At 69.9% G+C, this 110927-nt stretch carries 104 protein-coding genes, 3 tRNA genes, 2 pseudogenes and 1 riboswitch (2 of these 110 running past the window's edge); of the genes and pseudogenes, 38 read left to right on the forward strand and 71 right to left on the reverse strand.

Features of this window, described 5'->3' with window-relative positions; all coding sequences use genetic code 11:
• A protein-coding gene (locus V8J39_RS08365; protein ID WP_336461178.1) for an SPFH domain-containing protein crosses the window boundary here: on the reverse strand, nt 1–1005 show its 5' portion. Its footprint begins 126 nt before the window's first position; the window shows 1005 of its 1131 coding nt (coding positions 1–1005); its start codon is at nt 1003–1005; the stop codon falls past the left edge of the window.
• 122 nt (nt 1006–1127) lie between these two features.
• A riboswitch (TPP riboswitch) is annotated at nt 1128–1230 on the forward strand.
• A 103-nt stretch (nt 1231–1333) separates the two neighbouring features.
• Here V8J39_RS08365 and V8J39_RS08370 point away from each other — a divergent pair.
• Entirely contained in the window at nt 1334–1990 is a 657-nt protein-coding gene (locus tag V8J39_RS08370; RefSeq protein ID WP_336460440.1) for a TenA family protein, read from the forward strand.
• 10 nt (nt 1991–2000) lie between these two features.
• Here the strand turns inward: V8J39_RS08370 and ureG are convergent, their stop codons facing one another.
• From ureG to V8J39_RS08405, 7 genes are all read right to left on the reverse strand, one after another.
• On the reverse strand, nt 2001–2612 hold the full coding sequence (gene ureG, locus V8J39_RS08375) for an urease accessory protein UreG (RefSeq protein WP_336460441.1): 612 nt from the start codon (nt 2610–2612) through the stop codon (nt 2001–2003).
• 28 nt (nt 2613–2640) lie between these two features.
• Complete coding sequence (locus V8J39_RS08380; protein WP_336460442.1) at nt 2641–3306, reverse strand: urease accessory protein UreF; 666 nt, start codon at nt 3304–3306, stop codon at nt 2641–2643.
• On the reverse strand, nt 3290–3892 hold the full coding sequence (gene ureE / locus V8J39_RS08385; protein WP_336460443.1) for an urease accessory protein UreE: 603 nt from the start codon (nt 3890–3892) through the stop codon (nt 3290–3292). Before ureE ends, V8J39_RS08380 begins: the two co-directional genes overlap by 17 nt.
• A gap of 172 nt (nt 3893–4064) precedes the next feature.
• The gene (locus V8J39_RS08390; protein ID WP_336460444.1) at nt 4065–4283 is read right to left on the reverse strand and encodes a hypothetical protein; all 219 of its coding nucleotides are present in this window, start codon (nt 4281–4283) and stop codon (nt 4065–4067) included.
• Between the two features lie 151 nt (nt 4284–4434).
• Complete coding sequence (locus tag V8J39_RS08395) at nt 4435–4746, reverse strand: hypothetical protein (RefSeq protein ID WP_336460445.1); 312 nt, start codon at nt 4744–4746, stop codon at nt 4435–4437.
• Between the two features lie 147 nt (nt 4747–4893).
• Nucleotides 4894–5853, reverse strand: a complete 960-nt coding sequence (gene speB, locus V8J39_RS08400) for an agmatinase (protein WP_336460446.1) — start codon at nt 5851–5853, stop codon at nt 4894–4896.
• A 111-nt stretch (nt 5854–5964) separates the two neighbouring features.
• Entirely contained in the window at nt 5965–7782 is a 1818-nt protein-coding gene (locus V8J39_RS08405) for a caspase family protein (protein WP_336460447.1), read from the reverse strand.
• 233 nt (nt 7783–8015) lie between these two features.
• Here V8J39_RS08405 and guaB point away from each other — a divergent pair, with 233 nt between their 5' ends.
• Nucleotides 8016–9464: an IMP dehydrogenase gene (gene guaB / locus V8J39_RS08410; protein WP_336460448.1), complete on the forward strand. Its 1449-nt coding sequence runs from the start codon at nt 8016–8018 to the stop codon at nt 9462–9464.
• A 223-nt stretch (nt 9465–9687) separates the two neighbouring features.
• A complete protein-coding gene (locus V8J39_RS08415; protein WP_336460449.1) occupies nt 9688–10365 on the forward strand; it encodes a class I SAM-dependent methyltransferase in 678 nt (225 codons plus the stop codon).
• Between the two features lie 59 nt (nt 10366–10424).
• Here V8J39_RS08415 and fdhA read toward each other — a convergent pair whose 3' ends face one another.
• Together fdhA and V8J39_RS08425 are read right to left on the reverse strand one after the other, a co-directional pair.
• Nucleotides 10425–11609: a formaldehyde dehydrogenase, glutathione-independent gene (gene fdhA, locus V8J39_RS08420; RefSeq protein WP_336460450.1), complete on the reverse strand. Its 1185-nt coding sequence runs from the start codon at nt 11607–11609 to the stop codon at nt 10425–10427.
• 259 nt (nt 11610–11868) lie between these two features.
• Nucleotides 11869–11944 (reverse strand) — tRNA-Trp (locus tag V8J39_RS08425).
• Nucleotides 11945–12030: 86 nt separating this feature from the next.
• Between V8J39_RS08425 and V8J39_RS08430 the strand changes: the two genes are divergently transcribed.
• Entirely contained in the window at nt 12031–12912 is an 882-nt protein-coding gene (locus tag V8J39_RS08430) for a hypothetical protein (RefSeq protein WP_336460451.1), read from the forward strand.
• Between the two features lie 87 nt (nt 12913–12999).
• Here the strand turns inward: V8J39_RS08430 and V8J39_RS08435 are convergent, their stop codons facing one another.
• The 15 genes and pseudogenes from V8J39_RS08435 to rpsL all read right to left on the reverse strand — a co-directional run bounded on the left by V8J39_RS08435 (nt 13000) and on the right by rpsL (nt 23201).
• Nucleotides 13000–13224, reverse strand: coding sequence for a hypothetical protein (locus V8J39_RS08435; RefSeq protein ID WP_336460452.1), 225 nt, complete (start codon nt 13222–13224; stop codon nt 13000–13002).
• Nucleotides 13225–13594: 370 nt separating this feature from the next.
• A pseudogene (locus V8J39_RS08440) lies at nt 13595–13684 on the reverse strand (hypothetical protein); the annotation flags it as partial.
• A gap of 158 nt (nt 13685–13842) precedes the next feature.
• Nucleotides 13843–14256 (reverse strand): 50S ribosomal protein L16, encoded by a 414-nt coding sequence (gene rplP, locus V8J39_RS08445; protein ID WP_336460453.1) that lies wholly within the window; start codon nt 14254–14256, stop codon nt 13843–13845.
• A gap of 13 nt (nt 14257–14269) precedes the next feature.
• Nucleotides 14270–14983: a 30S ribosomal protein S3 gene (rpsC, locus tag V8J39_RS08450; RefSeq protein ID WP_336460454.1), complete on the reverse strand. Its 714-nt coding sequence runs from the start codon at nt 14981–14983 to the stop codon at nt 14270–14272.
• A complete protein-coding gene (gene rplV, locus V8J39_RS08455; protein WP_336460455.1) occupies nt 14983–15372 on the reverse strand; it encodes a 50S ribosomal protein L22 in 390 nt (129 codons plus the stop codon). The genes rpsC and rplV overlap by 1 nt, the downstream gene beginning before the upstream one ends.
• 3 nt (nt 15373–15375) lie before the next feature.
• Entirely contained in the window at nt 15376–15654 is a 279-nt protein-coding gene (rpsS, locus tag V8J39_RS08460; protein ID WP_336460456.1) for a 30S ribosomal protein S19, read from the reverse strand.
• A 2-nt stretch (nt 15655–15656) separates the two neighbouring features.
• Nucleotides 15657–16496 carry a 50S ribosomal protein L2 gene (gene rplB / locus V8J39_RS08465; RefSeq protein WP_336460457.1) on the reverse strand — a complete coding sequence of 280 codons (840 nt, stop codon included), beginning with the start codon at nt 16494–16496 and terminating at the stop codon, nt 15657–15659.
• A 135-nt stretch (nt 16497–16631) separates the two neighbouring features.
• On the reverse strand, nt 16632–16928 hold the full coding sequence (locus V8J39_RS08470) for a 50S ribosomal protein L23 (RefSeq protein ID WP_336460458.1): 297 nt from the start codon (nt 16926–16928) through the stop codon (nt 16632–16634).
• The gene (gene rplD / locus V8J39_RS08475) at nt 16925–17545 is read right to left on the reverse strand and encodes a 50S ribosomal protein L4 (RefSeq protein WP_336460459.1); all 621 of its coding nucleotides are present in this window, start codon (nt 17543–17545) and stop codon (nt 16925–16927) included. The genes V8J39_RS08470 and rplD overlap by 4 nt, the downstream gene beginning before the upstream one ends.
• Nucleotides 17542–18402, reverse strand: a complete 861-nt coding sequence (gene rplC / locus V8J39_RS08480) for a 50S ribosomal protein L3 (RefSeq protein WP_336461179.1) — start codon at nt 18400–18402, stop codon at nt 17542–17544. Before rplC ends, rplD begins: the two co-directional genes overlap by 4 nt.
• Before the next feature lie 10 nt (nt 18403–18412).
• Nucleotides 18413–18721 (reverse strand): 30S ribosomal protein S10, encoded by a 309-nt coding sequence (gene rpsJ, locus V8J39_RS08485; protein ID WP_035714301.1) that lies wholly within the window; start codon nt 18719–18721, stop codon nt 18413–18415.
• 212 nt (nt 18722–18933) lie between these two features.
• On the reverse strand, nt 18934–20109 hold the full coding sequence (gene tuf, locus V8J39_RS08490; protein ID WP_336460460.1) for an elongation factor Tu: 1176 nt from the start codon (nt 20107–20109) through the stop codon (nt 18934–18936).
• A gap of 90 nt (nt 20110–20199) precedes the next feature.
• Nucleotides 20200–22323: an elongation factor G gene (gene fusA / locus V8J39_RS08495; RefSeq protein WP_336460461.1), complete on the reverse strand. Its 2124-nt coding sequence runs from the start codon at nt 22321–22323 to the stop codon at nt 20200–20202.
• A gap of 24 nt (nt 22324–22347) precedes the next feature.
• Complete coding sequence (gene rpsG / locus V8J39_RS08500; RefSeq protein WP_336460462.1) at nt 22348–22818, reverse strand: 30S ribosomal protein S7; 471 nt, start codon at nt 22816–22818, stop codon at nt 22348–22350.
• 11 nt (nt 22819–22829) lie between these two features.
• Nucleotides 22830–23201 carry a 30S ribosomal protein S12 gene (rpsL, locus tag V8J39_RS08505; protein ID WP_010399029.1) on the reverse strand — a complete coding sequence of 124 codons (372 nt, stop codon included), beginning with the start codon at nt 23199–23201 and terminating at the stop codon, nt 22830–22832.
• A gap of 431 nt (nt 23202–23632) precedes the next feature.
• Here rpsL and V8J39_RS08510 point away from each other — a divergent pair, with 431 nt between their 5' ends.
• On the forward strand, nt 23633–24634 hold the full coding sequence (locus V8J39_RS08510; protein WP_336460463.1) for a glycosyltransferase family 2 protein: 1002 nt from the start codon (nt 23633–23635) through the stop codon (nt 24632–24634).
• A gap of 46 nt (nt 24635–24680) precedes the next feature.
• Nucleotides 24681–25127 (forward strand): hypothetical protein, encoded by a 447-nt coding sequence (locus tag V8J39_RS08515; protein ID WP_336460464.1) that lies wholly within the window; start codon nt 24681–24683, stop codon nt 25125–25127.
• An 83-nt stretch (nt 25128–25210) separates the two neighbouring features.
• On the opposite strand, the gene rpoC is transcribed toward V8J39_RS08515, so the two are convergent.
• From rpoC to V8J39_RS08605, 18 genes are all read right to left on the reverse strand, one after another.
• On the reverse strand, nt 25211–29452 hold the full coding sequence (rpoC, locus tag V8J39_RS08520) for a DNA-directed RNA polymerase subunit beta' (protein WP_336460465.1): 4242 nt from the start codon (nt 29450–29452) through the stop codon (nt 25211–25213).
• A 90-nt stretch (nt 29453–29542) separates the two neighbouring features.
• On the reverse strand, nt 29543–33679 hold the full coding sequence (gene rpoB / locus V8J39_RS08525) for a DNA-directed RNA polymerase subunit beta (protein ID WP_336460466.1): 4137 nt from the start codon (nt 33677–33679) through the stop codon (nt 29543–29545).
• A gap of 285 nt (nt 33680–33964) precedes the next feature.
• The gene (rplL, locus tag V8J39_RS08530; RefSeq protein ID WP_336460467.1) at nt 33965–34339 is read right to left on the reverse strand and encodes a 50S ribosomal protein L7/L12; all 375 of its coding nucleotides are present in this window, start codon (nt 34337–34339) and stop codon (nt 33965–33967) included.
• A gap of 68 nt (nt 34340–34407) precedes the next feature.
• Nucleotides 34408–34923 carry a 50S ribosomal protein L10 gene (gene rplJ, locus V8J39_RS08535; protein WP_336460468.1) on the reverse strand — a complete coding sequence of 172 codons (516 nt, stop codon included), beginning with the start codon at nt 34921–34923 and terminating at the stop codon, nt 34408–34410.
• Between the two features lie 252 nt (nt 34924–35175).
• Nucleotides 35176–35874, reverse strand: a complete 699-nt coding sequence (rplA, locus tag V8J39_RS08540; protein ID WP_336460469.1) for a 50S ribosomal protein L1 — start codon at nt 35872–35874, stop codon at nt 35176–35178.
• Between the two features lie 2 nt (nt 35875–35876).
• On the reverse strand, nt 35877–36329 hold the full coding sequence (gene rplK / locus V8J39_RS08545; protein WP_336460470.1) for a 50S ribosomal protein L11: 453 nt from the start codon (nt 36327–36329) through the stop codon (nt 35877–35879).
• A gap of 103 nt (nt 36330–36432) precedes the next feature.
• A complete protein-coding gene (gene nusG / locus V8J39_RS08550) occupies nt 36433–36966 on the reverse strand; it encodes a transcription termination/antitermination protein NusG (RefSeq protein WP_336460471.1) in 534 nt (177 codons plus the stop codon).
• 255 nt (nt 36967–37221) lie between these two features.
• A complete protein-coding gene (secE, locus tag V8J39_RS08555; RefSeq protein WP_336460472.1) occupies nt 37222–37413 on the reverse strand; it encodes a preprotein translocase subunit SecE in 192 nt (63 codons plus the stop codon).
• 79 nt (nt 37414–37492) lie between these two features.
• On the reverse strand, nt 37493–38185 hold the full coding sequence (locus V8J39_RS08560) for a hypothetical protein (RefSeq protein ID WP_336460473.1): 693 nt from the start codon (nt 38183–38185) through the stop codon (nt 37493–37495).
• 168 nt (nt 38186–38353) lie between these two features.
• Nucleotides 38354–38428 (reverse strand) — tRNA-Glu (locus tag V8J39_RS08565).
• 137 nt (nt 38429–38565) lie between these two features.
• Nucleotides 38566–40308 (reverse strand): single-stranded-DNA-specific exonuclease RecJ, encoded by a 1743-nt coding sequence (gene recJ / locus V8J39_RS08570; RefSeq protein ID WP_336460474.1) that lies wholly within the window; start codon nt 40306–40308, stop codon nt 38566–38568.
• A 127-nt stretch (nt 40309–40435) separates the two neighbouring features.
• Nucleotides 40436–41401, reverse strand: coding sequence for a class II fructose-bisphosphatase (glpX, locus tag V8J39_RS08575; protein ID WP_336460475.1), 966 nt, complete (start codon nt 41399–41401; stop codon nt 40436–40438).
• An 85-nt stretch (nt 41402–41486) separates the two neighbouring features.
• The gene (locus tag V8J39_RS08580; RefSeq protein WP_336460476.1) at nt 41487–41870 is read right to left on the reverse strand and encodes a VOC family protein; all 384 of its coding nucleotides are present in this window, start codon (nt 41868–41870) and stop codon (nt 41487–41489) included.
• Nucleotides 41871–41877: 7 nt separating this feature from the next.
• Entirely contained in the window at nt 41878–43164 is a 1287-nt protein-coding gene (locus V8J39_RS08585) for a homoserine dehydrogenase (protein WP_336460477.1), read from the reverse strand.
• 108 nt (nt 43165–43272) lie between these two features.
• Entirely contained in the window at nt 43273–43563 is a 291-nt protein-coding gene (locus tag V8J39_RS08590) for a hypothetical protein (protein ID WP_336460478.1), read from the reverse strand.
• Nucleotides 43564–43693: 130 nt separating this feature from the next.
• Complete coding sequence (locus V8J39_RS08595; RefSeq protein ID WP_336460479.1) at nt 43694–44257, reverse strand: TadE/TadG family type IV pilus assembly protein; 564 nt, start codon at nt 44255–44257, stop codon at nt 43694–43696.
• Nucleotides 44258–44270: 13 nt separating this feature from the next.
• Nucleotides 44271–44813 carry a TadE/TadG family type IV pilus assembly protein gene (locus V8J39_RS08600; protein WP_336460480.1) on the reverse strand — a complete coding sequence of 181 codons (543 nt, stop codon included), beginning with the start codon at nt 44811–44813 and terminating at the stop codon, nt 44271–44273.
• Nucleotides 44810–46477, reverse strand: coding sequence for a TadE/TadG family type IV pilus assembly protein (locus V8J39_RS08605; protein ID WP_336460481.1), 1668 nt, complete (start codon nt 46475–46477; stop codon nt 44810–44812). Before V8J39_RS08605 ends, V8J39_RS08600 begins: the two co-directional genes overlap by 4 nt.
• Nucleotides 46478–46756: 279 nt before the next feature.
• On the opposite strand from V8J39_RS08605, the gene fzlA reads away from it, so the two are divergent.
• Both fzlA and queG read left to right on the forward strand, forming a co-directional pair.
• Nucleotides 46757–47425 carry an FtsZ-binding protein FzlA gene (gene fzlA, locus V8J39_RS08610; RefSeq protein ID WP_336460482.1) on the forward strand — a complete coding sequence of 223 codons (669 nt, stop codon included), beginning with the start codon at nt 46757–46759 and terminating at the stop codon, nt 47423–47425.
• Nucleotides 47406–48449, forward strand: coding sequence for a tRNA epoxyqueuosine(34) reductase QueG (gene queG / locus V8J39_RS08615; RefSeq protein WP_442902567.1), 1044 nt, complete (start codon nt 47406–47408; stop codon nt 48447–48449). Before fzlA ends, queG begins: the two co-directional genes overlap by 20 nt.
• Here the strand turns inward: queG and V8J39_RS08620 are convergent.
• Entirely contained in the window at nt 48446–48889 is a 444-nt protein-coding gene (locus tag V8J39_RS08620; protein ID WP_336460483.1) for a MarR family winged helix-turn-helix transcriptional regulator, read from the reverse strand. The genes queG and V8J39_RS08620 overlap by 4 nt on opposite strands.
• A gap of 111 nt (nt 48890–49000) precedes the next feature.
• Between V8J39_RS08620 and V8J39_RS08625 the strand changes: the two genes are divergently transcribed.
• Both V8J39_RS08625 and V8J39_RS08630 read left to right on the forward strand, forming a co-directional pair.
• A complete protein-coding gene (locus tag V8J39_RS08625) occupies nt 49001–49423 on the forward strand; it encodes an organic hydroperoxide resistance protein (RefSeq protein ID WP_336460484.1) in 423 nt (140 codons plus the stop codon).
• Between the two features lie 139 nt (nt 49424–49562).
• Entirely contained in the window at nt 49563–49760 is a 198-nt protein-coding gene (locus V8J39_RS08630; RefSeq protein ID WP_336460485.1) for a hypothetical protein, read from the forward strand.
• Between the two features lie 82 nt (nt 49761–49842).
• Here the strand turns inward: V8J39_RS08630 and V8J39_RS08635 are convergent, their stop codons facing one another.
• From V8J39_RS08635 to V8J39_RS08645, 3 genes are all read right to left on the reverse strand, one after another.
• Nucleotides 49843–51168: an AI-2E family transporter gene (locus V8J39_RS08635; RefSeq protein ID WP_336460486.1), complete on the reverse strand. Its 1326-nt coding sequence runs from the start codon at nt 51166–51168 to the stop codon at nt 49843–49845.
• Between the two features lie 85 nt (nt 51169–51253).
• Complete coding sequence (locus V8J39_RS08640) at nt 51254–51958, reverse strand: winged helix-turn-helix domain-containing protein (RefSeq protein WP_336460487.1); 705 nt, start codon at nt 51956–51958, stop codon at nt 51254–51256.
• Nucleotides 51930–52220: a hypothetical protein gene (locus tag V8J39_RS08645; RefSeq protein WP_336460488.1), complete on the reverse strand. Its 291-nt coding sequence runs from the start codon at nt 52218–52220 to the stop codon at nt 51930–51932. Before V8J39_RS08645 ends, V8J39_RS08640 begins: the two co-directional genes overlap by 29 nt.
• A gap of 177 nt (nt 52221–52397) precedes the next feature.
• On the opposite strand from V8J39_RS08645, the gene V8J39_RS08650 reads away from it, so the two are divergent.
• The 5 genes from V8J39_RS08650 to V8J39_RS08670 all read left to right on the forward strand — a co-directional run bounded on the left by V8J39_RS08650 (nt 52398) and on the right by V8J39_RS08670 (nt 57010).
• On the forward strand, nt 52398–52946 hold the full coding sequence (locus V8J39_RS08650) for a hypothetical protein (protein ID WP_336460489.1): 549 nt from the start codon (nt 52398–52400) through the stop codon (nt 52944–52946).
• A gap of 56 nt (nt 52947–53002) precedes the next feature.
• Nucleotides 53003–53698 (forward strand): ribonuclease HII, encoded by a 696-nt coding sequence (locus V8J39_RS08655; protein ID WP_336460490.1) that lies wholly within the window; start codon nt 53003–53005, stop codon nt 53696–53698.
• A 91-nt stretch (nt 53699–53789) separates the two neighbouring features.
• The gene (locus V8J39_RS08660; protein WP_336460491.1) at nt 53790–54911 is read left to right on the forward strand and encodes a site-specific DNA-methyltransferase; all 1122 of its coding nucleotides are present in this window, start codon (nt 53790–53792) and stop codon (nt 54909–54911) included.
• A 237-nt stretch (nt 54912–55148) separates the two neighbouring features.
• Nucleotides 55149–56228, forward strand: coding sequence for a GSCFA domain-containing protein (locus V8J39_RS08665; RefSeq protein WP_336461181.1), 1080 nt, complete (start codon nt 55149–55151; stop codon nt 56226–56228).
• Nucleotides 56225–57010, forward strand: a complete 786-nt coding sequence (locus V8J39_RS08670) for a hypothetical protein (protein ID WP_336460492.1) — start codon at nt 56225–56227, stop codon at nt 57008–57010. Before V8J39_RS08665 ends, V8J39_RS08670 begins: the two co-directional genes overlap by 4 nt.
• Here V8J39_RS08670 and V8J39_RS08675 read toward each other — a convergent pair whose 3' ends face one another.
• Together V8J39_RS08675 and V8J39_RS08680 are read right to left on the reverse strand one after the other, a co-directional pair.
• Nucleotides 57011–58150 carry an alkane 1-monooxygenase gene (locus V8J39_RS08675; RefSeq protein WP_336460493.1) on the reverse strand — a complete coding sequence of 380 codons (1140 nt, stop codon included), beginning with the start codon at nt 58148–58150 and terminating at the stop codon, nt 57011–57013.
• Between the two features lie 63 nt (nt 58151–58213).
• On the reverse strand, nt 58214–59269 hold the full coding sequence (locus V8J39_RS08680) for an A/G-specific adenine glycosylase (RefSeq protein WP_336460494.1): 1056 nt from the start codon (nt 59267–59269) through the stop codon (nt 58214–58216).
• 252 nt (nt 59270–59521) lie between these two features.
• Between V8J39_RS08680 and V8J39_RS08685 the strand changes: the two genes are divergently transcribed.
• Genes V8J39_RS08685 through V8J39_RS08695 form a run of 3 tightly spaced genes read left to right on the forward strand, consistent with a single transcriptional unit; the run spans nt 59522 to nt 61858 of the window.
• Complete coding sequence (locus V8J39_RS08685; protein WP_336460495.1) at nt 59522–59998, forward strand: DUF721 domain-containing protein; 477 nt, start codon at nt 59522–59524, stop codon at nt 59996–59998.
• 8 nt (nt 59999–60006) lie between these two features.
• Entirely contained in the window at nt 60007–60705 is a 699-nt protein-coding gene (locus V8J39_RS08690; RefSeq protein ID WP_336460496.1) for a DsbA family protein, read from the forward strand.
• 4 nt (nt 60706–60709) lie between these two features.
• Nucleotides 60710–61858, forward strand: a complete 1149-nt coding sequence (locus tag V8J39_RS08695; RefSeq protein ID WP_336460497.1) for a CaiB/BaiF CoA transferase family protein — start codon at nt 60710–60712, stop codon at nt 61856–61858.
• A gap of 43 nt (nt 61859–61901) precedes the next feature.
• Here the strand turns inward: V8J39_RS08695 and lpxK are convergent, their stop codons facing one another.
• From lpxK to V8J39_RS08710, 3 genes are read right to left on the reverse strand one after another with little or no spacing between them, the layout of a single operon-like run.
• On the reverse strand, nt 61902–62879 hold the full coding sequence (gene lpxK / locus V8J39_RS08700; RefSeq protein WP_336460498.1) for a tetraacyldisaccharide 4'-kinase: 978 nt from the start codon (nt 62877–62879) through the stop codon (nt 61902–61904).
• Nucleotides 62879–64138, reverse strand: a complete 1260-nt coding sequence (locus V8J39_RS08705) for a 3-deoxy-D-manno-octulosonic acid transferase (RefSeq protein ID WP_336460499.1) — start codon at nt 64136–64138, stop codon at nt 62879–62881. Before V8J39_RS08705 ends, lpxK begins: the two co-directional genes overlap by 1 nt.
• A 32-nt stretch (nt 64139–64170) precedes the next feature.
• The gene (locus tag V8J39_RS08710; RefSeq protein ID WP_336460500.1) at nt 64171–64416 is read right to left on the reverse strand and encodes a DUF4170 domain-containing protein; all 246 of its coding nucleotides are present in this window, start codon (nt 64414–64416) and stop codon (nt 64171–64173) included.
• Nucleotides 64417–64624: 208 nt separating this feature from the next.
• Between V8J39_RS08710 and mtgA the strand changes: the two genes are divergently transcribed.
• A complete protein-coding gene (gene mtgA / locus V8J39_RS08715; protein WP_336460501.1) occupies nt 64625–65455 on the forward strand; it encodes a monofunctional biosynthetic peptidoglycan transglycosylase in 831 nt (276 codons plus the stop codon).
• A gap of 8 nt (nt 65456–65463) precedes the next feature.
• Here mtgA and V8J39_RS08720 read toward each other — a convergent pair whose 3' ends face one another.
• From V8J39_RS08720 to V8J39_RS08765, 10 genes are read right to left on the reverse strand one after another with little or no spacing between them, the layout of a single operon-like run.
• The gene (locus V8J39_RS08720; protein ID WP_336460502.1) at nt 65464–65820 is read right to left on the reverse strand and encodes a hypothetical protein; all 357 of its coding nucleotides are present in this window, start codon (nt 65818–65820) and stop codon (nt 65464–65466) included.
• Nucleotides 65817–66902, reverse strand: coding sequence for an EscU/YscU/HrcU family type III secretion system export apparatus switch protein (locus V8J39_RS08725; RefSeq protein WP_336460503.1), 1086 nt, complete (start codon nt 66900–66902; stop codon nt 65817–65819). Before V8J39_RS08725 ends, V8J39_RS08720 begins: the two co-directional genes overlap by 4 nt.
• Entirely contained in the window at nt 66899–67648 is a 750-nt protein-coding gene (locus tag V8J39_RS08730; RefSeq protein WP_336460504.1) for a flagellar biosynthetic protein FliR, read from the reverse strand. The genes V8J39_RS08725 and V8J39_RS08730 overlap by 4 nt, the downstream gene beginning before the upstream one ends.
• On the reverse strand, nt 67645–69723 hold the full coding sequence (locus V8J39_RS08735; protein ID WP_336460505.1) for a flagellar biosynthesis protein FlhA: 2079 nt from the start codon (nt 69721–69723) through the stop codon (nt 67645–67647). Before V8J39_RS08735 ends, V8J39_RS08730 begins: the two co-directional genes overlap by 4 nt.
• Nucleotides 69720–70616 carry a lytic transglycosylase domain-containing protein gene (locus V8J39_RS08740; protein ID WP_336460506.1) on the reverse strand — a complete coding sequence of 299 codons (897 nt, stop codon included), beginning with the start codon at nt 70614–70616 and terminating at the stop codon, nt 69720–69722. The genes V8J39_RS08735 and V8J39_RS08740 overlap by 4 nt, the downstream gene beginning before the upstream one ends.
• Nucleotides 70613–72769, reverse strand: a complete 2157-nt coding sequence (locus tag V8J39_RS08745) for a hypothetical protein (protein ID WP_336460507.1) — start codon at nt 72767–72769, stop codon at nt 70613–70615. The genes V8J39_RS08740 and V8J39_RS08745 overlap by 4 nt, the downstream gene beginning before the upstream one ends.
• Nucleotides 72766–73632 (reverse strand): flagellar motor stator protein MotA, encoded by an 867-nt coding sequence (motA, locus tag V8J39_RS08750; protein WP_336460508.1) that lies wholly within the window; start codon nt 73630–73632, stop codon nt 72766–72768. Before motA ends, V8J39_RS08745 begins: the two co-directional genes overlap by 4 nt.
• A 31-nt stretch (nt 73633–73663) precedes the next feature.
• Nucleotides 73664–74356: a MotE family protein gene (locus V8J39_RS08755; protein WP_336460509.1), complete on the reverse strand. Its 693-nt coding sequence runs from the start codon at nt 74354–74356 to the stop codon at nt 73664–73666.
• Nucleotides 74353–74706 carry a DUF6468 domain-containing protein gene (locus V8J39_RS08760; RefSeq protein ID WP_336460510.1) on the reverse strand — a complete coding sequence of 118 codons (354 nt, stop codon included), beginning with the start codon at nt 74704–74706 and terminating at the stop codon, nt 74353–74355. The genes V8J39_RS08755 and V8J39_RS08760 overlap by 4 nt, the downstream gene beginning before the upstream one ends.
• Before the next feature lie 9 nt (nt 74707–74715).
• The gene (locus V8J39_RS08765; protein ID WP_336460511.1) at nt 74716–75204 is read right to left on the reverse strand and encodes a flagellar basal body-associated FliL family protein; all 489 of its coding nucleotides are present in this window, start codon (nt 75202–75204) and stop codon (nt 74716–74718) included.
• A gap of 145 nt (nt 75205–75349) precedes the next feature.
• Between V8J39_RS08765 and fliF the strand changes: the two genes are divergently transcribed.
• The 11 genes and pseudogenes from fliF to V8J39_RS08820 all read left to right on the forward strand — a co-directional run bounded on the left by fliF (nt 75350) and on the right by V8J39_RS08820 (nt 87658).
• Nucleotides 75350–76930, forward strand: coding sequence for a flagellar basal-body MS-ring/collar protein FliF (gene fliF / locus V8J39_RS08770; protein ID WP_336461182.1), 1581 nt, complete (start codon nt 75350–75352; stop codon nt 76928–76930).
• On the forward strand, nt 76930–77526 hold the full coding sequence (locus tag V8J39_RS08775) for a FliH/SctL family protein (RefSeq protein ID WP_336460512.1): 597 nt from the start codon (nt 76930–76932) through the stop codon (nt 77524–77526). Before fliF ends, V8J39_RS08775 begins: the two co-directional genes overlap by 1 nt.
• Nucleotides 77523–77798 (forward strand): FliM/FliN family flagellar motor switch protein, encoded by a 276-nt coding sequence (locus tag V8J39_RS08780; protein WP_336460513.1) that lies wholly within the window; start codon nt 77523–77525, stop codon nt 77796–77798. Before V8J39_RS08775 ends, V8J39_RS08780 begins: the two co-directional genes overlap by 4 nt.
• A gap of 357 nt (nt 77799–78155) precedes the next feature.
• Entirely contained in the window at nt 78156–78869 is a 714-nt protein-coding gene (fliP, locus tag V8J39_RS08785) for a flagellar type III secretion system pore protein FliP (protein WP_442902587.1), read from the forward strand.
• Nucleotides 78870–79015: 146 nt separating this feature from the next.
• Nucleotides 79016–79996: a quinone oxidoreductase family protein gene (locus V8J39_RS08790; RefSeq protein WP_336460515.1), complete on the forward strand. Its 981-nt coding sequence runs from the start codon at nt 79016–79018 to the stop codon at nt 79994–79996.
• 217 nt (nt 79997–80213) lie between these two features.
• Nucleotides 80214–81053 (forward strand): flagellar motor protein MotB, encoded by an 840-nt coding sequence (locus tag V8J39_RS08795; RefSeq protein WP_336460516.1) that lies wholly within the window; start codon nt 80214–80216, stop codon nt 81051–81053.
• Nucleotides 81054–81162: 109 nt separating this feature from the next.
• Nucleotides 81163–82467, forward strand: coding sequence for a flagellar hook protein FlgE (locus V8J39_RS08800; protein ID WP_336460517.1), 1305 nt, complete (start codon nt 81163–81165; stop codon nt 82465–82467).
• Between the two features lie 13 nt (nt 82468–82480).
• Nucleotides 82481–83935 carry a flagellar hook-associated protein FlgK gene (gene flgK / locus V8J39_RS08805; RefSeq protein ID WP_336460518.1) on the forward strand — a complete coding sequence of 485 codons (1455 nt, stop codon included), beginning with the start codon at nt 82481–82483 and terminating at the stop codon, nt 83933–83935.
• Between the two features lies 1 nt (nt 83936).
• Nucleotides 83937–84944 carry a flagellin gene (locus V8J39_RS08810; RefSeq protein ID WP_336460519.1) on the forward strand — a complete coding sequence of 336 codons (1008 nt, stop codon included), beginning with the start codon at nt 83937–83939 and terminating at the stop codon, nt 84942–84944.
• Between the two features lie 17 nt (nt 84945–84961).
• On the forward strand, nt 84962–86062 hold the full coding sequence (locus tag V8J39_RS08815) for a flagellar basal body P-ring protein FlgI (protein ID WP_442902588.1): 1101 nt from the start codon (nt 84962–84964) through the stop codon (nt 86060–86062).
• 548 nt (nt 86063–86610) lie between these two features.
• Nucleotides 86611–87658: pseudogene (locus V8J39_RS08820) on the forward strand (IS5 family transposase).
• Nucleotides 87659–88080: 422 nt separating this feature from the next.
• Here V8J39_RS08820 and V8J39_RS08825 read toward each other — a convergent pair.
• The 4 genes from V8J39_RS08825 to leuB form a co-directional block, all read right to left on the reverse strand.
• A tRNA-Pro gene (locus V8J39_RS08825) sits at nt 88081–88157 on the reverse strand.
• A gap of 66 nt (nt 88158–88223) precedes the next feature.
• Entirely contained in the window at nt 88224–89183 is a 960-nt protein-coding gene (locus V8J39_RS08830; RefSeq protein WP_336460520.1) for a DMT family transporter, read from the reverse strand.
• A gap of 129 nt (nt 89184–89312) precedes the next feature.
• Nucleotides 89313–90779, reverse strand: a complete 1467-nt coding sequence (locus V8J39_RS08835) for an ArnT family glycosyltransferase (protein ID WP_336460521.1) — start codon at nt 90777–90779, stop codon at nt 89313–89315.
• A 93-nt stretch (nt 90780–90872) separates the two neighbouring features.
• Complete coding sequence (gene leuB, locus V8J39_RS08840; RefSeq protein WP_336461184.1) at nt 90873–91973, reverse strand: 3-isopropylmalate dehydrogenase; 1101 nt, start codon at nt 91971–91973, stop codon at nt 90873–90875.
• A gap of 182 nt (nt 91974–92155) precedes the next feature.
• On the opposite strand from leuB, the gene V8J39_RS08845 reads away from it, so the two are divergent.
• Both V8J39_RS08845 and V8J39_RS08850 read left to right on the forward strand, forming a co-directional pair.
• A complete protein-coding gene (locus V8J39_RS08845; RefSeq protein ID WP_336460522.1) occupies nt 92156–94921 on the forward strand; it encodes a PAS domain-containing methyl-accepting chemotaxis protein in 2766 nt (921 codons plus the stop codon).
• Between the two features lie 12 nt (nt 94922–94933).
• Nucleotides 94934–96601, forward strand: a complete 1668-nt coding sequence (locus V8J39_RS08850) for a chemotaxis protein CheW (RefSeq protein WP_336460523.1) — start codon at nt 94934–94936, stop codon at nt 96599–96601.
• A 133-nt stretch (nt 96602–96734) separates the two neighbouring features.
• Here the strand turns inward: V8J39_RS08850 and V8J39_RS08855 are convergent, their stop codons facing one another.
• The 3 genes from V8J39_RS08855 to V8J39_RS08865 all read right to left on the reverse strand — a co-directional run bounded on the left by V8J39_RS08855 (nt 96735) and on the right by V8J39_RS08865 (nt 100043).
• Nucleotides 96735–97526 (reverse strand): inositol monophosphatase family protein, encoded by a 792-nt coding sequence (locus V8J39_RS08855; protein ID WP_336460524.1) that lies wholly within the window; start codon nt 97524–97526, stop codon nt 96735–96737.
• A 199-nt stretch (nt 97527–97725) separates the two neighbouring features.
• The gene (locus V8J39_RS08860; RefSeq protein ID WP_336460525.1) at nt 97726–98922 is read right to left on the reverse strand and encodes an MFS transporter; all 1197 of its coding nucleotides are present in this window, start codon (nt 98920–98922) and stop codon (nt 97726–97728) included.
• A gap of 215 nt (nt 98923–99137) precedes the next feature.
• Nucleotides 99138–100043 carry a LysR family transcriptional regulator gene (locus V8J39_RS08865; RefSeq protein WP_336460526.1) on the reverse strand — a complete coding sequence of 302 codons (906 nt, stop codon included), beginning with the start codon at nt 100041–100043 and terminating at the stop codon, nt 99138–99140.
• Between the two features lie 100 nt (nt 100044–100143).
• On the opposite strand from V8J39_RS08865, the gene metF reads away from it, so the two are divergent.
• Together metF and V8J39_RS08875 are read left to right on the forward strand one after the other, a co-directional pair.
• Nucleotides 100144–101037 (forward strand): methylenetetrahydrofolate reductase [NAD(P)H], encoded by an 894-nt coding sequence (metF, locus tag V8J39_RS08870; RefSeq protein WP_336460527.1) that lies wholly within the window; start codon nt 100144–100146, stop codon nt 101035–101037.
• Nucleotides 101034–101516 carry a PaaI family thioesterase gene (locus V8J39_RS08875; protein ID WP_336460528.1) on the forward strand — a complete coding sequence of 161 codons (483 nt, stop codon included), beginning with the start codon at nt 101034–101036 and terminating at the stop codon, nt 101514–101516. The genes metF and V8J39_RS08875 overlap by 4 nt, the downstream gene beginning before the upstream one ends.
• A 14-nt stretch (nt 101517–101530) precedes the next feature.
• Here the strand turns inward: V8J39_RS08875 and V8J39_RS08880 are convergent, their stop codons facing one another.
• Nucleotides 101531–103822, reverse strand: a complete 2292-nt coding sequence (locus V8J39_RS08880; RefSeq protein WP_336460529.1) for a xanthine dehydrogenase family protein molybdopterin-binding subunit — start codon at nt 103820–103822, stop codon at nt 101531–101533.
• A gap of 77 nt (nt 103823–103899) precedes the next feature.
• The gene (locus V8J39_RS08885) at nt 103900–105054 is read right to left on the reverse strand and encodes a type III PLP-dependent enzyme (protein WP_336460530.1); all 1155 of its coding nucleotides are present in this window, start codon (nt 105052–105054) and stop codon (nt 103900–103902) included.
• 572 nt (nt 105055–105626) lie between these two features.
• Here V8J39_RS08885 and V8J39_RS08890 point away from each other — a divergent pair.
• From V8J39_RS08890 to V8J39_RS08905, 4 genes are all read left to right on the forward strand, one after another.
• Nucleotides 105627–105812, forward strand: a complete 186-nt coding sequence (locus V8J39_RS08890) for a hypothetical protein (protein WP_336460531.1) — start codon at nt 105627–105629, stop codon at nt 105810–105812.
• Nucleotides 105813–106004: 192 nt separating this feature from the next.
• Nucleotides 106005–109160, forward strand: a complete 3156-nt coding sequence (locus V8J39_RS08895; RefSeq protein WP_336460532.1) for a valine--tRNA ligase — start codon at nt 106005–106007, stop codon at nt 109158–109160.
• 353 nt (nt 109161–109513) lie between these two features.
• Nucleotides 109514–110284 (forward strand): CPBP family intramembrane glutamic endopeptidase, encoded by a 771-nt coding sequence (locus V8J39_RS08900; RefSeq protein ID WP_336460533.1) that lies wholly within the window; start codon nt 109514–109516, stop codon nt 110282–110284.
• Nucleotides 110285–110310: 26 nt separating this feature from the next.
• On the forward strand, nt 110311–110927 hold the 5' portion of the coding sequence (locus V8J39_RS08905; RefSeq protein ID WP_336460534.1) for a uracil-DNA glycosylase. The gene runs 208 nt beyond the window's last position; 617 of the gene's 825 nt are visible here — the first part of the coding sequence; the start codon lies at nt 110311–110313; the stop codon falls past the right edge of the window.

Raw genomic sequence — 110927 nt, forward strand, 5'->3', positions numbered from 1 at the left:
TCCCTGCGCCGCCATGCCCGCAAGCTGGCTTTGCGCGAAGGGCCCGCGGGTCGCGCCGTTCTCGGCGATGTGCCACTGCGGCTCGACCGGGGGCGGCGGCGGCGGGGGCGGCGCGGCGGCACGCGCGGGCGCGGCCCCCCAGGGCCCGGCGGCCGCCTGCGCGGCGGCCGTCGCCTGCCCCATCGCCATTCCCATTCCGGCGCCCAGTCCGGCCGCCATCGCCGAGCCCGCGCCCGAGGCCGGGTTTCCCAGCGCCTCGGCCGCCTGGAACTGGGTATAGCGGCTGAGGTCGCCGACGATCCCCATCGAGGTGCGCCGGTCCATCGCCTTTTCGACCTCTTCGGGCAGGCTGATGTTCTCGATGTAGAATTCCGGGATCGACAGGCCGTAGGCGGCGATCGTGGGCGCGATCGCGGTGGTCACCAGCTTGCCGAGATCGGCGGTGTTCGCCGCCATGTCGAGCACCGGGATGCCCGAGCCTGCGATGACGCGGCTGAACTCCTGCACGATGACGTTGCGGATCTGGAAGCTGATCTCGTCGGCGGTGAATTCGCCGTCGGTGCCGACGATCTCGCGCAGGAACTCGGCCGGGTCGGTGACGCGCATCGAATAGGTGCCGAAGGCGCGCAGACGCACCGGGCCGAATTCGGGGTCGCGCGCCATCACCGGGTTCTTCGTGCCCCATTTCAGGTCGTTGAACCGCGTGGTGTTGACGAAATAGACCTCGGACTTGAAGGGCGAGCGGAAGCCGTGGTCCCAGTGCTGCAGCGTGGTCAGGATCGGCAGGTTGTTGGTCTCGAGCTGGTAGAGACCGGGGCCGAAGACATCGGCAAGCTGGCCCTCGTGCACGAAGACCGCCGCCTGCCCTTCGCGCACGGTCAGCTTCGCGCCCATCTTGATCGCGTGACCCTCGCGCTCGAAGCGCCAGACCATCGTGTCGCGGGTGTCGTCGGTCCAGTGGATGACGTCGATGAACTCGCCGCTCAGGAAATCGAGGATGCCCATGGTCATGGCCCTTTGCAGAACGTCGCCGCGGCGCAGTGAACCCGATCGCGGGGCCAAGGTCCAGCCGTCGGCCGGACACGATCCGGGTGACAGCGCGCGCGGGCCGTGCGAGAACCGGGCCACCAAGGGGAGCCCCGCCGCAGGGGGCTGAGAGTCCGCAGGTCCTGTCACGGGAGGCGCGGTGACCCTTCGAACCTGATCCGGGTCATGCCGGCGAAGGGATGGGTCCGGCCGCGCGCCGTCATCGCCCCCGTCCGCCGTCCGGCCCGGCCCCCTGCCCCACCCGCGGCGGGCCCGGTGCCCGTCGCCCGACCGGAAAGGCCCTGCCATGACCACCACCGCGCCCGCGCCCGAGCGTTTCACCGACACCCTGCGCCGCGCCAGCGCCGCCGGCTGGGAGGCGGCGGCGGGCCACCGCTTCGTGACCGAGCTGCTGGCCGGGACCGTGCCGGACCGGGTGATGACCACCTATCTCGTGCAGGACCACCGCTTCCTCGACAGTTTCCTGACGCTTCTGGGCGCGGCGATCGCGGGGTCCGACGACTTCGGCGCGCGGCTCAGGCTGGGGCGGTTCGCGGGCATGATCTCGGGCGAGGAGAACACCTATTTCCTGCGCGCCTTCGAGGCTTTGGGCGTGGACGAGGCCGCGCGCGCCGCCGTGCCCGACAGTGCCCCCACCGCGGGCTTCCAAGGACTGATGCGCGAGGCGGCCGCCACCCGGTCCTATGCCGGGGCGCTGAGCGTGCTGTGCGTGGCCGAATGGCTGTATCTCGACTGGGCGGGCCGCGCGACCGCGCCGCTGCCCGCGAACTTCGTGCATGCCGAGTGGATCATGCTGCACGACAATCCGTTCTTCCGCGACTTCGTGGCCTTCCTGCGCGCGGAACTGGACCGGGTGGGCCCGGCCGAGGCCGCGCTGTGCCACGACCTTTTCGCCCGGGCCGTCGCGCTCGAACAGGCGTTCTTCGACGCCGCCTACGACTGAGGCGGCGGGGCTAGAGCCCGCCCTCGGCGATCAGGAAGTCCACGACCTCGGCCACGCCGCGGCCGAGCTTGAGATCGGCCATGACATAGGGCCGGGTGCCGCGGGCGGCGCGGGTGTCGGCCTCGAGCTGGCCGGCATCGACGCCGACATGCGGCGCGAGACTGACCTTGTTGACGATCAGCAGGTCGGAGCGCGTGACCCCCGGCCCCTTCTTGCGCGGGATGTCCTGGCCCGCGCAGGTGTCGATCAGGTAGATCGTCAGGTCCGCGAGTTCCGGCGAGAAGGTCGCGGCAAGGTTGTCGCCGCCCGATTCGACCAGCACGATGTCGAGATCGGGGATCTTCGCGGTCAGGTCGGCGATGGCCGCGAGGTTGATCGAGGCATCCTCGCGGATCGCCGTGTGCGGGCAGCCGCCGGTCTCGACGCCGCGGATCCGCTCGAGCGGCAGCGCCTGGGCGCGCATCAGGTACTCGGCATCCTCGCTGGTGTAGATGTCGTTGGTGACGACCGCGACCGAGAAGCGGTCGCGCAGCGCCAGGCACAGCTGCTCGGTCAGCGTGGTCTTGCCGGCGCCGACCGGGCCGCCGATGCCGATCCGAAGCGGGCCGTTGGGGCTTGCCATGATGCGTTCGTCCTTTGCTCGGGGCGGGTCAGCTGCGAAACAGCCGCACCTCCATCCCCTCGTGTCCCATTGCCGCCATCTCGGCGCCGAAGCCCGAGGTGGCGAAATCCTCTTCGCCCGCCCCCGCCGCCCAGGCGGCGGTGCGCGCGATCGCCGGGTGCAGCGCCGCCAGCACCTGCTGGCCCTCGGTCTGGCCAAGCGGCACGAAGCGCACCGCCGCCTGCACCAGCGTCGAGGCGAAGGCATGCAGCGACAGGCCCACGACCTCGGGCACCGGCAGGCCAAGCCCCTGCGCGGCCCGGCCCAGCGCCACCGGCAGCGGCGCGGGCGGATGGTCGGTGCCCTGCAGCGCGTTCAGCGTGCGGGTCAGCGCCGCGCCCTGCGCCTCGGTCTCGGCCAGGCGCTCGGCCGAATTCGACAGCGCGCGCGCCAGGGCGACCAGCGCCGCGTGATCGGCCGCCGGCCGCAGCGCCAGCGCCGTCAGCAGCGCCTCGGTCCGGCCCGAGCCATGCTCGATCAGGTCCGACAGCCAGGTCAGCAGCGCCGGGGCCGAGCCGACCTCGCCTGTGGAAATCGCGCGCTCAAGCCCGTGCGACCAGGCGAAGCCGCCGGTCGGGAACGCGGGCGACAGCCATTGCACGAGGCTCATCCGCGCCGCAGCCGGGTCGGGCCGCGGGTCAGTCGCCGCGGTCATGACGCTCGGGGTCGTCGCCGGCCTCGCGCACGACGTGGTGATGCACGTGCTTGCGCGGCCCGTGCCCGCCATGGTCGTGGTGGTGATGGTCGTGATCGTGATGATGGTCGTGGCCGTGGTCGTGGCCGTGGTCGTCTGGCCCGTGCGCATGGCCCATGGTGCGGCCATGGCCATAGGCCCCCCCCTCGGGGCGGAACGGCCCGGTGACCTCGGTCACCGTCGCGCCGAGACCGCGCAGCATCGCGGCCAGCACGTGGTCTTCGGCGATCACCAGCCGGTCGGGCTCGATCTGGCAGGGGGTGTGGCGGTTGCCGATGTGCCAGGCGAAGCGCGCGAGATCGCCGCCGGTCACCGCGAGCAGCCGCTCGGGCGCGGCCGCGACCTGCACGAAGCGGCCGTCGGACAGCCGGAACGCGTCGCCGTCGTCGATGCCGGTGGTTTCGGCCAGGTCGACGAGGAATTCCTCGCCGGCGTCGGTCACCAGGCGGCGGCGGCGCAGCAGGCGCGCGTCATAGCCGAGGCTGACCGTCTCGGCCGCTCCGCTCCAGCTGCCGCGGCGGTGGATGTGGTGGCTGTGAAGCGGCATCTGTCCCTCCGGTCGGATCGCGGGAAGTGATGCCATGCCCGGGGGCCGAGGGGAAGAGCCCCCGCCCTGCCCTCCGAACGCGATCGAGCCGAACGCGATGGGCCCCAAAACGGAACGGCCGGGCGGGGTTGCCCCCGGACCGGCCGCGTCACATGGTCCTGCCCTGGCAGGCTCAGACGTAGAAGAGGTCGCGGAAGACGTAATGCGCGATCCGGTCGCGGGTCACGCCCATCTGCGACAGCTCGTCATCGGTCATCGCGTTCAGGCGCGCGATCTCTTGCGAGCGCGACTTGCGTTCCATGTACGAGACGAAGCCGCGGCGAAGCGCCGCCATGAAGCCGTCATTGTGCGCGGCGGTGGTGCCGGCCTGCGCGGTGTTCGAAAAAGCCATCGGAAACCTCCGGTTTGCGCTGAAAGGTTTCCCCCCTGACAGCGAAGATAGGCCCCGCGTCCGGCCGCCACAATCGACGCTTCGGCAATGCCGCCATGCAGCAATCGCGTATGTGGCGTTCACCTGATGCTAAGGGGTCCTATGTGCCGGATCAGCAGCGATAGGCCTTGGCATGGACCAGGTAGACCTGGGTGCCCGGGGTGACCTGGTCGAAGACGATCGTGTTCGCCCCGGCCGCGACGGCATCGCTGCGCACCTTGGTGCGCGCCCGTGTCAGGCCCTGCTGCAGCAGCGGGCCGTAGACGCCGGGCGTCATCTGGATGTCGGTCAGGTAGGTGCAGGCGCCGACCTCGGCCGGGCCGGCTTCGCGCAGGCCGGCGGCGGCGTAGGCGTTCGGATTCTGGGCGCAGGCCGACAGGCCGAGTGCTGCGGCCAGCGCGGCCGCGGTGATCTTGCGGGTCATCGTCTGCTCTCCTCGCGATGCTCCGGCCTCGATGTCGCGGGCGGGCGGGCCGGTTCGGGCGCGATCATGCCGCCCCGGGCGCGCCGCGGCAAGGCGGCACGGCGGCAGTGGCAGGGGGGCGCCGGCGCGCCCGCCGCAGGTCCGGGCTCAGCCCCGCCGGGCGCGGGCGTCGAAGACGAAGCCCAGCAGGTTCAGCAGCAGCTGCGCCGCGAGGATCGAGGTCGAGCCGGTGGGATCGTAGTCGGGCGCGACCTCGACAAGGTCGATGCCGACGATCTCGTGCGCCCGCGCGGCGCCCTGCAGGATCTCGAGCACCTCGTAGTACAGGAACCCGCCGTGCGAGGGCGTGCCGGTCCCGGGCGCGATCGAGGGGCAGAAGCCGTCGATGTCGATCGTCACGTAAAGCCGCGCGTCCTTCGGAATCCGCGCGAGCACGCCCTCGGCCCCGAGCCTGCGCACCTGGCGCACCGACAGGATGTCCGACCCCATGGCGCGCGCGGCCTCGTAGCCTTCCTGCGCGGTCGACGAGACGTTGCGGATCCCGATCTGGGTCAGGCCGGTGACATGGTCCTGCTCGGCCGCGCGCCGCATCGGGCTGCCGTGGCCGTGGCGCACGCCATGGCGCACGTCGACGAAGTCGAGATGCGCGTCGATCTGCAGGATGTGGATCGGCCCCTGCCCCTCGAAGGCGCGGATGCAGGGGATGTTGACCGAATGGTCGCCGCCGATCACCACCGGCAGCGCGCCCGCCTTCAGGATCGCGCGCACGCCGGTCTCGATGTTGTCGTGGCTTTTTTCCGTGTCGGTATGGACGATGTCGGCGTCGCCGATGTCGACGATGCGGACATCGGGGCCAAGATAGGTCACGTCGTCCTCGTGGTCGTAGGCACCGGCATGCCCGAAGGAGAACAGCGTCGAGGCCTCGCGCACGCCGCGCGGCCCGAAGCGGGCGCCGGCCCGGAACTGGGTGCCCATGTCGAGCGGCGCGCCGAGGATCGCGGCGTCGGCCTCGATCGCCGACCAGTCCTGCACATAGGGCCGCTTGCCGAAGGTCGCGATCCCCACGAACGGCAGGTCGAGCCTGCCGCCCTCGTAGCCATGTGCCATGCCGTCATTCCCCTTGCGGTGCGGGCCCGACCGCCGTCCCGATCCGCGGCGGAGCGGAGCCGAAGCCCGCGCCGCCGTCAAGGGTCTGGTCGCACCTCCGGGCGCGGCGGCTCAGCCCGAGGTCGGCGGCGTCGCCGAGCCGGGATTGTCGGGATCGCGCCGGATGGTGCGCGCCTGGCCGGTGCGGAACGGGATCGGCTGGTCGAGCAGGTGGCCGGGGCCAAGCACCTGCGGCTCTTGCGCATAGTCGAGATCGGCCAGCCGCTGGCGCGCCATCTCGACGAGCTGGCGGAAGGTGATGCCGGGCACGGTGCGCAGCAGGCTCGCCACGATGAAGGTGAAGGCGCCGTAGCTGGTCACGCCATGGCGGTATTCGTACGAGAATTCGGCCTCCTTGCAGGCCTCGATGATGATCGGCAGGAACGGCCCGATCGGGGCGTCGGCCGCCTTCTGGGCCTTGTCGTAGACGGTGTAGCTGTCGTTGCGCAGCGGCGTCGCGCGAAACAGCCGCTCGGTCGCGCCGTCGCGGCCGAAGAAGGCGGCGGCATCGCGGGTCGACCGGCTGAAGCTGCTGTTCATCCGCTGGAAGTCCCGCGGCACCCACATCTCGGTCTCGCCATCCCATTTCAGCGCGCGGTGCCGGATGTCGTCCGGCGGCTCGATGCCGCGGGCGCGCTGGCTGCCCTGGCGGTGCAGCCCGCCCGAATGGCAGCAGTCGAGCATGATCAGCGCCTGGGTGTCATAGGGCAGCTGGCTGTAAAGCCCGTGGATCTGCTCGTCGCTGACGATGGTCTCGGGCGTCCAGGCGCAGTCCCAGGGCACCAGCATCTCGGTCATCCGCTCGGGCTGGCCGCTGGCGCCATAGCGCGGCATCCGCGCGCCGTGGCCGCTGTAGTAGAACACCAGCCGGTCGCCCGCCCGCGCCCCGTCGAACAGCCACCCCATCCGCTCGAGAATGCCCGCCGCCGTCGCGCGGTCGTTCAGGCACAGCCGGATCTCCTCGGGCTGGAACCCGCAGTCCTGCAGCGCCGCGCTGATCGTGTAGACGTCGTTGACGCAGCCCTCCAGCCGGTCGGCCTCGCGCGGGTAGTCGTTGATCCCGACCAGCAGCGCCCGGCGCTTGGGCGCCCGCGCCTCGGCCGGAACCTCGAGCGCGCGCAGCATCGGCACCGCCTCCGGCGTCTCGGGCTGCCCGGTCGCGGCCCGCATCGCCTCGGGGCGCCACAGCGCCTCGGCCGTCGCCTCGCGGCTGAGATACAGCGCGGCGGAATGGCCGTTGCCCTGGGTGAAGGGCGTGGCGACCTGCAGGAACTGCGGCGCGTCGGGGATCTGCAGCGTGGTGCCCAGGACCTGGTCATGCTCGTTGTAGAGATGGGTCCAGCGCCGCACCGGCAGCCACTGCGTGCGCCCGTGGGTCAGGTTGCCGCGCACGAAGGGATTGCCCAGCTGCGAACCCAGCGTGACGTAATGCGCCCGCGCCAGCGCCGCCGCCGCCGCGGGCTCGGCCGCGTCGCGATGCGCGAAGGCGTCGTAGGTCAGCAGCGACCCCAGGCTGTGGGCGAGGATCACGTCGGGCTGGGTCTCGCGCAGCCGGTCGAGCAGCAGCCTGCGGATCTCGCGCCGGAACTGGTCGTTGGCGACCCAGGCGACGACATAGCCCGCCGTCAGCCGCAGCTGCGCCGGCGCCAGCGCCGACAGCACGTCGACACCGAAGGCGCGCCGCCGCGGCAGCAGCGCGCTCGCCCCGCTCCAGCCCAGCTTCAGCAGGGCCTCGATCGTGTCGATCGGCCCCAGGTCGATCGTCGCGAACAGCGGATCGTAGCCGGCATAGTGGAACTCGGTCGGCGTCCCGGGCGGCAGCAGCGGCGTCACCGCCGCGCGCCATTCCTCGCCCCAGCCGATGCCCTCGTGCCCGCCGAGGCCGTGCACGCACAACACTTTCAATGACTTGACCATGAAACACCTGACATCAAAACGACAGAACCCGAAACAGGACTGCGGGAATCGAAATGGATCCGCGCATCTCAAGATTGCATCCGGTGCCACCGTCCGATCAAGCCCGGCCCCGCGATCGGGCCGGACGGGCACTTTTGCCCTTGCGCTTCGCGAATCGCCGTGAAACAGGGAAGCGCCAACCGACACTCCCCCGACGAGGTATCCCGATGGAGATTCGCGAGGCGCTCACCTTCGATGACGTCCTTCTTGTTCCGGCAGCATCCTCGGTGCTGCCTTCGGAGGCCGACACTTCGACCTTCGTCACCCCCTCGATCCGGATGAACATCCCGCTGCTCAGCTCGGCGATGGACACGGTGACCGAGGCGCGGATGGCGATCGCGATGGCGCAGGCCGGCGGCATCGGCGTGGTTCACCGCAACCTGTCGATCGACCAGCAGGCCGACGAGGTCCGCCGCGTGAAGCGCTTCGAAAGCGGCATCGTCTACAAGCCGATCACGCTCAGCGCCGACCAGACCGTGGCCGATGCCAAGGCCCTGCAGGAGCGCTACAGCGTCACCGGCTTCCCGGTCGTCGACGGCCGCGGGCTGGTGGTCGGGATCATGACCAACCGCGACATGCGCTTCGCCACCGACGACCGCACGCCGGTGTCGCAGCTGATGACCTCGGACAACCTCGCGATGCTGACCGAGCCGGCGGATCTCGAGGAAGCCAAGAAGCTGATGAAGGCGCGCCGGATCGAGAAGCTGCTGGTGACCGACGGCAAGGGCAAGCTCACCGGCCTGCTGACGCTGAAGGACACCGAGAAGGCGGTGCTGAACCCCAACGCCTGCAAGGACGACCTCGGCCGGCTGCGCGTCGCCGCGGCCTCGACCGTGGGCAACGAGGGCTTCGAGCGGTCGAAGGCGCTGATCGACGCGGGCGTGGACATCGTGGTGATCGACACCGCGCATGGCCACAGCGAAGGCGTCGCGATGGCGGTCGAGCGGATCAAGAACTTCTCGAACCAGGTGCAGGTGATCGCGGGCAACGTGGCCACCGCCGAGGCCACCCGCGCGCTGATCGGCGCGGGCGCGGATGCGGTCAAGGTCGGCATCGGCCCGGGCTCGATCTGCACCACCCGCATCGTCGCCGGCGTCGGCGTGCCGCAGCTGACCGCGGTGATGGATGCCGCGGGCGCCGCGGGCGACATCCCGGTGATCGCCGATGGCGGCATCAAGTTCTCGGGCGATTTCGCCAAGGCGATCGCGGCGGGCGCCAGCTGCGCGATGGTCGGCTCGGCGATCGCGGGCACCGACGAGAGCCCCGGCGAGGTGATCCTGTACCAGGGCCGCTCGTTCAAGAGCTATCGCGGCATGGGCTCGCTCGGTGCGATGGCGCGCGGCTCGGCCGACCGCTACTTCCAGAAGGACGCGGCCTCGGACAAGCTGGTGCCGGAAGGGATCGAGGGCCAGGTCCCCTACAAGGGCCCGGTGGCGACGGTCGTGCACCAGATGGTCGGCGGCCTGCGCGCGGCGATGGGCTATACCGGCAACCGCACCGTCTCGGAGATGCGCGGCGGCTGCAACTTCGTGAAGATCACCGGCGCCGGGCTGAAGGAAAGCCACGTGCACGACGTGCAGATCACGCGCGAGGCGCCGAACTACCGGCTGGGCTGACCCGCCCGACCACCCGCAAAGCGCGTGGGGCCGCGCCGGGCGACCGGCGCGGCCCCCGTCGCTTCAGCGCCCGGGCCGTCGGGTCTTCCCGACCACCGTCCGCCCCGCGCGGGCCGCCCTTCGCCGCCGCTCCCCGCGGCGCCCGGCGCTTGACAGCGCCCCCGCCGGAGCGGCATTGGCCGGGCTGCCCCGCCCTGCCCCGACCCCTTGCTGCGGACCCGCGATGACCAAGCGCGCCTCTCCCCACGCCTCCCCCTACGAGGCGCCCGGCTTCTACGACGCGGCGATCGCCGCCGGAAAGCACCGCGACATCGTCGGGGGCCGCTGGGACGAGACCGGGCGCGTGCAGATGGCCGCGCTGCGCGAGGCGGGGCTGCGACCCGACCACCACCTGCTGGACATCGGCGCGGGATCGCTGCGGCTGGGATGCAAGGCGGTGCCCTATCTCGCGCCCGGGCATTACTGGGCCACGGACGCCTCGCGCGACATCCTGCTGGCCGGGCACCGCGCCGAGCTTGAGGACCCCGCGCGGCTCGATCCGCGGCAGCTGATCGGCGATGCGGCCTTCGCCTTCCCCGGCGTTCCGGACACGATCACCCATGCCATCGCCTTCGCGGTCTTCCCGCACCTGCCGATGGCGCACCTGCGGCGGGCGCTGGTGAACCTGCGCCGCTTCCCACGGCTGGAGCAGGTGCTGTTCACCGTGTTCCTTGCCCCGGACGCGGCCGCGGCCGCCCTGCCCTGCCGCCAGCCCGACGGCGTCGTCACCCACGACCTGCGCGCACCCTACCACCTGCTGGAGGACGACGTGCACCACATCGCGCGCGGCGCGGGCTGGCAGGTCGCGCGCTCGGCCCGGATGCTGCCGCGCGGGCAGGTGCTGTTCACCGCCACCCGCTGAGCGAGGGCACCCGCTGAGCGAGGGCACCCGGTGTGCCGGATGCCCCCCGTCGCAGCCGCTCAGGCGGCGAGCCCGCCATGCGGGTCCAGCACGAACTTGCGCGCCACGCCCTGGTCGAAGCTCTCGTAGCCCTCGACGGCCTGGTCGAGCGGGATGATCGTCGCGTTGACGATGTCGGCGATCGGCAGGCGGTCGTGCAGGATCGCCTGCATCAGCTGGCGGTTGTACTGCAGGACCGGGGTCTGGCCGGTGTGGAAGCTTTGCGCCTTGGCCCAGCCGAGGCCGAAGCGCATCGACAGGCTGCCCTGCTTGGCCGCCGCGTCGACGGCGCCCGGATCCTCGGTCACGTAGAGGCCGGGGATGCCGATGGACCCGGCGGCGCGGGTGATCTCCATCATCTGGTTCAGCACGATCGCGGGCTGCTCGCCGCCCGAATGGCCGCGCGCCTCGAAGCCCACGGCGTCGATCGCGGCGTCGACTTCCGGCGTGCCGGTGATCTGCGCGATCATGTCGCCCAGCCGGTCGCTCGCGGACAGGTCCACCGGTTCGAACCCGACCTTGGCGGCATGGGCGAGGCGTTCCTTGTTGAAATCGCCCACCATCACCACCGCGGCGCCGAGGATGCGGGCCGAGGCGGCGGCCGCCAGCCCCACCGGGCCCGCGCCCGCGACATAGACGACCGAGCCCACGCCGACGCCCGCCTTGACCGCGCCGTGGAAGCCCGTGGGCAGGATGTCCGACAGCATCGTCAGGTCGCGGATCTTCGACATGGCGCGGTCGCGGTCGGGGAATTTCAGCAGGTTGAAATCGGCATAGGGCACGGTGACATAGCGCGCCTGACCACCGATCCATCCGCCCATGTCGACATAGCCGTAGGCACCGCCCGCCCGCGCCGGGTTCACCGTCAGGCACACGCCCGTGTCGCCCTCGCGGCAGCAGCGGCAGCGCCCGCAGGCGACGTTGAACGGCACCGAGACGATGTCGCCCAGCTGCAGCATCTCGACGTCGCAGCCCTTCTCGATCACCTCGCCGGTGATCTCGTGGCCAAGGACAAGCCCCGGTTCGGCCGTGGTGCGGCCGCGCACCATGTGCTGGTCCGACCCGCAGATGTTGGTCGAGATGACCTTGAGGATGACGCCATGCTCGATCCGGCGGCCATCGGGCGCCTCGAGCTTCGCGTCGGGAATGTCGCGCACCTCGACCTTGCCGGGTCCGGTGTAGACCACGCCTCTGTTGCTGCTCATGTACCAGTTCTCCTCCGGGTTCGGCGGGGCGGCGCGCTGCGCGGCCTCGCCAGGCCGGTCCTCCCGACCGCCTTCGGGGCGAAGGTGGCAGGGCGCGCGCGCCGGGCGTGGTCGCCGGGCGACGCTTTCGCGCGCCGGTGCGACGCGCATCGACGGGCCCGCGGCCGGAGGCGAGCGATGGCGCGCGGCCCCGCGCAGCCTCAGGCGGCGGCGCCCCGCGGCGCGCGGTCTGGCAGGTGATGTCTGGTGGAAGGCGGACTGGCAGGGGCAGGGGGACTCGAACCCACGACCCTCGGTTTTGGAGACCGATGCTCTACCAACTGAGCTATACCCCTAGTCCGTGAGGGGGGAGTTACGGCAGCCGCGCGGGGAAATCAAGCGGCTTCTCCTTTCCGTTGCGATAGCGCAGGATCGCGCCGCGATGACTGACCCGATGACAGACCCTGCGGCCGACCCGGCCACGCTTTTCGCCCGCCGCCCCTGGCGCGACTCCCCTGCCCCGCCCGCGGCCGCGCTGGCCGTCCCGACCATGCTGACCGACGAGGAAGGCCGCTTCTACCGCTGGCTGACCGAGCACTGGCTGGCCCGCCGGTTCCCCGAGGGCGGCGAGGTCGTCGACCTAGGCTGCTTCGTCGGCGGCTCGACCGCGCGGCTGGCCGCGGGGCATGCCGCAGCGGGGCGGCCGGGGCTGATCCATGCCTACGACTTCTTCACCGTCTCCGAGGGGCTGAAGCGGCAGATGCTGTATCCCCGCGGAATCGCCCGGTTCAAGGGCGAGGACATGCTGTCGCTGTCGCGCCGCCTGCTCGCCCCTTGGGAAGACCGGGTGACCTTCCACCGCGGCGATCTGATGCGGCGGCGCTGGCCGGCGGACGAGCCGGTGGCGGCGCTGGTGATCGACGCGGCGAAAAGCGTGGCGCTGGCCGACCACATCGCGGCGCAGTTCTTCCCCGCGCTGCAGCCGGGACGGTCGATCGTGGTGCAGCAGGACTTCCTGCACCGCGCCCAGCCCTGGCTGCCGGCACAGATGGAGCTGTTGGCCGACCACTTCCAGCCGCTGGTGTTCCTGCCGGATGCCTCGGTGAGCTACCTGTGCCTGTCGGTGCCCGGGCCCGCGGCGCTGGCCGCCGCGCGGCTCGAAGGACGCGACGATGCCGCGCTGATCGCGCTGGTGCGTGCCGCCGCGCGCCGGCTGGACGGGCTCTGCCCGGCCGAACGCTTCGAGCGGCAGGTCGAGAGCCTTGTCTCCGCGCCCGGCACCCGGGTTGCCTGGCAGTTCCCGCAGGCGCCGCGCGACGGCTGATCCACTGCGCGCGGCCGTCTTTTAGCCGTCCTGCAGCCGCCCCCGGCGCCACGTCCAATCTGGCGCGCGGGGGGCGGCAGCGGCCGCTCAGTTCAGCGCGCTACGGATATGCGCGGCCTTCTGGCCGGTGCCGTAGAGCGCGTTCTGGATCTCGACCACCTGTTCGGTCGAGAGGTTCGACAGGTCGGCACTGCCGATCAGCACGTGCACCTCCTGCTCCTCGATCGGCGAGAGGGTCGGCGCGACCGGCTGCGCCACGGCGGCAGAGCCGAGACCGGCGAGAAGGGCGCTGGCGAGAACGATGCGGTTCATGACTGGATCCTTTCCACGTGCTGCAGGGCCGGCCCGATGTCGGCGGTGCATCCCGGAAGCGTCGATGCTTCGGTGCAAGAGAGGTAGGGATCGCGGTCGGGGGCGCAAAGGCGGCCATGGGCACGCCCCGGTCGCGCCGGCGTGCGCTTGACGTGTGTCGTCGCCCGACAGGGTCGCGGGCCGCCCGCGCAGGGCCGGCCGGCGGGTCCGCGCCGCGTCGCGCCGGCGTGATCCGGCGCGAGATCGGGCCCTTCCGTCCGATCCGCAGAGGTGGCGGGTCCCGGGCGCACAGCCGGCCGGTTCAGGCCCGCGGCACGAAAAAGGGCCGCCCCGAGGGGCGGCCCGATCCATCGCAGATCCGAAGCGGATCTTACTTGATGATTTTCGAGACGACGCCGGCGCCGACGGTGCGGCCGCCTTCACGGATGGCGAAGCGCAGCTTCTCTTCCATCGCGATCGGGGNTGCCTATGGATCTCATCAGACCCGAGCGGATCGTCACAAGCGATCAGACGCGTCAACTGGCCGGGTCCACAACCGAAAGGACCTCGGTCCGAAACGGACAGGGGCCCCGACCGGCGGTCGGGGCCCCTGCCCTGTTCAGCGACGTGCGACCGGGATTACCAGTCTTCGCGCGCCACGATGCGGGTGGTCACCGGCAGCTTGTTCGCGCCGAGGCGCAGGGCCTCGCGCGCGATCGGCTCGGCGACGCCGTCGATCTCGAACATGATCCGGCCCGGCTTCACCTTGGCCGCCCAGAAGTCCACGGAGCCTTTACCTTTACCCATCCGGACTTCGGTCGGCTTCGAGGTGACCGGAACGTCCGGGAAGATCCGGATCCAGACCCGGCCCTGACGCTTCATGTGGCGGGTGATCGCGCGGCGGGCCGCTTCGATCTGGCGGGCGGTCACACGCTCCGGCTCGGTCGCCTTGAGGGCGAAGGAGCCGAAGTTCAGCAGGAAGCCGCCCTTGGCCTCGCCGTGGATCCGGCCCTTGTGCTGTTTGCGGAACTTCGTCCGTTTCGGTTGCAGCATGGTCCTTTACTCCTCAGCGGTCGCGGTCGCGGCGCGGACCACGGGGGGCAGCACCCTCCTGGGCCTCGGCCTGACGGCGGTCACGGGCCTGCGGGTCGTGTTCCATGATCTCGCCTTTGAAGATCCAGACCTTGACGCCGATGATCCCGTAGGGGGTCGAAGCTTCCGACAGCGCATAGTCGATGTCGGCACGCAGCGTGTGCAGCGGGACGCGGCCCTCGCGGTACCATTCGATCCGCGCGATCTCGGCGCCGCCGAGACGGCCCGACACGTTGACGCGGATGCCGAGGGCACCCATGCGCATCGCGTTCTGCACGGCGCGCTTCATGGCGCGACGGAAGGACACGCGGCGCTCGAGCTGCTGGGCGATCGACTCGGCCACCAGCTGCGAGTCGAGCTCGGGCTTGCGGACTTCGACGATGTTCAGGTGCAGTTCCGAGGCGGTGAAGTTCGCGAGCTTCTTGCGAAGCGTCTCGATGTCCGCACCCTTCTTGCCGATGATGACGCCCGGACGCGCGGTGTGAATGGTCACACGGCACTTCTTGTGGGGGCGTTCGATCACGACGCGGCTGACGCCGGCCTGCTTGCACTCTTCATGGATGAAGTCGCGCATCTTCAGGTCTTCGAGCAGCAGGTTGCCGTAGTCTTTCGAGTCGGCGTACCAGCGGCTGTCCCAGGTGCGGTTGACCTGGAGGCGCATCCCGATCGGGTTGACCTTCTGTCCCATTACGCTTGCTCCCCGACGGCTTCGACCTGACGCACCTTGATCGTCAGTTCCGAGAACGGCTTCATGATCTTGCCATAGCGGCCACGGGCACGCGGGCGACCGCGCTTCATGACCAGGTTCTTGCCGACCCAGGCCTCGGCGACGACCAGCGTGTCGACGTCCAGGTTGTGGTTGTTCTCGGCATTGGCGATCGCCGACTGCAGGCACTTCTTCACGTCACCGGCGATGCGGCGCTTCGAGAAGGTGAGGTCGGCCAGGGCCTTCTCGACCTTCTTGCCGCGGATCATCGCCGCAACGAGGTTCAGCTTCTGCGGCGAGGTGCGAAGCATGCGGGCGATCGCCTGCGCTTCGTTGTCCGCCACGCGGCGCGGATTCTTTTCCTTACCCATGGCTTACTTCCTCTTGGCTTTCTTGTCGGCCGCATGCCCGTAGTAGGTGCGGGTGGGCGAGTACTCGCCGAACTTCTGACCGATCATCTCTTCGGTGACCGCGACCGGGATGTGCTTCTGGCCGTTGTAGACGGCGAAGGTCAGCCCGACGAACTGCGGCAGGATGGTGGACCGGCGCGACCAGATCTTGATCACGTCGCTCTTGCCCGACTCGCGGGCCTTCTCGGCCTTCTTGAGGACGTAGGCGTCGACGAAGGGGCCTTTCCAGACAGAACGTGCCATTATCAGCGACCCTTCTTGCGAGCGTGACGCGAGCGGACGATGTACTTGTCCGTCGCCTTGTTGGTGCGGGTGCGCTTGCCCTTGGTGTCCTTGCCCCACGGGGTAACCGGGGTACGGCCACCCGAGGTGCGGCCTTCACCACCGCCGTGCGGGTGGTCGATCGGGTTCATCGCGACACCGCGGACCGCCGGGCGCTTGCCCAGGTGACGGGTCCGGCCTGCCTTGCCGAGGTTCTGGTTCGAGTGGTCGGCGTTCGACACCGCACCGATCGTCGCCATGCATTCCTGGCGGACCATGCGCAGTTCGCCCGACGACAGGCGGACCTGGGCGTAGCCACCGTCACGGCCGACGAACTGGGCGTAGGTGCCGGCGGCACGGGCCAGCTGGCCGCCCTTGCCGGGCTTCAGCTCGACGTTGTGCACGATCGTGCCGATCGGCATGCCCGAGAAGGGCATCGCGTTGCCGGGCTTCACGTCGGTCTTCGCGCCGGCGATGACCTTGTCACCGATGGCGAGACGCTGGGGCGCGAGGATGTAGGCGAGCTCGCCGTCCTCGTACTTGATCAGCGCGATGAACGCGGTGCGGTTCGGGTCATATTCGATCCGCTCCACGGTCGCGGCGACGTCGAACTTGCGACGCTTGAAATCCACGATCCGGTAGAGACGCTTCGCGCCGCCGCCAATGCGGAACGCGGTGATCCGTCCGGTGTTGTTCCGGCCGCCGTTCTTCGTCAGACCCTCGGTGAGGGCTTTGACGGGGCGTCCTTTCCAAAGCTCCGAACGGTCGATCAGAACCAGCCCACGCTGGCCAGGCGTCGTCGGTTTATACGACTTGAGTGCCATGCTCTCTGTCTTCCGTCTGCTTCATGAGCCCTTTCGGGCCCGGTTGCCAGTAGCTGCGGACCAGGCGAAACCCCCTGCCCCGCAAATGATCGGCGGCCCCGGAATGACCGGGGCCGCACGAGTCGGCGCTTCCTATCAGAGGCCGGTGGCCACGTCGATAGTGTTCCCCTCCTCGAGGGTCACATAGGCCTTCTTCACGTCGGAACGGACGCCGGGCTGACCGCGGAACCGCTTGGTCTTGCCCTTGGTGATGGTGGTGTTGACCGCCTTCACCTTGACGCCGAACAGCGCCTCGACCGCTTCCTTGATCGCCGGCTTCGCAGCGTCCTTGCGGACCTGGAAGACCACCGCGTTCGCCTCGGAGGCCATGGTGGCCTTCTCGGTGATGATCGGCTTGACGATCACGTCGTAATGTTCGGGTTTCACGCTCATTTCAGGCGAGCCTCCAGAGCTTCGACACCCGCCTTGGTGATCACGAGAAGATCACGCTTGAGGATGTCATAGACGTTGGCGCCCATCGTCGGCAGCAGGTCGATGCCTTCGATGTTGCGGGCGGCCTTGGCGAAGTTCTCGTTCACCTCGGCGCCGTCGATGATCAGGACGCGCTTCCAGCCCAGCTCCTTGGCGGTCTTCGCCAGCAGCTTGGTCTTGGCCTCGGCCATCACCGCCTCGTCGAGGATGACGAGGTTGCCGGCACCGGCCTTGGCGGACAGCGCGTGGCGCAGGCCGAGGGCACGGAACTTCTTGGGCAGGTCATGGGCGTGCGACCGCGGGGTCGGGCCCTTGTAGACGCCGCCCTTGCGGAAGATCGGGGCCTTGCGGGAACCGTGGCGGGCGCCGCCGGTGCCTTTCTGGCGATAGATCTTCTTGGTCGAGTAGGACACGTCCGACTTGCCGAGCACCGAGTGGGTGCCGGCCTGGGCCTTCGCACGCTGCCAGCGGACAACGCGGTGAAGGATGTCGGCGCGCGGTTCCAGACCGAAGATCTCGTCCGCGAGATCGATGGTGCCGGCCTTGCCGGCATCGAGCTTGATCACGTCGAGTTTCATTTGTCTTCCCCTTCCGGAGCTGCATCGTCGGCCTTGTCGGCGGCGATCGAGGCTTCGGCTTCCGCGAGAGCGGCGGCCTCGGCGGCAGCCTGGGCCTCCGCGGCGGCGGCGGCGGCGGCTTCAGCCTCGGCGGCGGCAGCGGCAGCGGCTTCCTCGGCGACGCGCTTGGCTTCGTCGGCGGCCGAACGCAGCGCGCCCGGCAGGATGACGTTGTCGGGCGTCGGCTTCTTCACCGCGTCCTTGATCGTGACCCAGCCACCCTTCGAACCCGGGACCGAACCCTTGACCATGATCAGGCCACGGTCGCTGTCGGTCTTGACGACCTGGATGTTCTGGGTGGTGACGCGCACGGCACCGAGGTGGCCGGCCATCTTCTTGCCCTTGAACACCTTGCCGGGGTCCTGGCACTGGCCGGTCGAACCGTGCGAACGGTGCGAGATCGACACACCGTGCGATGCACGCAGACCGCCGAAGTTGTGACGCTTCATCGCACCGGCGAAGCCCTTACCGATCGAGGTACCGGCGACGTCGACGAACTGGCCCGCGAAGTAGTGGTCGGCGATGATTTCCTCGCCCACTTCGATCAGGTTCTCGGCCGAGACGCGGAATTCCGCGATCTTGCGCTTCGGCGCCACGTTCGCCTTGGCGAAGTGGCCGCGCATGGCGGCGGTGGTGCGCTTGGCCTTGGCGGTGCCGGCGCCGAGCTGAACGGCGGTGTAGCCGTCACGCTCGGCCGTGCGCTGCGCCACGACCTGCAGGTTTTCGAGTTGCAGCACGGTCACCGGGACCTGCTTGCCATCCTCGAGGAACAGCCGGGTCATGCCCAGCTTCTTGGCGATAACACCAGAACGCATGATGTGTGCCTCCTCAGACCTTGATCTCGACGTCGACGCCGGCGGCGAGGTCGAGCTTCATCAGCGCGTCCACGGTCTGCGGGGTCGGATCGACGATGTCCAGGAGACGCTTGTGCGTCCGGATCTCCCACTGGTCGCGCGACTTCTTGTCGATGTGCGGACCACGGAGAACCGTGAATTTCTCGATCTTGTTCGGAAGCGGGATCGGACCACGGACGGTCGCGCCGGTACGCTTCGCGGTGTTGACGATTTCCTGGGTGCTGGCATCGAGCACGCGGTAATCGAAGGCCTTCAGCCGGATGCGGATGTTGGTGCCTTGCATCAGATTGCCTCTGCAGGAGGGCCCGGTTGAGAGGCGGGCCGGACCTCATGTCCGGTCTGCGTCGAACCGTCGTTCGATAGGGAACGCGCGCGTCTACGACGCATCCCCCGACTAATCAAGCGGGAATCATCGGCGCACCGAAAATTCCCCGCATTTGAAGAAAGGCGCCCGGGGTTTCCCCCTGGCGCCGCATCGATTCAGAGCTGACGCTCTTACTTGATGATTTTCGAGACGACGCCGGCGCCGACGGTGCGGCCGCCTTCACGGATGGCGAAGCGCAGCTTCTCTTCCATCGCGATCGGGGCGATCAGCTCGACCTCGAACTTCAGGTTGTCGCCCGGCATCACCATCTCGGTGCCTTCCGGCAGCTTCACGGTGCCGGTGACGTCGGTGGTGCGGAAGTAGAACTGCGGGCGGTAGTTCGCGAAGAACGGCGTGTGACGGCCGCCTTCTTCCTTGGTCAGGATGTAGGCCTCGGCCTCGAACTGGGTGTGCGGGTTGACCGACTTCGGCTTGCACAGCACCTGACCACGCTCCACGCCGTCACGGTCGATGCCGCGCAGCAGGATGCCGACGTTGTCGCCCGCTTCCCCGCGATCCAGCAGCTTGCGGAACATCTCGACGCCGGTGCAGGTCGACTTCTGCGTCGCCTTGATGCCCACGATCTCGACTTCGTCGCCGACGTTGATCACGCCACGCTCGACGCGGCCGGTCACAACGGTGCCGCGGCCCGAGATCGAGAACACGTCTTCGATCGGCATCAGGAACGGCTGGTCGACGGCGCGCTCGGGGGTCGGGATGTAGTCGTCGACCGCGGCCAGCAGCGCGCGGATCGACTTCTCGCCGATTTCCTCGTCACGGCCTTCCAGAGCGGCCAGAGCCGAGCCCTTCACGATCGGGATGTCGTCGCCGGGGTAGTCGTAGGACGACAGAAGCTCGCGCACTTCCATCTCGACCAGCTCCAGCAGCTCTTCGTCATCCACCTGGTCGACCTTGTTGAGGTACACGACCATGTAGGGGATGCCCACCTGACGGCCGAGCAGGATGTGCTCGCGCGTCTGCGGCATCGGGCCGTCGGCCGCGTTCACCACCAGGATCGCGCCGTCCATCTGCGCCGCACCCGTGATCATGTTCTTCACGTAGTCGGCGTGGCCGGGGCAGTCGACGTGCGCGTAGTGGCGCGTCTCGGTCTCGTATTCCACGTGCGCGGTCGAGATCGTGATCCCGCGAGCCTTCTCTTCCGGCGCCGCGTCGATCTGGTCGTAGGCCTTGAAATCGCCGAAGAACTTCGTGATCGCCGCCGTCAGCGTCGTCTTGCCGTGGTCGACGTGGCCGATCGTCCCGATGTTGACGTGCGGTTTCGTCCGTTCAAACTTTGCCTTTGCCATTCCGGCCTCCTGTATCTGTCGCGGGCCGCCCTGCCCTGCTGGGGGGCGGCCCGAATGCGGCAAGTGCGCCCCTTTCGGGGCGCACAACGCTTAGGCGTATTTCTTCTGGATCTCGTCCGAGATGTTCTGCGGGACCGGATCGTAGTGGTCGAAGAGCATCGTGAACACGGCCCGGCCCGAGGACATCGAGCGCAGGTTGTTGATGTAGCCGAACATGTTGGCCAGCGGCACCATCGCGTTGATCGCGTTGGCGTTGCCGCGGGCTTCCTGGCCGGTCACCATGCCGCGCCGCGAGGTCAGGTCACCGATGATCGAACCGGTGTATTCCTCGGGGGTGACGACTTCCACCTTCATGATCGGCTCGAGCAGCTTCGCGCCGGCCTTGCGCAGGCCCTCGCGCATCGCGGCCCGCGAGGCGATCTCGAACGCCAGCACCGACGAGTCGACGTCGTGGAAGGCGCCGTCGATCAGCGCGACCTTGAAGTCGATCACCGGGAAGCCGGCGAGCGGACCCGAGTCCATGACCGACTTGATGCCCTTCTCGACGCCGGGGATGTATTCCTTCGGCACCGAGCCGCCGACGACCTTGGATTCGAACGAGTAGCCCTCGCCCGGTTCGGTCGGGTCGATCATCAGCTTCACGCGCGCGAACTGGCCGGTACCACCGGTCTGCTTCTTGTGCGTGTAGTCGATTTCCGCGGCGCGCGAGATGGTCTCGCGGTAGGCCACCTGCGGGGCACCGATGTTCGCCTCGACCTTGAACTCGCGACGCATGCGGTCGACGAGGATGTCGAGGTGAAGTTCGCCCATGCCCTTCATGATGGTCTGGCCCGATTCCAGGTCGGTCTCGACGCGGAACGACGGGTCTTCGGCAGCCAGGCGAGCGAGGGCGAGGCCCATCTTCTCCTGGTCGGCCTTCGACTTCGGTTCCACGGCGATCTCGATCACCGGCTCCGGGAAGGTCATGGTTTCGAGAACCACGGCGTTCGACGGATCGCAGAGCGTGTCACCGGTGGTGGTCTCTTTCAGACCGGCCAGCGCGATGATGTCGCCCGCGAAGGCTTCCTCGATCTCTTCCCGGTTGATGGCGTGCATCATCATCATCCGGCCGACGCGCTCTTTCCGACCCTTGGTCGAGTTCGAGAGCTGGTCGCCCTTCTTGAGGACGCCCGAGTAGATCCGGGTGAAGGTGAGCGAGCCCACGAAGGGGTCGTTCATGATCTTGAACGCCAGGCCCGCGAAGGGCTGCGCGTCATCGGCCGAACGGGCGATGTTGCGCTCTTCCGACTCGTCGCCCGGGGCGAAGCCCATGTAGGCGGGCACGTCGAGCGGCGACGGCAGGTAGTCGATGACCGCGTTCAGCAGCGGCTGGACGCCCTTGTTCTTGAACGCCGAGCCGGCCAGGACCGGAACGAAGCTCATCGACAGGGTGCCCTTGCGCAGCAGCTTGCGCAGCGTCGCCTCGTCGGGCTCGTTGCCCTCGAGGTACTGCTCCATCGCGTCGTCGTCCATCTCGACGGCGATCTCGATCATGTTCGCGCGCCACTCGTCAGCTTCCGCCTTGAGTTCTTCGCGGATCGGCTGGCGCTTCCAGGAGGCGCCCAGGTCTTCACCCAGGTACACCCACTCTTCCATCTTCACGAGGTCGATGATGCCTTCCAGCTTGTCCTCGGCACCGATCGGCAGGGCGATCGGGCACGGGGTCGCGCCGGTGCGGTCCTTGATCATCTTCACGCATTTGAAGAAGTCGGCGCCGATCTTGTCCATCTTGTTGACGAACACGATCCGCGGAACCTTGTAGCGGTCGGCCTGGCGCCAGACGGTTTCCGTCTGCGGCTCGACGCCGGCGTTGGCGTCGAGAAGGCAGACAGCACCATCGAGCACCGCCAGCGAACGCTCGACTTCGATGGTGAAGTCCACGTGTCCGGGGGTGTCGATGATGTTGAAGCGGAACTTCGTGTCCGAAGTGCCTTCAGCCGTCGGATCCTCCTGACGCTGCCAGAAGGTGGTGGTGGCAGCGGAGGTGATCGTGATGCCACGCTCCTGCTCCTGCTCCATCCAGTCCATCGTCGCGGCGCCGTCGTGGACTTCGCCGATCTTGTGGGACTTGCCGGTGTAATACAGGATCCGCTCGGTCGTCGTGGTCTTGCCCGCGTCGATGTGGGCCATGATCCCGAAGTTGCGGTAACGCTGCAGGGGGTAGTCGCGTGCCATTGGGAGGGTCCTCAGGCTGAAAGGTTACCAGCGGTAATGGCTGAACGCTTTGTTCGCGTCGGCCATCTTGTGGGTGTCTTCGCGCTTCTTCACCGCGGAGCCACGCGAGTTCACGGCGTCGAGCAGCTCGCCCGCGAGGCGCTCTTCCATCGTGTTCTCGTTGCGGTTCTTGGCGGCGGTGATCAGCCAGCGGATCGCGAGCGCTTCACGGCGCTCCATGCGAACCTCGACCGGCACCTGGTAGGTGGCGCCGCCCACACGACGCGAGCGCACTTCGACCGAAGGCTTCACGTTGTCGAGGGCTTCGTGGAACACCTCGATCGGCTCGCGCTTGAGGCGCGACTGAACGCGGTCGAAGGCCGAGTACACGATGGTCTCGGCGACGGACTTCTTGCCGTCGACCATGAGGTTGTTCATGAATTTGGTGACGACGCGGTCGCCGAACTTTGCATCCGGCAGGACTTCGCGTTTTTCTGCTGCGTGACGACGCGACATATCTCAGTTCCTCACTTCGGACGCTTGGCGCCGTATTTCGAACGACGCTGACGACGGTCTTTGACGCCCTGGGTATCCAGCACACCGCGCAGGATGTGGTAACGGACACCCGGAAGGTCTTTCACCCGGCCGCCACGGATCAGGACCACCGAGTGCTCCTGAAGGTTGTGCTTTTCGCCGGGGATGTAGCTGATCACCTCGAAGCCGTTGGTCAGGCGGACCTTGGCGACCTTCCGCATAGCGGAGTTCGGCTTCTTCGGGGTGGTGGTGTACACGCGGGTGCACACGCCGCGTTTCTGCGGGCAGGATTGGAGGTGCTGCGATTTGGAGCGCTGCACCTTGGGCTGCCGCGGTTTGCGGATCAGCTGCTGGATCGTCGGCATAAAGCTCGCCTTCTCGTTGCGGCCCGTTCATCCGCGTGCGTCCGCGCGGCTTCCGGGGGCAGGTAATGTCGATGCGCCTTGCGCGTCCGCAAAACACCAAAACCGCATTCGTCCCCTTCGCGGGGGCGACGCGGTGGAATTCCAGAGGATCGGGGCGGGTAAGGCCCGGATCTTGACCACTTCAAGTCTGAAAACCGCGGACGAAAGCCCGCAGCGATTCCCGCGGGCAGAGTACCCCCTGCCCCACGAGTGCGCGCCGTATAGGTGGAGTCGCGGGGGTTGTCAACAGCACCCCCCTGCCCGCCCCGGGCGCCCGGGCCCGGGGACGCTGCCGGCTTGCCCGCCCCGGCTTGCCCGCCCCAGCTTGCCCGGGGCCGGGGACGCCGCTAGGCTCCGCGCCAGCCCCGCCGCAGCCCGAGAAGTCCGCCCGCGTGAAAACCCTCGTCCTGGCCTCGATGATGAACGAGGGGGCCTTCATCGTCGAATGGGTGACCTGGTACCGGATGCTGGGCTTCACCGACATCCTGATCGTCACCAACGACTGCACCGACCACTCGCCGCAGCTTCTCGACGCGCTTCAGGCCGCGGGCTGGGTCACGCACCTGCCCCATGTCCTGCCACCCGACGCGATGCCCCTGCGCGCGAAGCTTCGCCGGGCCGCGCGCCATCCGCTGGTGCGCCGCGCGGACTGGATCCTCGTGTGCGACTGCGACGAGTTCCTGGTGATCCACGAGGGTGCGGGACACATCACCGACCTGTTGCGCCCCGACCCGCCCTATCTGGGCATGGCCGTGAACTGGCGGGTCTTCGGCACCTCGGGTCGCGCCCGGCACGAGAGCGGGCTCGTCCATCGCCAGTTCACCCGCTGCGCCTGGAAGTCCCACCCGGCCTCGGCTTGGGTGAAATCGATCTTCCGCCGGCCAGAGCTGTTCGCCGCGCTCGATGCCCATGGCCCCAAGGGCTATCAGGGCCCCGCGGTGCCGCCCGACCGGTTCTGGGTCAACACCGACGAGGTGGCGCTGCCGAACTTCACGCCACAGGGACCGTACCAGCGCCATTCGGCCCAGGGCTTGCACAGCTTCCGCCGCGCACAGCTGAACCACTACATGATCCGCGCCGACGAGAACTTCGACCTCAAGCGCGGCACGCTGTCCCCCGCGGCACGCAAGGATCGCTACACCGACGCCTTCTACGACCGCTACAACCGCAACGAGGGCCAGGACCTGTCGGCCGCGCGCTACGCCGCGGCCTTCGACAGCCTGCATGCCGAGGCGATGGCCCTGCCCTTCGTCCGGCGCCTGCACCACCTGTGCTGCGCCGACTACATCGCCCGACTGGCCGCCCGGAGCGGCGCGCCCGCCGAAGCGGATCCGCGTTGGCAGGCCGAGATCGCCGCCGCTTCGGCCGACGGAACTGCCGGCGCGCCGCGTTGAACCCTGCAAGACCCGGCCGAACCGGGTTGCCACAGGAGTTTACACAATGCCCTCCCACACCTCCCTCCCCCGCCGTGCCCTTGCCGGGGCCCTTGCCGTCGGCCTCTCGCTCGGCGTCGCGCTGATCGCGGGCTCGCCCGTGCTGGCGGCCGGCAAGCAGGCGCCCTGCGCCCCGGACGACCGCAGCGCCGCCTGCCAGCAGCACGCGCCGCAGGGCCAGGCCAAGGGCCAGCAGAAGGGCGACGCCAAGGGCCAGGCGCACGACACGCACGCCCAGGCCGCCCCCAAGCAGCGCCCGGGCGGGCACGAGCCGAAGATCGGCGACAGCGGCCGCGGCGGGCGCGAGGTGCAGCAGGCCCGCAACAGCCGCCTGCCCAAGCCGCCGGCGCACCAGCACTACCGCGTCATCGACGACCGCGTGGTGCGGGTCGACGACCAGACCATGAAGATCGTCGCCGTCGTCGGGCTGGCCAGCGCCCTGCTGAACAACTGATCCGGCCCCACCCGGCAAGAAAGAAGGCCCCGCGCACTGCGCGGGGCCTTTCGTTTTTCAAAGGACCTGTCCGGTCGGCCGCGTCAGTCGCGGCTTTCCGGGGTGTCGACAAGGCCGAAGGCGTCTTCGTCCATCGCGTAATCCTCAACCGGGGCGGCGAGGGCCGCGGCGGCTTCCGCCTCGGCACGACGCTGGTCGATGACCTTCTGGTCGCGATCGGTCGCGATCTTGCGAACGCGGCTGGTCGCGCCACCGGTCCCGGCCGGGATCAGCCGGCCGACGATGACGTTCTCCTTCAGGCCGACCAGACGGTCGCGCTTGCCCTGGACCGAAGCCTCGGTCAGCACGCGGGTCGTCTCCTGGAACGAGGCGGCCGAGATGAACGAGCGCGTCTGCAGCGAGGCCTTGGTGATCCCGAGCAGCACCGGCTCGCCCGTCGCGGGGCGGCCGCCGCGGGCTTCGACCTTCGCATTCTCCTCGTCGAATTCCGACTTGTCGATATGCTCGCCCTTCAGGAGCGTGGTCTCGCCCGAGTCGAGGATCTCGATCTTCTGCAGCATCTGCCGCACGATCACCTCGATGTGCTTGTCGTTGATCTTCACGCCCTGCAGCCGGTACACGTCCTGCACTTCGTCGATCAGGTAGTCGGCCAGCGCCTCGATCCCCATGATCCGCAGGATGTCGTGCGGAGCCGGGTTGCCGTCCATGATGTAGTCACCCTTCTGCACGAAGTCGCCTTCCTGCACCGGGATGTGCTTGCCTTTCGGCACCATGTACTCGACGGGCTCGAGGCCCTCCTGCGTCGGTTCGATCGCGATCCGGCGCTTGTTCTTGTAGTCCTTGCCGAAGCGCACGTAGCCGTCCAGCTCGGCGATGATCGCGTGGTCCTTCGGACGACGGGCCTCGAACAGTTCCGCCACGCGGGGAAGACCCCCGGTGATGTCCTTGGTCCGGGCGCCTTCGCGCGGGATACGCGCCACCACGTCGCCGGCCTTCACGTCCTGACCGTCTTCGACCGACAGGATGGCGTCGACCGACATCGGGTACGAGATCGGGTTGCCCTGGTCGTTGCGCAGCGGCTCGCCCGATTCCGGATCCATCAGGATGATTTCCGGCTTCAGGTCGTTGCCCTTCGGCGCGGTCCGCCAGTCGACGACGATCTTCTGGGTCATGCCCGTGGCTTCGTCGGTCTCGTCGCGCACGGCGATGCCCGAGATCAGGTCCACGAACTTCGCCACGCCCGCCTTCTCGGCGATGATCGGCAGGGTGTAGGGGTCCCATTCGAACAGCTTGGCGCCGCGCTTGACCGTCTGGCCTTCCTTGACGAAGACCTTGGTGCCGTAGCCGACCTTGTGGCTCGCGCGTTCCTGGCCGACCTCGTCCACGATCACGACCTGCATGTTCCGGCCCATGACGATCTGGTCGCCGTTGGCGGCTTCCAGAAGGTTCGGGTTGCGGAACTCGATCTTGCCCTCTTGGCTCGCTTCAAGGAACGACTGCTGGCCGCCCTGGGCGATGCCGCCGATGTGGAAGGTCCGCATCGTCAGCTGGGTGCCCGGCTCGCCGATCGACTGCGCCGCGATGATGCCCACCGCTTCGCCCTGGTTGACCAGCGTGCCGCGTGCAAGGTCGCGGCCATAGCACATGGCGCAGACGCCCTCTTCGGCTTCGCAGGTCAGCGCCGAGCGGATGCGCACGGACGCGACGCCGGCGGCTTCCACCGCATCGGCCTTGCGCTCGTCGATCAGCTCGTTCTTGCGCACCAGCACCTCGTCGGTGCCCGGAACCATGACGTCATCGGCCGAGACGCGGCCGAGGATGCGTTCCGACAGCGGCGAGACGACTTCACCGTCGTTGACCGCGGCCGAGGCCGTGATCGCCCGCTCGGTGCCGCAGTCGTGCATGCGGATGATGCAGTCCTGCGCCACGTCGACGAGACGACGGGTGAGGTAGCCCGAGTTCGCGGTCTTCAGCGCGGTATCCGCGAGGCCCTTCCGGGCGCCGTGGGTCGAGTTGAAGTATTCGAGAACGGTCAGGCCTTCCTTGAAGTTCGAGATGATCGGCGTCTCGATGATCTCGCCCGACGGCTTGGCCATGAGGCCGCGCATGCCGCCCAGCTGCTTCATCTGCGCCGGCGAACCCCGCGCCCCCGAGTGGGACATCATGTAGACCGAGTTGGGTTCCATCTCGGCCCCGGCATCGTCCTTACGGACCGCCGAGATCTCCTTCATCATCTCGGCCGCGACCGCGTCCGAGCATTTCGACCAGGCGTCGACGACCTTGTTGTACTTTTCGCCCTGGGTGATCAGGCCGTCCATGTACTGCTGTTCGAATTCCTTCACCTGGTCGCGGACGTCGTTGACGATCGTCCACTTGGTGTCCGGAATGACCATGTCGTCCTTGCCGAACGAGATGCCGGCGCGGAACGCCTCGCGGAAGCCGAGCGCCATGATCTGGTCGCAGAAGATGACCGACTCCTTCTGGCCGCAGTAGCGGTAGACGGTGTCGATGACGTTCTGCACGTCCTTCTTCCGAAGAAGGCGGTTCACCAGTTCGAACGGGGCTTTCGCGTTCAGCGGCAGCAGCGCGCCAAGGCGCACCCGGCCCGGGGTGGTCTCGAAGCGCATGACCACTTCGTTGCCTTCCGAGTCGATCTGCTTCACCCGCGCGGTGATCTTCGTGTGAAGATGCACGACACCGGCGTTGAGCGCGTGTTCCACTTCCTCGACCGAGCCGAAGAACATCCCCTCGCCGGGCATGCCGTCACGCGCCATCGAGGTGTAGTAGAGACCCAGCACCATGTCCTGCGACGGAACGATGATCGGCGCGCCGTTGGCGGGCGACAGAACGTTGTTCGTCGACATCATCAGCACGCGCGCTTCCAGCTGCGCTTCCAGCGACAGCGGAACGTGCACGGCCATCTGGTCGCCGTCGAAGTCGGCGTTGAAGGCCGAGCAGACCAGCGGGTGCAGCTGGATCGCCTTGCCTTCGATCAGCGTCGGTTCGAAGGCCTGGATGCCCAGACGGTGCAGCGTCGGCGCACGGTTCAGCAGGACCGGGTGTTCGCGGATGACCTCATCCAGGATGTCCCAGACCTCGGGGCGCTCTTTCTCGACCAGCTTCTTCGCCTGCTTCACGGTGCTCGAAAGCCCTTTGGCCTCGAGACGCGAGTAGATGAACGGCTTGAACAGCTCGAGCGCCATCTTCTTCGGCAGGCCGCACTGGTGCAGCTTCAGTTCGGGACCGGTCACGATCACCGAACGGCCCGAGAAGTCGACCCGCTTGCCCAGAAGGTTCTGACGGAAGCGGCCCTGCTTGCCCTTGAGCATGTCCGACAGCGACTTCAGCGGACGCTTGTTGGCGCCGGTGATGACGCGGCCGCGACGGCCGTTGTCGAACAGCGCGTCGACCGATTCCTGCAGCATCCGCTTTTCGTTGCGGACGATGATGTCCGGCGCGCGAAGCTCGATCAGGCGCTTCAGGCGGTTGTTGCGGTTGATCACCCGGCGGTACAGGTCGTTCAGGTCGGACGTGGCGAACCGGCCGCCATCCAGCGGGACCAGCGGGCGCAGTTCCGGCGGGATGACCGGAATGACGGTCAGCACCATCCACTCGGGCCGGTTGCCCGACTCGAGGAACGACTCGACGATCTTCAGACGCTTGATGATCTTCTTCGGCTTCAGCTCGCCCGTGGCCTCCTTGAGGTCCTCGCGCAGCTGCTCGGCGGTGGCTTCCAGATCGATGGCGGCCAGCATCTCGCGGATCGCTTCCGCACCGATGTTGGCGGTGAAGGCGTCGGCGCCGTACTGGTCCTGCGCGTCGAGGTAGTCTTCCTCGGTCAGCAGCTGCCCATAGCTCAGGTCGGTCAGACCCGGCTCGATGACGACATAGTTCTCGAAGTACAGGATCCGCTCGAGATCACGCAGCGTCATGTCGAGCATGAGGCCGATGCGGCTCGGCAGCGACTTCAGGAACCAGATGTGCGCGACGGGCGCGGCCAGTTCGATATGGCCCATGCGCTCGCGGCGCACCTTCTGCAGCGTGACTTCCACGCCGCATTTCTCGCAGACGACGCCGCGATACTTCATGCGCTTGTACTTGCCGCAGAGGCACTCGTAGTCCTTGATCGGCCCGAAGATCCGGGCGCAGAACAGGCCGTCGCGCTCGGGCTTGAACGTCCGGTAGTTGATCGTCTCGGGCTTTTTGATCTCGCCGTAGGACCACGACAGGATCCGCTCGGGCGAAGCGAGCGAGATCTTGATCTCGTCGAACTGCTTCGGCGCCGCCAGCGGGTTGAACGGGTTGGTGGTGAGTTCCTGGTTCATAGGATCATCCCAAAAGGAGGTTGGCAGGGGGCAAGGAAGCACGCGCGGTCACGCCGGGACCGGTGAGGGCCCCGGCGGCGGGCGCGTGCCTTATTCCTCGCCCTCCGCATCCAGGAGTTCCATGTTGAGGCCGAGGCCCCGGACTTCCTTGACGAGAACGTTGAACGATTCCGGCACGCCGGCCTCGAAGTTGTCCTCGCCCTTCACGATCGACTCGTAGACCTTGGTCCGGCCCGCCACGTCGTCCGACTTCACCGTCAGCATCTCCTGCAGGGTGTAGGCGGCGCCGTAGGCTTCCAGCGCCCAGACCTCCATCTCCCCGAAGCGCTGACCGCCGAACTGCGCCTTGCCGCCCAGCGGCTGCTGGGTGACGAGCGAGTACGGGCCCGTCGACCGCGCGTGGATCTTGTCGTCGACAAGGTGGTGCAGCTTCAGCAGGTACTTCATCCCCACCGTCACCTTCCGCGCGAACTGCTCGCCGGTGCGGCCGTCGAACAGAACGGACTGGCCGCTCTCGTCGAAGCCGGCGCGGCGCAGCGCGTCGTTCACGTCGGGTTCCTTGGCGCCGTCGAAGACCGGGGTCGCGATCGGCACGCCCTTGCGCACGGCAGCCGCGCGCTCGAGCATGTCGTCGTCGCCCATCTCGGCGAAGGCTTCCTCGTAGACGTCGTCACCATAGCCGTGGCGCAGCGCATCGCGGACCGGGGTCAGGTCGCCGTTGCGCTTGTAGCCTTCCAGCGCCTCGTCGATCCGGATGCCGAGGCCGCGCGCGGCCCAGCCCATGTGGGTCTCAAGGATCTGGCCGACGTTCATCCGCGACGGCACGCCCAGCGGGTTGAGGCACATGTCGACCGTGGTGCCGTCCGCAAGGAACGGCATGTCTTCCACCGGCACCACGCGCGAGACGACGCCCTTGTTGCCGTGACGGCCGGCCATCTTGTCGCCCGGCTGCAGCTTGCGCTTCACCGCGACGAACACCTTGACCGACTTCATCACGCCCGGAGGCAGATCGTCGCCGCGGCGGACCTTCTCGACCTTGTCCTCGAACCGGTGATCGAGGGCGCGTTTCTGCACCTCGAACTGGCCGTTCAGGGCCTCGACCTGCTGCGCGTCGAGCTCTTCGCCCAGCGCGAGCTGCCACCACTGGCCACGCGACAGCGTCTCCAGCAGCTCTTCGGTGATCTCGGTGCCGGCCTTGATGCCCTTCGGACCCTTCACCGCGGTCTTGCCGAGGATCATGCCCTTCAGACGCGCGTAGATGTTGCGCTCGAGGATCGTCAGCTCGTCGTCCCGGTCACGGGCCAGACGTTCGACTTCCTCGCGCTCGATCTGCAGCGCACGCTCGTCCTTGTCGACGCCGTGACGGTTGAAGACCCGCACTTCCACGACGGTGCCGTAGTCGCCCGGGGGCAGACGCAGCGAGGTGTCGCGCACGTCCGAGGCCTTTTCGCCGAAGATGGCGCGCAGAAGCTTTTCTTCCGGCGTCATCGGGCTTTCGCCCTTCGGGGTGATCTTGCCGACGAGGATGTCGCCCGGACCCACTTCCGCACCGATGTAGACGATGCCGGCCTCGTCGAGGTTGCGCAGGGCTTCCTCGCCGACGTTCGGGATGTCGCGGGTGATCTCTTCCGGACCGAGCTTGGTGTCGCGGGCCGAGACCTCGTATTCCTCGATGTGGATCGAGGTGAACACGTCGTCCTTGACGATGCGTTCCGAGATCAGGATCGAGTCCTCGTAGTTGTAGCCGTTCCACGGCATGAAGGCGACGCAGACGTTCTTGCCGAGCGCCAGTTCCCCCATGTCGGTCGACGGACCGTCGGCGATCACCTCGCCCTTGCCGATCTTGTCACCCACCTTCACCAGAGGCTTCTGGTTGATGCAGGTGTTCTGGTTCGAGCGCTGGAACTTGCGCAGACGGTAGATGTCCACGCCGGCATCGCCGATCTCCAGGTCTTCGGTCGCGCGGATAACGATCCGGGTGGCATCCACCTGGTCGATGATGCCGCCACGGCGCGCCATGATCGCGGCGCCCGAGTCGCGGGCGACGATCGCCTCGATCCCGGTGCCGACATACGGCGCATCGGCCTGCAGCAGCGGAACCGCCTGACGCTGCATGTTCGAGCCCATCAGCGCGCGGTTGGCGTCGTCGTTTTCCAGGAACGGAATGAGCGAGGCCGCGACCGACACCAGCTGCTTCGGCGAGACGTCGATCAGGTCGACGGCTTCCGGCGGGTTGAGCATGAATTCGCCGCCCTGGCGGGTCGAGATCAGGTCCGAAACGAACTTGCCCTCGGCGTCAAGCTGCGCGTTGGCCTGCGCCACGGTGTGACGCATCTCTTCGGTCGCCGACATGTACTGCACGTCATCGGTGACCTGGCTGTCCACCACGCGGCGGTAGGGGGTCTCGATGAAGCCGTACTTGTTGACGCGCGCGAAGGTGGCGAGCGAGTTGATCAGGCCGATGTTCGGGCCTTCCGGCGTCTCGATCGGGCACATCCGGCCGTAGTGGGTCGGGTGGACGTCGCGGACCTCGAAGCCGGCGCGCTCGCGGGTCAGACCGCCCGGGCCAAGCGCCGAAAGGCGACGCTTGTGCGTGACTTCCGACAGCGGGTTCGTCTGGTCCATGAACTGCGACAGCTGCGACGAGCCGAAGAATTCACGCACCGCGGCGGCGGCCGGTTTCGCGTTGATCAGGTCCTGCGGCATCACCGTGTCGATCTCGACCGAGGACATGCGTTCCTTGATCGCGCGCTCCATCCGCAGCAGCCCGACGCGGTACTGGTTCTCCATCAGCTCGCCGACCGAGCGCACCCGGCGGTTGCCGAGGTGGTCGATGTCGTCGATCTCGCCCTTGCCGTCGCGCAGCTCGACCAGCGCCTTGATGCAGCTGATGATGTCGGCCTTGCGCAGCGTGCGCTGGGTGTCCGGCGCATCGAGGTCGAGGCGCATGTTCATCTTCACCCGGCCCACGGCCGACAGGTCGTAGCGCTCGCTGTCGAAGAACAGGCTGTCGAACAGGGTCGAGGCGGCCTCGATGGTCGGCGGCTCGCCGGGGCGCATGACGCGGTAGATGTCCATGAGCGCGCCGTCGCGGCCCATGTTCTTGTCCGCGGCCATGGTGTTGCGGATGTAGGGACCGACGTTGACGTTGTCGATGTCCAGCACCGGGATGTCGGTGACGCCGTTGTCCAGCAGCACCTTGACCGTGCCCCCGGTCATCTCGCCGTCGCGGTCGTAGGTCGCGGTCAGCTCGTCGCCGGCCTCGACATAGATCGCGCCGGTGTCCTCGTTGATGATGTCCTTGGCGACGTAGCGGCCCATGATGTGGTCGAAGGGCACCAGCAGCTCGGTGACCTTGGCCTCGTCGATCAGCTTCTTGACCATGCGCGGCGTCATCTTGTCGCCGGCCTTGCAGATGATCTCGCCGGTGGCGGCATCGACAAGGTCATAGGCCGGGCGGGTGCCGCGCACGCGCTCGGGGAAGAACTTGGTCACCCAGCCGCGGTTCTTCATGTGCTTGAAGGACACGGTCTTGTAGTAGGCATCCATGATGCCTTCCTGGTCCAGGCCCAGGGCATAGAGCAGCGTCGTCACCGGCAGCTTCCGGCGGCGGTCGATGCGCGCGAAGACGATGTCCTTGGCGTCGAACTCGAAGTCCAGCCACGAGCCGCGGTAGGGAATGATGCGGCAGGCGAACAGCAGCTTGCCCGACGAGTGGGTCTTGCCCTTGTCGTGGTCGAAGAACACGCCCGGCGAGCGGTGCATCTGCGACACGATCACGCGCTCGGTGCCGTTCACGATGAACGTGCCGTTCTGCGTCATCAGGGGCATGTCGCCCATGTAGACGTCTTGTTCCTTGATGTCCTTGACCGACTTGGCCCCGGTGTCCTCGTCGACATCGAACACGATCAGGCGCAGCGTGACCTTCAGCGGCGCGCTGTAGGTCATGTCGCGGGCCTGGCACTCCTCCACGTCGTACTTCGGCTTCTCCAGCTCGTACTTCACGAACTCGAGGATCGCGTTCTCGTTGAAGTCCTTGATCGGGAACACCGACTGGAACACGCCCTTGATGCCTTCGCCGTCGGCCGCGATCGGGCCGTCACCGGACTTCAGGAACAGGTCGTAGGACGATTTCTGGACCTCGATGAGGTTCGGCATTTCCAGGACTTCCCGGATCTTGCCGAAATACCTGCGGATGCGCTTCTGGCCAACGTAGCTCTGAGCCATGCTCGTCGTCACCTTTCGTCATTCTCTGTCGCGCCAGTCCGTCGGGGCCACGGATCTGTCGCCGAATGAAGGGGGGGAGGGTCCAATTCCCGCGATCCGTCCCACCGGACCGCACCCGAACCCTGCGCCGCACCTTGGGAAAGACCCGTGCCAGGTCCTTGCCAAGGGGCGTCCCGTCGTCCCGTCTCACCATCCCGGGGACCCCGGAACGGACGTGGCCGGGCCCGGGAAACCCCGGACCCAGCCCTGTCTTCAGAAGATCGGATGCGGACGCATCCGGCCCGATTACTTGAGCTCGACCTTGGCGCCGGCTTCTTCGAGCTTCTTCTTGATCTCTTCGGCTTCGGTCTTCGGAGCAGCTTCCTTGACCTTGCCGCCGGCTTCGACCAGGTCCTTGGCTTCTTTCAGGCCCAGACCGGTGATGCCGCGAACTTCCTTGATCACGTTGATCTTGTTCGCACCGGCTTCGACGAGGACGACGTCGAATTCGGTTTTCTCTTCCTCGGCAGCAGCCGGGCCAGCAGCCGGGCCGGCCATCATGACGGCGCCGCCGGCGGCGGGCTCGATGCCGTACTCGTCCTTGAGGATGGTTTTCAGTTCTTGCGCCTGGAGCAGGGTCAGGTTGACGATTTGCTCGGCGAGGGCTTTCAGATCGGCCATTTTCATTTTCCGTTCGTTAAGATGGGGTCTGACGTCCGGGGATCAACCCGGTACAGACAATCGGTTGCTCACGCGGCTTCCCGTTCCTCGAGGGTCGAGAGAATGCCGGCGATGTTCGAAGCAGGCGCGCCGATCGCACCGGCGATGTTCGATGCCGGGGCACCGATGCAGCCAACGATCGAAGCGATGAGCTCCTCACGCGACGGCATCTGCGCCACAGCCTTCACACCGGCCGGGTCAAGCGCCGTGCCACCCATGGTGCCGCCGAGAATGACGAACTTGTCGTTCTTCTTGGCATAGGCATCCGAGACCTTCGCCGCAGCGACGGGGTCTTCGGAATAGGCGAACACGGTCATGCCCTTCAGGAGGTCACCCATGCTTGCGCCGGGCTTTCCTTCAAGGGCGATCTTGGCGAGCTTGTTCTTGGCGACGCGTACGGACCCGCCAATGGCACGCATCTCTGCGCGAAGGTCCTGCATCTGAGCAACTGTCATGCCTTCGTAGTGGGCAACCACCACGACGCCAGAGCTTTCGAAGATCTGGCCGAGTTCCTCGACCACTTTCTCTTTCTGGGCTCTATCCACAGTTTTCTCCAAGGTTGGGGGTTTCCCCCCGGCTCAATTGCACCGCCGATATTCTGGCGGCGTTCGGGTCCGTGAGGGTCCCGAGGCCAGATCACCCGAGGAAAGTCCCCGGTCAGATTGTCTCGTTCCCCATCTCAGGAAGGCGATTATTAAGGGCGCGTTAACGCCCACCCTCCGTCTCGGACAGGACAGGGCGGTCACCTTGCGGGCCGCCCCGCCATTCGCCGGGCGAACCCGGCAAATTCGTCACTCTCAGGCGGTCGCCGTCGAGGTCAGGTCGAGCGACACGCCCGGGCCCATGGTCGAGGAGACCGACACCTTCTTGACGTAGGTGCCCTTGGCCCCGGCCGGCTTGGCGCGGGTCACGGCTTCCACGAAGGCGCGGATGTTCTCGGCCAGCTTGGCGTCGTCGAACGACACCTTGCCGACGCCGCCGTGGATCACGCCGGCTTTCTCGACCTTGAACTGGACTTCGCCGCCCTTGGCGTTGGACACGGCCTGGGCCACGTCCATCGTCACGGTGCCGACCTTGGGGTTCGGCATCAGGTTGCGCGGGCCCAGGATCTTGCCCAGACGGCCGACCAGCGGCATCATGTCCGGCGTCGCGATGCAGCGATCGAATTCGATCTTGCCCGACTGGATCGTCTCCATCAGGTCTTCCGCACCGACGATGTCGGCACCGGCGGCGGTGGCTTCGTCAGCCTTGGCGCCGCGGGCGAAGACGGCGACGCGGACGGTCTTGCCCGTGCCGTTCGGCAGGGTGACGACGCCGCGGACCATCTGGTCGGCGTGACGCGGATCGACGCCGAGGTTCATCGCGATTTCGACGGTCTCGTCGAACTTCGCGGTGGCGGCACCCTTGATCAGCTTGACGGCGTCTTCGACGGTCAGGTTCGCCTTGCCCTCGAACTGGGCGCGGGCGGCCGTGGTACGTTTACCGAGCTTGGCCATGATTACCCCTTCACCTCGATACCGATCGACTTCGCCGAGCCGAGGATGATCTTCATCGCGGCCTCGATGTCGTTCGCGCTGAGGTCCTTCATCTTGGCCTCGGCGATCTGGCGCACCTGCGCGACGGTCACGGTGCCCGCGACTTCGCGGCCCGGCTTGACCGACCCCTTCGGGCGGTTGCGCTTGCCGACCGGCTTCAGGCCCGCGGCCTTCTTCAGGAAGTACGAGGCCGGCGAGGTCTTCATCTCGAAGGTGAAGGACTTGTCGGCATAGTAGGTGATCACGGTCGGAACCGGCGAACCCTGTTCCATCTCCTGCGTGCGAGCGTTGAACTCTTTGCAGAAGGCCATGATGTTGATGCCGCGCTGACCCAGCGCGGGACCGATCGGCGGGGACGGGTTGGCTTGACCCGCCTTCACCTGCAGCTTCAGCTGCCCAACGACTTTCTTGGCCATGTGGCCTCTCCTTTTTCACCCGCCCGCGCCCGTCTCCGGGGCAGAGCTTGGTTTAGCGGTCCGGTCCGGGGCCGATGACCCCTCGCCTCCCGCGGCTCACACCTCAGGCGCCCTTGGACACCTGGGTGAATTCCAGCTCGACCGGCGTCGGCCGGCCGAAGATCGACACCGTCACCTTCAGGCGGTTCGAGGATTCGTCGACCTCTTCCACCATGCCGGTGAAGCCCTCGAACGGGCCGTCGGCAACCTTGACCTGCTCGCCGATCTCGAAGCGGATCAGGCTGCGCGGCTGCGCCTCGCCCTCTTCGACCCGGTTCAGGATCGCGTTCACCTCGGCGTCGCGCATCGGCATCGGCTTGCCCTGGGGACCCAGGAAGCCGGTGACGCGGTTGATCGAGACGATCGCGTGATAGGCACGGTCCGTCATTTCCATCCGCACGAGCACGTAGCCCGGCATGAAGCGACGCTCCGAGGTGACCTTCTTGCCGCGGCGGATCTCGATGACCTCTTCCGTCGGCACGAGGACTTCCTCGATCTCGTCGCCAAGCTCCTTCTCGGCGACGGCGGACCGGATCGCCTCGGCAACCTTCTTCTCGAAGTTCGAGAGGACGCTCACCGAATACCAACGCTTCGCCATTCCGCCTTACCCCGTCTTTCCGACCCTGTTCCGGTCGGTCCCTTTCCGCGCCGGGCACATCCCGGCCTTCCCTTCCGCGATCGCCTCCGGCCCTGCGGGTCCGCTGACCCGCCCGACCTCAAAGCAAAACGGCACGCATCTCGCGAATCGATGCGCGCCGGACCGCTGGTTGGGTTGGCGCGTCATACAGGCACCCGCCGGGGCACGCAAGCCCGCCCTGCCCCGCCACCCGCCAACCGGGGAGCGGGCCGAAGATCAGTTGAAGAGGCTGAGAACCTGGGTCAGCCCGGTGCGGATCGCGAGATCGACCAGGAAGAAGAAGACCGAGGCCAGCGTCGCCATGACCAGCACCATGACCGTGGTCAGACCGACCTCGCGGCGCGTCGGCCAGGCGATCTTGCCGACCTCGGTGCGCACCTGCTGGATGAACTGGAACGGGTTAGCCATCTTGATCCTCACGCTGCGCGGCTTGCGGCCTGCCGGCCCCTCGCGTTTCGGCTGCGGATACGCGGTCGGGCGGCGGAATTCAAGCGCGATGGCGGTGCGACACCGGGGCCGAGCGGCGGATCCGTTCGGCCAGGATGCGGTCGAACGGGTCGGGAAGGTCGTCGGGCTCCACCTTCCCGGCATAAAGCCCGCGGGTCAGCGCCCCGGCGATCCGGGCCCGCAGCGCGGGCAGCGCGAGCGGCAGAACGCCCAGCGCGGCGAAGACCGCGACGAAGGCGACGCTCTCGGGCACCAGCAGCCAGCAACCCGCGACCGCGACCAGCGCCGCGCACAGCGCGACGACCGGCAGCGCGCGCTCGATCCGCAGCTCCTGCCCCGCCAGACCGTCGGCGGTCTCGCGCCGGGCGATCGCGGCGGCGCGGCTTTCCGGCAGCATGGTCACCGCCGCCATCTCGGCATCGTGCTTCTTCACGTCGAAGCCGCGGCCGGGCAGGCTGAGCCGCCCGAAGATCCCCAGCCCCGCCACCGCCAGGAAGACGATCCCCAGCCCGGCGAAGACGAGCGAATGCTGCGCGGCCAGCACCTCGCGCACGGTGTCGAACCAGTTGCCGACATCGTCCTTCACCCGCGCTCCGGGCGTGGCGCCCTGCCAGGAGACGGCGCCCCCCATCTGCGTGCCGCCGGTCAGGGCGAACACCAGCCAGGCCCCGCCGAAGATGGCGAGCAGGCGGGCCCAGAGCGGGCCGGCGAAAAGGAATTCAAGCGTGCGCATACGACGTCTCCACACAGATCGGGACAGCCGCATGAATCACCTCAATTGGGACAAGGTGTTGGCGAATGTGAGAAAATCTGGGGAAATAAGGCACAGCCAAGGCGCAACGACAAAGGCGGCCCCATGGGCCGTCCGTCAGGTCGCATTGTCTGGCAGGGGAAGGTCAAGTGGCAGCCCGTAGGGGAGTCGAACCCCTCTTTTCAGGTTGAAAACCTGACGTCCTAACCGATAGACGAACGGGCCACTTTCACTGTCTCGCCGGCGTTTCGCTTGCCGCGTCGCTGGCGTGGGGCGGTGTTTAGGCGAGGCTGCGGTGACTCGCAAGAGCAATTTTCATCCCCGGCGACAAAAACTGCATCTTTCCAGAAAGTGACGTAAAGTCAGGCTCTTGCCGCGTCCTCCAGGCGCAGCTGCACGCGCGATCGCCCCTGCCAGCGGTTGATCTCGAGCCGGCCGGCCAGGTGAAAGCGCAGCCCGCCGTGATCGCCCAGCAGCGGGCCCAGCGGCCCCTCGAAGGCGCCGAAGCACACGGCCTCGAGCGCGGGGCCCGTCGCCTCGCCGAAGCCCAGGCGCAGGTGGCTTTCCCCCATGCGGCGGACCGACCGGATCGCCATCGACGAGAAGGCGAACCGGGGCGACGGCGCGCCCTGGCCGAAGGGCCCGGCCTTTTCCAGCTCGGTCAGCAGCTCGATCGTGCAGGCGCCGGGCATCAGCAGACCGTCGAGCCGCAGGTCGGCCGGACCCGCCTGCCCCGCGCCCTGCTTCGCCAGCAGCTCGGCCAGCCGCTCCATCGCCGGCTCGAGCCGGTCGCGCGCCACCGTCAGCCCCGCGGCCATCTTGTGGCCGCCGCCGCGGATCAGCAGCCCCTCGGCGGCGACCCGGTGGATCGAGGCGCCAAGGTCGACGCCCGAGACCGAGCGCCCCGACCCCTTGCCCTCGGCCCCGTCTAGCCCGATCACCACGGCGGGGCGGTTGGTGGCCTCCTTCAGCCGGGCGGCGACGATGCCGACGACGCCCGGGTGCCAGCCCTCGCCCGCCGCCCAGACCAGCGGCGCGTCAAGCCCGCGCGCCTCGGCCTGCGCCAGCGCCGCCTCGCGCACCCGCATCTCGATCTCGCGCCGCTCGGTGTTCAGCCGGTCGAGCCGCTCGGCCAGGGCCGCGGCCTCGTGCGGGTCCTGCGTCGCCAGAAGCCGCGCGCCGAGGTCGGCCATGCCGATGCGGCCGCCCGCGTTGATCCGCGGCCCCAGCAGGAAGCCCAGGTGATAGGCCGTGGGCTCGCTGTCCATCCGCGCGATGTCCGACAGCGCCGTGATGCCGGGGCGTTCGCGGCGGGCCATGACCTTGAGCCCCTGGCGCACCAGCGCGCGGTTGACGCCGGTCAGCGGCGCGACATCGGCCACCGTCGCCAGCGCCACCAGGTCGAGCAGCGCCATGAGGTCGGGCCCGGCGATGCCCTCGGTGCGCAGCTGCCGGTTCGCCTCGACCAGCATCAGGAAAACGACCGAGGCGGCGCAGAGATGCGCAAGATCGCCGGTCTCGTCCTGCCGGTTGGGGTTCACCACCGCGACCGCCCCGGGCAGCGTCTCGCCGCCGAGGTGGTGATCGAGCACGATGACATCGGCGCCCGTCGCCGCCGCGATCGGCTCGTGGCTGAGGGTGCCGCAGTCGACGCAGACGATCAGGCCATGGCTCGCGGCAAGCTTCTGCATCGCGGGCACGTTCGGGCCATAGCCCTCGTCGATCCGGTCGGGGATGTAGAGCGTGGCGTCGTGGCCCATCGCGCGCAGCCACACCAGCAGCAGCGCCGCCGAGGACCCGCCGTCGACGTCGTAATCGGCGAAGACGGCGATGCGTTCGCGCCCGCGCAGCGCGGCAAGAAAGCGCGCGACGGCGGGCCCCATGTCCTTCAGCCCCATCGGATCGGGCAGCAGGTCCTTCAGCCGCGGCTCGAGGAACACCGGCACGTCGATCGCGGCGATGCCGCGGCCGGCGAGGATCCGCGCGAGCGGCAGCGGCACGCGGGTGTCCTGCGCCAGCGCCTCGGCCTGGCGCTCGATCTCGGGGCTGGGGCCGACCCAGCGGCGGCCGGTGGCGGAGGCGGAGACATTGAGGAAATCGGGCATGGCGATCCTCTGCCCTGCGCCGCGGCGTTACGCAAGCGTCACGCGGGGCAAGAGGGGGCGCTGCCCCCGCCCCTGCGGGGCGCCCCCGGGATATTTGGCCCAAGGCGAAAGCCGGGCGCGCGGCCGGTCACTTCAGCGGGTTGCGGTAGATCATGCGCCGGATCGATCCGGTCTTCGAGCGCATCAGGATCGTCTCGGTGGTCAGATAGCCGGGTTCGCGCCGCACGCCCTGGACGAACGAGCCGCTGGTGACGCCGGTCGCGGCGAAGATCACGTCCGAGGTCACCAGCTCGTCCCGGGCACGGATGCGGTCGGGCTCGGCGATGCCGGCGGCGCGGGCGCGGGCGCGCTCGGCGTCGGTGCGCAGCAGAAGCCGCCCCCAGAACTGCCCGCCCATGCACTTCAGCGCCGAGGCGGCAAGCACGCCCTCGGGCGCGCCGCCGGACCCCATGTACATGTCGATGCCGGTGGTCCCGGGCTCGGCGCAGTGGATCACGCCCGCGACGTCGCCGTCGCTGATCAGCCGGATCGCGGCGCCGGTCCCGCGCAGCTCGGCGATCATGGCCTCGTGGCGCGGACGTTCGAGCACGCAGATCGTGATGTCGGCGGGGCTGCAGCCCTTCGCCGCGGCAAGCGCGGCCACGCGCCCCGCCGGCGGCATTTCCAGGCTGACGATGCCGGGCGCATAGCCGGGACCGATCGCCAGCTTGTCCATGTACACCTCGGGCGCCTGCAGCAGGGTGCCGCGCGGCGCCATCGCGATCACGCTGAGCGCGTTCGGCATGTCCTTGGCCGTCAGCGTCGTGCCCTCGAGCGGGTCGAGCGCGATGTCGACCTCGGGGCCGTCGCCGGTCCCGACCTCTTCGCCGATGCACAGCATCGCGCCGCCGTCGCGCTCGCCCTCGCCGATGACCACGACGCCGCGGATGTCGAGCAGGTTCAGCTGCGCGCGCATCGCCTCGGCGGCGGCGAGGTCGGCGGCACGCTCGTCGCCGCGACCGATGTGCTGCGCCGAGGCCTGGGCCGCGGCCTCGGACACGCGGGCAAGCCCCAGCGACAGCATGCGGTCGTTGAAATCGATGCTCGGCGCCATGGTTCCTCCTCCGCGGCCGTCCCTGACGGCACCTAACCGCGGCCGGGCAACGGGAACAAGGCCGCAGGCGCCGGCGCGACGGCGATCAGGCGGGCGCGTGGCACACGATGCAGAGCTTGTTGCCGTCCGGGTCGCGCAGATAGGCGCCGTAATAATCCGCATGGTACTGCGGGCGCAGGCCCGGCGCGCCCTCGTCGGACCCGCCATGCGCCAGCGCCGCGGCATGGGCGCGGTCGACCGTGGCGCGGTCGGGCGCGAGGAAGGCCACCATCGCGCCGTTGCCCGCGCTTGCCGGGCCGCCGTCGAAGGGACGCATCACCACCAGAAGCGGGCGGGCATCGGCCCCCTCCCAGATCAGCCAGCGGTCGTCGGCGCGGCGCGGGCGCAGGCCCAGGATCGCCGCGACCGGCCCCCAGAAGGCCCGGGCGCGGTCGATGTCGCCGGTGCCGAGGGTGACATGGCTGAACATGCCGGGGTCACACCTGCTCGATGCGCAGCGCCACGGGACGGCCGGTGACGACGCCGGTGCCCATCACGCCCTCGCAGGCGATGGCGATCGCGTCGGGCGTCGTCTTGTGGGTCACGATCAGCACCGGGGCGGTCGTGTCCTCGTGACCATACTGGCGCATCCGGCTGATCGACACGCCGGCCTCGCCCAGCACCGCGGCGATCTTCGCCAGCGCGCCGGGCTTGTCCAGCAGCTCGAGCCGCAGGTAGTAGGCCGCGGCGCCGCCGACATTGGCCGCCACCGCCTCGACAAGGCTGGTCGCGGGCTGGCCGAAGGTCGACAGCCGCGAGCCGCGCGCGATCTCGATCACGTCGGCCATCACCGCCGAGGCCGTCGGCCCCTCGCCCGCGCCGGGGCCGCGCAGCACCACCTGGCCGACGCTGTCGCCTTCCAGCACGACCATGTTGGTGCCGCCCTGCAGCTGCCCGAGCGGGCTGTCGGCCGGCACGAGGCAGGGCGACATCCGCTGTTCCAGCCCGCGGCCGGTCTGCTGCGCCACGCCCAGAAGCTTGATGCGGTAGCCCATGTCGCCCGCGCGGCGGATGTCGTCAATCGAGATGCGGTCGATGCCTTCCAGCTGCACCTTGTCGAAGGCGACCTTGGTGCCGAAGGCGATCGCGGCCAACAGGCTCAGCTTGTGGCCGGCGTCGATGCCGCCGATGTCGAGCGTCGGGTCGGCCTCGAGATAGCCCAGCGCCCGGGCTTCCTCGAACACGGTCTCATAGGGCAGGCCCGCGCTTTCCATCCGGGTCAGAATGTAGTTGCAGGTGCCGTTCATCACGCCCATCACCCGGGTGATGCGGTTGGCGGCAAGCCCCTCGGTCAGGGCCTTGATCACCGGGATGCCACCGGCGACCGCGGCTTCGAACCGGATCACCGCGCCCGCGGCCTCGGCCGCCTCGGCAAGCGCCTGGCCGCTGTGGGCGAGCAGCGCCTTGTTGGCGCTGACCACGTCGTGGCCGGCGGCGAGCGCGGCCTCGGTCGCGGCCTTGGCGGGGCCATCATGGCCGCCCATCACCTCGACGAAGACGTCGATGTCGGGGCGGCGGGCCAGCGCGACCGGATCGGTCTCCCAGGCATAGGCCGACAGGTCGGCGCCGCGGTCCTTGCCCGCGTCGCGCGCCGAGACGGCGGTGATCTGCACGGGGCGGCCGGCCCGCTTGGCGATCATCTCGGCATGGCGCTGGACGATCTTGACCACGCCGATGCCCACGGTGCCGAGACCGGCGATGCCGAGGCGCAGGGGTTCGGTCATGGAATGCTCCTGAAATTCTACGGACGGTGCCGCGGGACGTTGGCCGGTCTGTTAGCCTGTCGCCGGGCTTCGCGCAACGCGCGAGCCGGTGCGGCGCGCCGGCTGTGCCTAAAGTCCTTCGGACGGGTCGATGGCGCGCACCTCGTCGGCGCGGCGGCGCAGCGCCTCGGCGCGGGCAAGCTCGTCCGGGGTCGGGTTCTCGGCGGCCTTCAGCGTCTCGGTGTCGCGCAGGATCGGGCCCAGCGGCGCCAGCTCGGGCCAGGGCGCCTCGGCGACCGTCGGCAGCTTCTCGCGCGAGGTCTCGGGCCGGAAGCTGAGGCAGCCCGGCAGCAGCAGCACGAGCCCCAGCGCCGCGGCGAGGGCCGCGGAAGGACGGGAGACGGAAAGGCGCGCAGTCATGGATAAACCCGGTGGATCGGCCCGTTCGGGGCCCGGGCACCTTACGGGGCCGCCCGCGCAGCGGCAAGACGGCGGTGGGCGCAACCGGGCCGATCCGCCGACCCGGGCGTTGGCCGCCCTCCCCCGCGCGTCAGCTCGAGGCGCTGTAGGCCACCTGGGCTGCGAAGCGCGGCGCGGTGGTGATGAAATAGTCGTAGTCGATGTCGTTGATGCCGATGTTGAACACCGGGTCGTAGCCCATGTGGGTCTCGACCAGGATCAGCGTCTCGCCGGACTTGAGGTTCGGGATCCGGGCCTTCTGCGCCTGGATCGTGGTGTCGGTCTGCGTCGTGCCGCCCTTGGTATAGGACCAGTTGACGCGGTATTTCTGCGTCGTCGTGTCGTAGTAGATCGAGCTTACCGTCATCGTCGTCGCCTGCGGCGACCGGGCGACATAGTCGAAGACGTTCTTGAGCGAAGTGAGGTAGGTCGGCCCGACCGCGTTGGTCTGGCGCGAGACCATGTCGGCGACCGTGTAGGTCGCGCGCAGGTTCACCGTGTGGGTGCGGAACGCGTCGAAGAAGGTGAAGGTCATGATGTAGACGAAGATCCACGCCGGCAGGATGATCACCGCCTCGGCGGTCATCGATCCGCGCTCGGACCGGCGGAACCGGACCAGGGGACGCAGCAGGCGCAGGGCAAGGGAAGGACGCATCCTGATCGGTCTCCTATCGCGGCTCGACCACGAAGGCCGAGGTCGACACCAGCGCATAGTCCCCCTGCGCGTCCTTGCTCAGATCGAGCCCGAGACCGATCGTCGGCAGCACCGGATCGAACTTGGCGCAGGCGCGTATCAGCATCAGATCGTTCTCGCCCCCCTGGCTGAAGGAGACGGTCGGCGTGACGGTGGCGCCGCGCTCGACGCAGGTGGCGTTGCTGCTGGGCAGGGTGCCGCCGGCGGGGATGCGCGTCATCTCGATCAGGACCGAGCCGGTGCAGTTCGGGATCGCCAGGACCGAGTCGCACAGCATGGTGCGCACGTTGTCCTGGGTCACCTGGGTCCAGGTGTTCAGCCGCAGCGCCCGCACGGTGATGTCGAGGCCCCGGTCGAGCATCACCTGCCGCACCATCAGCGTGCCGGATTCGGCCGCCGAACACAGCAGCGTCAGGAACACCGGGAAGACGATGATGAATTCGATGGTCGAGTTGCCCTGCTCGTCGCGCCACTTGGCGCGGGCGCGGGCGCCCAGTCGGGTCAGCCAGCCGGTCATTGCGTGAGCCTCAGAAGACGGATCGAGTTGGCGATGCCCGCGAAGGCCGCGCCGATTTCGGAGCCCTGCGGCGCGTAGTAGTTGGATGCCGCGCTCACGCAGTCCTTCAGCGCGGCCTCGCCGTTGGCATCGGCGCCATAGGCGATCGCGAAGATCTTGGTGCCCGCGGCCTTGGCCGCATCGCAGACCTTCTTCAGCCGCGCGTCCTTCTCGACGTTGCCGACATGGTCGACGATGCTGCTGAAGAACCCGTCCGCGGTCGTGTTCGGCAGCTTGGCCGCGAAGTTGTCGGCGAAATAGGCGACGCTCCAGGTCTCCCAGACCTGCTGCCAGGTCATCGAGGTGGTTCCCGAGACGGAGGTCCAGCTTTTGGTGCTGAAGTTGTAGTACTTGTTGGACGAACGGGAGGAGTCGTACCAGTAGTAGGTGGTCGTCGTCCCCTGCCAGTTGGACGTGGTCTTGTAGACAATGTTCGACGTGCCGCTGCGGTAGTTCTTCAGCCGGAAGGTGTTGGTGTTCGAGCCGTCCGTCATCAGCACCATGATCTTCAGCGTGTTGGTGTCAGTATAGGCGATCGGGTGGTCCTTGAGCGTGGACGAGACGGTGCCGGCCGTGACCATCTTGTTCAGCGTCGGGCGGATCGCCGGATCCAGCAGCGCCAGGCCCCACTTCGCACCGATGTCGATGGCGGTGTCGCCCTCGGCGACCAGGGCGTTGATCTTGTCGATGATCGTCTGCTTGTTCTGCGAGAAGGCCAGCACCGACGCCGTCTGCGTCGTGTCATAGCCCCAGCATTCGCGGAAGTAGGGCGCGGCGTAGCCGCTGGGGTGATAGTCGCGGGTCCGCACGTCGGCATAGGCGGTGCGCGCCAGCGTCTGCGTGCCGGTGATCTGGATCGTGTTGAAGTCAGAGGCGGTGAAGTCGACGCAGGTGCCCTTCGTGTGCTCCGAGGTCAGCGTCATCTGGTTGGCCAGCGAGGTGCCGATGTTGACCTGCTCGGCGTAGGGCACGACCGAGATCATCAGCGTGCCGTCCGAGCCGCCGGCGTTCGAGACGTTCGTGAACATCGTCTTGACGAAATCGACCGCGGCCGGCTTCAGCAGCGTCAGCTTGTAGACGTACTGCCCGCTCGCGGAATCCCAGACCTTCATGGCGTCGTTGGCCATCGAGCCGGAGACGTCCAGCACCATCGAGATCTCGACCTTGCCGATCGCTTCCTGCGCCGTGGCCAGCGACGGGCCGTCCAGCGTCTCGATCCCGAAGTTGCGCATGAACCAGGTCGAGGTCGAGACGTCGACGGTGCCCACGACCTTCTTCCACTCGTTCATGCTGCCGCTGGTCTGGGTGACCTTGGGCGAGAAGCGGCTGACGCCGGCCTTCTGGAAATAGTCGTCGACGACGTCCTGCGCCGGGGTCGTGTTGCTGAGGTCCGCAGCCGCGAGCACCGCGCGGTCCAGCGTCGCCTGCGCCGTGGTGCGCTCGGCCTCGAAGTGGATCACGTCAAGCGCGATGCCGCACAGCAGGATGACGGTCGTCAGCATGATGATGCCGAAGATCAGGATGGACCCCGATTCGTCGCGCCGGAAGCCCGAGAGCCTGGCCCCGAGCCCGCGCCCACCGATTTCCTGCCCGCTTTGCATCTCGCCGTCCGGTCCTTGGCCCATGATCCGCCCCAGAAACGGCCCGATGCCGTCTTTGCCATGGAAAGCTTAAAGCGCAGTGCTGAGGCGGATTTGTGGCGGATGCGCGGCCAAACACGAACCATCCCCGGGCGCGCCGCGCACCTTTGCGAGACGGAAACCGCCGGTGGAACCGCGGGTGGGGGTGCGGGGATTGAACCCCTGCGGGGGCGCGCTTAAACCCGGCGGGGCGCGGCCCCGTCGGATCGCGCACCCGGGCCCGGGCGCTGGCCCGGCGCCGGAACGTCGATCCAAAGGGACCTCATGGCCGTCCGCCTCTATCACTTCCCGCTGTCGCCCTTCTGCCGGAAGGTCCGCCTCACGCTTGCCGAGAAGCGCATCGAGGTCGAGCTGATCGAGGAGCGCTACTGGGAGCCCTCGAACGATTTCCTGCGCCGCAACCCGGCCGGCAAGGTGCCGGTGCTGCGCTGGGACAGCCGGGTGCTGTCCGAAAGCCAGGCGATCTGCGAATGGCTGGAGGAGACCCAGCCCCAGACGCCGCTGATGCCGCGCGACAGCGACGGCCGGTTCGAGGTGCGCCGCCTCTGCGCCTGGTTCGACGACAAGTTCCAGGCCGACGTCACGTCCAAGCTGCTTTACGAGCGGGTGAACAAGAAGGTGATGGGGCTGGGCTACCCGGATTCGAAGAACGTCAAGTTCGGCGCCACCCGGATCAAGTACCATCTCGACTACATGGCCTGGCTGCTGGAGACCCGCCGCTGGCTTGCCGGCAACGAGATGACGCTCGCCGATTTCGCCGCCGCCGCGCATCTGAGCTGCCTCGACTACATCTCGGACGTGGACTGGAACCGCCAGCCGACGGTCAAGGACTGGTACGCCAAGATCAAGTCGCGGCCCTCGTTCCGGTCGATCCTGGCCGACCAGGTGCCGGGCTTCCCGCCGCCGGGGCATTATGCCGATCTCGACTTCTGAGCTGCGCGGGCGCCTCGCGGCGCGCGCGCAGGACGAGGGCTTCACCGCGATGGGCATCTGCGCGCCGGACGCGATCCCGGGCGCGGCCGAGCGGCTCGCGGCCTTCGTGGCCGAGGGACGGCACGGCCAGATGGCATGGATGGCCGAGCGCATGGCCTGGCGCGGCGACCCGGCGGCGCTCTGGCCCGAGGCGCGTTCGGTGATCATGCTGGCCGAGAGCTACGCCCCCGACCACGATCCGCGCGGGGTGCTCGCCCGCCCGGATCGCGGTGCGGTCAGCGTCTACGCGCAGGGCAAAGACTACCACGACCTGGTCAAGAAGCGGCTGAAGCGGCTGGGGCGCTGGCTGATCGACGCCGCCGGCGCGGGGACGCAGATCAAGGTCTTCGTCGATACCGCGCCGGTGATGGAAAAGCCGCTCGCCGCCGCCGCCGGGCTTGGCTGGCAGGGCAAGCACACCAATTTGCTGGGCCGCGGCTTCGGCAACTGGGTCTTTCTCGGCGCGATCTTCACCACGCTCGACCTGCCGAAGGACACCCCCGCGCGCGAGGCCTGCGGCAGCTGCACCGCCTGCCTCGACGCCTGCCCCACCGCGGCCTTCCCCGCGCCGTTCCAGCTCGATGCCCGGCGCTGCATCTCGTACCTGACGATCGAGCATCGCGGCCCGGTCGAGCCCGAGCTGCGGGCGCTGATGGGCAACCGGATCTATGGCTGCGACGATTGTCTCGCCGCCTGTCCGTGGAACAAGTTCGCCGCCGCCGCGCACGAGATCGGCTATGCCCCGCGCGAGGCCGAGCCGCCGCTTCTGGCCGAGCTTGCGGCGCTGGATGACGCGGCCTTCCGCGCCCGCTTCGCCGGCTCGCCGATCAAGCGCATCGGGCGCGACCGGATGGTGCGCAACGTGGCCTACGCGATCGGCAATTCCGGCCTGCCAGAGCTGGCCCCCGCCGTCGCCGCGCTGACCGGCGATCCCGACCCCACCGTGGCCGAGGCCGCGGCCTGGGCGCTGGCCCGGCTGACCTAGCCCCGGCGCAGCACCGCCTCGAACGCCGCGACCTGCGCGCGCAGGCCCGCCAGCGCCTCGGCATCGAGCCCGCTGCGCTCCATCAGGCAGCGCGCCGGGTCGCCCGCCCGCGCCGCAAGCGCCCTGCCCCGCTCGCTCAGGGTGATGCGCACCTGCCGCTCGTCCTGCGGATCGCGGGCGCGGCTCACCAGCCCCGCCGCCTCCATCCGCTTCAGCAGCGGCGTCAGCGTGTTCGATTCCAGCCGCAGCGCCTGCCCCAGCGACGAGACGGTCCGCCCGTCGCGCTCCCACAGCGCGGTCATCACCAGGAACTGCGGATAGGTCAGACCCATCTCGTCCAGCACCGGCTTGTAAAGCTGCTGCACCGCGTGGGCCGCGGAGTAGAGCGCGAAGCACAGCATGCCATCCAGCGGCAGCGGGGGATCGGGGTCGATCTGCATGAAACTAAAATAAATCGTGCGCGATACGATCGCAAGAGATTGACTCGCAGCTCGCGACAGCCCTATCAATCGCACACGATCAAATCGCTTGCGATAGGAAAGGCGACCCAGATGTCCTTCACGCCCCTCTACACCACCCGCGCCCATGTCACCGGCGGCCGCGACGGCCGCGGCGAGACCGCCGACGGCAAGCTGTCGGTCAAGCTGAACCCGCCGAAGGAACTGGGCGGCGCGGGCGAAGGCACCAATCCCGAGCAGCTTTTCGCGGTGGGCTACGCGGCGTGCTTCCTCAGCGCGCTGAAGCTGGTCGCCGGCCAGCAGAAGATCGCCCTTCCCGCCGAAACCGCGATCGACCCCGAGGTCTCGATCGGCAAGCGTGACGACGGCGGCTTCCAGCTGTCGATCGACCTGGCCGTGTCGCTGCCCGGCATCGCGGCGGCCGAGGCCGAAGACCTGTTCACCCGCACCCACGCGATCTGCCCCTACAGCCATGCGGTGAAGGGCAACATCGCGGTCACGACGCGTCTGGCCTGACGCCGGACCCGGTCCGACCTGGCCGGATGCCGCGCGCGCAATGCCGCGGCGCAGGGCGACCCGGTGGGAATCGGGGCGCCCTGCCCCTATGCTGGGGTGGCCCGTGGAGGAGCGGGCGCAACCCGGAAGGAGGCCCGACATGAGCCGACATCTCGCCGACAAACGCCGCCCCAGCGACGGCGGCCGCACCCGACGCTTCGCCGACAGCGAGCGGCGCGCGGGTGCCGAAGGCGACCACCCGGCGGTCAAGGCCAAGCTGCGCGAGCCGAAGCTGCTTGCCGGCGGCAGCCGCCGCCTGAAGGAATTCCTGCGCATCGAGCGCGGCCAGACCGTCTGATCCGCCCCGGCTCTGTCCAGAGCGCGGCGGAAAGACGCGACAGGCCGAAGGGGCGGCCCCCGCCCCTTCGCATCCCCGCCTATCACACGGCCAGGCGACCGTTCGGCTCTTTCTCGTCGCCGGTCTCGCGCATGCCGTCGTGGCCGCGCACCTCGTCGCCCTCGGGTCCCAGCGGCGCCGGCCTCTCGCCGCCAAGGAAGTTGCCCAGACGCTCGAGCCCCGGGATGTGGTCGCACAGCACCCGCATCACCACCAGCATCGGCACCGCGACGATCATCCCCGCGACCGACCACAGCCAGGCCCAGAGCGCGATGGTGATGAAGACCACGACCGTGTTCATCTCGAGCCGGCGCGACACGAAATAGGGCGTGATCAGCTGGCCCTCGATCGACGAGAGCAGCACGTAGCTTCCCCCCACCATCAACGGCGTGACGAACCCCGGCATCGACACCAGCGCGATCGCGGTCGCGACCAGCGCACCCAGACCGAGGCCGATATAGGGAATGTAGTTGAGCAGGAAGGCCGCGATGCCGATCACCACCGGCGCCGGCATCCCCCAGGCCCACATCGCCGCGCCGATGGCGACACCGAGACAGGCGTTGATGATCGTGATCGTGCCGAGGTAGCTGCCAAGGCTGGCCTCGATCTCGCGCAGGGCGCTGTAGGCGCGGCGTTTCTCGCCCATCATATCAAAGCTCTGCACGATCTTGAGATACAGCAGGTCGCCAGATGCCAGCATGAAGAACAGCAGCAACAGCACGAACATCAGCTGTCCCGCCACCGCCGGGGTCGATCCCAGCACGGTGAACAGGACGTTGGTGCTGTCCATCGGCACGAGGTCGTTGAGCTGCTGCTGCGCCCGGTCGGCGCGGCGCTCGCGCACAGAGCGGTTGTCCTCTTCGGGCTGGGTACCGGCCGCCTGGTCCGGCGGCGGCGCCGCCTTGGCATCCTCGGGCAGCGAGGCCGCGACATCGGGCGGCGGCGGCTCTTCACCCGAGGTGGCCTGGTCGATCTTGTCCTGGATGTCGCGCCACTTCTCGAGCTGTTCCGACAGGCCCTTGAACTTGACCTCGAGCCGCTCGGCGATCTGCGGGGCGCCGCTCGCCATGTTGCTGGCCGGGCCCGACAGGGCGACCCCGATCAAGGCCAGGATCGCCACCAGCCCCGTCAGCACCAGCGTCGCCGTGGCGACCGACGGGATCCCCAGCCGCTCGGCCCGCCGCCGCATCGGCGCGAAGACGAAGAACAGCAGAACCGCCATCGACAGCGGCATCAGAAAGTCGCGGGCATGGGCAACCGTCGCCACGGCGGCGAGCACGAACAGCCCGATCACCGCCCATCGCGGCCCAAGGCGCACCGGCGGTTTCTGCAGAGGATCCTCGATATCGGTCTTCGCGTCGGCAGGCATGGGTCGGGCTCCTCAACCGCTCAAGCGCCAACACCCCGCGCCCCGAATGGTTTCGCCTCCGCCCCTCCTTGACGCGAATAAACCGTCACAGCATCCGGATCGCCGCCTTTTCGACCGACAGCACATAGCCCTTGCGGGCGATGTTGCGCACCAGAAGCTCGGACACCAGCTGGTTGCCCAGCGCGTCGCGCAGCCGCTTGATCCGCGTGGCCCCCGCCGCCTCGTCGCAATCGGCCGGGTCGCGGCCCGAGATCACCGCCTCGATCTGCGCGCCCGACAGCACCTCGCCGTCCATCCGCGCCTCGGCCAGCACCGACAGCGTCTCGATCGCCGCCGGGGTCAGCTTGAAGCTGAAGTCGTTCAGCGCCACCGCGTTCTCGGCCCGGCTGATCACCAGCGAGACGACCTCGATGCCCTGGCGCTGGATCGTGCCCATGCGCCGGTTCAGGCCCAGGATCACCACCAGGAACACCAGCGCCGCGATCAGAAGCGCGGTCGAGAAGGCCAGCAGCACGAAGATGATCATCCGGTAGCTGGCCAGCACCTCGGAAAACGCGGTGCCCGACTGCGCCAGCACCTCGAGCAGCCGGATCTCGGCCGGGGCGATCAGGGCGTCGTTGTCGACGAAGATCCGTTCGACCCGGGTGTTGAAGGCATTGGCGTCGGGAAGGTTGGCGAACAGCAGCGCCGCCGTGACCGCAAGGATCGCGACGATCGCGGCGATGCCGACCAGAAGCACGCGGTTCGACTGGCGCAGCTGCTCAGTAGCGGAGGAAATATCGTCCTGCACTGGCCTTCCTCGCATCGAGCCCCTCTGGCCCGAAGATCGACATGATGTTTAGCAGAACCCACCCGTCCCGCGCCAGACGGGGGGCGAGCGCGCGCGCCGCCTCGGCGCCCGAGCCGCAGGCGCCCTGCGGGATCTGCGCGACCCCGTAGTGCAACTGCAACGCGCCGCCCTCGCGCTTGGCCTTGTAGTCGGCATAGCAGTCGGCCCGCGCGGGGGCGGCAACCAGCAGGGCGAGTACAGTCAGGGCAAGCAGCGCTTTCATGCGGTCGATCCTGCGCGGGGAACCGCCGTTATTCAATGTCGCCGGCGCGCATTCGCCGCTGTTATGCGATAGCAATGCCGCGATATTGCCTGTCTGGGGCACGAGGGTCACATCGGTCCTCATCCACGGCGCAGCCTTGCGTCCGGCGCCGTGCTGCCCCTTCGAGGAGGAAACCCGATGGCACTCCGCATTCCCCGCCTGCGCACCGTCGCGGGCGTCGTCACCGCCGCCGCCTTGGCCGCCGCCAGCCTTGCCGCCCCCGCCCGGGCCGAGATGTCCAACGGCCAGATGCTGGGCGTGCTGGGCGGCATCGCCGCCGCCGGCATCGTGCTGAGCCAGATGGACCAGCGCCGCGACCGCCGCGACGGCAACGTCTATGTCTACCGCCCGCACGACCGTTTCGACGACCGCCGCCAGCCGATGTTCCGCGGGCCCGACCCGCGCTGGAACGACCAGCGCGGCTGGCGCGACGGCGGCCGTGGCCGCGATTGGCACGACGACCGGCGCGACCGGCGCCGCAGCGACAACGGCCGCGCGCTGATCCCGCAGCGCTGCATCGGCGGCGCCCGCGGCGGCGCGCTGGTCAACGAGGAGTGCTATCGCGGCGTCAATGGCCGCGGCTTCCCCGACAGCTGCGCCGTCGACGTCCGCACCCGCCACGGCCGGCGCGAGGCCTATGACCTTCGCTGCCTGTCGCGCGAGGGCTACGACGTCTCGCGTCGCTGAGCGCGGCCGTGACCGGGCGGGCTTGACGTGACGGGGCGGGGCCGGTTTCTGGGCGCATGTCCGATCCGACCCCGCCCCTTGCCCCCCGCCGCCGCCGCGCACCCACGGTGCCTGCCCCCCAGCAGCGCCCCGACTACCGCCACGAGTCCGAGGCCTTCGCCTTCGGCGCCCGCCTTGTCGCGGGCTGCGACGAGGTCGGGCGCGGCCCGCTGTGCGGCCCGGTGGTGGCGGCGGCGGTGATCCTCGACCCGGCGCGCATCCCCGAGGGGCTGAACGACAGCAAGAAGCTCTCGGCCCTGCAGCGTGCCCGGATCGAGGCACAGATCCTCGAGTCCGCGCGCTGCGGCATCGGCGAGGCCAGCGTCGCCGAGATCGACGAGGTCAACATCCTGCGCGCGGCCCACCTGGCGATGTGCCGCGCCGTGGCGAGCCTTGAGATCGCGCCCGACCTCGTGCTGATCGACGGCAACATGGTCCCGCGCGGCTTTCCGGTGCGCGGCCAGCCGCTGGTCAAGGGCGACCAGCGCTCGGTCTCGATCGCGGCGGCCTCGATCGTGGCGAAGCAGCACCGCGACCGCATCATGGTGGAACTTGCGCAACAGCATCCCGGCTACGGCTGGGATCACAACGCAGGTTACCCGACCAGGGAGCATCTGAAGGCGCTCCTAGATCTGGGGGCGACCCCTCACCATAGAAGGTCGTTCCGGCCCGTACACAATATCTTGTATCAAGATGTTTCTATAACCCGTTGATTCAAAAAAGAATTTGACGGCGAATCGGCGCTGACTCATCCTGTGGACATCTAACCGGCACCCAAAAAACAAGCCGGACCCAGGAGCAGACATGGCGAAGACGATGACCGCGGCGGCCCCCAAGGCCTTGCCGTTGAACACGATTATTGACGGCGACTGCATCGAGGTGATGCGCGGCCTGCCCGAGTCCTCGGTCGACCTGATCTTCGCCGATCCGCCCTACAACCTGCAGCTGCGGGGCGATCTGCACCGCCCCGACAACAGCCGCGTCGACGCCGTCGACGACGCCTGGGACCAGTTCTCGAGCTTCGAGGCCTACGACCGCTTCACCCGCGACTGGCTCGCGGCCGCGCGCCGGATTCTGAAGCCCAACGGGGCGCTGTGGGTGATCGGGTCGTATCACAACGTCTTCCGCATGGGCGCCGAGCTGCAGAACCAGGGGTTCTGGATCCTCAACGACGTCGTGTGGCGCAAGTCGAACCCGATGCCGAACTTCCGCGGCAAGCGCTTCACCAACGCGCACGAGACCCTGATCTGGGCCTCGAAATCCGAGGCCGGCAAGTACACCTTCAACTACGAGGCGCTGAAGGCGCTGAACGAAGGCGTGCAGATGCGCTCGGACTGGATGATCCCGCTCTGCACCGGGTCGGAACGGCTGAAGGACGCGAACGGCGACAAGGCCCACCCGACCCAGAAGCCCGAGGCGCTGCTGCACCGCGTGCTCGTGGGCACCACCAATCCCGGCGACGTGGTGCTTGACCCGTTCTTCGGCACCGGCACCACCGGCGCCGTCGCCAAGATGCTGGGCCGCGACTTCATCGGCATCGAGCGCGAGGCCGACTATCGCCGCGTCGCCGAAGAGCGCATCTCGCGCATCCGCAAGTTCGACAAGGCGGCGCTGGAAACCACGACCTCGAAGCGCGCCGAGCCGCGCGTGCCCTTCGGCACCGTGGTCGAGCGCGGCATGCTGCGCCCGGGCGAGGAACTGTTCAGCCCCCGCGGCGGCGTGGCCAAGGTGCGTGCCGACGGCACGCTGATCGGGCTGGACGTCAAGGGCTCGATCCACCAGGTCGGCGCGCATCTGGAAGGCGCGCCCAGCTGCAACGGCTGGACCTACTGGCACTTCAAGCGCGACGGCAAGCTGATCCCGATCGACATCCTGCGCCAGCAGATCCGGGCCGAGATCGAGGCCGACGGCCGCGCCGCGCACTGACGCCCCCCACGCATTTCACGGCATTCCCCGGGCCCGCGCCCGGGGCCGTTCCGCCGGTGTCTGCGATCCCTTCGGCCTTCGGGCCGGGACCGCGACACTCACTGACCCCGCCGTGTCGCACGCGGCGGGGCTTTTTCATGCCCCGGCAAGTGCGGATGGCCAGCGCGGATGGACTGCGCGGATCGCCTGCGCAAACGGGCTTGGCCGCAGCGCGGCGGTGACGATACTCTGGTGCCCATGGATCATCCCTATGCCTCGCTGCCCCCGACGGCCTTCTGGAGCACCGGCACCGCCGGGGCCGATCCGGGCGCGATGCATGCCATTCACCGCCCCGCGGTCCGGATCGGGCCGGCGACGCGGGTGGCGACGGCGGGATCTTGCTTTGCCCAGCACATCGGGCGTGCGCTGCGCGCCTCCGGGGTCGCGGTGCTGGATGCCGAACCCGCGCCGGCCTTCGCCGTGCCCCTGTCCGAGGAACGTCTGCGCGCCTTCGGCTACGGGCTCTATTCCGGGCGCTACGGCAACATCTACACCGCACGGCAGATGCTGCAGCTGTTGCAGGAGATCGCCGGGGGCGAGCCGCGGACCGAGGTCTGGATGCGCGGCAGCCGCGCCCATGACGCCCTGCGCCCGAATGTCGAACCCTGGGGCCTGAGCCATGCGCGCGAGGTGATGGCCCTGCGCCGTGCGCACCTGCACGCGCTTGCCGCGATGCTGGCCGAGTGCGAGGTGTTCGTCTTCACGCTCGGGCTGACCGAGGCCTGGGAGAACCGCGAGACCGGCCTTGTCTATCCCGTCGCGCCCGGGGTGATCGCCGGCAGCTACGATCCCGACCTGCACGGCTTTCGCAACTTCCGCCAGGCCGAGGTCCGCGCCGATCTCGAGGCGATCCTCGCGCTTTTGCAAGGCTTCCGCCCGGGGATGGCGATGATCGTCACCGTCTCGCCGGTCTCGCTGTCGGCGACGGCCAGCGGCGAGCACGTGCTGACGGCGACCACCCGCTCGAAGGCGGTGCTGCGCGCGGCGGCGGGCGGCTTCGCCGCGGCCCATCCCGGCGCGGTCGACTATTTCCCCAGCTTCGAGATCGTCACCAACCCGGCCGCGCGCGGCGCCTTCTTTGCCCCCGGCGCCCGCGAGGTCCGCCCCGAGGGCGTGGCGGCGGTGATGTCGGTGTTCCTTGCGGCCCAGGGGCTGACCGAGGCCCCGCCCGCTGCCAGCCCCGCCGCCGCGCCCGGCAGCCACGACGGCGACGAGGAGGACGGCGGCGAGGACCGGGTGGTCTGTGAAGAGATGCTGCTGGACGCCTTCCGCAGATGAGCCGGCTGCTGATCCTTGGCAATTCCCATGTCGCCGCGCTGAAATCGGCGCATGGCGCCGAGCCGGGGCGCTGGCCGGGCCTCGACATCGCCTTCGCCGGCGCGGCCGGCGGCGCGCTCGACGGGCTGCGCAGGCGCGGCGGCGTGCTCGAGGCGACCGATCCCGAAGCGGTGGAGCAGCTGACGGCGCTGAACGGCAGCGCCCGCTTTGCGCTCGACGGGGTCGATGCGGTGGTGATCACGGGGTGCGAGCTGTCGATGTTCCGCGCGGTATCGGTGCTGCGGCGCGTGATCTGGCCCGATTGCGTGGACAGCCCCGGGCCCGGCCAAGTCCTGACCAGCCGCGCCTTCGTGCGCGAGGCGCTGGTGACCGCGCTGCAAAGCACGCTCGCGGCACGGCTCGCGCGCGAGATCGGCGGCGACGGCGCGGTGCCGGTGATCGTGGCGGCGCAGCCCAACCCGTGCTGGCTGGGCGAGGACGCGGTGCAGCTTGCCGCGTTCCTGCGCGCGCGGCGGCTGGGCTATGCCACCCGCCTGGCCCGGATCTTCACCGAAGCCGCGGCGGCCGCGCTCGCCCCCGCCGCGGCCTTCCTGCCCCAGCCCGACGAGACGCTGCGCGGCCCGCTCTTCACCCGGCCGAAATATTCCCAGGGCTCGCTTCGGCTGACGCGCGACATGGCGAAGCCGCACGAGGGCGACGACTACCTGCACGCCAATGCCGCCTACGGCGCGCTGGTGCTCGACCAGCTGGCCACGCTCGCCGGAACGGCGCCGCGGCGCTAGTCAGACCGACCCGCGCGGCATCGGCGTCTCGCCTCGGTTGTAGGGTTTCCAGTCCTCGACCTCGGGATAGTACTTCCGCCGCCAGGCGCGCACCCGCGGGTTCATCCGCCGGCGCCAGACCGGCGGCACCATCGCCATCGCCGTCATCGCCGGATAGCCGCGCGGCAGCTGCGGCGCCTCGTCGGCATCGTAGGTCTGCAACAGCGGAAAGCGGCGGTCGGGCTTGTAGTGGTGATCGGAATGGCGCTGCAGGTTGATCAGCAGCCAGTTCGACGCCGTCTCGGCCGAATTCCAGGAATGGCGCGGCAGGACATGTTCATAACGGCCCTCGCCCAGGTGCTTGCGGGTCAGGCCGTAGTGCTCGACATAGTTGGTCAGCTCCAGCTGCCAGACCGCGACGAAGGCCTGCCACAGGAACAGCGCCAGCCCCTGCCAGCCGCCCAGCGCAAGCGCCAGTGCCAGCATCAGTGCCTGCAGCGCCGCAAAGCGCCAGAACGGGTTGCGCCGGTCGAACGCCCCCTTGCCCGCGCGCGCCAGCAGCCGGGTCTCGGCCGCCCAGGCCGAGCGGGGACAATGGCGCAGCACCCGGACGAAATAGCGGTGGAACCCCTCGTTGTAGCGCGCGGTGACCGCGTCGCGCGGGGTGCCGACATAGAGGTGATGCACCAAGAGGTGCTCCGATCGGAAATGCGAATACAGCACCGAGGCCAGCAGCAGGTCCGCCATCCACCGTTCCATCCGGTTGCGCTGGTGCAGCAGCTCGTGCGCGTAGACGATGCCGATCGTGCCCGAAATCACGCCCATGCCGAAGAACAGCGCGATCTTCTCGCCGGTGCCGAGCCGCGCCGAATGCGTGACCCACCAGATCATCGCGAACAGCGTCGCCGCCTGCACCGGGAACCAGATCACCGTGATCGCGCGATGCCAGAACAGCCGCGCCTCGGGCGTCTGCGGATCGGGATTGCCGTCGTTGTCGCCCAGCGCCGCATCCAGCACCGAGATCATCACCCAGCCGTAAAGCGGCAGCAGCGCCGTGGCCCAGCCGCCCCACCACCCGCCCGCGACCGCAAGCGGGATCATCCCCAGCGACAGCCAGAACGGCAGCGCGGAGCCTAGCGGGGCGGGATGGGGCGCGGTCATCGTCGGGTCCGGAGCGGTCGGCATCGGCCCGAGACTATGCGCCAGCGCGCGGATCGGAAAGGGTCAGCGGCCGGCCTCCCAGACCTTGCGCATCAGCGTCGGCAGCGCCCCCGGGTCGAAGGCGGCGACGAAGCTGCCACGCTCGGGATTGGCGCCCGCGGGGGCGGTGGCCCGCATCACCGTCAGCTCGAGGTGGAAATGGGTAAAGGTGTGGCGCACCGGGTCCGCGGCGGGCTGCCAGTCGGCGGCGAAGGGCGGGGCCGGCGGCGGCGGCACCACGGCCCAGTCGGTGCCGGGAAAGCCGAGCATGCCGCCCAGCAGCCCGCGCTCCGGCCGCGTCTCCAGCAGCACCGCCCCCGCCGCGTCGGTCGCGACATAGGCGGTGCCGCGGCGAACGGGCTTTTCGGGCTTCGGCGTGCGGCGCGGCAGCTCGGCGGCGATGCCGGCGGCGCGGGCGCCGCAGGGGCCGGTCAGCGGGCAGATCGCGCAGGCGGGCCTGCGCGGGGTGCAGATCGTCGCGCCAAGGTCCATCATCGCCTGCGCGAAATCGCCCGGACGCGCCTCGGGTGTCAGCGTCACCGCCAGGGCGGCAAGCCAGGGCTTGGCCCCCGGCAGCGGCAGCTCGACCGCGAACAGCCGCGACGCCACCCGCTCGACATTGCCGTCGACGACGGCGACGGGCTCGTCATGGGCGATCGCGGCGACGGCGGCGGCGGTGTAGGGGCCGATCCCGGGCAGCGCCAGCAGCGCGTCGCGCCGGTCGGGAAAGCCGCCAAGCGCGGCGACGGCGCGGGCGCATTTCAGCAGGTTGCGGGCGCGGGCGTAATAGCCAAGGCCCGCCCATTCGGCCATCACCTCGGCATCCTCGGCCGCGGCCAGCGCCTGCACCGTCGGCCAGCGCGCCGTGAACCGCTCGAAATAGCCGCGCACGGCGGCGACCGTGGTCTGCTGCAGCATCACCTCGGACAGCCAGACCCGGTAGGGATCGGGCCGCGCCCCGGCCGCGCGCGCGGCGGGCGTGACGCGCCAGGGCATCTCGCGGTGATGGCGGTCGTACCAGGCCAGCAGCGCCGGGGCGATCGCGGCGGGGTCCAGGGGCTCGTCTGTCGCAGGCGTCATCGCGGCGTGCCGGTCCTTTCCATCGCGCGCCCGCCCGGCCCGGCCGGCGGTCCGGGCTGGTCCTCGCGTCACGCATTCTTTATGCCTCGCACAGGCCCCGTGCGCGCATTTGGCTGGCGCGGGGCGGCGGCTACCCTAAAGATAGCAGCCGGAATTGACGAGGCCAGAGACCCCGCGAGCGTGATGCCGGACAAGAGCGACCGCCCGACCAAAACCCGCAGCGCCGCCCCGAAGGGGCCGGGCGCCCGACGCATGCGCGGGTTCGAGGCCGCCTCGGGCCTGCTGGCCGACAAGATCCGCACCGCCGGCGAGGCCCGCGGCTTCGCCGTCGCCCGGCTGCTCACCGACTGGTCCGAGATCGTGGGAGACGAGACCGCGCGCCTCGCCCGCCCGGTCAAGATCGGCTATGCCGCCAAGGACGGCTTCGGCGCCACGCTGACGCTGCTGGTCACCGGCCCCGCCGCGCCGCGGGTGCAGATGGAGCTGCCGCGGATCCGCGACCGGGTGAACGCCTGCTATGGCTACAACGCCATCGCCCGGGTGCGGCTGACCCAGACCGCCCCCGAGGGCTTCGGCGAGATGCCCGCGCCCCCGAAACCCCGCCCCGCGCCCACGCCCGAGACCTGCGCCCGCGCGCGCGAGGTGGCCGAGGGCGTGACCGACCCCACGCTCCATGCCGCGCTCGAGCGGCTGGCGCAGAACGTGCTCTCCCGCGGGCCGAAGGCCTGACGGGATCCATGATGAAAGGCCTATTCCAGATGCAGCGTCGCACCTTCACCCTCGCGCTTCTCTCCGCAGCCCTCGTCGGCGGCGGCTCGTGGCTGGCCCGCGGCCTCGAGCGGGGGCTGGGCCTGGGCCAGAGCGCGATCCCGGCCGGCGCCGCGCTGGCGCAGGACGCCCCCGCCGATGCCGCGATCCGACCCGACATGGTCATCGGCCAGCCCGATGCGCCGGTGACGGTGGTGGAATACGCCAGCTTCACCTGCCCGCACTGCCAGCACTGGCACGAGACGGTCTGGCCCGAGTTCAAGAAGAACTACATCGACACCGGCAAGGTGAAGTTCACCCTGCGCGAGGTCTATTTCGACAAGTTCGGGCTCTGGGCGGGCATGGTCGCGCAATGCGGCGGCGAGATGCGGTATTACGGCATCGTCGACATGCTCTACGATCAGCAGAAGGAATGGATCGGCTCGGGCCAGCCGACCGAGATCGCCGACAACCTGCGCAAGATCGGCGCCAAGGCCGGCCTGTCGCGCGAGCAGATCGACGCCTGCCTGAACGACAGCGCGATGGCGCAGTCGATGGTCGCCACCTACCAGAAGAACGCCGAGGCCGACGGCGTGAACGCGACGCCCACCTTCTTCATCAACGGCACCAAGCATTCGAACATGGACTACGACGAGTTCTCGAAGCTGCTCGACGCCGAGCTCGGCTGATCCGATGAAGCCGCTGGAAGGGCTGCGCGTCGTCGAGCTGGCGCGGATTCTCGCGGGTCCCTGGTGTGGCCAGCTTCTGGCCGACCTGGGCGCCGAGGTGATCAAGGTCGAGGCGCCCGAGGGCGACGACACCCGCCGCTGGGGCCCGCCGTTCCTGGAACACGGGGGCGAGCGCGCGGCGGCCTATTTCCACGGCACCAACCGCGGCAAGGCCTCGGTCACCGCCGACTTCCGCGACCCGGGCGACCTCGCCCGCGTCAAGGCGCTGATCGCGACGGCGGACGTGGTGATCGAGAACTTCAAGGTCGGCGGCCTGGCAAAATTCGGCCTCGACGGCGAAAGCCTCGCGGCGGCGCATCCCGACCTGGTCTACTGCTCGGTCACCGGCTTCGGCCAGGACGGGCCCTATGCGCATCGCGCGGGCTACGACTACATCATCCAGGGCATGTCCGGGCTGATGAGCGTGACCGGTGAACCGGGGGCCCAGCCGCAGAAGGTGGGCGTGGCGGTGATCGACCTCTTCACCGGGATCTACGCCGCCACCGCCGTGCTCGCGGCGCTGGTCGCGCGCGGCCGCACCGGGCGTGGCGACCGCATCGACATGTCGCTGATGGACGTGGCGACGGCGGTGATGGCGAACCAGGCGATGAACTACCTTGCCACCGGCACCGCGCCCACGCGCCTTGGCAATGCCCATCCCAATCTCGTGCCCTACCAGGTCTTCGACTGCGCCGACGGCTTCCTGATCATCGCCACCGGCAACGACGGGCAGTACCGCAGGCTGTGCGCCCTGCTCGGCCTGCCCGGCCTGGCCGAGGCGCCCGACTACCTGACCAACGCCGACCGCATCGCCAACCGCGCCGCGCTGGTCGCCACGATCGGCGCGGCGACGAAGGGCTGGGCCAAGGCCGATCTGCTGGCCGCCTGCGAGGGCGCGGGCGTGCCCGCCGGCCCGATCAACGACATGGCCGAGGTCTTCGCCGATCCGCAGGTCATCGCGCGCGGCCTGCGCATCGCGCCCGAGGGCGTGCCGGGCGTGCGCAGCCCGATCCGCTTCGCCGAGGCCGAGCTGGCGCTTGCCGCGGCCTCGCCCCGCCTCGGCGCCGACAACGATCGCATCTGGGACGAAATCGCGGCCAAGGTCGCGGACTGACCCGGCGCGCCCCGGCGCCGCGCCCCGGCGCTTCGGCGCCGGGTCAGAGCCCCAGCCGCGCCAGCGCCTCGTCGAGCGCGCTCCAGTCCCCGACCTCCAGCCGCACCGGCAGCGTCAGCACCTGCGGCCGGAACCGCGCCGGCATCCGCGCGGCGTCTTTCTCGGTGGTGACGATCTGCGCGCCCAGCAGCTTGGCCTCGGCCGCCAGCCGGGTCAGCAACTGCGGCGTGTAGGGTTGGTGATCCTCCAGCGGCTCGGCGCGCAGGATCTCGGCCCCCTCGGCGGCGAGCGTGTCGAAGAATTTCTGCGGATGGCCGATCCCCGCAACCGCGAGCACCTTCAGCCCGCGCCAGTCCATACCGGTGGGCAGCGGCCGCAGCGCGCCGCGCAGCCGCGGCAGGGCGATGTCGCAGCGGAACCGGTCCTGCGCCGCATCGGCGCCGATCGTCAGCAGCAGGTCGGCCCGTGCCAGCCCCGCCGCGACCGGCTCGCGCAGCGGCCCCGCGGGCAGGCAGTACCCGTTGCCGAAGCCGCGCGCGGCATCGATCACCAGGATCGACAGGTCCTTGGCAAGGTCCGGGTTCTGGAAACCGTCGTCCATCACGATCACGTCCGCCCCCGCCGCGACCATCGCCCGGGCCCCCGCCGCACGATCGCGCGACACCCAGGTCGGCGCGAAGGCCGACAGCAGCAGCGGCTCGTCGCCGACCTCGTCGGCCGTGTGGCGCCGTTCGTCGACCCGCACCGGCGCCGCGCGCCCGAGGCTGCCGCCGTGACCGCGGCTGAGCACGTGCGCCGCCGCCCCGCGGGCCGCGAGCCGCTGCACCAGCGCGGTGACGGTGGGCGTCTTGCCGGTGCCGCCGGCGGTCAGATTGCCGACGCAGATCACCGGCACGCCCGGCGCCAGCCCGGGCTTCGACGCGATCCGGCGCGCGGTGCCCGCGGCATAAAGCGCCCCCAGCGGCGCCAGCAGCCGCGCCTGCCAGCCGGCCGGGCGGTTCCAGAAATCCGGCGTGCGCATCAGGCCGCGCCCTTCAGGCCCTGCGCCTGCGACGCGCCGGGCAGCCGCTGCAGGATCTGGCGCGCGACCTCCTCGGCCGCGCTCGCCCCGCCGGACGAGACCCCCCAGGCGGCATGGGCCAGCGCCGCGGCACGGTCGGCGGCGATCAGGTCGACCAGCGCCTCGGCCAGCGCCTCCTCGGCGGCGACCTGGCGCGCCGCGCCCGCCGCCGCGAGCCGGGCGTAGATCGGCGCGTAGCCGCCATGCGCCGGCCCGTGCAGGATCGCCGAGCCGAGCCCGGCAGGCTCCATCGGGCTGCGCGCGCCCGACGTGCCCGCGCCGAAGGTGCCGGCCATGAAGGTGACGGGGGCGAGGCGGTACCACAGCCCGTGTTCCGGCTCGCCGTCGGCGACGAAGACCTGGACCTCGGCCTCGGGCTCCTCGTCGCGCGAGCGCAGCGCGACCTCGATCCCCTGCCCTGCAAGCCGGTCCGCGATCTCGCCCCCGCGCGACGGGTCCGCGGGCGCAAGGATCAGCAGCATCCGGTGCGCGTACTGGCTGGCGCGCAGATGCGCCGCCAGGATCGCCTCCTCGTCGGCGGGGGTCGTGCCGGGGGCGAACCAGACCGGGCGGGCGCGCAGCATCAGCGCCAGCGCCTCGCGCTCGGCCTCGTTCGCCGGCGGCGGCTCGCTGCTGCCCTCGATGGTGCCGGTCAGCTCGATCGGCAGCGCGTGGCCGGCCAAGCGCCGCAGCCGACGCAGGCTGTCGCCATCCTGCGCGAGGATCACGTCGCACCGGTCGAGCAGCGCCGAGGCGAGGCTCGAGTGCCACCGCCAGCCGCGCCAGTCCTCGATCGTCATCAGCGCGTCGGCATAGACCACCGGCAGCCCGCGGTCATGCGCCGCCGCGAGCGTGACGGTCGGCAGGCCCGCGCCCGTCGGCACGATCAGCGCGGGGCGGAAGCGATCGAGAAAGCCCGCGACCGGGCCGGTGCGCTCCTCGGGGGCACCGCAGATCGCGGTGCCGGCCGGGAAATGCGCGGCCTCGGTCTCGGCCTCGGTGGTGCCGGCCACCGGGGTGACCAACAGCCTCAGGTCGGGACGCGCGCGCCGCAGCCGCTGCGCCAGCAGGCCCAGCCCGGCAAGGCCCGAACCCGGCCCCTGCCGCAGCCAGACCAGCGGGCCCGCGCCCTCGGGGATGGGCGGGGTGCCGGACGCGGCCGGGTCCGCGCCGCCGCGGGCCCGGTAGAGCGCAAGCCAGAGCGCAAGCGACTTCGCCATCACACCGCCGTCTCACCGCGTGGTTGCGAGGATCAGACCCCGAGTTCCTCGGTGGCGCCGGCCGGCGCCTCCTCGTCGCGCAGGCGGTGCAGATGCGCGATGAAATAGCGGGTGTGGGCGTCGTCGACGGTGCGCTGGGCCTCGGCCTTCCAGGCGGAATGGGCCGAGGCATAGTCGGGGTAGATCCCCACGACATGGATCTTGCTCACGTCCTTGAAGACGTTCTTGCCGGGCGAGACGAGCTCGCCGCCGAAGACCAGGTGAAGGCGCTGGGCCATGGGACTCTCCTGCTGCCGGGGATGGCTGCACCCTACATGACAGGCGTCGAAAGCTCAATCAAGGGAGGGTGTTCCGGCGAATGGACGGTGGCGGTTCGGGGCGGTAACCCCTTGCGGTTGCGGGATCGGGGCTGCACGGGCGACGCCGGCGCCCGGTGGCGCGCGGCTTTTCTTGACCCGGGCGGCACGGACGTGACAATCAGCGCGCATGGCAGGCAGGCAAGGCGACAGACAGGCGGGACGCACCACCGACGCGCGCGGCAGCGGCGGGCGGCGGGCGAAGCGCGATGGTGGCAAGACCGGCGGCAAATCCGGCGGCAAGGGCGGTGCGGCGCCCGCCGTCGCCGCGCCGGCGCTGCGGCCGAAGGGCGGCTGGAAGCGCTGGTTCCGGCGCTGGCTGCTGCGGGTCGTGGTGGTGCTGGCGCTGGTCCTCCTGGCGCTGCGCTTCGTCAACCCGGTCTGGACCCCCTACATGTTCGCCGAGCGGCTGCGGCTGGGACAGCTGCAGCACGACTGGGTGGCGATGGACCGGATCGCGCCGGTGATGGCGCGCTCTGTCGTCGCGGCGGAGGATGCGAATTTCTGCCTGCACTGGGGCTTCGACATGGCCGCGATCCGCGACGCGCTGGACCGCGGCGCGCAGCGCGGCGCCTCGACCCTCAGCCAGCAGGTGGCCAAGAACGTCTTCCTGTGGCAGGGCCGCAGCTGGCCGCGCAAGGCGCTCGAGGCGGTGCTGACCCCGGCGGTGGAAACCTTCTGGTCCAAGCGGCGCATTCTCGAGATCTACCTGAACGTGGCCGAGATGGGCGATGGCGTCTTCGGCGTCGAGGCGGCAGCGCGGCACTATTTCGGCGTCTCGGCGGCAGAGCTGACGCCGCGCCAGGCCGCGCGCCTGGCCGCGGTTCTGCCCGCCCCCAAGGAGCGCGACGCGGCGCGCCCGTCGAACTGGCTGGAGCGGCGTGCGCGCGGGATCGAGGACGGCGCGGCGACGATCCGCGCCGACGGCCGCGCCGCCTGCTTCGAACCCGAGCCGCTCTGACCGCCGGCTCATCCGCCGCGCTCCGACAGCTGGCGCAGCACGTCCGCCCGCCCCACCGCCGGCGCGGCCCGGGTGAGCGCGGCCTCGCATCCGGCGCGCGCGCCCGCCAGCCTGATCATCAGGTCGCGGCGGCGCGCGGTGATCCAGTCCTCGTGCCGCGCGAGCGCCCGCGGATCGCCGGTGCCCGCCGCGGCCGCGGCGCGGGTCGCCGCCGCGCTGGCGTCGAGCGCCGCGATCTCGCGCTCGACCGCGTCCAGGGTGCCCCGGGCGGCGGCAAGATCGGCCAGCCGGTGGTCGCGCACCATCGCCGACAGCGCCGCCAGTTCCGCCAGGCGCGGATCGCCGGGCCCGGCGCGCCGGCTCATCGCGCGATCCCGCCGCGCTGGCGGGCCTTGCGCCGCATCGCCTCGGCGAAGCGGATCGCGGCGGCGACGGCCCGGTACTGATCGGGGGTGATCTGGCGCCCGATCTCGACCGTGGCATAGAGCGCGCGGGCGGTGGGCGGATCGCGATGGATCGGCACGCCGGCCTCGGCCGCGCGGGCCCGGATCCGCGTCGCGATCTCGTCCACGCCCTTGGCGACGCATTCCGGCGCGCGCCCGGTGCCGCGGCGCCAGCGCAGCGCGACGGCATAATGCTCGGGGTTGACGATGACGACATCGGCCTTGGGCACATCGGCCAGCATCCGGTTGGTCGCGATCTCGCGCCCCCGGGCCTGGCGGCGCGCCTTGACGTGGGGATCGCCCTCGTTCTCCTTCATCTCGTCCATGACCTCCTGCCGGGTCATCGACAGCTTGCGGCGGCGGTCGAAGACCTGCCAGCCAAGGTCGGCGACCCCGATCGCCAGCGCGAGGATCGCGGCATAGATCAGCAGGTCGCGCAGCGTGACCGCCAGAAGCGCGACCACCTGCCCCGGCCCGGTCGCCGTCGCGGCGATGATCCGCTCGAGATCGCGCGAGATCACCCACCAGGCCAGCGCCCCGGTGACCGCCATCTTCACCAGGCTCTTGAGGAACTCGACGATGCCGCTCAGCCCGAACTTGTGCCCCGCATTCGCCAGCGGCGAGATCCGCGACAGCTTCGGCGCGATCCGCGGCGGCGCGAAGGTCAGCCCGCCGGTCACGATCGCGGCGATGAGCCCGAGCGCGAGCGTCGCCAGCAACACCGGCAGGACCGCGCCCAGCGCGGCCAGCACCGCGCCCGCGATCCCGGCGCCCCCAAGGTGCAGCGGGTCGGGTCCGACGATGCCCGGCATCGCCAGCAGCCCCATCAGCGCGGTCCCGGCGCGGCGCGCGATCTCGGCCCCGCCCAGCGCCATCGCCAGCGCGGTCCCCAGAAGCGCGAGCGCCGCCGAGAAATCGGGCGCGCGCAGCGTGTCGCCGCGCGCCCGCGCATCGGCGAGCCGCTTCTCGGTCGGCGGCAGGTTGCGTTCCGCATCCTCGCTCATGGCGGCAGCCCGAACGGATCGACAAGCGCGCCGGCCAGCGCGCCCTGCCAGACCTGCAGCAGATAGGGCGCCGACAGCGCCAGCAGCACCAGCCCCAGCCCCGCCAGCGCCGGCGCGCCGATCAGCATCACCATCAGCTGCGGCATCGCGCGGTTCACCAGGCCCAGCGCGATGTTCACCACCATGCCGGCGATCAGGAACGGCGCCGCGAGCGAGAAGCCAAGGCTCATCGCGCGCGCGACCTGCGCGGTGCCCCAGGCCAGCGCGTCGGGCGCCGCGGGCAGGCCACCCGCCGGAAACACCCGGTAGGACAGCAGGAACAGCTCGACCATGTGCCGCGCGAAGCCCGCCTGCATCAGCAGCGCCAGCGTCGCCGCCAGAAGCAGCTGGCCCGCCGCCGGCAACGGCTCGGGCGCGGCAGCGGGAAACAGCTGCGCGAGCGAGATCGCCTGCGCCATGATCGCGCTCGCGATGTCCAGCGCCGCCACCATCAGCCGCAGGCACAGCCCGATCATCAGGCCGATCACCGGCTCGGTCAGGACGACCGTCGCGGGGGGCGCGGCACTCGGCACCAGCGGGAACAGGATCGCGGTCAGCGCCCCGGCCAACCCCAGCCGCACCCGCGCCGGCACCCTGAGATCCCCAAGCCCCGGCAGCACCGCCAGCGCCGCGCCGGTCCGCAGGAAGATCACCCCCGCCTCGCGCAGCGGCTGCTGCCAGAGCTGGGCGAGCTCCTCTCCGGTCATGCCGGCACCACGCCCAGCAGCGCCGGCCGCGCGTCGAGCCCGATCTCGTCGAAGCACAGCACCGGCGCCGAGACCCCGCGCGCCCCGAGCACGGTGCGCAGGAAGCGCCGGCGCCGGGCCGAGGTGACGACGGCGGGGAAATTGCCCTGCTCGCCCGCCCGCGCCAGCCGGTCGGCGATGTTGCCGGCCAGCCGGTTGAACAGCTCGGGCGGCAGCGCGATGTCCTGCTGTCCACGGTCGCCGTCGATCTGGTAGCGCAGGAAGGTCTCCTCCCATTCCGGGGCCAGCTGCAGCAGGGGCAGCGTGCCGTCGGGGCGGCGCAGCTCCGCCACCAGCTGGAAGCCGATGCGGCGGCGGACATGCTCGCAGACCGCCTCGGGCGTGCCCAGCGACCGCCCCTCGGCAATGGCCTCGAGGATCATCGGCAGGTTGCGGATCGACACCCCTTCCTCGAGCAGCAGCCGCAGCACGCCCAGCAGCAGGTCGATCGGCACCCGGTCGGGGATCAGCTCGTCGAACAGCCGCCGGTTCGCTTCGGCCCGCACCGGGTCCGAGACGCGCGTCAGCTCGTCCAGCAGCCGGCGCAGCGACTTCAGCGTCATCAGCCGGCCGAGGTTGCGCCGGATCGTCTCCAGCAGATGCGTCGCCAGCACCTCGATCGGCGTGACCACGGTCGAGCCGACCAGCACCGCATCCTCCTGCTGGTCCGAAGCGATCCAGCGCGCCGGGGCGCCGAAGACCGGCTCGCGGATGTCCTCGCCCGGCGGCAGAAGCTCGGCATTGCCGGCCACGAGCGCCAGCACCCGGTCGGGGTCAAGCCGGTCCTGCGCCTGCTCCACCCCCTGCACCCGGATCCGGTACTGGCCCGGATCGAGCAGCGCGTCGTCGGTCAGCCGCATTTCCGGCAGCAGCAGGCCATAGGTCCGCGCGACATGGTTGCGCATGTTGGCGACGCGGATGTCGAGACCCGTCGCCGGCTCGAGGATCATCGGGATCAGGCTGCGCGAGAATTCGACATGGATCTCGTCGAGTTCCAGCAGGTCGCCAAGCGGCGCGGGCCGCGCCTCGGGCGCCGGCGGCACCGCGCGCACCGCCGCCGCGCGCGCCTGCGCACGCCGGGTCAGCATCGCGGTCGCGCCCAGCACCGCGGCGGCCAGGACGAAGGGCAGGAACGGCAGCCCCGGCAGAAGCGCGAAGCCGCCAAGCAGCGCCGCAACCGTGCCGAGCGCCCCGGGATAGGCCCCGAGCTGGCGGAAGAATTCCACGTCCGCGGCGCCCTTGGTGCCGCCGCGCGACAGCAGGATCGCCGCGGCGATCGAGATGATCACCGCCGGGATCTGGCTGACGAGCCCGTCGCCGACGGTGAGGATCGCGTAGGTCTGAAGGGCGCGGCCAAGCTCCATCCCGTGCACGAGCGTGCCGACCGTCAGCCCCATCAGCAGGTTGATCGCGGTGATCAGCAGACCCGCCACCGCATCGCCCTTGACGAATTTCGACGCGCCGTCGAGCGAGCCGAAAAAGGTCGTCTCGGCCTGTTCGCGTTCGCGCCGGGCCTTCGCCTCGGCATGGTCGATGGCGCCGGCCGCGAGATCGGCGTCGATCGCCAGCTGCTTGCCGGGCATCGCGTCCAGCGCGAAGCGCGCGCCGACCTCGGCCATCCGGCCCGCACCCTTGGTGATCACGACGAAGTTCACGATCATGATCACGCAGAACACCACGAGGCCAATCGTCAGGGATCCGCCCATGATGAAGTCGGCGAAGGCCTGGATCACGTGGCCGGCGGCGGCGGTGCCGGTGTGGCCGTCGCCGACGATCAGCTTCGTCGACGAGACGTTGAGCGAGAGCCGCAGCATCAGCGAGGCGAGCAGCGCGGTCGGGAACGCCGAGAAGTCCAGCGGCCGCTCGATGAACAGCGTGACGGTGAACATCAGGATCGCGAGCGCGAAGGACAGCGTCAGCCCGATGTCCAGCACCACCGCCGGCACCGGCAGGATCATCATGACGATCACCGCCATCATCGCCAGCGCGAGGAGCACCGTCGGGCGGAAGAGAAGCTGCAGCAGGCCCGTGTTCATGTCCGAGGCTCGCCTTCCAGCCGGATGAAGCGCGGCCCGTCGCCCGGGCCCAGCGGAACCAGCGACGCGGCCCCGGGCTGCCGCTCCGGGCCCGACCCCGCACCGTCGCCGTTGCCGGCGCCGGGACCCGCGTCACGCGCCACCACAGGCGCGGCCGCGGCGCGCAGCAGCACGCCGCGCAGCGCCGCCGTCGCGGGGTCGACGAGCGGCCGCGCGGGCCCGATGCCCCGCCTCGGCGGCTCGGGCGCGGGCAGTGCGGCCAGTTCGACCGGCGCCGGCGCACCGGCAAGCGTGGCCCGCAGGCGATCGAACCGCGCGGCATAGCGACCGGCCAGCGCCGGTGTCCGCGAGTGGTAGGCCCCGGCGGCGCGCGACCAGCTGCCGCTCTCGGCATGCAGGCCGGCCAGGAAATCGGCCGCATAGCGCGCGCCGGCGATCGGGTCGAACATCTGCTCGACCGAGGCGAAGGCCTTGCCGTGCCACAAGTGGTTGATCTGGAAGCAGCCGATATCGAAGCTGCGGGCGCCCCGTGCCCGTTCGCGCGCGACATAGGCCAGCGCGCTCTCACGATCCGGGAACCAGTGGCCGGCGCCCTCCATGTTGACCGTCCAGGGCCAGGCCCGGAAGCTGCCGTCGCTCTTCCGACCGGTTTCGGTCAGGGCGATGGCCCTCAGCACGTCCAGCGGGACACCCGTCTCGCGCGCGGCGGTCGCCGCCGCGCGGTCACACAGGGCTGAGGTCGCCGCCGGATCTGCCGCGGTGGCCGGCGCCGCGGTCGGGGCAAGCACGGCCAGCGCGGCAAGCGCGCGGCCTGCCGGGCGCAGGCGGGATCGCCGCGTGATGATCGCGTGGAAGATGCGCCAAAGCACGGCCATGGCCGTCGCGATCGTCATGGCGCCCCCTCGCCGCCCTCGGTCGCGCCGGTCCGGCGCAGGGCCTCGAGGATCGCATCACGGGTCGCCTGGCTGGCCGCAAGCGTCTCCCGGCTCGCAGCAAGCGTGGGCGCAGGGGGCGGTACCGGCGCCGCCTCAGTCGGGCCGATCCCGGCCTCCGGCGGCTCCTCGATCTGCGGCGCGACGGCGTCATATGGGCCCGCGGGCGCATTTGCCACGCCCGCTTCCCCTTCCGTGCCAGTGCCAAGCGCGCTCATCCCGGCTGCGGGTTGCGCGGCCCGCAACATCTCTGCCCTGTCAGTGAAACCGGCACTCTCGATCCGCGCAGCCACCGTCTCGCGCAGCGGATCCCCGGGACCGAGCGCCTCGACCTCCGGCATTGCCCGGAACGCCGCTTCGAGGAAGGGAACCTCCGAGGCCGTCACGGCGACGGCGGCGACGAGCGCCCGGTCCGCCTCGGGCCGCCGCGCCTCCGGAAGCTCGGCAAGGGCTTGATCATGTTCGGCAAACAGCTCCTCGATCCGGTCCTGCACCGCCAGCGCGCGCATCGCGACCCGCCTCAGCGACAGCCCGAGGTCGGAGCCGCGGTTGGTGAAGGCCTGCGATTGCGCGAGCAAGATGTCGCGCGGATCGATCGGCTGACCGGCGTCCAGCCGCGCCGTCAGCATCTGCAGCTGCGCCTCGGGCGCCATCGGCGTGTCGGTCCGCCCGATCGGGGCGAGACGACGGGCCGCCGCGGCGGCGTTGCCATCCCCGAGGTCGATCCGCGCGGCCAGCATCTCCGCGGCCTGGCCCGGGTCGCCCGGTGCGCGCGCGATCGAGTCGCGGATGACCTGCACCGCATCGGTGTCACCGATCGCGAGGAAGCGCTCGGCCAGCAGCGGGCCGAACTGGCGCCGCAACGCCAGCGGCATGGCGGCGATGCCGCGCAGGACCGCCGCGCGCGGCGCAGCATCGCGCGGATCCCCGGCCGCGGCCAGCGCGATCCACGCGGCCCCGCTGCCGTCGCAGCCGGTCTGCTCGTCCAGCGGACCGGGTCCCGCGGGCAACCCGTCCACCAGGCGGGCCATCTGCCGCAGCACCGCCGCGCGTTCGGTTTCGCGCGGTGCGGCCGGCGGGAACGCCCGCATCAGCTCGAGCGCCTCGGCACCGAAGCCCTGCGCGACGTAAAACCGCGCCAGGTCCAGAACCGCCCCAGGATCGGGGCGGTCGGCATCGCTGACCACCTTTGCGCGCAAGGCGCCCAGCTGCTCCGCGAAGGGTCGGTCGTCGGACCAGGCGGCGACGTCGAAGGTGCTGTCGGGCAGGCAGACCCGCGCCGCGGGCGAGATCTTGCGCGACACCAGGGTGCCCAGCGCGCGATCGACGCTGGTCTCGGCTTCGACCGGCGCGGACCGCTCCGCCTCAGGCGCGCCACGGTCCGGGAGGGCTTCGGGCAAGGCGTCCAGCCCCGGCGGCGGCTCGTTGCTTGGCGGACCGGCCAACTGATTGGGATCGACGGCGATCAGACCCTGCGCGGCCGCGCGGGCCAGCTGGTCGAGGAGGTCGCGTTCGACCCCCATCGCCCGCTCCGCGATGCTGGCCATGGGCGGCGCATCGCCGGCGCGCGCGTCGGGCACCGCAGCGGGCGCCGGCTCGGCGGCGGTTGCGCCCGCCGCTGGCACGGGACCGCGCGGCGAGGGGACAAGGCCGCGCCAGAACACGCCGACATCCGGCAGCGGCGGCAGCTCGGGCCGATACCTCCCGGTGGTCGAGGTGCGCGGCGCCGCGGCGGTTTCGCTCGCCTCCGTCACGCCCGTGGCATCCGACAGGTCGATCACGATCGAGCGGCGATCGTCGGCCAGGAAGCTCTCGGCCGGCGTTCCCGGCGGGGTTCGCAGGTGCAGGCTGCCATCGGGATCCTGCTGCAGGCCGATCAGGCGTTGGCGCGGGATGCGGTCGAAGACACCGTCCGCATCGAACTCCGCCGGCCGGTCGAGCCGCAGCCGGTAGCCGCCCGTCTCGGGCTCGAGTTGCCAGCCGATCGCGCGCGACGGGGTCAGCACCAGGCGCGAAAACCCCGCATGCTCTCCGGACAGGACGCGCACCCGGTCCTGGGCCAGCGCGGGCGCGGCCACCAGCACGCCGATCATCAGCAGCAGCGCCCGGATCATGCCGCGTCCTTCACCGACTTCAGCGCTTCCTCCAGCGCCGAGAAGCTGGGCCGGATGTGGTGCGGCGTGTTCTGGCGTCCGACCTCGATGCAGATATTGGTGGCGTGGCTGTGCAGGTTCGCGACCAGCACCTCGCGGATCAGCTGGTAGAAATGGCCGTCCTCTTCGACCACCGCCTTCACCTTCCCGGCCATCGGGCCGACGAAGCCATAGGCGATGAAGACGCCAAGGAAGGTACCGACCAGCGCGCCGCCGATCATGCCGCCCAGCACCTCCGGCGGCTGGTCGATCGAGCCCATGGTCTTGATCACGCCCAGCACCGCCGCCACGATCCCGAGCGCCGGAAGCCCGTCGGCCATCGACTGCAGCGCATGGCTCGAATGCAGCGCGTGGTGCAGGTTCGCCTCCATGCGCTTGTCCAGCACCTCCTCGACCTGATGCGGATCGTCGTAGTTCATCGAGGCCGAGCGCATCGTGTCGCAGATCAGGTCGACGGCCTCGTGGTCGTGCAGGATCTTCGGGTACTTTCCGAAGATCGACGAGCCATGCGGCGCCTCGATGTGCTCCTCGATCCCGACCGGGTTCTGCCGCGCGAGGCGCAGCAGCTCGAACAGCAGGCACAGCAGGTCGCGGTAGTCCTGCGGCTTCCAGTGCGCGCCCTTGAACACCTTGCCGATGTCCCGGCAGACCTGCTTCACCCCGGCCATGTCGTTCGACAGGATGAAGGCGCCGACGGCCGCCCCGAGGATGGTGAGAAGCTCGTGCGGCGCGGCGTGGATGATCGGTGCCATCGTGCCGCCGGCGATCAGGTAGCCCCCGAACACGGTCACGAAGATCACCACGATGCCGATGATGCCGATCATTCTGAACGCTCCTGGTGAGAGGTAACGGGGGTCATTGCCGCGGCGCGGCCGCGTTGCGTCCCGCGAGGACGACGCTCACGCTGTAGGCCTGCTTGGGGTCCATGGCCGCGAGCACGGCGCCGGCACTTCCCGGGTCCATGCGCCCGAGGAAGCCGGCGGCGAAATCCGGCGTCATCTCCTGGAACAGGAGCGCGGCGTCCTTGGGCTTCATCGCCTGGTACATCGCAGTCAGCCGGCCGACGTCGCTCTCGGCGCCCGAATCCGCCTGCGCGATCGTCTTCGACAGCCGTTCCTCCGCTGCGGCGAGCTCGGCCAGGCGCGCATCGATCTGGCGCCCGGCATCGTCGAGCACCTGCTGCCGCGCCGCCTGCTCGGCCTCGCGCGCGGCGACGCGCGCCTCGCGCTCGCGAAGTTCTGACAGCAGCGCGGTGGCCCCGGCCTGTCCGGCCGCGGCGCCGGCCGCGGCCGGCTGTGCCTCCGCCGGCACCGTCGCCGCCGCGCCACCCGCGGCCCCGGCGGCGCGCGCCAGCATCAGCCCGCCATCCGCAAGCCGCCACAGACCCGAAAGCAGCAGGAGCGAGGCGATCGTCGCCAGGATCACCGGCCGGCGACGACGCTCGCCCGGCTGGCCGCGCCCGCGCTTGTGCCCCGGGACCTGCGCGGCCCGCCGGCCGGTCGGGGGCTTCGCCGGCGCCGCGCCGGCGGTGGTTGTCGGACCCCTCATGCCTCCACCTCCTCCTCCGATCGCTGTCGTGGCTGGCGGCGCAGCCGGCGCCGCACGGGCCCCGGTTCCGGCAGGTCGTGCATCGTGGCGAGGATCAGGTCGAGCCGCTCGGCCACCTCCTCGGCGCGCCGCGTCCGCCCCTCGAGCGCAGAGGCCGAATCGGAGGCCGTCCCGCGGGCCCGCTCGAGCGCGCGGGTCATCTCGTCGACCTGGACCGACAGCACGGCGATGGCGCCCCCCATCCCGCTTTCGAGGCGCGCGAAGCTGGCAAGCCGGCGCGACAGGACGAGACAGTAGATTCCGGCCGACAAAGCCCCGGCGGCCAACAGGAAATCGGCGATCAGCTGCAATGGCACCTCCTATGTCAGGACGAATTCGGTGATCAGAAGGTCCTGCACCCGGCCCTCGCCGGTCACGACCTGCACCCGGCGCAGCATCTGCGCCCTCAGCCGCACCAGCGCGGACGGATCCTCGAGATCATGGGCGTCCACCGCGCGCAGATAGCCGTTCAGCACGTCGAGGATCCGTGGCATCAGGTGCTCGACCTCTTCGCGGTAGGCGGCGCCGACCTCGACCTGCGCGGTGAAACGCAGATGGCGCCGGCTTTCGGGCCCCACCGACACGATCAGCTGGGTCAGCGGCACGAAATCCGTGCCCGGCATCGCCTCGACCGTCGGCTCCTCGGCCGCGTGCTCCTCGCCCGCGGGGGCAAGGATCATCCCGGAGAACACCGCGAAGAACCCGCCGCCCCCGAGAACGACCGCCAGCACCGCGCCGAGGATCAGCGGCAGCTTGGATTTCTTCTTGGGCGTCTCATCCGCCTCCTCGGCGGCCTTGGCATCCGACATCACCAGACTCCGTCATCGCTGAGGCTGGTCTACCGGGTTGTCACTAACCGATTCTTAAGCGCGATCCGCGAGTCATCGGGAAGGCAGCGGGCAGAAGCCCCGGGGGAATCGCGTCTTGCAGAACATCGTGGCGGCTTGGGAAGACATGGACGGCAGGCGTCGCGGGATGCTGGCCGGCGTGGCATTGACAGTGATCATAGCGCTCGCGCTGCTGACGCGGCTGGCGATGGCGCCACCGGCGCTCGGCCTGCTCTATGCAGGGCTGGACGGCCAGGCGGCGGCGGGGCTGCTCGCCGCGCTCGACCAGCGCGGCGTGACCTACGACGTGCGCGGCGACGCGATCTGGGTCCCGCAGGACCGCCGTGACGCGCTGCGGCTCGAACTGGCCGGAGAGGGGCTGCCCGCGACCGGCGGCAGCGGGTACGAGCTGCTCGACGGCCTGTCGGGGTTCGGGACCACCGCGCAGATGTTCGATGCCGCCTACTGGCGCGCCAAGGAGGGCGAACTGGCGCGCACGATCGTGGCCGGTCGCACCTTCACGGTCGCGCGGGTGCACATCGCCGTACCGCCGGCGCAGCCCTTCCGAACGCCCGACCGCCCGACCGCGGCGGTGACGGTGACGCCCTCGGGCGGCGCGCTGACGGCCGAGCAGGCCCGCGCCCTGCGCCACCTCATCGCCGCGGCCGTCACCGGCATGAGCCCGCGCGACGTCTCCGTGATCGACGCCGCCACAGGGGCCGTGCTCGAGGAGACCGACGAGGGTTCGCCCCGCGCCGTGGCCGATCGCGAGGGGGAACTGCGCCAGTCCGTGCTGCGTCTGCTCGAGGCGCGGGTCGGCACCGGCCGCGCGCGGGTCGAGATCGCGATCGAGGCACAGACCGAGCGCGAGGCGATCACCGAGCGCCGGCTTGATCCGCAGGGGCGCGTCGCGATCTCGAGCGAAACCCAGGACCGGAGCGAGAATTCCAACGACACCGCGCCCGCGGCGACCACCGTGGCGTCGAACCTGCCCGCAGGCCAGGCCCAGAACGGCGGCACCTCGCAGAGCACGACCAGCGAGACGCGCGAACGCACGAATTTCGACGTGTCGGAAACCAAGCGCGAACTGCTGCGTCAGCCCGGCGCGATCCGGCGGATGACCGTGGCCGTGCTGGTCGACGGCGTGACCAGCATCGCGGCCGACGGGACGCGTAGCTGGCAGGCCCGCACCGATCCCGAGCTGCAGCAGCTGCGCGATCTCGTTGCCTCGGCCGTCGGCTTCGACGAGAGCCGCGGCGACGTGATCACCCTGCAGTCGCTGGCCTTCGAACCGGTGGCGGAGGGCGGCAGCCTGGCCGAGAGCGGCGGGCTGCTCTCGGGCCTCGATCCGACCCAGGTGATCGTCGCGGGCCTGCTCTCGGCGGTGGTGCTGGTGCTGGCGCTGTTCGTGCTGCGTCCGATGCTGGTCAGCGGGGCGGCGGGCGGACAGGCGGCTCTGGCCGGCGGACGCACCGAGGGCGGCCTGATCGGCGAGATCGCCGAGGGCGAGCTCGGGTCGCAGGACATGACCCTTGTCCGTGACGCGGGCGACGACGGCTTCGCCCTCGGCTTCGGCGGCTTTGCTGGCGACGGGCCCGAGGGCGAGGAGCCGGTGGCACGGCTGCGCCGCCTGATCGGCGAGCGGAAGGTCGAGGCGGCGCAGATCCTGCGCGGCTGGATGGAAGAGCGTGACGAGGAGAAGGCGTGATGAGCCGCAGGCTGGAGCTGCAATCCTTCGAAGCCGCCGAGACGGCCCCTCCCGACTTCGATGCGCGTTTCGCGCTCGAGATCGAGGAGGCGCGGCTGGCGGGATATGAACAGGGCTACACGGCCGGTTGGGAGGACGCGGTGGCCGCCCAGGACCGGGAGCTGGAGTCGCTGCGCGGCGACCTCGGGCGCAACCTGCGCGAGCTGTCGTTCAGCTACCAGCAGGCGCGCAGCCACGTGCTGCAATCGCTGGAGCCGCTGCTGGTGGACATGGTGGCCAAGGTGCTGCCGACACTCGCGCGCGAGGCGCTCGGCCCGATGGTCATCGAGACGCTGCGCCCGATGGCCGAGGCGATGGCGGCCGGACCGGTCGAGATCACGCTGAACCCGGCATCGCGCGCGACGGTCGAGACGCTGCTCGACCGCGAGGAGGCGCCGCCGTTCCGGATCAGGGAGGAGCCGACGCTGGGCGAGGGGCAGGCCTACCTTCGGCTTGGCACCAACGAGCGGCAGATCGACCTTGATGGCACCGTGGCCGCGATCGGCGCGGCGGTCAGCGCCTTCTTCCGCCCTGAGCGCCGGGAGGATGGCACATGAGCGACGTGACCGGCGTGGCCGGAAGCCCCCTCACCCAGATCCCGATCGAGATCGTGATCTCCGTCGGCCATGCCCGGCCGCTCTTGCGCGACCTGCTGCGCCTGCAACCCGATGCGGTGCTGCCCCTCGACCGCCGCATCGACGACCCGGTCGAGCTGTTCGTCGGCGACCGGCTGATCGCCCGCGGCGAGCTGACCGAGCTGGAGGGTGACCGGGCCGGCCAGCTCGCGGTGCGGCTGACCGAAGTGGTCGACCTGCAGGACGGGATCTGACCCATGCCCCCTCGCCTGGCGATGCGGCGCGGGCGCGCGACCCCTGTCCCGGACGCCACGCGGTCGAGGGCCTGGCACGAGGAGGATCGCGCGCGCACCACGGCCGCCGACGCGATCCGCGATGGCAGGGAGGCTGAGCGAACCCTGCCACGCGCGGCGCGCGCCGGCGGGACAGCGCCGCAAGCCGCGGCAGGGCTGCACTCCGCCGCGGGGCCGAACCCGGACAGCCCGCGGTCGCCGTCCCTCGCGGCACGGGCCCGGCGCCGCCGCCCCGTGAGCGGGGATCGGCAGCCCGCCCGCGACACGGCGCGATCGGCGCGGGCCACGATCGCCGGCCTGGCCTGCCTCGCCGTCGCGCTGACCTGCGCCGCGCCGGTCTTCGGGCAGCAGGCCGATCCAGGCTTCACCCTGCCGGCGGATGTCGGCGGGCTGCTGTCGGACCGGGTGACGCTGACGGTGGTGCTGTTCGGCCTGCTGGGGATCGCGCCCGGCCTGCTGATCATGCTGACCTGCTTCCCGCTGGTCGTCACCGTGCTCAGCATCCTGCGCCAGGGGATCGGCCTGCCGCAGTCGCCGCCCAACATGCTGATCATCTCGCTCGCGCTGTTCCTGACCTGGTTCGTGATGGACCCGGTCTTCACCGAGGCCTGGACCCGCGCGGGCGCGCCGCTGCTGTCCGGGGATATCTCGCCGGCGGAGGCGCTTGCCCGCGGGATCGAGCCGTTCCGCGGCTTCATGGAACACCGGGTGCCACCAGACGAGATCGCGGCCCTCGCGGCGCTGCGCCCAGTGCCGCCGGGCGCCGCCCCGATCGCACCCGGGGCCGATCCGCCGCTCTCGGTGCTGATCCCGGCCTTCATGCTGTCCGAGGTGCAGCGCGCCTTCCAGATCGGCTTCCTGATGCTGCTGCCGTTCCTGATCATCGACCTCGTGGTCTCGGCCATCCTGATGTCGATGGGTATGATGATGGTGCCGCCCGCGGTCGTCTCGCTGCCCTTCAAGCTTGCGTTCTTCGTGGTCGCCGACGGCTGGACGCTGGTCGCGGGCGCGCTGGTGCGCAGCTACGGATGACCGCGCGCCGGGCGCGGCCGCGCGGCCGGATGCCCGGGCAAGGCGAAAGGTCAGGCGACAGCGCATCCGCGGCCCGGGCCCGACATCGCGTCTTGACGCCGCGCCCGAAGCTGCGAGGCTTCCCGACCGCAACAGGGGGGACGCCGATGAGCGAGATCTATGCCATGCGCGCCGAGGAGCCGGGCGGCCCCGAGGTGCTTCGCCGCGTCGCCATCGACCGGCCGGTGCCGGGCCCGGGCGAGCTGCTGATCCGCCACACCGCGATCGGCCTGAACTTCATCGACGTCTATTTCCGCACCGGGACCTACCCCTGGCCGCCCGGACCGGGGCTGGTGACCGGATCGGAAGGCGCGGGCGTGGTCGAAGCGATCGGCCCCGGCGTCACCGGGATCGAACCCGGCCAGCGCATCGCCTACACCGTGCCGAACGGCGCCTATGCGACGCACCGGATCCTACCCGCGGCGATGGCCGTGCCGCTGCCCGACGACATTCCCGACCGGATCGCGGCCGCGGTGATGCTCAAGGGGCTGACCGCGCATTACCTGATCCACCACTCCTATCCGGCGCAGCCCGGCGAGACGGTGCTGGTGCACGCCGCGGCCGGCGGCGTCGGTCTGATCGCCGGGCAATGGCTGGCCCTGCGCGGCGTCCGGGCGATCGGCACCGCCGGCGGGCCGGAGAAATGCGCGCTCGCCGCCGCGCACGGCTATGCCGAGACGATCGACTACAAGGCCACGGATTTCGCGGCCGAGGTCACGCGCCTGACCGGCGGCACCGGTGTCGCGGCGGTCTACGACAGCATCGGCGCCGACACGGTGCTGCGCTCGCTCGACTGCCTCGCCACCTTCGGCACGCTGGTGATGTTCGGCCAGTCCTCGGGCGCGCCCGATCAGTTCCGGATCTCGCACCTGGCGCGCGGCTCGCTGCGGCTGACCCGCCCGACGCTGTTCCACCACGCCGCCCGCCGGGATTGGCTGCTCGAGGCCAGCGCCGAGATGTTCGCGCTGATCCGCTCCGGCGGCCTGAAGATCCGCATCGACCGCGACCTGCCGCTCGCCGAGGTCGCGCAGGCGCACCGGCTGCTGGAAAGCCGGCAGACCACCGGGTCGAGCGTGCTGATTCCCTGACGATCGCGCCAGGCCCGCCGCCCTGCCCCCGCGCCGGCCCCGGCCCGGGACCCGCCGTTAGGGATTGCGGCGGTCCCGCCGCTTTCTGCCGCATCAGGTGGCGGTCGCCCGCCCGAACCATGACCGAAACATGGCCTTTCCCGAGGGCCCCGGTTTGATAACGGCTCGCTAAGCACGCTCCCGTACCCCCGTTCGCAGAGGCACAAGGGGGCACCAGATGTCAGCGACCAACGCACTGCAGCCGATCATCATCAAGCGCAAGAAGGTCTCGGGCGGGGGCGGCCACCACGGCGGCGCCTGGAAGGTCGCCTATGCCGATTTCGTCACGGCGATGATGGCCTTCTTCCTGCTGATGTGGCTGCTCAACGCCACGACCGAGCAGCAGCGCAAGGGACTTGCCGACTTCTTCAACCCCTCGATCCCGATGAACCGCATCTCGGCCGGCGGCGACGGTCCGGTCGGCGGCGACAGCGTCTTCACCGAGGACACGCTGTCGAAATCGGGCACCGGGGCGGTACAGATCTACGCGGCCCAGGCCGACAAGGCCGCCGGCGACACCGCGATGGCCCGGGACACCGGCCCCGAGGCGAAAAGCTTCGCCGCCCTTGCCGAGAAGCTCACCGCCCGCGGCGGCGAGTCGATGGTCAGCGAACAGCTCGCCCGGCACATCATCACCCGCGTCACCGACGAGGGGCTGATCGTGGAATTCTTCGACACGCCCGGCGAGCCGCTGTTCGACGAGGCCTCGGAGCCGACGCAGATCACCAGGGCGCTGGCCGGCGTCGCGGCCCGGGTCTTCGGCCTTGTCGGCAACCCGGTCGCGGTCCAGGGCTTCACCGCCGCCGCCCCCGAGGTGCTGCGCCGCGATCCGAGCTGGGACGTCTCGACCGGACGGGCGCAGGTGATGCGCAAGATCGTCTCCGAGGCGGGGCTGGACGCGCGCCGCTTCCAGCGGGTCACCGGCTTCGCCGACCGCCAGCCGGTGGCCAACCAGAACCCGATGTCGCCGCGCAACAACCGGATCGAGCTGATCCTGCTGCGCTCGGGCCAGGCCTGACCGCCCCGCGCCCGGTCTTCCGCAATTCGCGCGGTTTGCCGGGGGCGGATTAGGGCTTCGCTAACTTCGCCCCCGCAATGTGGTCGCGTTCCAACCAGAGGCCCAACCGATGTCGATCTCCTCTTCGCTGAATGCCGCCGTATCGGGATTGAACGCGAATGCCACCAAGCTCGCGACGATCTCCGACAACATCGCGAACAGCAGCACCTTCGGCTACAAGCGCGCCGAGGCCGAGTTCAACAGCCTCGTCCTCAGCGGCCTGTCCGGTGCGGGCGCCTATTTCGCAGGCGGCGTGCGCCCGATGTCGGCCCGCTCGATCGAGACGCAGGGCGCGCTCGTCGCCACCTCGAACGCGCTGGACATCGCGATCGCGGGCCGTGGCATGCTGCCGGTGACCACCTACAGCGCGCTGTCGAACACGACGAGCGAGCCGATGATGATGACCACGACCGGGTCGTTCCACACCGATGCGCAGGGGATCCTGCGCACCGATTCCGGCCTCGTGCTGCTCGGCTGGGCCGCGAATGCCGACGGCACGATCCCGAACTACCCGCGCGGGACCCAGACCGGGCTGGTGCCGATCGTCATCAACACCAACCAGACGGCGGGCGATCCGACCACGCAGATGACGCTCGCGGTCAACCTGCCCGCGACCGAGACCGAGGCGGGGTCGAGCGGCGACACGCTGCCGATGTCGACCGAGTATTTCGGCAACCTCGGAACCTCGGAAACGATCGAGATCGAGTTCACGCCGACCGTTCCCGCCACGGGATCGAGCAACGAGTGGACGATGCGGATGTACGATTCGGCCGCGGGCGGCGCGCTGATGGGCGAATATGTGCTGACCTTCGACTCCACCCGCGCGTCGGGCGGGACCTTGGCCTCCGTGACGGTGATCTCGGGCGGGGCCTACGACCCGGCGACCGGCCAGCTGGACATGACCGTGGCCGGCGGCCCGCTGACCGTGACGATCGGCCGGATCGGCGACACCAACGGGCTGACCCAGCTTTCCGACAGCTTCTCGCCGACGCAGATCACCAAGGACGGGTCTCCGGTCGGCAACCTCACCGATGTCGAGATCGACGAGAACGGCTTCCTGACCGCGACCTACGACACGGGCTTCACGCGGCGGATCTACCAGGTGCCGCTGGTCGACGTCCCGAACCCGAACGGCCTGCGGGCACTCAACAACCAGACCTTCCAGGTCTCGCCGGATTCGGGTTCGTTCACGCTGTGGGATGCCGGTGACGGCCCCACCGGCGAGGTGGTCGGCTATGCCCGCGAGGGTTCGACCACCGATGTCGCGGCAGAGCTGACATCGCTGATCCAGACCCAGCGCGCCTACTCGTCGAATGCCAAGGTCATCCAGACCGTCGACGAGATGCTGCAAGAAACCACCAACATCAAACGTTGATCGGAGCTGATAGATGAGCCTCGGCGCAGCCCTTGCCAATGCGGTCACCGGCCTGACGGCGAATTCGCGCGCCGCCGAGGTCATCTCGAACAACGTCTCGAACGCGCTGACGCCGGGCTATGCCCGGCGCGAGCTGCAGATCTCCACCCGCAGCGTCGGCGGCGCGACCGCCGGCGTGAAGATCGACGGCATCGAGCGGCTTCAGAACAAGCTGACGCTGGCCGCGCTGCGCAGTTCGACCGCCGCCGCCGCGGGCGCCGAGGTGATCTCGACCTTCTACGAAAAGATGGAGAGCGCCTTCGGCCTGCCGGGCGATGCCAATTCGCTCTCGGGCCGGTACGATGCCTTCGACGCGGCCCTCGTCGCGGCGATGAACGATCCGGCGAGCGAGGCCTACATGCGCACGCTGGCCGACGCGGCCGGTGATCTCGCGCTTGGCTTCAAGACCCTGGCGGACGGCATTCAGGCGGAACGCCTGGCCGCCGATCGCCAGATCGCCACGCAGGTCGGCCAGCTGAACGAGGCGCTGGTCAACATCGCCGACCTGAACAAGCAGATCCAGGAGATGCGCCTGCGCAGCGACGACATCAGCGCCCTGCTCGACCAGCGCCAGCTGCAGATCGACCGGGTCGCGTCGATCGTCCCGATCCGCGAGATCGAACGCCAGAACGGCATGGTCGCGCTCTACACCACCGCAGGCGGCGTGCTGCTGGACGGAACCCCGGTCGAGATCGAATTCTCCCCGGTCGGGGTGATGGTCGCCGACACCACCCTCGCCTCCGGCGCGCTGTCGGGTCTCAGCATCGACGGGCGCTCGATCTCGGTGACGGGTCGCGGTCTCTACCGCGGCGGATCGCTGGAAAAGCTGTTCCAGCTGCGCGACCAGGACGCCCCGGCGCTGCAGTCGCAACTCGACGCGCTCGCCCGGGACCTTGTCGAGCGCTTCCAGGATCCGACCCTCGACACCACGCTGACGGCCGGCCAGGCGGGCCTGTTCACGGACGGGACCGGGGCCTTCAGCGCGACCGACGAGATCGGCCTGTCGTCGCGGCTGCGCCTGAACAGCCTTGTCGATCCCTCCGCCGGGGGCGAGCTCTGGCGCCTGCGCGACGGGCTCGGCGCGACCGCGGCGGGGGCGCCGGGCAACAGCACCCTGCTCGAGGCGCTGACCGACCGGCTGCGCGAAGTGCGCCTGCCCGCCTCGGGCGATTTCCTCACCGCCCAGAAATCCGCCGCGGAGCTTGCGGCGGAGCTGCTGTCGCAGGTGTCGCAGGAGCGGCTGAGCGCCGAGGACCGGACCGCGGCAAGCAATGTGCGGCAATCGATCGCCGAGCAGGCCCTTGCCCGCGATGGCGTCGATACCGACCAGGAAATGCAGACCCTGCTGACCGTGCAGCAGGCCTATGCCGCCAATGCAAGGGTCATCCAGGCTCTCGAAGAGCTGTTCGACCGACTGATGGAGATCTGACATGGCCTTTGCCTCGATCGGCGACCTCGCCCGCAACCTGCAGTTCCGCATGAACAATACCGAGCTGCGAGAGCGGCTCGCCGCCGCCTCGACCGAGATGACGACGGGTCGGCGCAGCGACGTTGCCGCAGCACTTGGCGGCGACTTCGTGCTGCTCGCCGGGATCGAACGCAGCGAGAGGCTGAGCGCGGTCTACCTCCGCTCGGCCGTTGTCGTTGCCGCCGATGCCACGACCGTGCAGTCGAGCCTCGAGGTCCTGACGACCTTCGCCACGCCCTTCGGCAGCACGCTCGCCGCGACCGCCGAGCTTGGCATGCCGAGCGACGTGCGCACCCAGACCGGCATCGCTCGCGAAAATCTCGAAGCGGCATTCTCGGCCCTCAACGTGCGCGGCAGCGGGGGCTACCTTCTGTCGGGACAGAACAGCGACGTGCCGCCAATGACCGACCCCGAGCTGATGCTCGACCAGCTGCGCGCGGCGACCGCCGGGCTGACCTCGGCCAGCGATATCGCCGCCGCGGTCGACGACTGGTTCGCCGCGCCTGCCGGCGCCGGCGGTTTCGTCGATTTCTACCAAGGCGACGCCGGCCCCGTGGCACGTCATCGCATCGGCGAGGTCGAGACGGTTTCGCTGGACATCACCGCGATCGATCCCGCGATCCGGACGATCCTCGGCGGCCTCGCCATCGCCAGCCTCGCCGGCGACATGTTCGGCACCGATGCGATCAAGTCCGCCGCCCTGCTGGGCGAGGGGGCTGACCGCCTGGTCGGATCCTCCGATGCGATCGAAGCCGTCCGCAGCCGGCTCGGCCGGACCGAACAGATCATCGAGGATGTGACGGTGCGCACCCACGCCTCTCTGACGACGTCCTCGCTGCTGCGTGAAAAGCTGATCGGCATCGACACGGCCGATGCCGCCACGGACGTGCTGGCCGTTCAGAACCAGCTCGAGGCACTTTACACGCTGACCGCGCGCGTGCAGCAGATGAAGCTCGTGAACTTCCTGTGACCCGTCGCCTCGGCCCATTGCTTGCGCTTGTCGCGCTCCTGCTGACGGTCCTGCAGCCGGCCCCGCTGGCCGCGGCGCCGATCCGCATCAAGGACCTTGTCGAAATCGACGGTGTCCGCGGCAACGACCTTGTCGGCTACGGGCTGATCGTCGGGCTGAACGGCACGGGGGACGGCCTGCGCAATGCGCCGTTCACGGAAGAGATCATGGCCAGCATCCTCGAGCGCCTCGGGGTCAACGTGGCCGGCGAACAGTTCCGCCCCCGCAACGTGGCGGCGGTCATGGTCACCGCGGCACTGCCGGCCTTCGCCCGGGCGGGCGGCCGCATCGACGTGACTGTCTCGGCGATCGGCGATGCGACCAGCCTTCTGGGCGGGACCCTGGTCATGACCCCGCTGAACGCGGCCGACGGGCAGATCTATGCCGTCGCCCAAGGCACGGTGCTGGCGGGGGGCGCCTCGGCCCAGGGCGCTGCGGCCTCGGTCGTCCAGGGCGTGCCCACCTCGGGCACGATCCCGGCCGGGGCGCGCGTCGAACGCGAGGTGGATTTCGAACTGTCGCAATTGTCGCGCGTCCGGCTCGCGCTACGCGATCCCGACTTCACCACCGCCGACCGTATCGCCGACGAGATCAACCGCGAATTCGGGCGGGGCGTCGCCGAGATGACGGATCCGGGGACGGTCGCGATGAACATTTCGGCCGCGGGTTCCGGCAGCCCCGCACAGGTGCTGTCCCGCGTCGAGGGCCTGACGATCGAGCCGGAAACCCGCGCCCGCGTCGTCATCGACCAGCGTTCGGGCACGATCGTGATGGGTGCCGACGTTCGCGTCAGCCGTGTCGCCGTCAGCCAGGGGAACCTGACGCTGCGGGTCGAAGAAGCGCCGATCGTCGTCCAGCCGAATCCCTTCGCAGAGGGGGAGACCGTCGTGGTCCCGCGCAGCGCCGCCGACGTGACCGAAGAGCCCGGCATCCGCATGGCCGAGATCTCGGACAGCAATTCCCTGACCGATGTCGTCGCCGGGCTAAACGCCCTCGGGGTCAGTCCCCGCGACATGATCGATATCCTCAAGACCATCCACGCGGCCGGGGCGCTTCATGCGGAGTTCATCGTGAACTGATCCGACGCCCCCCAAGACCCTGCGGACAAAAGGCCGCTGCACACGCGCCCGGGATGAGCGCCGCCGCTGCGATTTGGGTCGAGGCGACGAGGTGGGTCGAGGCCGGGGAGCGAACGGGGGCGTGGATCTGAGCCCTTCCGGCCGGCCATGGGGCGGGGCGATCTACCATCGGTCGACATCGTCGGTCGCAACTCGTGGCGAAGAGTTATCGGTGCGTCAACCCGAGGACGAACTCGGACATGCGCCACCGGAGGGTGCTCGCCGGAGATATGCTCCGCAGGTGATGCGCCACGCCCGGGGCACTCATCGGCAACAGACTCGCGTGACGGGCGCCGGCCTGCGCCGTCCAGGCCCCACGGGCCCTCCATTTTCACCGGGCTTCAGCACCGGTCGTGAGGGGAGGACGGCATTCCCGCACGCAGAGCGCGACGCCGATTGCAGCAGGATCGCGGGCACCGGCCCCAAGAGACGGCCGTGTCGGGTGGGCGTTGTTGCACTTATCGGTGATATGGATTCATGTCGTGGATCCCGAACGTTAACTTCGAGCCATGCCAACGTCTTCTTCTCCCCGCTACGGCACGAAGAACTGGTCTGACGATCGAGCCATCGCGGCGCCATCGGTCCGAGCCCGATGGCGAGGGCAGCGCTGCGACGCCGCGGTCTCTCTCGATCTGATTCGACCCCGAGATGGCCTGGCTCGCAGCGAAAGCTGGCATGCGAGGTCATCCTAAAACCTTTTCCGACGGCGAGATCGAGACCTGCCTCAAGCTGCAGTTATTGCTCGGCCTACCGCTACGGCAGACGGTTGGGCTGGTGGCCAGCCTGATCGAGATGGCGGGGCTGGACTGGCCCGTGCCGGATTATTCCCCCCTTTGCCGACGTCAGGCACGGATTGCGGTGCGGATCCCCTACCGCCGCTCGGACGGCCCCGTGACTCTGCTGGTAGACAGCATTGGTATCATGTCCGCGGTGATGGCGAGTGGCAGGCTCACAAGCATGATGCGTCGCGCCGCAGGGCGCGCCCTGTTTTGCCACTGGTTCGAGAAACCATGGCGTGCGGCGCAAGGTCCATATCGCCATGGACGCTCAGACCGGCGATGTTCGGACCGTCGAATTCACGTCCAGCCGACAAGGCGACAGCCCGCTGCGGCCCAATCTTCCGGCGCAACTTCCCGAGGATGAAGAGACCGGCTCGGTCACGGCCCACGGCGCCCATGACACCAGACGATGTCATGGCGCGATCGTTGGACGGGGAGCCAACGCGTTCGGGCATGTCGTCGGAGGACCCATGGCGGTCATGCCCGCACTCCCGATCCGCAAGAACGGCCTGCCCGGGGACAAGAGGACTGCCCGGCCGCCCGTGCCTGAGCCGGCATCCTGCACGAAACACGACGCTTGGGACGAGCCAATTGGAAGCGGTCGGTCGGCTACCACGTCCGAAGTCGGGTCGAGGCGCGGATGAATTGCCTTGAGTCCTTCGGCGAGCGCATCGCCTCGCGCGCCCCGGATCGGCAGACCGCAGAGATCCAGATCCGCAGCGCAATCATGAACAGATACAACACCCTCGGCACCGTCGAGATCATCGCCGTGGGCTGAACACAGAGCCGGAAAGGGACCTATCGGGCGTCAGCCCATTAGCGCAACAACGCCCTTCCCGTCCAACAACGACGACCTCGCCGCCGGCGCGGTGACGGAGGGGCTGCGACACACCCTGTCGGTCCCCGACGCGCTAGGCCGGTCAGCGTCGACGACGTCGGGATCGCGCGCAGCATCACCCCCGCGCTGACCGCCATCGCCCCCCCGGCACGGGATCGGCCGCCGCGCGATGCGGATGCTGCTGGACGGGACCGCGGCTTCGGCCGGGTCCCGCGCGAGACGACGCGCGGATCGCAGCCGACCGGGGCGCCGACGACACCCGTCGCAAGCCCTCCCCGACCACGGGCACGACAAACCGCCACAGGGCCCCGATGGGATCCTGGTTTCTTTTGATCTGCAATGGGTTGTGCGGGAGATTTACATGGTCGGAGCGAGAGGATTCGAACCTCCGACCCCCTGCTCCCGAAGCAGGTGCGCTACCAGGCTGCGCTACGCTCCGACCGTGTGGCGGCGGGATACCGATTCCCCGGGGGCTTGGCAAGGGCCATTTCCGCCCTTTCCGGGATCAGTGCCAATTCAGCGCGCGGCGCAGCACGCTGGGACGCGGCGCAAGCGTCTGCGCCCGCCCGTCGGCGCCCATGACCGGCTGCAGCGAGCCCGGGCGCGAGCGCTCGCGCAGCACGATGTAGATGCCCGAGCCGATGATCACCGCGGCCCCCAGCAGGGTGAAGCGGTCGGGCGTCTCGCCGAACAGCAGGAAGCCGTAGGCGGTGGCCCAGATGATCTGGCTGTACTGCATCGGCGCGACGATCACCGCCTCGCCGGTGGAATAGGCGCGGATCTGCAGGAAGGCGCCGACCAGCCCCATGCAGGCCACGATCGCCCACAGCCCCAGGTGGCCGATCGGCACCGGGACGTAGACGAACGGCATCACGCAGGCCATGGCGATGAAGTTGCCCAGCAGCGGGAACAGCAGCAGCACCACCGGCCGCTCGTCGCGGGCGATCTTGCGCACCGTCACCGCGGCAAGCGACGCCGTCAGCGCCGAGACGATCCCGGCCAGGTGCCCGAGCCCCAGCTGGGTGTCGCCGCCGGGGCGCAGCACGATCAGCACCCCCGCAAGGCCGACGATCACCGCCGCCCAGCGCCGGGCATGGACCTTCTCGCCCAGGATCGGCACCGAGAACACCGTGACCAGCAGCGGCGTCGCGAACAGCAGCGCGTAGGTCTGCGCCAGCGGCAGCACCGAGAAGGCATAGAAGGCCGACGTCCCGGTGATGACGGCGCAGCCGGTGCGCAGCCCTGTCCACCACGGGTGCACCGGGCGCAGGTTGCCCCCCGAGCGGTCGCGCACGAGGATCAGCGTCACCAGCGGAAAGCTCAAGAGCGCCGCGAAGAACACGATCTGGAAGGCGGTGTAATGCGCCCCCAGCGTCTTGATGATCACGTCGTGGGTCGCATAGACGCCCATCGCCGCCAGCGCGTAGCCCGCGCCCTGAACGTTGTTCTTGCCGGTGTCTTCCATGGGGGCTCCGCCGCGTGCGGTGGTCGGGAGGTGGGGAGAGGGCTGGGATCGGCCCGCCCCCAAGGTAGCGGACCCCCGCGCGAGGTCCAGAGCGAACCGCGCCGCGCAGGCACGCCCCTCGCGTGGCGGTCAGTTCACCGCGCCGGCGCGGAAGGCGGTCCAGGGTCCCGAGGTGCCGACGACCTCGTATCCCTCCAGCCTGTCGCGCAGCTCGGCCAGGGTCTCGTCGCTGCAAAAGCCCCAGACCGGGCTGCCAAGCTTGCCGTCCGCCCGCGCCCGCTCGAGATCGCGCGCCCCGGTGATCGAGATCACCGGCTGGCCCGCGCTCGCGAAGGCCGAGAGCGCGGCGAAGTTCATCGTCGCCTCGCCGCCGTAGTACCGGCAGAACAGCAGCGTGTCCCCGGGCGCCACGCGGGTGCCGAGTTCGCGCGCGAGCGCGTCGCGCGCGAGCTTATCGGGTTCGGGCTGGTTGACCTCGAGTGTGGCGACCCCGGTCATCGCGACCGCCCCGGCGCCAAGCAGCGCGGGCAGCAGCGGCAGCCGGATCGCGCGCACCAGCCCCACCGACAGCGCGGTCGCGAGGAAGGGTAGCACCATCAGCAGATAGCGCGAATAGGTGTCGCCGTCGGCGAAGGTCATTCCCAGCAGGAAGATCAGCGTCCAGGCCGCGATCACCACAGATTCGGCGCGGCGGTGCCACAGCGGCATCGTCAGCGCCGCCGCCAGCGCCGGGAACCACAGCACCGCGCTGTCCTCGATCATCCAGTCGACCCAGGACACCCAGTTGCCGACGGTGTCGTCGTCGACCGTCGGCACGAAGCGCTCGGCCATTTCCGTCACCACGCTGGTACGGAAGGCGCCAAAGCCGTGCTGCAGGGCCTGGAACACCGGCCAGGCCAGCACCAGCGCCACCGCGATGCGGCGCGCGCGGCGCCGCAGCGGCCGCCGCTCGGCGGCCCGCAGCGGCACCTCGGGCTCGACCCGCCAGATCCGCAGCGCGGCAAGCGTCGCGAACAGCAGCGGCAGCCCGACCGGGGCCTTCTGCAACGCCCCGAGGAACACGCCCGCGACCGCGATCCAGATCAGCCGCGGCCGGCGCACCGCCAGCGCGACGCCCAGACCCGTGACCAGCGTGAACAGCGCCGCCCCCGCGTCCAGCATCGCCGCCGTCGCCTGCGACCAGACCATGGGCGAGGCCGCGAGCAGCAGCACCGCCGTCGCCGCCGCGGTGGCACGGCCGCGCCCCGGCCCGGCCACGACCGCCGCCAGCGCCCCCGTCGCCGCCAGAAGCGTCAGCCCGAAGCCCATCGCCACCAGCCGCATCGCCAGAATCTCGTCGATCCCCGTAAGGATCAGCCCCGCCCCGGCCCAGTACTGCAGCGGCGGCTTGCGAAAGCTTGGCTCGTGGTTGGACCAAACGCTCGACCAGTGGCCGCCGCGGGCCGCCGCCAGCGTGCGGTCGAGCGTGTGGTACTCGTCGTACTGGTTCAGCCCGGCGCGATCCAGCTGCGGCAGGAAATGCCCCGCCAGCAGCACCACGGCCGCCAGGGCGAGCAGCAGCGCGAGTGCTGAAGCGGGCCGTGTCAGGCGGTTCATTTCGGACCTCTCCGGAAACGTCAGGGGCGGCGCATGACGCCGCCCGAGTGGGTGAATTCGCGCGCAGGACGCCGCCGGGGCGGCGTCGGGCGATCAGGCCGCGTCGAGCGCGGCGATGATCAGGTCGCCCATCTGCGAGGTCGAGACCGGCGTGCCGCCCTCGGGCCCCATCAGGTCGGCGGTGCGCACGCCGTCGGCCAGAACCTTCGCCACCGCGCCTTCCAGCTTGTCGGCCTCGGCGATCATCCCGAAGGAATAGCGCAGCGCCATCGCGAAGGACAGGATGCAGGCGATCGGGTTGGCCTTGCCCTGCCCGGCGATGTCGGGGGCCGAGCCGTGCACCGGTTCGTAAAGCGCCTTGGGACGGCCGTTGGCCATCGGCGCCCCGAGCGAGGCCGAGGGCAGCATGCCCAGCGAACCGGTCAGCATCGCGGCCAGGTCCGACAAGAGGTCGCCGAACAGGTTGTCGGTGACGATGACGTCGAACTGCTTGGGCCAGCGGGTCAGCTGCATGGCGCCGGCATCGGCGTACATGTGGCTCAGCTCGACCTCGGGGTATTCCTCGTCATGCACCTTCTGGACGACCTCGCGCCACAGGATGCCCGACTCCATGACATTGGCCTTTTCCATCGAGCAGACCTTGTTGCCGCGCTTCTTGGCCAGCTCGAAGGCCGAGCGCGCCACGCGGGCGATCTCGCTCTCGGTGTAGCGCTGGGTGTTGATCCCCACCCGCTCGTTGCCCTCGGTGAAGATGCCGCGCGGCTCGCCGAAGTAGACGCCCGAGGTCAGCTCGCGCACGATCATGATGTCGAGGCCGGCGACCACGTCCTTCTTCAGCGACGAGAAGTCGGCAAGCGCGTCGAAGCACTGGGCGGGGCGCAGGTTGGCGTAAAGGTCCATCTCCTTGCGCAGGCGCAGCAGCCCGCGCTCGGGCTTCACCGAGAAGTCGAGCACGTCGTATTTCGGCCCGCCCACGGCGCCCAGCAGCACCGCGTCGACCTCCTGCGCCTTGGCCATCGTCGCATCCGCGAGCGGCGTGCCATGCGCGTCGTAGGCGCAGCCGCCGACCAGGTCCTCGGACACGTCGAAGGTGATGCCCCGGGTGCCGAACCAGCCGATCACCTTCTTGACCTCGGCCATGACCTCGGGGCCGATGCCGTCGCCGGCGAGAATGAGAAGCGAGGGATTGGCCAAGATGTCCTCCATGCGTCCGGGGCGGGCAAGACCCGGCTCCCCTTGGGTAAATGCGCCCATGCGGTAGCCGCGAAGCCGGCGGGGGTCAAGCGCAAGCCCGCCCGGGGCCGTCGCGCTTAGGCGTTCCTTAAAACCCTGCGGACTATCACGCGTCGTCGGACCTTGCAGGAGTGCTGGGCGCCATGGGCGCGGATATGAGCGATCTCGATCTCGAGGCGGTGCGCAAGCTGACCGTCAAGGCCAGCATGCTGTTGCGGGTGGGGATGGAGGGGCAGTCGATCCTCTCGGCCAACCGCGCCGCCGGACTGCTGGTGGGCGGCGGCAACCAGTCGCCCATCGGCCAGCGGTTCCCGGAACTGTTCCGCGAATCCGCCTATGTCCAGCGCTGCCTGAAACAGGCGGCGGAAAGCCCGGACCCGGTGCAGTTCCACGTCCACCTCGCGGACGAGGACGCGATCGTCACCTTCTTTGGCATCGCCACCGGCGCCCCCGGCGACGATCCGGCGGTGCTGATCGACGGCCGCATCGTGCCCTTCGATTCCGAGACGAAATCCAAGCTCGACGCGGTGCAGCGCACGCAGGCGGTGATCGAATTCTCGCGCGACGGCACGATCCTCGCGGCGAATGCCAATTTCCTCGAGCTGACGGGCTATGACCGCCAGACGCTCGTCGGGCAGAACCACCGCCTGCTGTGCCGGCGCGAATTCTCGGAATCGGCGGAATACGAACGGATGTGGGACCGGCTGTCGCGCGGCGAGGTCGTCGATGGCGAGTTCGAGCGGCTGAGCCGCAACGGCGAGCCGATCTGGATCCGCGCGAACTACAACCCGGTGCTGGGCCCCGACGGCAGCGTCGCGCGGGTGATCAAGTTCGCGATGGACATCACCCGGGCCAAGCTCGACCAGGCCGAGGCCGACAGCAAGATCGCCGCGGTCGGGGAATCGATGGCGATGATCGAGTTCGACCTCGAGGGGCGGGTGATCACCGCCAATCCGACCTTCCTGGGGCTGATGGGCTATGGCGCGGAAGAGATCGTCGGCCTGCACCATTCCACCTTCTGCGAGGAAAGCTATGTGAGGTCCGAGGACTACGCGGGCTTCTGGCGCGGCCTGCGCGAGGGGCTGGCCCATTCGGGCGAATACCGCCGCCGAACCAAGGCCGGCAAATGGGTCTGGATCCGCGCCAGCTACAACCCGGTGAAGGGCCCGGACGGACGGGTGATGAAGGTGGTGAAGGCCGCGCTCGACGTCACGTTCGAACGCAATGCCGCCGCCGAGATCGAGGGCCGGATGGACGCGGTGAAGCGCGCGCTGCTGGTCGCCGAATACACGCCCGACGGGCTGCTGCTCGACATGAACGACAAGTATCTCGAGCTGACGGGCTACGACCTCGAGGATGTGCGCAACAAGCCCGGCGCGATCCTGTGGAACCGCGAAGGCGAGGAGACGCGCGAGTACATCCGCTTCTTCGACCTTCTGTCCAAGGGCCAGCCGCAGGCCGGCAGCTGGCGCCGCTTCGGCCTGCGCGGGCGCGAATTCCACGTCGGCTCGACCTTCACGCCGATCCTCGACCTCGACGGCAAGATCACCCGCGTCATCGAGCTGAGCCGCGACACCTCGGCCGAGCGGACCCGCATCGCCGAACACGAAAGCACGATCCTCGCGATCAGCCGGGCCCAGGCGGTGATCGAATTCGACCTCGACGGCCGGATTCTCTCGGCCAACGAGAACTTCCTGACCCTCACCGGCTACCGCCCCGAACAGCTGGTCGGCGAACATCACCGCATCTTCTGCACGCCGGAACACGCGGCCTCGGAAACCTACCGCGTGTTCTGGGAGCGGCTGCGGCGCGGCGAATTCGTCGCGGGCGAGTTCGAGCGGCTGGCGCGCGACGGCACCGAGGTGGTCCTTCAAGCCAGCTACAACCCGATCCTCGACAGCGACGGGCGCCCGGTGAAGGTGGTGAAATTCGCCACCGACGTCACCGCCCAGCGCCACCGCAACGCCGAATACGAAAGCAAGTTCAAGGCGATCGACCGCGCGCAGGCGGTGATCGAATTCGACCTCGACGGCAACATCCTCTCGGCGAACGAGAACTTCCTGCGCGTCACCGGCTATTCCGCGCGCGAACTGAAGGGCCAGCACCATTCGATGCTGTGCTCGCCCGACCACGTGAAGTCGCTGGAATACCGCGATTTCTGGCTTGGCCTGCGCAAGGGCCAGGAACAGGACGGCCGGTTTCACCGCGTCGCCAAGTTCGATCGCGACTTCTGGATCCAGGCCACCTACGCCCCGCTCCTGGGCTCGAAGGGCGAGCCGATCGGCGTGATCAAATACGCCCACGACGTCACCCAGCAGGTGCAGCTGGAAAACCTGATCCGCGAGAAGGCCGAGGCGATGCGCGAGATGGTGGGCCAGCTGCAGGGCTCGATCGGGCAGATCGACCTTGCGACCAGCTCGACGGTCAAGGCGTCGCGCGACACCGAGAGCGCGGCCTCCGGCGGGTTCGAGGAACTGAACCGCGCGATCGAGGTGATCGAGCTGATCGCCAAGGGCTCGACCAGCGTGACCGAGATGGCGCGCGTGATCTCGGACATCGCCAACCAGACCAACCTGCTGGCCTTCAACGCCGCGATCGAGGCGGCGCGGGCGGGGGAATTCGGCGTCGGCTTCTCGGTCGTCGCCGACGAGGTCCGCAAGCTGGCCGAGCGCAGCTCGAACGCCGCGCTCGAGATCACGCGGCTGGTCAGCGAAAGCGCAAGCCAGGTCGAGCTGGGCAAGGGCCGGTCGCATTCGGCCCGCACCGCCTTCGAACGGATCGTCGAATGCGTGGCCGAGACCGGCGGCGCCGTCGACGAGATCTCGGGCTCGGTCGAGAAGCAAAAGGACGTCTCGCGCCAGGTCGTCGACCTGATCTCGACCCTTGCCCGGGTCACGCAACAGGCCTGAGGCCCGACCGTCATGACAGCAGCCCGCCCGACCCTGCCCGCCATCCTGCCCGCCGGCGATCCCGCCATCCTGTCAGGTACCGCCCCGGGCGATACCGCCCATGCCCTGGGCGCTCCCGCCGGCGTGGCTGCCCCCTCGCAGACCGCGGCGCCCGGCGATCCCGGCCCGGATCCGGCGCCAAATCCGGCGCCAAATCCGGCCGGCACCCAGCCCGCCCCCGCCGAAGCCGGGCCCGGCGCGGCGCCCCGCCGCTCGCCGCTGGCCCTGATCGACCTCGGCACGCTGACCATCGGCATCGACGTCGCCGACCTGCGCGAGGTGATGGTCGCGCCCCGCACGCTCGAGCCGTTCCGCTCGTCGGCAGAGGGGGTGGTCGGCTGCGTGGCGCTGCGCGGCCAGGTGATCCCCGTGGTCGACATCGCGCCGATGCTGGGGCTGCCGCCGCTCTACCCGGCGACGGCGACGGGGGCCGATGGCGGCGTCGTGGTCATCGTCGGCGCCAGCGACGAGGTCTACGGCATCCTGGCCCGCGTCGCCCGGCAGATCGTCGCGCCGCGCGACATCGCCCGGCAGTCGATCACCGGCGGCGGCAGCGCCGCCTGCGACCGCCTGCTGCCCGAAGTCGTGCTGATCGACGGCCGCGTCGTCGCGATCCTCGACACGACGGTGCTGCCGGCCGCCGGCCTGCCGCTGTCGCATGCGCAGCGCGCCGAGCGGCGCAGCCGCGACGCCGCCGGCCAGTACCTGGTGTTCGAGGTGCAGGGCCTGAGCTTCTGCCTCTCGCTCGACCGGATCCAGGCGACGATCCCCGAAACCCGCGTCGACCCCGAGGTGCTGCGCTCGGGCGCCTGCGACGGCAGCATCGCCGCCCATGGCATCGACCGGGCGCTGATCGCGCTGCCGCCGCTCCTCGGGATGGCCCCCGCCAGCACCCGCCCCGACCGCGCCGCGGCCGTGGTGCTGCCCTTCCCCGACGGCAGCTCGATCGCCCTGCGCGCCGACCGGGTCCGCGACATCCGCGCGCTCGCCGCCGCCCAGATCGGGCCGATGCCCGCGATGCTCTGCGCCCGGCCCGACATCGTCACCGGCGCCTTCGTCGACGACCGCGGCCACGAGTTCTACCTGCTCGACGGCCCCGCCCTCACCGCCGACCCGATGCTGGCCGAGCTTGCCCGGCTCGAGCGGCGCGACGGCGTCACGGTCGATACCGGCGCGCCGCCGCCAGCCCGCGCCGCCGCCGCCGCGGTCCCGCCCCTGGGCGCCGCGGCGGGCGGCCCGCGCGCGGCGGCGCTGCTGATGCGCTCGGGCATCGCCTGCGCGCTGGCGGTCTCGGATGTCGAAGAGATCATCTCGCTGCCGCCACAGCTGCAGCGCGACCTCGGGCCGTCGGCCTATCTCGGCACCATCGCCTCGCGCGGGCGCCAGCTGCTGCCGGTCTTCTCGCTCGCCGCCCTCTACGGGCACGAGGCCGACGGCCGCAAGCCGCATGCCGCCATCGTCCTCGTCGACCACCGCGGCGGCACCGTCGGCCTGATGGTCGAGGAGATCTGCGCGATCGAGACCATGGCCGTCATCGCCGAAACCGACGGCGGCACCGCGACGCTGCAACGCCTCGCCCCCGGCGACGCCGGCTTCTGGCAGCGGCTCTCGCCCGAAACCCTGCCGCTGCACGCCGGCTGACGGGGGCTGACGGGGGCTGACGGGGGCTGGCCAAGGGGCCACCCGGGGGCCGAACGGGCGCTGAACCGGCGCGGCCGCAACGAAAAAGGCCCGGCACATGGCCGGGCCCGGAACGACGCGCGCGCTGGCCGGCTCAGGCGGCTTCGCGCAGGATCTTGCACAGCGGGTCGTAAAGCTCGCCGTTCGCGGCGATCACGGACCCGGTCTCCAGCACGTTGCGCCCCTCGCGGATCGGGCCGGTGAAGCCGCCCGCCTCTTTCACCAGGATCAGGCCGGCGGCGATGTCCCAGGCGTTCAGGTTGCGCTCCCAGAAGCCGTCGAACCGGCCCGCGGCCACCCAGGCCAGGTCCAGCGCCGCGGCGCCCCAGCGGCGCACGCCCGCGCAGACCGGCATCAGCCGCGCCAGGTCCTGCAGCGTCGCCGGCAGCGTCGACTGCCCGCCGAAGGGCACGCCGGTGGCAAAGACCGACTCGATCATCGTGCGCCGCCCCGAGACCCGGATCCGGCTCTCGTTCATCCAGGCGCCCGAGCCCTTCTCGGCCCAGAACATCTCGTCCTTGGCCGGATCGAAAACCACGCCGGCGACGATCTCGCCCTTGTGCTCGAGCGCGATCGACACCGCCCAGTGCGGCATGCCGTGCAGGAAGTTGGTGGTGCCGTCCAGCGGGTCCACGATCCAGCGCCGCGTCGGGTCCTCGCCCTCGGCACCGCCGGTCTCCTCGCCGAGCCAGCCATAGGACGGGCGCGCGCTGCGCAGCTCTTCCTTGATGATCCGCTCGGCTTCGCGGTCGGCCTTCGACACGAAGTCGCCCGGCCCCTTCGAGGACACCTGGAGGTTCTCGACCTCGCGGAAGTCCTTCACCAAGCTGCGGCCCGCCTTGCGCGCGGCCTTGATCATCACGTTGAGATTGGCGCTGCCCTGCATGGCGGTCTCCTTCGGGGAACAGGCTGCGCGGTTACACGATGCCCGCGCAAAAGAAAAGAGCGCCGCCACCCGCGGCCTGCCGCCATCGCATCGACTTTGCCCAAATATCCCGGGGGGCCGCGCGACAGCGCGGCGGGGGCAGCGCCCCCTCCCTGGCCCGCCCGAGCGGTCCAGACCCTGCTCTTCAGGCGCCGGCGGTTCAGGCCCCGCGCGCCGCCGCCCGCGGCAGGAACATCGCCAGCACGCCGGTGACCGGCAGGAAGGCGCAGATGTTGTAGACGGTGCCGATCCCCCGCGCATCGGCGAAGACCCCGAGCATCGCCGCCGCGATCCCGCCCATGCCGAAGCTCAGTCCGAAGAAGATCCCCGCCACCATGCCCACGCGCCCCGGCAGCAGCTCCTGCGCGCAGACCACGATCGCCGGGAAGGCCGAGGCAAGGATCAGCCCGATCGGGATCGTCAGCACCCCCGACCAGAACAGGTTGGCATGCGGCAGCGCCAGCGTGAACGGCAGCACCCCCAGGATCGAGACCCAGATCACCGTCACCCGCCCGATCCGGTCGCCGATCGGCCCGCCGATCACCGTGCCCGCGGCGACCGCGCCCAGGAACAGGAACAGCATCACCTGGCTCGTCTGCGTCGAGACGCCGAAGGTCTCGATCAGGTAGAAGGTGTAATAGCTCGAGATCGAGGCGAGGTAGATGTTCTTGGAAAACATCAGCAGCGCCAGCACCACCAGCGCCGCCACCACCCGGCCGCGCGACAGCGGCAGCGTGCGGTCGGCGGCCGTCTTGCGGCTGGCCACCATCGCCGCACCGTACCACCGCCCGACCCAGCTCAGCGTCGCCATCCCCACCAGCGCGATCACGCTGAAGGCCGCGACCGAGGGGCGGCCGAAGGGCACGACGATGAAGGCCGCCAGCAGCGGCCCGATCGCCTGGCCGAAGTTGCCGCCGACCTGGAACACCGACTGCGCAAGGCCGAAGCGCCCGCCCGAGGCCAGGCGCGCGACCCGGCTCGCCTCGGGGTGGAAGATCGCCGAGCCGATGCCGATCAGGCAGGCGCCCGCCAGCAGCATGCCGTAGCTTGGCGCGAAGGCCAGAAGGATCAGCCCCAGGAAGGTCGACCCCATGCCCGCCGGCAGCGACATCGGCAGCGGGCGACGGTCGGTGAACATCCCCACCGCCGGCTGCAGCAGCGAGGCCGTGCACTGGAACGCCATCGTCATCAGCCCGATCTGCCAGTAGTCCAGCGAGAAATCGGCCTTCAGCAGCGGATAGATCGCCGCCAGCAGCGACTGCATGATGTCGTTCATCATGTGGCTGAGGCTGATCGCGACCAGGATCGGCACCACAGTCGTGCCCGCGACACGGGCCGAGATCGGAGAAGCGGTCATGGGGGGGCCTCCGGCAGTATCGCCCCCTTCCTACGCCCGCCCCCCGGCGCCGTCATCCGCGGAATTGTACCCCTGCCGCCGGCCCGCCGCGCCGCCGCGCCCCTGACGATCGGTGAAGGCGCCGCGCGCAGGGGGGGGTGCGCAGGGGGGTGCACGGGGGGTGCACAGCCGGTGCACAAGGTGCTCCCCCCAAACGGCCCCTCGGTCACGCCCCCTCAGCCGCGCTGCAGCTTCACCGGCTCGCTGCGCCCCAGCCTGAGCACATGCGCCATCCAAGGCTTCTCGGCATCCTCGGTGCGGATCGCGGCATAGACCCGCTTGGTCAGCCCCGCCTCGGTCACCGGCCGGGTGACATAGTCGGGCTGGTAGCGCACCTCGCGCAGCACCCAGTCGGGCAGCACCGCCACCCCGCGGTTCGAGGCGACGAGCATCAGGATCACCGCCGTCAGCTCGACCGGCCGCACCGCCGCCGGCTCGATCCGCGCGGGCGTCAGCAGCTCGCTGAAGATGTCGAGCCGCGCCCGCTCGACCGGGTAGGTGATCAGCACCTGGTCGCGGAAATCCTCGGCGGTGACGAAGGGCTTCGCGGCGAGCGGATTGGCGGCCGAGGCGATGAAGGTCGGCGCATAGTCGAAAAGCGGCTGGAAGGTGATCCCCGGCAGGTCCTCGGGATCGGAGGAGATCACCAGGTCGACCTCCTCGCGCGCCAGCGCCTGCAGCGCGCCGAAGGCAAGGCCCGCGCGGATGTCGACATCGACCTCGGGCCAGGCGCGGCGGAACTGCTCGAGCACCGGGAACAGCCAGTCGAAGCAGGCATGGCATTCGATCGCGATGTGCAGCCGCCCCGACCGGCCCTGCCGCAGCGCGCGGAACTCCTCTTCCAGCGCGGTGATCTCGGGCAGGATCCGCTCGGCCGCGCGCAGCATCCGAAGCCCCGCCGCCGACAGCCGCAGCGGCTTCGAGCGGCGCGCGAACAGCTCGACCCCGGCCTGGTCCTCGATCGTCTTGACCTGGTGGCTCAGCGCCGACTGGGTGATGTTGAGCATCTCGGCCGCGCGCGCGAGCCCGCCGCAATCGTGGATCGCCTTGATGCTTTTCAGGTGGCGCAGGTCGACATGCATGTGGCGAACCCTATATCCGGCTCATGTTCATCTTGAAGATTATGAATTTGTCTCACTTCCCGACCCATGCGACAAGGGCCGCAGTGAAGAGGACAGCATCATGACCGCCACCGCCCCGAACGCCCCGTCGACCACCCCGCGCGTCTCGTTCGAATTCTTCCCGCCGCAGACGCTCGACGCGTCGTTCCGGCTGTGGGAGACGGTGCAGGTGCTGGCGCCGCTCAAGCCCTCGTTCGTCTCGGTGACCTATGGCGCGGGCGGCACGACCCGCAAGCTCACGCACGAGGCCGTCACCACCATCGGCAAGAACTACGGGCTGAACGTCGCGGCGCACCTGACCTGCGTCGACGCCACCAAGGCCGAGACGATGGAGATCGTGAACGCCTATGCCGCGGCCGGCGTGACCGAGATCGTGGCCCTGCGCGGCGACCCGCCCAAGGGCTCGAACGGCTTTGTCGCCCATCCCGAGGGCTTCGCCTCGGCCGTCGAGCTGATCGAGGCGATCGCCGCGACGGGCAAGTTCACCGTCCGCGTCGGCGCCTATCCCGAGAAGCACCCCGAATCGGCGGATGCCGCGGCCGACATCGCCTGGCTCAAGCGCAAGATCGATGCCGGCGCCTCGTCGGCGATGACCCAGTTCTTCTTCGAGCCGCAGACCTTCCTGCGCTTCCGCGACGCCTGCGTGAAGGCCGGCATCGACGCGCCGATCATCCCGGGCATCCTGCCGATCGACAACTGGGACGGCACCAAGCGCTTTGCCGCGCGCTGCGGCACCTCGGTCCCGGCCTGGCTCGACGAGGCCTTCACCGCCGCCAAGCGCGACGGGCGCGAGGCGCTCTATGCCACCGCGCTCTGCACCGAGCTGTGCGACACGCTGCGCGCCGAGGGGGTCGAGGACTTCCACTTCTACACCCTCAACCGCCCGGCCCTGACCCGCGACGTCTGCCACGCGCTGGGCGTGCTGCCCGAAGCGACGCTGGAAGCCGTGGCGTGAGCCAGCGCGCCGCCGCGAGCCGCGACGAGATCAACCCGCGCCGGCTGATGGCCGAGGTTTCGGGGATCGAGTTCCTCGAGGGGCTGAAGGACGGCCGCTTTCCCGGCGCGCCGATGCAGGCCACCGTCAACATCCGGCTCGACGAGATCGCGGCGGGCCGGGTGACGTTCCGCGGCGCGCCGCAATTCGCCCATGCCAACCCGTTCGGGGCCACGCATGGCGGATGGTACGGCGTCGCGCTCGACAGCGCCTTGGGCTGCGCGGTCATGAGCACGCTCCGGCGCGGCACCTGGTACACGACGCTGGACCTGCAGTTCAACATCCTGCGCGCCCTGCCCGAGGGGGTCGAGGTCGTCGTCGAGGGGCTGATCCAGCATTCCGGCCGCTCGACCGCCGTCGCCCGCGGCGAGATCCGCGGCGCCGCCGATGGCAAGCTTTACGCCACCGGCACCACCACCTGCATCATCTTCGAGGTGTGACGCCCCGGCCCGGCCTAGGCCCGCGCCGGCTGCCCTGCCTGCGCCGCCTGAGCCGCCGCGATCTGCGCCCAGATCTTCGACGGGCGGAACGGCATCTCGACCTCCTCGATCCCCAGGGCCGCCAGCGCATCCAGCACCGCGTTCGACACCGCCGCGATCGAGGCCACGGTCCCGGCCTCGCCGCAGCCCTTCATCCCCAGCAGGTTCGCGGTCGAGGGGACCGGCTCGGTCGTGAACTTCACGAACGGCATGTCGGCGGCGCGGGGCATCGCGTAGTCCATGAAGGTCGCCGACAGCAGCTGCCCGGTCTCGTCCCAGACCGCGCCCTCCATCAGCGCCTGCCCCATGCCCTGGGCGATGCCGCCATGCACCTGCCCCTCGACCAGCATCGGGTGGATCAGGTTGCCGAAATCGTCGGTCACCGAATAGCGGTCCAGCCGGATCAGCCCGGTCTCGGGGTCGATCTCGACCTCGCACAGGTGGGCGCCGTTGGGATAGCTGCGCCCCGGCAGCGTCGCCTCGCTGCGGTGCTTCAGCAGGTCCTCGCGCCCGGCGCGGCGCGCGCGGTCCGCGGCCTCGGCCAGCGTCAGGACAAGGTTCGAGCCCGGCGCGCGGAAGCCGAGATCGGACCACTCGACGGTCTCGACCCCCAGCTCGCCCGCGACGAAGGGCCGGAAGGCCGCGACCATCACGTCGACGGTGGCGAGGGTCGCGTTGGTCTGGGTGGTGACGCTGCGCGAGCCGCCGGTGCCGCCGCCCGAGGGGATGCGGTCGCTGTCGCCCTGCACGACGCGGATCTGCTCGACCGGGATGCCGGTGCGCTCGGACAGGAAGGCGGCATAGACCGTCTCGTGCCCCTGCCCGTTCGACTGCGTGCCGACATAGAGGTTCACGGTGCCGTCGTCGCAGAACTCGACCTCGGCGGCCTCGGTCGGCGAGCCGAGGATCGATTCGATGTAGAAGCAGGTGCCAAGGCCCCGCAGCAGCCCCCCGGCCTCGGATGCGGCGCGGCGGGCGGCGAAGCCGGGCTCGTCGGCCTCGGCCCGGGCGCGGGCGGCGACGCGGGGGAAGTCGCCGACGTCGTAAAGCTCGCCGGTGGCGGTGCGGTAGGGGAAGGCGGTGACATAGCTGCGCCCCCGCAGGTCCCAGGGATCGACGCCCAGCACCCGCGCCGCGCGGTCGATCGCGCGTTCAAGCGTCGTGATCGCCTCGGGGCGGCCCGCGCCGCGATAGGCATCCGTCGGCGTGGTGTTGGTGTAGATGCCGCGCACCGCCAGATGCGCCGCCGGGATGTCATAGGCGCCGGTCAACACTTTGGCGAACAGCTCCGACTGGATGTAGGCACCGAAGGGGGCATTGTAGGCCCCCATCGCGCAGTCGAGATCGACGCGGTAGCCGATGATCCTGAGATCGGCGTCGAAGGCGAGCGCCGCCTCGGTCACCAGGTCGCGGCCGCCGTTGTCGCTCAGCATCGCCTCGGTCCGCTCCGAGATCCAGCGCACCGGCCGGCCCGTCAGCTTCGCCGCCAGCGCGAGCGGCGCGAACTCGGGATAGCCGGTCGATTTCATGCCGAAGCCGCCGCCGACATCGGGGGTGGTGACGCGGACCCGTTCGGGCGCGATGCCGAAGGCCGCGGCCAGTTCCGCCTTCTGGTCCCAGACGCCCTGGCCGTTGACCTGGAAATGCAGCCGGTCGTCGATCCATTCGGCGCAGGCCGCGCGCGGCTCGACCGAGTTCACGATGACCCGGTTGTGCACGACGCGCTGGCGCACGACATGGGCCGCGCGCGCGAAGGCCGCGTCGGTCGCCGCGGCATCGCCGGTCTGCCAGCTGAAGGCGATGTTGCCGGGCGCCTCGGGGTGGATCTCGGGCCCGCCCGGCGCCAGCGCGACATGCACCGGCAGCTCGGCAAGGTCGAAGCCGATCGCCTCGACCGCATCGCGGGCCTCGGCCGCGGTCCGGGCCACGACCAGCGCCATCGGCTCGCCGACATGGCGCACCCGGTCGCGGGCCAGCAGCGGGCGCGGCGGCCGGGCGGCGCCGTCGAACGTGTCATAGGGCTGTTCTCCGGCCAGGCCATGCGCCGCCAGATCGGCGGCGCCCAGCACCAGCTCGACCCCCGGCATCCCGCGCGCGTCGTCGAGATGCAGGCCGCGGATCTCGGCATGGGCGGCCGGCGCGCGCAGGAACATCGCGTGCAGGGCCCCGGCCGGCGCGATGTCGTCGAGATAGCGCCCCTCGCCGGTCAGGAACCGACGATCCTCGAGACGCTTCAGGCTCTGGCTGCGACCGAACTTGTGCTGCACGCTTCTCTCCCGGCAAGGCCCCGCGATGCCGGGGGTCTGCAAACACTACGGCGCCCGCGCGGGAAGGGAAGCCGGGATCAGCGCAGACCCAGCGTCGTCGCCTGCACCACGGCGCCATAGCCGTTGAACCGGGTGGCCGTGGCGGTCGAATAGGCACCCATGCCGTGAAACACGACGAAATCGCCCTCGGCCAGGTCTTCGGGCAGCGCCGGCGTGCCGGGCAGCCGGTCGACCGAGTCGCAGGTCGGGCCGAAGACCCGCCGCGCGACCGGAGCGCCGGTGCGGCGGCTGCCATCGGGGGCCACGACCTCGATCCGGTCGACCGGGCCGGTGATCGGCAGTTCGGACAGCGCGCCGTAGGTGCCGTCGTTGAGGAAGACGTCGCCACCCTCGCGCAGCGCCCGCACCCGGGTCGCGAGCGTGAAGGCATCCGCCACAAGGCCGCGCCCCGGCTCGCAGACCAGCTGCGGCGCATCGGCGCCGAAGGCGTCTCCGACCGTCGCCGCGATGCGGGCGAAGATCTGCTCGAGCGGCGGCGGCGCATCGGCGACCCGGTGCGAGGGGAAGCCGCCGCCGACATTCAGCCGCGCGATCCCCACCCCGGCCAGCGCCGCGATCTGCGCACCGGCACGGATGTAGGTCTCCCACGCGGCCGGATCGGTGCACTGGGTGCCGGGGTGGAAGGTCAGCGAAGCGGTGAAGCCCGCCGCGGCGACCGCGCGCAGCAGCTCGGCCGCGAGCGCGGGCTCGGCCCCGAACTTGGCGCCGAAGTCATAGGCCGCGCCGGCCACCGGCAGCTTGTAGCGCACCGCGATCTCGACCGGGGCTTGCGCGGTCGCGGCCGGCACCATCCCGACCAGCTTGGCCAGCTCGGACCGGCTGTCGACCGACCAGCTGCGCACCCCGGCGGCAAGCGCTGCCGCGATCTCGGACCGGGCGCGGACCGGGTTGTTGTAGTGCAGCGCCGCGGTCGGCGCGAGGCGGCGGCACAGTGCGATCTCGGCCGGCGAGGCGACGTCGAAGCCGCGGATCCCGGCCGCGACCAGGTTCTGGATCACCATCTCGTCCGGATTGGCCTTCAGCGCGTAGGTGACCAGCCCGGGGAAGCCCGCGATGAAGCGGCGCGCCGTGGCCTGCAGCACGGTCGGCGCGAAGAACAGCACCGGCTGCTCCGGCGCCTGGCTGCGCAGAAGCTCGGTCGGCGACGACCAGATCGTCTTCGAAAGCCCCATCGGCGTGTCCTTCCTGCCAACAGAGCGCAGCCCCCCCGCCGACGCGGGACGCTTGCGCGTTTCCAGAGCGGGGCCCGCAACCGGGCCCTGACCAAAGCCCGAGACCTTGGCCCGAGACCTGGGCCCGAAACGAAGGCCCGGATCCAGGCAAGCTGCGCCAGGGCCACCCTTTTCCCGGACACGGGCTGCGGGCGATATGGGGCAGAACCGGCGCCGGGAAAAGGGCCAAACGCGCCCGTCGCGCGGCGATCCGCCACGCGACGGGCGCCGACCCAAGCCCGGCCCGCAACCGGGTCGCGGCCGGACCGCCCGGGCCAAGCCCCGATACCGGCAGCATTTTGTGAACAATTCCGCCGACCGCGATCCGGCCGGACGCCTCTGCGCCCCGCCCCGCCATCGCGGCCTGCCCCCACAGAACAAGGGCCCGGAGCGACGTTGCGAAACTTCGCCCATACCGCCCCACGTTAGATGACAACATTGAAACAGGGCGACGAAAGCCCAATATTAAGAAGTATGGGGAAACAGTAGATGTACCCGTGCCGAGGGAGGAGCTTCGGCCGTTAGGAGGAACCATGGCGACGACGTGTCCTTGGGACGCGGGCCCCATCGGGCGTCCGCGACCGTTCGATCGACAGACATTCGACCACCACTTGCCGCCCGAGGACCAGATCCGATGGCACGGCGGCTGGATCATGCCCGCGCTGGTGCTGGGGGCGGCGATGTGGCTGGTGATGCTGGCCCAGTTCGTCCTGCACTGAGGCCTCGACTGAGGGGCGCCCCGGCGCGTCGCCCCCCGGGTCCGGTGCGGATCCGGCGGGACATCGGTCAGATATGGGGCAGACACGGGGCAGAGGACTTGCCTTTAAAGGCCGCACGCTCGCCCGTGCGGCCTTTTCCTTCGGCCCCCACGCCGTTAGATAGCCCAGCGGAACAGCGCGGGGACCAAGCCGATGCCGATGGAAAAGACCTTCAACGCCGCCGAGGCCGAGCCGCGGCTCTATGCCGCCTGGGAGCGTGAGGGCGCCTTCGTCGCAGGCGCCAACGCCTCGCGCCCCGAGACCTTCACCATCATGATCCCGCCGCCGAACGTCACCGGTTCGCTGCACATGGGCCATGCGTTCAACAACACGCTGCAGGACATCCTCGTGCGCTGGCACCGGATGCGCGGCTTCGACACGCTGTGGCAGCCCGGGCAGGACCACGCCGGCATCGCCACCCAGATGGTCGTGGAACGCGAGCTGGCGAAAAGCCAGCAGCCCGGCCGGCGCGACATGGGCCGCGAGGCCTTCCTGGGCAAGGTCTGGGAATGGAAGTCGCAATCGGGCAACCGCATCATCGAGCAGCTGAAGCGGCTCGGCGCGTCCTGCGACTGGTCGCGCAACGCCTTCACCATGTCGGGCGCCCCCGGCGCGCCGGCGGGCGAGGACGGCAACTTCCATGACGCCGTCATCAAGGTCTTCGTCGAGCTTTACGCCAAAGGCCTGATCTACCGCGGCAAGCGGCTGGTGAACTGGGACCCCCATTTCGAGACCGCGATCTCGGATCTCGAGGTCGAGAACCTCGAAGTCGACGGCCACATGTGGCACTTCAAATACCCGCTCGCGGGTGGCGAGACCTACGAATACGTCGAGAAGGACGCGGACGGGAACGTCACGCTGCGCGAGACCCGCGACTACATCTCGATCGCGACCACGCGGCCCGAGACGATGCTGGGCGACGGCGCGGTGGCGGTCCACACCTCGGACGAGCGCTATGCCTCGATCGTGGGAAAACTCTGCGAGATCCCGGTGGGCCCGAAAGAGCACCGCCGCCTGATCCCGATCATCACCGACGAATACCCCGATCCGACCTTCGGTTCGGGCGCGGTGAAGATCACCGGCGCGCATGACTTCAACGACTACGGCGTCGCCAGCCGCAACGGCATCCCGATGTACCGGCTGATGGACACCAAGGCCGCGATGCGCGCCGACGGCGCCCCCTATGCCGAGGCCGCGGCCCGCGCGCAGGAGATCGCGAACGGCGCCGCCTTCGACGGGGCCGAGGTCGACACGCTGAACCTCGTGCCCGACGAGATGCGCGGCCTCGACCGGATGGAGGCCCGCAAGCTGGTGGTCGAGCAGATCACGGCCGAGGGGCTGGCGGTGACGCACGCGGTCACCCGCACCGACAAGGAGACCGGCGAGACGGTCACCGAGACGGTGGCGCTGGTCGAGAGCAAGAAGATCATGCAGCCCTTCGGCGACCGCTCGAAGGTCGTCATCGAGCCCATGCTGACCGACCAGTGGTTCGTCGACACCCAGAAGATCGTGGGCCCCGCGCTCGACGCCGTGCGCCAGGGCATGGCCGCGCAGGAAGCGGGCACCTTCGACCCCGCCGCCGGCTATACCCGCATCCTGCCCGAGCGCGACGCCAAGACCTATTTCCACTGGCTCGAGAACATCGAGCCGTGGTGCATCTCGCGCCAGCTGTGGTGGGGTCACCAGATCCCGGTCTGGTACGGGCTCGACCTCGGCGACGCGGCCTTCCGCGACGACGAGGGCGACGGCGCGCTGGACGAGGTCGAACTGGGCCGGCTGTTGAACGCCGGCGGCATGCTGCACCGGGGCGAGGTCATGGCCTGCGCCGCCGATCTGGAGTCGGTGACCGAGCGCTTCCGCGATTCCATCGCCGACATCCCCGCGCCGCTCAGCCATGCCCGCATCGTCGAGGTGGCCGACAAGCCCGCCGCGATCACGGCGCTGGCCGCGAGCCTTGCGGAGTACAACGTCAGCCAGGACCCGACCGCGCTCGTGTTCCCGGTCTGGCGCGACCCCGACGTGCTCGACACCTGGTTCTCGTCGGGTCTGTGGCCGATCGGCACGCTGGGCTGGCCCGAACCGACGCCCGAACTGCGGAAGTACTTCCCGACCGACGTGCTGGTCACGGGCTTCGACATCATCTTCTTCTGGGTCGCCCGGATGATGATGATGCAGCTGGCCGTGGTCGACCAGGTGCCGTTCCACACCGTCTATGTCCATGCCCTCGTCCGCGACGAGAAGGGCAAGAAGATGTCGAAATCGCTCGGCAACGTGCTCGACCCGCTGGACCTGATCGACGATTACGGCGCCGACGCCGTGCGCTTCACCCTGACCGCGATGGCGGCGATGGGGCGCGACCTGAAGCTGTCGAAGGACCGCATCGCGGGCTATCGCAACTTCACCACCAAGATCTGGAACGCCACCCGCTTCGCCGAGATGAACGGCGTCTTCGCGGCCGCGCGGCCCGAGGGCATCCCGCAGCCCGCCCACACGGTGAACCGCTGGATCATCGGCGAGACCGCCCGCGTGCGCGAGACGGTGGACGAGGCGCTGACCGCCTACCGCTTCAACGATGCCGCGAACGCGCTATACGCCTTCGTCTGGGGCAAGGTCTGCGACTGGTACGTCGAATTCGCCAAGCCGCTCTTCGACGGGCCCGAGGCCGACGAGACGCGGGCGACCATGGCCTGGGTGCTCGACCAGTGCTACCTGCTCTGCCACCCGGTGATGCCCTTCATCACCGAAGAGCTCTGGGCGATGACCGGCACCCGCGAAAAGTCGCTGGTCCATGCCGACTGGCCGACCTACGGCACCGCGGCGCTTCTCGATCCGGCGGCCGACCGCGAGATGAACTGGGTGATCTCGCTCATCGAGCAGGTGCGCTCGGCCCGGGCCGAGATGGGCGTGCCGGTGGGGCTGAAGCTGCCGATGGTGCTGGTGGAGGCCACGCCCGAGGCCCGCGCCGCCTGGTCCACGAACGAGCCGCTGATCCTGCGCCTCGCGCGCATCGACAGCCTGACCGAAGCCGCCATGCCCAAGGGCTCGATCACCATCGCCTGCGAGGGCGCGACCTTCGCGCTGCCGCTCGAGGGCGTGATCGACGTCGCGGCCGAGAAGGCGCGCCTGACCAAGGCGGTCGAGAAGCTCGACAAGGACCTGAACGGCCTGCGCAACCGGCTCGGCAATCCGAAGTTCGTCGCCAATGCCGCCCCCGAGGTGATCGACGAGACCCGCGAGAAGCTGGCCCAGGGCGACGAGGAAGCCGCGCGCATCCGCGCGGCCCTCGCCCGCCTCGCCGACATCGGCTGACGCCGCCGGCGCGCCCCCCTTTCGCCTTGGCGGAAATATCCCGGGGGGCGCGCGGCACGCGCGGCGGGGGGCAGCGCCCCCCTCCCCGCTCACCGTCCCCGCTCCCCGTTCTCACGCCCCGCTTTCACAGTCCGTCTGGCGACCTGTCACGGGCCCGCTCCCTTGCCCGTCCCCACCCGCTCCCCCGCCCCCGCGCGATCGGCGGGAACCCCCGCCTGTCTCGCGCCTTACCTGTGCGGACCCTCTCATCCGGCAGCTGACATGACACCGACCCTCGCCCGCCCCGCCCGCGCCTGCACCTGTGCCTGCGCCTGCGCCTGCGCCTGCCTCATGGCCCGCACCGGGGTCCGGCCATGACGCGCCTGCGCGGCGGCCCGCTGCTGGCGCTGCTCACCTTCCTCGCCTGGCTGCTGGTGATGCTGCTCGCCGGCCCCGATCCGGGCGAGCCGACGCCGATCTCGGCCATGGTGACCGAGGGCATCGCGCTGCAGCTGGTGCTGGCGCCGCTGTTCCTGCTGCTCGTCACCCGGCTGGTCGATTTCGGCGACCTCGGGTTCCGCGCCCCGGCGCTGCGCCACCTGCGCCTGCTGTGGCTGCCGCTGATCTACATCGTGGCGATCTTCGCGATCGGCGTCTCGGCCGGACTGCCGCCCGCCCGCCAGATCACCTTCGTCGCGCTGAACGTCCTGCTCGTCGGCCTGTCGGAAGAGCTGATGTTCCGCGGCGTGCTCTTCGCCGGGCTGCGCCGCAGGCTCTCGCCCTGGCCCGCGGTGATCGCGGTGACGCTGCTCTTCGGCTCGGTCCACATCCTCAACGCCTTCATCACCGGCTCGCTGACCGCGGCACTGATGCAGGCGCTCGCGGCCTCGCTCTCGGGCTTCCTGTTCATCGCGCTCAGGATCCGCACCGGCTCGCTCACGCTTTGCATCGCGCTGCATGCGCTGTGGAACTTCGCGGCCTTCATGGCGACGCTGGCGCAGGGCGACATCGACCCGGCCGAGGTCGCGCGGATGTCGCTTGCCGCGCAGCTGACGCCCGCGCTGTTCGTGGCGCCGCTGTTCCTTTACGCGCTGTTCCTCATGCGCGGGCTGAACCGCCGCATCGGTGCCGGCCCTTCCGCCTGACGCCGGATCGCCGTAACCTCGCGCCCATGTTCGATATCGACCACCTCGATTCCCACGCCCTCGCCGCGCTGCTGGAGTGGCAGCGCGACATGGGCGTGACCGAGGCCGTGGGCGAGACGCCGGTCGACCGCTACGCCCATGCCGCCGAGGCGCAGGCGCGCCGGGCCGAGGCCGCGGCGGCCGCGCCCGGGCTGGCGCAGATCGAGCCCAAGCGCCGCCCGCCGCCGCCGCCGAAGCCCGTCGAGGTCGATACCGCCGCCGAGGCCGCCCGCGCCGTCGCCGGCCTCGCCACGCTCGAGGCGCTGGCGCAGGCGCTCGAGGCGTTCGAGCATTGCGAGCTGAAGCGCGGCGCGCGCAACTTCGTCTTCTCGGATGGCCGCGCCGGCGCGCGGGTGATGGTCCTGGGCGAGGCGCCGGGCCGCGACGAGGACCTGCAGGGCAAGCCCTTCGTCGGCCGCGCGGGCCAGCTTCTCGACCGGATGTTCGCCGCCATCGGCCTGTCGCGCGACGCGCCGGCGGCCGAGGGCGCGCTCTATATCGCCAACGTGCTGCCCTGGCGGCCGCCGGGCAACCGCACGCCCGAACCCTCCGAGGTCGCGATGATGCGCCCCTTCGTCGAGGCGCATGTGCGGCTGGCCGATCC

This window comes from Frigidibacter sp. MR17.24 (assembly GCF_037095655.1).
Lineage (GTDB): Bacteria > Pseudomonadota > Alphaproteobacteria > Rhodobacterales > Rhodobacteraceae > Frigidibacter.

What these genes read in the sequence shown, in the direction of transcription:
- V8J39_RS08370 (WP_336460440.1), top strand. Translation starts at nt 1,334, where the DNA reads ATGACCACCACCGCGCCCGCGCCCGAGCGTTTCACCGACACCCTGCGC.
- ureG (WP_336460441.1), bottom strand. Translation starts at nt 2,612, where the DNA reads ATGGCAAGCCCCAACGGCCCGCTTCGGATCGGCATCGGCGGCCCGGTC.
- V8J39_RS08380 (WP_336460442.1), bottom strand. Translation starts at nt 3,306, where the DNA reads ATGACCGCGGCGACTGACCCGCGGCCCGACCCGGCTGCGGCGCGGATG.
- ureE (WP_336460443.1), bottom strand. Translation starts at nt 3,892, where the DNA reads ATGCCGCTTCACAGCCACCACATCCACCGCCGCGGCAGCTGGAGCGGA.
- V8J39_RS08390 (WP_336460444.1), bottom strand. Translation starts at nt 4,283, where the DNA reads ATGGCTTTTTCGAACACCGCGCAGGCCGGCACCACCGCCGCGCACAAT.
- V8J39_RS08395 (WP_336460445.1), bottom strand. Translation starts at nt 4,746, where the DNA reads ATGACCCGCAAGATCACCGCGGCCGCGCTGGCCGCAGCACTCGGCCTG.
- speB (WP_336460446.1), bottom strand. Translation starts at nt 5,853, where the DNA reads ATGGCACATGGCTACGAGGGCGGCAGGCTCGACCTGCCGTTCGTGGGG.
- guaB (WP_336460448.1), top strand. Translation starts at nt 8,016, where the DNA reads ATGGAGATTCGCGAGGCGCTCACCTTCGATGACGTCCTTCTTGTTCCG.
- V8J39_RS08415 (WP_336460449.1), top strand. Translation starts at nt 9,688, where the DNA reads ATGACCAAGCGCGCCTCTCCCCACGCCTCCCCCTACGAGGCGCCCGGC.
- fdhA (WP_336460450.1), bottom strand. Translation starts at nt 11,609, where the DNA reads ATGAGCAGCAACAGAGGCGTGGTCTACACCGGACCCGGCAAGGTCGAG.
- V8J39_RS08430 (WP_336460451.1), top strand. Translation starts at nt 12,031, where the DNA reads ATGACTGACCCGATGACAGACCCTGCGGCCGACCCGGCCACGCTTTTC.
- V8J39_RS08435 (WP_336460452.1), bottom strand. Translation starts at nt 13,224, where the DNA reads ATGAACCGCATCGTTCTCGCCAGCGCCCTTCTCGCCGGTCTCGGCTCT.
- rplP (WP_336460453.1), bottom strand. Translation starts at nt 14,256, where the DNA reads ATGCTGCAACCGAAACGGACGAAGTTCCGCAAACAGCACAAGGGCCGG.
- rpsC (WP_336460454.1), bottom strand. Translation starts at nt 14,983, where the DNA reads ATGGGACAGAAGGTCAACCCGATCGGGATGCGCCTCCAGGTCAACCGC.
- rplV (WP_336460455.1), bottom strand. Translation starts at nt 15,372, where the DNA reads ATGGGTAAGGAAAAGAATCCGCGCCGCGTGGCGGACAACGAAGCGCAG.
- rpsS (WP_336460456.1), bottom strand. Translation starts at nt 15,654, where the DNA reads ATGGCACGTTCTGTCTGGAAAGGCCCCTTCGTCGACGCCTACGTCCTC.
- rplB (WP_336460457.1), bottom strand. Translation starts at nt 16,496, where the DNA reads ATGGCACTCAAGTCGTATAAACCGACGACGCCTGGCCAGCGTGGGCTG.
- V8J39_RS08470 (WP_336460458.1), bottom strand. Translation starts at nt 16,928, where the DNA reads ATGAGCGTGAAACCCGAACATTACGACGTGATCGTCAAGCCGATCATC.
- rplD (WP_336460459.1), bottom strand. Translation starts at nt 17,545, where the DNA reads ATGAAACTCGACGTGATCAAGCTCGATGCCGGCAAGGCCGGCACCATC.
- rpsJ (WP_035714301.1), bottom strand. Translation starts at nt 18,721, where the DNA reads ATGCAAGGCACCAACATCCGCATCCGGCTGAAGGCCTTCGATTACCGC.
- tuf (WP_336460460.1), bottom strand. Translation starts at nt 20,109, where the DNA reads ATGGCAAAGGCAAAGTTTGAACGGACGAAACCGCACGTCAACATCGGG.
- fusA (WP_336460461.1), bottom strand. Translation starts at nt 22,323, where the DNA reads ATGGCACGCGACTACCCCCTGCAGCGTTACCGCAACTTCGGGATCATG.
- rpsG (WP_336460462.1), bottom strand. Translation starts at nt 22,818, where the DNA reads ATGTCGCGTCGTCACGCAGCAGAAAAACGCGAAGTCCTGCCGGATGCA.
- rpsL (WP_010399029.1), bottom strand. Translation starts at nt 23,201, where the DNA reads ATGCCGACGATCCAGCAGCTGATCCGCAAACCGCGGCAGCCCAAGGTG.
- V8J39_RS08515 (WP_336460464.1), top strand. Translation starts at nt 24,681, where the DNA reads ATGCCCTCCCACACCTCCCTCCCCCGCCGTGCCCTTGCCGGGGCCCTT.
- rpoC (WP_336460465.1), bottom strand. Translation starts at nt 29,452, where the DNA reads ATGAACCAGGAACTCACCACCAACCCGTTCAACCCGCTGGCGGCGCCG.
- rpoB (WP_336460466.1), bottom strand. Translation starts at nt 33,679, where the DNA reads ATGGCTCAGAGCTACGTTGGCCAGAAGCGCATCCGCAGGTATTTCGGC.
- rplL (WP_336460467.1), bottom strand. Translation starts at nt 34,339, where the DNA reads ATGGCCGATCTGAAAGCCCTCGCCGAGCAAATCGTCAACCTGACCCTG.
- rplA (WP_336460469.1), bottom strand. Translation starts at nt 35,874, where the DNA reads ATGGCCAAGCTCGGTAAACGTACCACGGCCGCCCGCGCCCAGTTCGAG.
- rplK (WP_336460470.1), bottom strand. Translation starts at nt 36,329, where the DNA reads ATGGCCAAGAAAGTCGTTGGGCAGCTGAAGCTGCAGGTGAAGGCGGGT.
- nusG (WP_336460471.1), bottom strand. Translation starts at nt 36,966, where the DNA reads ATGGCGAAGCGTTGGTATTCGGTGAGCGTCCTCTCGAACTTCGAGAAG.
- secE (WP_336460472.1), bottom strand. Translation starts at nt 37,413, where the DNA reads ATGGCTAACCCGTTCCAGTTCATCCAGCAGGTGCGCACCGAGGTCGGC.
- V8J39_RS08560 (WP_336460473.1), bottom strand. Translation starts at nt 38,185, where the DNA reads ATGCGCACGCTTGAATTCCTTTTCGCCGGCCCGCTCTGGGCCCGCCTG.
- recJ (WP_336460474.1), bottom strand. Translation starts at nt 40,308, where the DNA reads ATGCCCGATTTCCTCAATGTCTCCGCCTCCGCCACCGGCCGCCGCTGG.
- glpX (WP_336460475.1), bottom strand. Translation starts at nt 41,401, where the DNA reads ATGGCGCCGAGCATCGATTTCAACGACCGCATGCTGTCGCTGGGGCTT.
- V8J39_RS08580 (WP_336460476.1), bottom strand. Translation starts at nt 41,870, where the DNA reads ATGTTCAGCCATGTCACCCTCGGCACCGGCGACATCGACCGCGCCCGG.
- V8J39_RS08585 (WP_336460477.1), bottom strand. Translation starts at nt 43,164, where the DNA reads ATGACCGAACCCCTGCGCCTCGGCATCGCCGGTCTCGGCACCGTGGGC.
- V8J39_RS08590 (WP_336460478.1), bottom strand. Translation starts at nt 43,563, where the DNA reads ATGACTGCGCGCCTTTCCGTCTCCCGTCCTTCCGCGGCCCTCGCCGCG.
- V8J39_RS08595 (WP_336460479.1), bottom strand. Translation starts at nt 44,257, where the DNA reads ATGCGTCCTTCCCTTGCCCTGCGCCTGCTGCGTCCCCTGGTCCGGTTC.
- V8J39_RS08600 (WP_336460480.1), bottom strand. Translation starts at nt 44,813, where the DNA reads ATGACCGGCTGGCTGACCCGACTGGGCGCCCGCGCCCGCGCCAAGTGG.
- V8J39_RS08605 (WP_336460481.1), bottom strand. Translation starts at nt 46,477, where the DNA reads ATGGGCCAAGGACCGGACGGCGAGATGCAAAGCGGGCAGGAAATCGGT.
- fzlA (WP_336460482.1), top strand. Translation starts at nt 46,757, where the DNA reads ATGGCCGTCCGCCTCTATCACTTCCCGCTGTCGCCCTTCTGCCGGAAG.
- queG (WP_442902567.1), top strand. Translation starts at nt 47,406, where the DNA reads ATGCCGATCTCGACTTCTGAGCTGCGCGGGCGCCTCGCGGCGCGCGCG.
- V8J39_RS08620 (WP_336460483.1), bottom strand. Translation starts at nt 48,889, where the DNA reads ATGCAGATCGACCCCGATCCCCCGCTGCCGCTGGATGGCATGCTGTGC.
- V8J39_RS08625 (WP_336460484.1), top strand. Translation starts at nt 49,001, where the DNA reads ATGTCCTTCACGCCCCTCTACACCACCCGCGCCCATGTCACCGGCGGC.
- V8J39_RS08630 (WP_336460485.1), top strand. Translation starts at nt 49,563, where the DNA reads ATGAGCCGACATCTCGCCGACAAACGCCGCCCCAGCGACGGCGGCCGC.
- V8J39_RS08635 (WP_336460486.1), bottom strand. Translation starts at nt 51,168, where the DNA reads ATGCCTGCCGACGCGAAGACCGATATCGAGGATCCTCTGCAGAAACCG.
- V8J39_RS08645 (WP_336460488.1), bottom strand. Translation starts at nt 52,220, where the DNA reads ATGAAAGCGCTGCTTGCCCTGACTGTACTCGCCCTGCTGGTTGCCGCC.
- V8J39_RS08650 (WP_336460489.1), top strand. Translation starts at nt 52,398, where the DNA reads ATGGCACTCCGCATTCCCCGCCTGCGCACCGTCGCGGGCGTCGTCACC.
- V8J39_RS08655 (WP_336460490.1), top strand. Translation starts at nt 53,003, where the DNA reads ATGTCCGATCCGACCCCGCCCCTTGCCCCCCGCCGCCGCCGCGCACCC.
- V8J39_RS08660 (WP_336460491.1), top strand. Translation starts at nt 53,790, where the DNA reads ATGGCGAAGACGATGACCGCGGCGGCCCCCAAGGCCTTGCCGTTGAAC.
- V8J39_RS08665 (WP_336461181.1), top strand. Translation starts at nt 55,149, where the DNA reads ATGGATCATCCCTATGCCTCGCTGCCCCCGACGGCCTTCTGGAGCACC.
- V8J39_RS08670 (WP_336460492.1), top strand. Translation starts at nt 56,225, where the DNA reads ATGAGCCGGCTGCTGATCCTTGGCAATTCCCATGTCGCCGCGCTGAAA.
- V8J39_RS08675 (WP_336460493.1), bottom strand. Translation starts at nt 58,150, where the DNA reads ATGACCGCGCCCCATCCCGCCCCGCTAGGCTCCGCGCTGCCGTTCTGG.
- V8J39_RS08680 (WP_336460494.1), bottom strand. Translation starts at nt 59,269, where the DNA reads ATGACGCCTGCGACAGACGAGCCCCTGGACCCCGCCGCGATCGCCCCG.
- V8J39_RS08685 (WP_336460495.1), top strand. Translation starts at nt 59,522, where the DNA reads ATGCGCGGGTTCGAGGCCGCCTCGGGCCTGCTGGCCGACAAGATCCGC.
- V8J39_RS08690 (WP_336460496.1), top strand. Translation starts at nt 60,007, where the DNA reads ATGATGAAAGGCCTATTCCAGATGCAGCGTCGCACCTTCACCCTCGCG.
- V8J39_RS08695 (WP_336460497.1), top strand. Translation starts at nt 60,710, where the DNA reads ATGAAGCCGCTGGAAGGGCTGCGCGTCGTCGAGCTGGCGCGGATTCTC.
- lpxK (WP_336460498.1), bottom strand. Translation starts at nt 62,879, where the DNA reads ATGCGCACGCCGGATTTCTGGAACCGCCCGGCCGGCTGGCAGGCGCGG.
- V8J39_RS08705 (WP_336460499.1), bottom strand. Translation starts at nt 64,138, where the DNA reads ATGGCGAAGTCGCTTGCGCTCTGGCTTGCGCTCTACCGGGCCCGCGGC.
- V8J39_RS08710 (WP_336460500.1), bottom strand. Translation starts at nt 64,416, where the DNA reads ATGGCCCAGCGCCTTCACCTGGTCTTCGGCGGCGAGCTCGTCTCGCCC.
- mtgA (WP_336460501.1), top strand. Translation starts at nt 64,625, where the DNA reads ATGGCAGGCAGGCAAGGCGACAGACAGGCGGGACGCACCACCGACGCG.
- V8J39_RS08720 (WP_336460502.1), bottom strand. Translation starts at nt 65,820, where the DNA reads ATGAGCCGGCGCGCCGGGCCCGGCGATCCGCGCCTGGCGGAACTGGCG.
- V8J39_RS08725 (WP_336460503.1), bottom strand. Translation starts at nt 66,902, where the DNA reads ATGAGCGAGGATGCGGAACGCAACCTGCCGCCGACCGAGAAGCGGCTC.
- V8J39_RS08730 (WP_336460504.1), bottom strand. Translation starts at nt 67,648, where the DNA reads ATGACCGGAGAGGAGCTCGCCCAGCTCTGGCAGCAGCCGCTGCGCGAG.
- V8J39_RS08735 (WP_336460505.1), bottom strand. Translation starts at nt 69,723, where the DNA reads ATGAACACGGGCCTGCTGCAGCTTCTCTTCCGCCCGACGGTGCTCCTC.
- V8J39_RS08740 (WP_336460506.1), bottom strand. Translation starts at nt 70,616, where the DNA reads ATGACGATCGCGACGGCCATGGCCGTGCTTTGGCGCATCTTCCACGCG.
- V8J39_RS08745 (WP_336460507.1), bottom strand. Translation starts at nt 72,769, where the DNA reads ATGATCCGGGCGCTGCTGCTGATGATCGGCGTGCTGGTGGCCGCGCCC.
- motA (WP_336460508.1), bottom strand. Translation starts at nt 73,632, where the DNA reads ATGATCGGCATCATCGGCATCGTGGTGATCTTCGTGACCGTGTTCGGG.
- V8J39_RS08755 (WP_336460509.1), bottom strand. Translation starts at nt 74,356, where the DNA reads ATGAGGGGTCCGACAACCACCGCCGGCGCGGCGCCGGCGAAGCCCCCG.
- V8J39_RS08765 (WP_336460511.1), bottom strand. Translation starts at nt 75,204, where the DNA reads ATGTCGGATGCCAAGGCCGCCGAGGAGGCGGATGAGACGCCCAAGAAG.
- fliF (WP_336461182.1), top strand. Translation starts at nt 75,350, where the DNA reads ATGGACGGCAGGCGTCGCGGGATGCTGGCCGGCGTGGCATTGACAGTG.
- V8J39_RS08775 (WP_336460512.1), top strand. Translation starts at nt 76,930, where the DNA reads ATGAGCCGCAGGCTGGAGCTGCAATCCTTCGAAGCCGCCGAGACGGCC.
- V8J39_RS08780 (WP_336460513.1), top strand. Translation starts at nt 77,523, where the DNA reads ATGAGCGACGTGACCGGCGTGGCCGGAAGCCCCCTCACCCAGATCCCG.
- V8J39_RS08790 (WP_336460515.1), top strand. Translation starts at nt 79,016, where the DNA reads ATGAGCGAGATCTATGCCATGCGCGCCGAGGAGCCGGGCGGCCCCGAG.
- V8J39_RS08795 (WP_336460516.1), top strand. Translation starts at nt 80,214, where the DNA reads ATGTCAGCGACCAACGCACTGCAGCCGATCATCATCAAGCGCAAGAAG.
- V8J39_RS08800 (WP_336460517.1), top strand. Translation starts at nt 81,163, where the DNA reads ATGTCGATCTCCTCTTCGCTGAATGCCGCCGTATCGGGATTGAACGCG.
- flgK (WP_336460518.1), top strand. Translation starts at nt 82,481, where the DNA reads ATGAGCCTCGGCGCAGCCCTTGCCAATGCGGTCACCGGCCTGACGGCG.
- V8J39_RS08810 (WP_336460519.1), top strand. Translation starts at nt 83,937, where the DNA reads ATGGCCTTTGCCTCGATCGGCGACCTCGCCCGCAACCTGCAGTTCCGC.
- V8J39_RS08830 (WP_336460520.1), bottom strand. Translation starts at nt 89,183, where the DNA reads ATGGAAGACACCGGCAAGAACAACGTTCAGGGCGCGGGCTACGCGCTG.
- V8J39_RS08835 (WP_336460521.1), bottom strand. Translation starts at nt 90,779, where the DNA reads ATGAACCGCCTGACACGGCCCGCTTCAGCACTCGCGCTGCTGCTCGCC.
- V8J39_RS08845 (WP_336460522.1), top strand. Translation starts at nt 92,156, where the DNA reads ATGGGCGCGGATATGAGCGATCTCGATCTCGAGGCGGTGCGCAAGCTG.
- V8J39_RS08850 (WP_336460523.1), top strand. Translation starts at nt 94,934, where the DNA reads ATGACAGCAGCCCGCCCGACCCTGCCCGCCATCCTGCCCGCCGGCGAT.
- V8J39_RS08855 (WP_336460524.1), bottom strand. Translation starts at nt 97,526, where the DNA reads ATGCAGGGCAGCGCCAATCTCAACGTGATGATCAAGGCCGCGCGCAAG.
- V8J39_RS08860 (WP_336460525.1), bottom strand. Translation starts at nt 98,922, where the DNA reads ATGACCGCTTCTCCGATCTCGGCCCGTGTCGCGGGCACGACTGTGGTG.
- V8J39_RS08865 (WP_336460526.1), bottom strand. Translation starts at nt 100,043, where the DNA reads ATGCATGTCGACCTGCGCCACCTGAAAAGCATCAAGGCGATCCACGAT.
- metF (WP_336460527.1), top strand. Translation starts at nt 100,144, where the DNA reads ATGACCGCCACCGCCCCGAACGCCCCGTCGACCACCCCGCGCGTCTCG.
- V8J39_RS08885 (WP_336460530.1), bottom strand. Translation starts at nt 105,054, where the DNA reads ATGGGGCTTTCGAAGACGATCTGGTCGTCGCCGACCGAGCTTCTGCGC.
- V8J39_RS08890 (WP_336460531.1), top strand. Translation starts at nt 105,627, where the DNA reads ATGGCGACGACGTGTCCTTGGGACGCGGGCCCCATCGGGCGTCCGCGA.
- V8J39_RS08895 (WP_336460532.1), top strand. Translation starts at nt 106,005, where the DNA reads ATGCCGATGGAAAAGACCTTCAACGCCGCCGAGGCCGAGCCGCGGCTC.
- V8J39_RS08900 (WP_336460533.1), top strand. Translation starts at nt 109,514, where the DNA reads ATGACGCGCCTGCGCGGCGGCCCGCTGCTGGCGCTGCTCACCTTCCTC.